Origin of the sequence: Salinibacter sp. 10B, from assembly GCF_002954405.1 — a bacterium.
In the GTDB taxonomy this organism is placed as follows: domain Bacteria; phylum Bacteroidota; class Rhodothermia; order Rhodothermales; family Salinibacteraceae; genus Salinibacter.
On sequence record NZ_MQWC01000004.1, the window covers coordinates 2,911,773 to 3,027,115 of the forward strand.

The following is a 115,343-nucleotide window of genomic DNA, read 5'->3' on the forward strand; positions in this document are numbered from 1 at the left end:
ATGAGGAGACTCGGCAGACGCTCCGCCGGGGGCGTCGCCTCCGCGAGGTGTTAAAGCAGGACCAGTACGCGCCGATGCCGGTTGCGGAGCAGCTGGCCGTGCTGCTGGCCGCCACGGAGGGCGTCTTTGACGAGGTTGAACCCGATCGGATGGCCGAGGCCGAGGAGGCGATACGGACGGCCGTACAGGAATCCCTTTCGTCTGTGGCCGAGGCCCTTCGAGAGGGACAGGAGCTTACCGACGAGGCGAAGCGGGAACTGCTGAACACCGCTCACACTGCCGTTGCTCCGTTTACTGGATCGGACGAACAGTAGCATACGATCGGAGTCCCCAATTTTGCCCATATCCCCACCCCTCATACGCTCTGAGCACAAACGACAGAAGCCAAGTCCCCACCGCTTAGACACGAAGCCAAACGTACGATTCCGTCATGGATGACCTCGAATCCCTCCGCCGACAGATCCAAAGCACCGAGACGTTGCACTCGGTCGTGCGCACGATGAAGATCCTCTCGATGACGAGCATTCACCAGTGCGAGGCCGCCGTGGCGTCGCTGGAGGACTACGACCGGACGGTCCGGCTCGGATTGCAGGTGGCCATGCGGCATCGTCCGCAGGACCTCCCGATCGCAGCGGGAGGGGGGAGGCGGATCGGCGCCGTCGTTTTTGGCTCGGCCTGGGGAATGTGCGGTCGATTCAACGAGCAAATCGCACGCTACACGCAGGAGATGCTTGCGGACGAGGATCCCGATAGTATTCAGCTGCTGGCCCTTGGCGACCTGGTAGGGGGGCGGCTCGAAGACGTAGGGTCCCCGCCCGGTGGATCGCTCGATGCGCCCGACGCCGTGGAGCAGATCACGCCTCGCGTGCAGGACTTGCTGGTAGAGGTCGAGCGGTGGCGTAGGGAAGAGCAGATCCAAGAGGTGCTACTCTTCTACAATGAAACGACCTCAGGAACTGGCTTTGCTCCGACTATGCAGCAGCTCCTGCCCCTCGACCAACGGTGGTTGGCACGGCTGGAGTCGACGTCCTGGCCGACGCAGATGATCCCGATCTTCCGGATGGACTGGGAGCCGCTGTTCGCAGCACTCATCCGGCAATACCTGTTTGTTTCCCTCTATCGTGCCTTTGCTGAGTCGCTGGCCAGCGAACACAGCAGTCGTCTCGCTGCCATGCAGGTGGCCCAGGACAACGCCGAGGAGCGCCTGGATGACCTGCAGCGGCGCTTTCACCGGCGGCGGCAGAGCGCCATCACGGAAGAGCTGCTCGACATTACGGCCGGATCCGAGGCACTTTCCACACCCGTGCCTGCTTGAATACGATTTGACGCACCTGAACCCATGAAGTGGGCACGCCTCAAGACCCTCGACGCGACCCTGATCGGTCTGTTTGATCGGTACGGCCACCGGGTGCATCGCATCTCGCTGGGGATTCTCTTTCTCTGGTTTGGGTTGTTGAAGCCCCTGGGCCACGAGACGACCACCTCCATTCTCGCGCACACAATCTATTGGGGCGATCCCGACGTCATGGTTCTGGTGCTGGGCTGGTGGGAGGTGGTCATCGGCGTGTGCCTGCTCGTCCATCCCCTCCTCCGGGCGGCGATTCTGCTCCTCGCGCTCCGACTGCCGGGCATTTTGCTGGCGTTCGTACTAGAGCCGGACATTTGCTTTGTCTCGTTTCCCTTCACCCCTACTCCCGAAGGGCAGTACCTCATCAAAGATCTGACTCTGTTTTTTGCCGCCCTGGCGCTTTCGGGCTTTCTCGCCGACGAACGTTCAGAAGACCGCTTTCATTGATAGTCGCGTTCGTTCTGTGAGAAGGGCCAGGGACACACCGATTGCAGGGAGCGCAGGGGAAGCACGCTTACGATCCCGCCGGAAAGGTGCGCCCCGTCAACACAGGCCCACGGGCCTGGGCGACGACCTCCTCAGCCACACTTCCGAGCATGGCCCGGCGCAGTCCCGACCGGCCGTGCGTTGCCATTACAATCAGGTCGTCAACAGACGAAGCCGCGTTCAAGATGAGGGAGGCAGGATCTCCGCGCTGGACGATGTACGAGGTCGGTCCGTGACGTCCCGGCAGTTCGTCGGCCCATTCTGCAAGGGCGCGTTCGGTTTGGGCTTCAACCTTCCGCTCGGAGATCTTGGGGGATTCGATTCCATACACCGAGGGAAGTTTCGGCGATTCGACCACGTGCACCAGCTTGATTGGGGTCTCATAAATCGACGCCATCTGCCCGGCGTACCGAAGGGCCTCTCGGGAAGGATCCGAAAAGTCGATGGGGACGACGATCCGATTGACTGAGGACTCCTCTGCCGTTGCCGCGTCCTCCAAAACCCGAGTCGTAAATACGGGACACGGCGCCGTGCGCAGCACCTCCCGGGCCACGCTTCCAACAAACGCCTCCTGGAGGCCGCGCTGGCCCTGCGTGCCCATGACGACAAGGTCAATGTCTTCTTGCTTGGCGTAGCGCACGAGGGCGGGGGCTACTGCCCCGCTCCGTTCCGCGTGGTAGTGGAGCCGATCTTCATCGCCCGACGGGAGGTGGGCTTCCAAGAGGTCCTGGCAGCGGTCTTTGAGCTGGTTCCGGAGGGTTTTCCGGAGCTCATTCTCACCGGCAATAGGGGAGGGCTCGCCCTTCACCAGCGGACCGAGGGGGACTTCTTTGACGTACATGAGGTGAAGGGTGGCCCCAGTCCGGCGGGCCAGGTCAGCGGCGTACGGCAAGGCCCGCTTCGAAGAGGGCGAAAAGTCGTGGGCGAACAGAATGTCCTGAATCATCGACGAGGGGAATCGTTGGGAGTAGAGGACGGTCGGCGTGGTCCTGGTCGAGGAGCATCGCGCCTCCCCGATGCTTCCCGTGGATTTCTTCGATGGCGGGATTCGGGCCACTACTCCGTCGACCACGACGAACACGCATGGAACGTACAACGAAACTGCCGGCACGTTCGACAAAGAAGGTGCTGAGCGACTGGCTCGACCGGTTGGGCCTGTACGCGGCCGACCCGTTCGGGCGTCTCTGCTTCAGTCACGATGTTTACGCGATCGAGTGACTTCTCTTCTCCTCCTAAATACGTTACTGGTCGGGGTCGTCGTGGTGTGCGCCATCGCGCTGCGGTACGGGGCCGAGCAGATGCGGGTGAGTCCGATCGTGGGGTATTTTGCACTCGGCCTCCTCCTGCGCGCGGCCTCTTCGTTTGACGTCATCCCGCTCCTCACCGAGCAGCAGGTCTTTCCCTTTCTCGCAGACCTGGGCGTGATTGCGTTGCTCTTCCGGGTGGGCCTGGAGAGCGATCTGGACCGTCTGCTCGACCAGCTGCCCGATGCGCTTTGGATTAGCGCCGGCGACGTGTTGATCAGCGCAGGCACTGCCTTTGCGATTGCCTACGGCCTCATCGGATGGGAGTTGATTCCGAGTCTGTTTGTGGGCGCGGCCTTCTCGGCCACCAGCGTCGGGGTCACGGTGGCAGTGTGGGACGATGCGGGCCGATTGGACAGCAAAGAAGGCAATATCCTGGTCGACGTGGCCGAAGTGGACGACCTTACTGGCATCCTCCTGATGGCGTTGCTGTTTGCGGCGGTTCCCGTTCTCCGGGAGCCTGGAGCGGCCTCCCTGCTACCGGTAATCGGTTCGACGCTGGCCAAGACGCTCGCAACGTTCGGAGGGTTCGGAGTGGTCTGTTTCCTTTTTGCGAAATACGTGGAGCGGCCGATGACACAGCTCTTTGACCGCCTCCACGCGGGGGAGGGCACCATGCTGGTGATGCTCGGCGTGGGCATTATTGTGGCCGCCGCGGCCGGACTGGGGGGGCTGTCGACCGCCGTCGGGGCCTTCTTTGCCGGTCTCATCTTTCATCGCGACCCCCACACCACCCAGTACATGGACGCATTTCGTCCCTTACACGACCTGCTGGCCCCCTTCTTTTTCGTCGGCATCGGCCTGCACCTCGCCCCCGACGCGCTGACCGCCGTGGGCCCCGGCGTCCTCCTGCTCCTGATCGCGGCCGTCATCGGAAAGGTCGGCGGCGCCTATCTGCCCGCTCGCCCGCTTCTCGGGTCGAGCAGCGCCCTCGTGCTCGGCCTCAGCCTCGTGCCCCGCGCCGAGATTGCCCTCGTCGTCATGCAGCGGGGCCTGGAGCTCGGGAACTGGGCCGTTCCCCCATCGCTCTTTGCTCAGGTGGTGATGATCTCAGCAATCACGGTGGTTGCCATTCCCCTCGTGCTCCGTCCCCTGCTCACGGACGCGTCGCCCCTCTCCTCGTAACCCTCTTTCTCTCTCATCTTCTCGACTGCCATGTCCTCAATCGCCACGCTCACCCTCAACCCGGCCATCGACAAAAATACGCGCGTCGAGCGCGTGGTGGCCGAGGAGAAACTCCGGTGTGATACTCCTACACGCGAACCCGGCGGCGGGGGCATCAACGTCTCGCGCGCCATTCACCGCCTCGGCGGCTCCGCCCACACCCTCTACACCGCAGGCGGCTTCACCGGCAACCTCTTGAACGACCTGTTGGACGCAGAAGATCTCGATCACACGCCGATTTCGACCGCGGCCATGACGCGAGAGAACATGATTGTGTACGAGACCTCGACCGACCGCCAGTTTCGGTTCGGGATGCCGGGGCCGGAGTTGACGACGGCCGAGTGGGACGAGTGCCTGAATGCGCTCCGTGCCCTTGACCCGTCGCCCGACTACCTCGTGGCCAGCGGGAGCTTGCCGCCGGGCCTGTCGGACGATGCCTACGCCGCGGTCGCCGACGTGGCTCATTCTCTCGGGGCGCGCCCGATCCTCGACACGTCCGGCTCTGCGCTTTACCAGGCCCGAACGGCGGGCTGGTACCTCTTGAAGCCCAATCTGCGCGAGCTGGAGCAGTTGACCGGCCACTCGCTCGTGAGCGATTCCCAACGGATCGAGGCGGCGCGCGAGATGATCGACGACGGATACTGCGAAATTGTTGTTCTGTCGATGGGGGCGTCCGGGGCACTTCTGATTACGGCCGACCGGGCCGAGCACGTTCGCTCGCCCACCGTTCCCATCAAAAGCCGGGTGGGCGCGGGCGACAGCATGGTGGGTGGGCTCACGCTGGCCCTCGCTCGCGAAGCGCCCCTGCCCCGCGCTGTCCGCTACGGCGTCGCCGCCGGGGCCGCCGCCGTTATGACGCCCGGCACCGAGCTCTGCCGTCAGGCAGACGTCGAGACGCTCTTCGACCAGATGACCTCTGAACACAACGCCTGAGCCCAAACGACACAAATTCAGTTCCCTGACCCCACAAAAGTCAGAGGGGACGTTTCCCTACACTCAGATTCTCCAACCCTGGTAGAATCGCAATAGAATGACTTCCTTTCTTGATCTCCAGTCCTCTCTCCCTGGAATTCTGGTCTCGTCCCCTCCTGTCTATGAGTCCCCACAACTCGCAGGACGATAACCCCACCGGCCGACGCCTCCTCGTCCTGGGACTCGCGACGATTGGGATTGTGTATGGCGACATCGGGACCAGTCCCATCTACGCCATCCGCGAGTCCTTTCACGCCTCCTACGGCCTCGACGCCACCGCCGCCAACGTGCTGGGGGTTCTTTCGCTTATCTTCTGGTCGCTCATTCTCGTCATTTCGATCAAGTACCTGGCACTGGTCCTCCGGGCCGACAACCGGGGGGAAGGGGGAATTATCGCCCTCACGGCCCTCGTGAGTCCGCAAAATGAAAAGGCGGCCGGACGCCGCTGGGTGCTCGTCCTGCTGGGGTTGTTCGGGGCGGCTCTGCTTTACGGCGACAGCATGATTACGCCCGCTATCTCCGTGCTGAGTGCGATTGAAGGGCTCCAGGTGGCCACGCCCGTGTTCGAGCCGTACGTCATCCCCATTACGATCGCCATTCTGGCCGGCCTCTTTGCCGTTCAGTCCCACGGGACGGCGGGCGTAGGCGCCATCTTCGGCCCCATCACGCTCGTCTGGTTCCTGACGCTGGCGGGGCTGGGCCTCGTGCAAATTGTGCAGCATCCCGACATTCTGGCCGCGGTGAATCTCACGTACGGGGCTTCCTTTTTCCTCCGAAACGGCTGGACGGGCTTCCTGGTGCTGGGCTCGGTCTTTCTGGTGGTGACGGGGGGCGAGGCCCTCTATGCCGACATCGGCCACTTCGGCGTGCGGCCCATCCGCCTCACGTGGTTTGGAGTGGTTCTGCCCTCGCTTCTCCTCAACTACTTCGGGCAGGGCGCCCTCATTATCAGTCACCCCGAGACGATCGAGCACCCGTTCTACAACATGGTGCCAAGATGGGGACTCTATCCGCTGGTGGTGCTTGCCACCGTAGCCACGATCATCGCCTCGCAGGCCGTTATTTCCGGGGCGTTCTCTCTCACGCGTCAGGCCGTTCAACTCGGCTACTTCCCCCGTCTGACCGTCGAGCAAACCTCCGAGACGAAGTTCGGCCAGATCTACATGCCGGCGATCAACTGGATGCTGATGATTGCCTGCATTGGCCTCGTGCTCGGCTTCCAGTCGTCGAGCAGCCTGGCCTCGGCCTACGGTGTGGCAGTCACGACGGACATGGTGTTTACGACCCTCTTGTTTGCCGTCGTGGTAACCGCCCGATGGAAGTGGAATAAGTGGGCAGTGGCCGGGATGCTCGTAGTGCTTCTCACGATCGACCTCTCGTTCTGGGGCGCCAATCTCCCCAAAATTCCAACCGGAGGCTGGTTCCCACTCGTCGTTGCCGGCCTCATGTTCGTCGTCATGACGACGTGGAAACGCGGCCGCCAGATTCTGGGCGAGCGCCTGAGCGAGAAGATTATTTCGCACGACGCGTTTCTCGAACGGGTCGAGGAAATGTCGCCTCAGCGCGTGCCCGGTACGGCGGTCTTCATGGATTCAAACCCGGAGGGCACGCCGCAGGCGCTCCTTCACAACCTGAAGCACAACAAGACGCTCCACGAACGGGTGATCATTCTCACGATCCTGACCCGCGACATTCCGTACGTGGAGGAAGATCGGGAAGAGATCACGGAATTGGGGAAGAACGTCTACCGCGTCACGATCGACGTCGGCTTTGCAGAGGATCCGAACGTCCCTGTCTTCCTGCGCCAGTGCGAGATCGACGGCGAAGGCTTTGACTTGTCGACGACGACCTTCTTCCTGGGCCGCGAGACGATGCTCGCCACTAAGAAGCCCGGCATGGCTCTCTGGCGGGAGCGGCTGTTTGCGGGAATGTCCCGAAATGCCAAGCGGGCCGCGGCCTATTTCCACATCCCGTCGGACCGCGTCGTCGAAATTGGCACGCAGATCGAACTCTGACCTCAGACCGACATGTCCTCCCTCGACGACTACCTGGCCACGCGTGACCTCTGCCGCACGCCGGAGCCGTCCGGCAATTCGGGCGACGCCTCTGAAGAGCCGCTTTTCGTGATTCAAAAGCACGACGCGAGCTCGCTTCATTACGACGTTCGTCTGGAGGTGGACGGCGTCCTGATGTCCTGGGCTGTGCCCAAGGGACCGTCGACCGATCCTGGAGACAAGCGACTCGCCCAGCCGACCGAGGCCCATCCGCTCGACTATGCGACCTTCGAAGGCGTGATTCCGGACGGCAACTACGGGGCGGGCACCGTGCTCGTGTGGGACCTGGGGCCATACCGCAACCTGCGCGCCGACGAGGAGCCGCCCGTCTCGATGGCGGAGGCCCTCGATGAGGGCAAAGTGGAGGTGTGGCTAGAGGGGCAGAAGATTCGAGGCGGATACGCGCTGATTCGCATGGACGATGCCGACGACCGGTGGCTGCTCATCAAAATGGACGACGAAGCCGACGCCCGCCGCAACCCGACCCGCACGCAGCCCGCGTCGGTGCTGAGCGACCGCACCCTCGACGACATTGCCGAACAAGAGTCGGAGACGCCATGATGGCTGCCCTGGAGTCCCTTCCCGATTCGGCGCAGGAGCAACTGCGCACGGCGGATCCGCCGACGTGGACGGAGCCGATGCTGGCGACGCTCACGGACCGGCGGTTCTCGGGCGACGGGTGGCTTTTCGAGCGAAAGCTGGACGGGGAGCGCTGCCTGGCGTTCAGAAACGGGACGGACGGGCATTTGCGGTCGCGCAACCGGAAGTCGCTGAATGCCCCGTATCCAGAGTTGGTAGAGGCCATCGAGGGTCAGTCTCCCACTCCATTTGTTCTGGATGGGGAGGTGGTCGCGTTTTCGAAGGGGATCTCCAGCTTTTCGCGGCTCCAGCAGCGCATGCAGATCGACGATCCGGAAGAGGCCCGCGAGAGCAGAGTTGCGGTGTACTACTACGTATTCGACTTGCTCCATTTGGACGGATACGACCTTACAAACCTCGCCCTGCGCAACCGGAAGTCGGTGCTCAAGAAAGCCTTCTCGTACGACGACCCGCTCCGCTTTACTCCACATCGCAATACGGAGGGGGAGGCCTTCTTCGAAGAGGCCTGCGAGAAGGGCTGGGAGGGAATCATCGCCAAGCCCCTAAGTCCACGCCCGCTCGACGCACTGGCTGAAGTTCAAGTGCGTACGGCAGCAGGAGTTCGTGATCGGGGGCTTCACCGATCCGCACGGCGAGCGCGTTGGCTTCGGTGCACTGCTGCTGGGGGTCTACGACCACAGCGACCTGGTGTACGTGGGAAAGGTGGGCACCGGCTTCGACGACGAGACACTCCGCACACTGCATGATCGTTTATCGGCGCTGGAACGGAAGACATCGCCCTACGACCAGGGCAATCCTCCCACGACGGAGGTGCACTGGGTGACGCCTGCGCTGGTGGCCCAGATTGGGTTCGAGGAGTGGACCCACGACGATCGCCTCCGGCAGCCTCGCTTCCAGGGACTCCGTCGCGACAAAAACCCCACAAACGTAACCAGGGAGGAACCGACCTCATGAGTACAGCAACCATCGAGATCGACGACCACACGGTAGAGATCGGGAATGCCGACAAGGTGCTGTTTCCGGACGCGGGCTTCACGAAGGCCGACCTGGCCGACTACTATGCCCGAATTGCGGACGACATGCTTCCGCACCTCGAAGGCCGCCCCGTGACGATGCAGCGGTTTCCGGACGGCATTGCGGAAACGGGCTTCTATGAGAAGAAGGCCCCCGAGCACTTTCCCGACTGGATTCGACGGGTGTCGGTCGAGGTGGAGGGCACGGGCGAGACCCAGCCCCAGGTGGTGTGCGACAATGCCGCCACGCTCGTGTACCTGGCCGATCAGGCCTGCATCACGCCGCACGTGTGGCTGAGCCGCGCCGACGCGCTTCGTCACCCCGACCGCATGATCTTTGACCTCGATCCTCCGAGCGATGAGTTCGGTCCGGTTCGATTTGCAGCTCGTGCGCTTCGGGACGTACTGGAGACGGTTGGACTCTTTCCGTTTGTTATGACCACCGGATCGCAGGGCGCGCACGTCGTGGTGCCCTTCGACGGTTCGGCGTCTTTCGACGTCGTTCGGGCCGTTGCCCGGGACCTGGCAACCATTCTGGCTGAACGCCATCCCGATCGGTTGACAACCGCCGTCCGCAAAAAGAAGCGGGAGGGGCGGATCTTTCTGGACTACCTTCGCAACTCCTACGGGCAGAACAGCGTGGCGCCCTACGCGGTGCGGGCCCTGCCCGGGGCCCCCGTTGCAACGCCGCTGGACTGGAACGAACTCGGCGGCGCCCTGCACGCCCAGACGTACACCGTCGACAATCTTTTTCGGCGGATGGGACAAAAGGCCGATCCCTGGGCAGACCTCCAAAACAAGGCCCGCCCCCTTGAGGACGCCCGCAAGTGCCTGGATGAATTCGAAACAGAACCGTGAGTGGAGCTCCTTTCAATTGTACGCTGCCTTGACGGTCTCCACTTCCGCCTTCGGGGTAGTCGGGACCGTACTCCCCTTGAAGGTCCCTGCCCCTGGAACCGGTTCCAATTTTTGCAGATTCTGCGGTCCGGCTCTTGACTCTGTCGGCCCCACTGCCAATTATCGATACTCCCGCCAACCTTCTTTCTAGTTCCACGGCACTATGGCAGATCGTGAACGACTCGGCATCGGGTTCATTGGCAGCGGCTTCATCGCGCAGTTTCACATCGACTCGTGGCAGGCGGTGCGCGACGCCGACGTGCGGGGCGTGTGGAGCCCGAACCGCGATCACGCAGAAGAGGCCGCGACTCTTGCTCGGGAGAAGCGCGTAGGCGACGCACAGGCCTACGACTCCATCGGCGAAATGGTAGAAGCGCCGGAGATCGACGCCATCTGGATTGCGGGGCCCAACCACGCCCGCATCGAGAACATGGAGGAGATCGTCGAGGCGATCGACGCCGGCGCCGACCTCGTGGGCATCGCCTGCGAGAAGCCGCTGGCCCGCACGGTGCCGGAGGCCAAGCGCATGGTGGAGTTGGTGGAAGAAGCCGGTGTGCTGCACGGCTACCTCGAAGACCAGCTCTTTTCCCCCGGCATTCAGAAAGGCCGCGAGATCATTTGGAAACGCGGGGCCGCGCTCACGGGGCGGCCCTACCTGGCGCGAGCGGCCGAAGAGCACAGCGGCCCCCACGCGCCCTGGTTCTGGAAGGGCGATCAGCAGGGCGGCGGCGTTCTCAACGACATGATGTGCCACAGCGTGGAGGTGGCGCGCTACCTGCTCACCGAGCCGGGCGCCCCCCGCGACAGCATCCGTCCCACGAAGGTGTCTGCCCAGATCGCGAGCCTCAAGTGGACGCGCGACAAGTACGCGGATCTGCTCCAGGAGCGGTACGGGAGCGACGTCGACTACCGAAAGCGACCGTCGGAGGACTTCGCCCGGGCGACGATTGAGTACGAGGATCAAGAGGGCAACACCCTCATCAGCGAAACCACTACGTCCTGGGCGTTCGTCGGTGCCGGGCTGCGGCTCCGGTCGGAGCTCCTCGGCCCCGAGTACGCGATGGAAAACAACTCCCTGCAGTCCGAAACGGAGGTCTTCTTCAGTCGCGAAGTGGAAGGCGAGGCCGGGGAGGACCTCGTCGAGAAGCAGAATGCCGAGCAGGGCCTCATGCCGGTTGTGGGCAACGAGGCCGACGCCTACGGGTATGAGGGCGAGAACCGTCACTTCGTGCGCCACTTCCTCGACGGCACACAGCCGCAGCTCGACTTCCACAGCGGGCTGGAGGTCGTGGAGCTTCTCATGACCGCCTACATGAGCGCCGAAAAGGAGCGCACCCTGGAGTGGAAGCCGGACGATCTCGACGACTTTGTGCCCGCCGTGCAGCAGGGGACGTGGACCCCGTAGTAGATTCCCTTTTTCCAAAAGAAAACGGGCGGATGCACCGAATCGTGCATCCGCCCGTTTTTTGTTGGTGTAGTTGCGATTGCAGGCAATTACGACTCCACAGGCTCCAGTCGGTACAGCCCCCCGTTCGGCATGTCGGTGAGGACGTAGAGGTAGCCGTCCGGTCCCATGGCCACGTCGCGAATGCGGCCGATCTCGTTGCGGAGGAGTTCTTCCTCGTGGACGACCTCATTGTTGTCGTTGAGCTCGACGCGCAGGATCTTCTGGTGGGCTAGGGCGCCCATGAAGAGGTGGTTCTTCCAGTTCGGGAATTTGTCGCCCGTGTAGAACTCCATCCCCGAGAAGGCGGGGGAGGGATCCCAGTACTTCACCGGCTGCGTGAAGCCGGGTCCTTCGGTGCCCCCAATGGGCGATTGGTCCGAGTACTCGTCGCCGTAGGTCACGTCCGGCCATCCAAAGTTTCGACCCGCCTTGATGAGGTTGAGCTCGTCGCCCCCGTGCGGGCCGTGCTCGTGCTGCCAGACATCGCCGGTTTCTGGGTGAATCGCCATGCCCTGCTGGTTTCGGTGGCCGTAGGTATAGACCGCGTCAGGGATGTCGTCCCGGCCTACGAAGGGATTGTCCTCGGGCACCGAGCCGTCCATGTTGAGGCGGATCGTGGTGCCGATCGTATTCGTCGAATCCTGTGCGCCCGGGCCGTTGGCCTGTCGTTGGCCGCGCTCGCCCATCGTGACGTACATCGTGCCGTCCTGGTGGAAGGAGATGCGAGAGCCGAAGTGAAGCCCCGACTCCACGGCGGGCGACTGCCGATACAGCTCCTCAACGCTCGTGAGGGCCGTGCCGTCGAGCTTCGCGCGCGCCACTGCCGTTGCGCCCCGATCCCCATCATCCGAAATCGAGTACGACATATAGATCCAGCCATTCTCCTCGTAGTTCGGGTGGACGCGCACGTCGAGCAGGCCGCCCTGTCCGTTCGCCCACACGTCCGGCACGTTCGAGAGCGCAGTGCGTTCGTCGCCGTCGACCAGGTAGAGGGTGCCCTCTCGTTCAGTGATGAGCGTGCGCCCGTCCGGCAGCCAGTCAACTCCCCACGGATGCGCGAGGCTGTCCACCATCTTGACCACGCGGAAGGTCGCCTCCTCGGACTCAACCTTCTCCAACACCACCTCCCTATCCGGAGGGGAGACCGTCGTTTGGGCCGACTCGGCATCGCCTCCGGTATTACAGGCACAAAGAACAAACGTCAAGGCAAGTGCAAGAGGACGTAACGCAGGAATAGAGGTCATATTGGATCACAGTTGGGTGGGATTCCGGTACAGACATTCCTTCTTCACGCTTTGTGCACGGCTCCGTTCCAATGCTCGTCACCGGCTACATGATAGTTACGTGCATGTCACGAGCCTCTTTAGGGGCGGGGATCGGCGAACGGGGACGGACAGAACCTCTACAAACGAGCGCCGTCGAGCGATGTATTCCCGGCAATAATGGTCTTGATAAAGCGTCGGTTCAGTCTCATTTTGTCCGCGCGCTTCTTTCGTCCTCGTTCCTCCTCGTCTCTTTGCAATGCATCTGGCCACCCGTGATCTCGCGAAGCGCTACGACAATTTTGAGCTCTCAATTCCGGACCTCGCCGTCGAGTCGGGCACGGCCGTCGGCCTCGTCGGCAACAACGGCGCCGGCAAGACCACCTTCCTCCGACTCGTCCTCGACCTCATCCGGGCCGACGCGGGCACTGTGCAGCTCGACGGCGAAGTCGTGGCCGACACGTTCGACTGGAAACCGCGCACCGGCTCCTACCTCGGCCCCTCGTTTCTGATCGACTTCCTGACGCCGGACGAGTACTGGCACTTCGTGGGCCAGACCTACGACCTCGACGAGGCCACCGTCAACGACCGACTCCAAGCGTTCACCGACTTCTACGTCGACGAGCCGATCGGGGACACCACGAAGTACATCCGCGACCTGTCGACCGGCAACAAGAACAAGGCGGGCCTCATCGCGGCCCTTCTGCCCGAACCGGATCTGCTGATCTTCGACGAGCCGTTTGCGAGCCTCGACCCGCGCTCACAGATCCAGCTCAAGGAGCTGCTGCAGGACCGGCGCGGCGAGGCCACGATGCTCATCTCCAGCCACGACCTCGGCCACGTGACGGACGTGAGCGACCGGATTGCCATTCTGGAGGATGGCGAAATTGTGCGCGACGAGCCGACCGACCCGGATACGCTGGAGGACCTGACCACCTACTTTGCCGAAACCATTCGGCCGAAGGAGGAAGCGGTGGCGTAGCGGCCGTGGGCCGTTGGCCGCTGCGAGGCTTTCGTCGAAAATCGACTGCCCTCAGTCTCCAGAACGCCATGTCCGTTCTTGACGCCCTTCAGCATCAGTGGAAACGGCACTGGCGCTCGGCGACCCGGGTCCGGAGCGTCCTGTCGACTCTGCTCCTGGTACTGGGCGCGGTGTATTTCGGTCTGCTCTTCGTCGGCGGAGGCCTGATATACCCGCAGATCATGGCGGAGGTGGCTCCGAAGCAGGATCCGCTCCGCCTACTCAACGCCGGACTTCTGTACGGCGCGATCGGGCTTCTCGTCGCCCGGTTTTTCCTCCAGCGGTCGGCGGGCAGTGCCGTACAGCCGTATCTGGCGCTGCCGCTCCGACGGGGACAGCTCGTCCGCACTCTGCAGGTCACCTCGGCCCTGAGCCTCTTCAACGTGCTGCCCCTCGTCCTGCTGGCGGCGTTGTGGACCAGTACAGTGTGGCCGAAGGCCTCGCCCCTTGGCGCTGCGTGCTGGGGCATTGGGGTGCTGCTCCTCGTGATTCTTACGCAGAGCGCCAACAGCCTTCTGCGGGCCGCCTGGGACCGGAGCGCAGCCCGTGTAGTTGGGGCAAGTGCCGTCCTCGCAGCTGCCGCCGCGGGGGGAGAATTCTTCGGCTTCTGGAGCCTCACCGCAGCCTCGGAGCAGCTCTTCGGAGGGCTGAGTGCTGGACGTCTGCTTCTACTCGCAGGGCTCGGCTGCGCAATCGGAGCGACGATCCTCGCGGCCCACTGGGCATTGCGAACACGGCTCTACGCTCTGTGGACGAACACGCACGAAGAGGCTGCAGGGACTCTCTCATTCCCAGAGCTGGAGGGGGTCGAAATCCAGGGACGAACAGCCTCCCACGCACTGCTGGGCGCGAAGCTGATTCTCCGCAACAAGCGCCCCCGACAGATGCTTGGGGTTGCCATTCCACTCAACCTCGGATTTCTCGCCTTTCTTGCAGGCCAAGGAACGGTAGATCCCTACTTCGAGATTCTCTTCAGCTTCGTGCTGAGCGGATTTCTTGCCTTTCCGTACTTTCAGTTCGGGTACGCCTGGCATGGACGACACTTCGACGCGCTCCTGATTCAAACGGAGTCGTCGCACACGCTCGTTCAGGCCCACTTCGCTCTGTTCGCGGGCCTCTGCCTGTGCTCGATCTTGGCGATCCTTCCCGTGGTGGTCTGGCTGGCCCCCGGCATTCTGGACGCATTGGCCGCCCTGTTCCTCTACAACCTCGGCGTCTGCGGTCCCTTTTTCCTTCTGCTGGGCACGTGGAATCGGACAGCACTCGCCCTCAATCAGACGACCTTCTTCAACTACCAGGGCAGTTCCTCCCTGCAAACCATCTCGATCGCGGTGCTGATGGGCCTCCCGCTTGGACTCTTTTTCGCCATGGGCCCCCAGTCCACGCTGTGGGCATTGGCGGGGCTCGGGGCGCTCGGCCTGTGCACTGCGCCGCTCTGGATGCGCGGCCTGGCGCACCTGCTCCGACGGCACCGGCATGCGATGGCGGCGGGCTTCCGGGCAACCGATCCGTAGAGCGACGCTTGTCGGTTAGGCAACGACCGCCTCTCGATCCTCAGACGTATGCTCACCGGCCGCCCCCTCGTCACAGTGAGCGATTACCAGTTCGCAAAGCAGCTTCTGCCGCTCCAGCTTCAGCCCTCGAAGGCTCCGGGAGATCGTCGTGATCTTTTGCTTTGCCACTTCGGCCGACTGTCCAGCCTCGATTCGCTTCCGATCATTGTAGCTCGAATGCAGGGCTGGATCATGTGCCCACAGTTCAGACTCGTTGTCAAACCGAGACCAGAGCTCCTTGTACATCGGCTTTTGTCGACTCTTGCGAACGCAAAAGATAAAAAACTACGTCTACGGTTCGACCTTTGAGACGGGGTCTGCGTGACATCAGATGCATGCCGTAGAACGAAGTGCAGATATGCCAGCTTTCAGGTTTCCGGTCGGTCAGTCTCGCCGTCGGGCCGGCCCTGATCGCACTTCCGGTACTCGCGTGGACCGATCCATTCCTCTTGGTACCGATCGCAGCATTTGCACTCTACAATGCCGGAATCACCGCGCCGGTGATAACGTGGACGAGCATGTACTGGAACCGGAGGTGGGTCAACCCGGAGCAGCGCCGGATTTCCATGATCGGTGGTGGGGGACCGGTGCGAACCCTGGTGTTCTCTCCGCTTCTCTGGGCGCTCCCACTCGCAACATTGTATTGGGGGAATCTACCAGCGGTCCTTGGAAGCGTAGCTCTCCTGGGCCTCGCGAGCCTAGCGACATTCCGCTTTTGGCGTCCCCGGCTGGAGGCGACGTTTCGGCAGCGGCGTCACGCCCTGCTGCGAGGCTTCCGGGGCGAGTGGATTTCCCCCCGTGAATGGTACTGGTAGAAGTGGACGCTCCGAGCACAGGAAGAGTCGGGTTCCCCTCAAGCATCCGGTGGCCCCCACTTCGCCCTCGCGCCCCTTTGCCCTCTCGCTCGGGCAAATTCGGAAGATACGAACCAAAGAGCCGCCGTTCCTCCGTTCTGTGCTTCAACGTCCGATTGCCGTGCCGTCGCATTTCTCCGACCCGATGGTTAGGTTTGGCGATCGGCACCTGCTTTTGTCTCACCCGCTTTCCCTTTATGCCGTCAATTTGCGTCTACTGCTCCTCCAGCAATGCCATTTCCGAGGTCTATCCGCCCGTGGCGGAAGCGCTCGGTCGGGAAATTGCCCATCGCGGGCACACGCTCGTGTACGGGGGCGGAGCAGTCGGACTGATGGGCGTGATGGCGCGAGCGGCCCACGAGGCGGGGGGGAACGTGACTGGCGTTATTCCTTCGAAGCTGCAGGACCGCGAGGGCATTGCCTACGAAGCCGACGAGCTCCTCGTGACCGAGACGATGCGGGAGCGAAAGAAGCTCATGTACGAGCGGGCCGACGCATTTGTGGTGCTGCCGGGCGGATACGGGACGCTGGAGGAGTTCATGGAGGTGCTCACCCTCAAGCAGTTGGGCTATCACGATCGGCCCATCGCCATTCTCAACGTCGACGGCTTCTACGACACGCTGCTGGACTTCTTCGAGGAGCTTCGAGAAGGGTACTTTGCACGAGAAGCCATCACGGACCTTGCCCACGTGGTAACGACCCCCGAGGCCGCGCTAAATCGGCTGGACGTTGTGCCTGCAGAAGACGGCCTTCCGTCCTAATCGTTTGCGGCCTGTCCTCTGCGGCGCGAGCCCGTTTGGCAGCACCTCCTACACTGCTTCTGTTGCGGTCTCCTCCACCCGGTCGGCCCCTTCCAGCTTGTATCCGATGCCGTAGACGCTCTGGATGGCCCATTCGTCTTCACTGTTTCCGTCCATCACATCACGGAGGGCGTTCACGTGACGGTCGATCGTTCGGGTTTCGACGGCCGACGGGAGATCCCACACGTCGCGGAGAATCTGCTCCCGGGTGGCCGTACGACCCCGTCGCCGGAGCAGGTAGGCAAGCAGTTTGTACTCCAAGTCCGTGAGCTGTACGGGATCCCCATTGCGCACCACTTCCTCGTTGTCGAGGTCGACCTGGAGCCCGCCCACATTGAATACGCCGCCTTCCTCTTCCACCTGTGCCTCGCGGCGGAGCAGGGCGTCGATCCGGGCGAGGAGCTCTTCCGTTTCAAACGGCTTGGTCAGATAGTCGTCGGTGCCGACCTGGAAACCACGCATCTTGTGCTCGTGGTCACCGAGGCCGGTGAGCATGAGCACCGGCGTCCGCACGCCGTCCTCGCGCGCTTGGCGCAGGACCTCGAAGCCGTTCTGGTCGGGCAGTTTGGCATCGAGAATAATGAGGTCATACCCCGGTAGACGGGTGGCCTCCTCCTCCGCGTCGGTTCCATTCTCGGCTAGCGTGACCTCGTAGCCTTCCGATTCGAGGTAGAGGACGAGGCTCGTACTGAGTTCACTGTCGTCTTCGACGAGGAGAAGATGAGGACCCTGCTCGGTGCCGGACATAGAGTAAGTGGCGTAGTTGACGGGGAATATTGGGCTCGTACCCAGCACTGATCCGAAACGCAGGATGCAAGAGGATGTGTCTGGTCCACCTCACTGGTGCTGTAAAGGTCCTGAAACATTCCGTCCCGGCAAGTGCCGGTGGAGTGGAAGGGAGACCCCAAGATATGAGGGAGGGCCACCGGAAGAGGGGGAGAATCGCCTTCTGTTGAGGGGGAGTGTTGGAGAAGGTGAGCTTTGCTCTGGCTTCCGTCTACCCGTGCACCACGGCGAGCGGCTTCAGCCGGGCCACCTTGCTGGCAAGCCGTGCACCCGCGACCGTTTCCACGACCGCGTCGATGTTCTCCTTGAGCTTTACGCCGCCGGCAGACGGAGATCCTTCTCCGCGGACGGGCACCCCCTGGCCTTCCAACTCTTCGTCAATTGCCACCGGCTCGGCGTGGTGGTTGGCTTCGTGGCGGCTCATCGTCCGTCCGGCACCGTGGCACGCGGAGCCGAAGCTCTTCTGCATGCTCTCGCGCGTGGCGAGCATGACCCATGAGTTTTCTCCCATGCTTCCGGGCACGAGCACCGGCTGGCCGAGGGCACGGTAGGGGAGCGAGATTCCCGGCGTTCCCGGGCCGAAGGCGCGAGCCGCGCCTTTCCGGTGCACGTAGCAGCGCATGTGCTTGCCCTCAACCTGATGCATTTCCACCTGGCCGAGGTTGTGGGCGACGTCGTAGACCGTCTTGAGGCGCTGCCCGGCCCCGTCGAGCACATCGTCGAACACTTCCCGGACGCGGTGGGCTAGCACCTGGCGGTTGGCGTAGGCGTAGTTGGCCGCGGCCTTCATGGCCCCCATGTAGTCCTTCGACTCGCGGGAGTCGAGGGGAACGCAGGCGAGATTCGGGTTCGGCGGTGTGATGTCGTAGGAGGGAGCGGCCTCCTGAAATCGCTCGATATAGTCCGCGCAGACCTGCCGGCCGTAGCCGCGCGACCCGCAGTGAATTTGGGCGACGAGAGTATCCTCCTTGAGTCCCATCGTCACGGCGGCGGCGCGATCGAAGACCTCCTCGACGCTGTGAATCTCGATGAAGTGCTCGCCTCCGCCGAGGGTGCCGAGCTGTTGGGCCCCAAGCGAGCGGGCAACCTCGCTAACCTTGCCAGGATCGGCGTCGTTCAGGCGCCCCCCTTCTTCGGCCCGGACGAGATCATCCTGCTGGGCCATGTCCTTCCGCAGCGCCCACTGTGCTCCCGACTGCGCCACGTGGTCGACCTCGCTTTTGTTCATTTGGATGGACCCCTCCGCGTCCGATCCACTCGGGATGTGCGCTTTGAGGGCATCGGCAAGGGCGTCGAAATTGCCCTTGGCCTCCTCAAGATCGATGTCCGATCCCAGCAGCCGCACACCGGTGTTGATGTCGTGACCAATAGCGCCTGGGGCAATGGTGCCCACCGGCCACTTCGACACGGCCACAATGCCCACCGGGGCGCCCTGGCCGCTATAGACATCGGGCATTACAACAAGATGGCCAACCAGTCCGGGCATCATCGCCGTCTGGATGGCCTGTTCTATTGCTTCCCCCCGAATAATATCCCCGATCAGCTCCTCATTGGCAATAATGCGTACCGGAACGCGCATCGCCTCTCGGAACGACTCCGGAATTTCCCACGTGAAGTCGTCGATCCGCGTTAAATCTGTACGTTCCATATGTTCGGTTCAACGTGCGCAAACGGACCATTTCGACAGTCCTTGGCGCTACGTCTCGGTTGATTCTGAGGAGCAGCATTCTGGGTGTTTGAACCAGATGGGGAAATTCAGTGTTCCCCCCACAGTCCCAAGAGGGGCCGTCACCACAGTCTGTACTCCCCGAGTGAGTGGGGGGCGTCGCTCCTTCACACGGAAGAAATACGGTCGATTCCGGGGCCAGGAATTGTCTATGCCGGAATCTCTTCGGTCTTCTCGGCAGCCTCCGATTCGGTAGTGCCGACCTCATGGATCCAGCCGCCGCCCAACACGTCGTCGTCTTCGTAGAGCACGAGGCTTTGTCCGGGCGTAATGGCCCGTTTGGGCTCTGCAAAAGCGACCTTTAGCGTGTCCTCGTCCGGCTGCCAGGCCAGGCATCCCGCGCCGTCGTCGTTATATCGAATCGTGCCCCACGCCGGACGCTCCTCTTCAATTTTAGGGTATTTGACGAGATTGATCTCGTGGGCCGTGAGCGTTTGCTCCATGAGCTCTTCTTTCGGCCCCACCGTGATCGTGTTCGTCTCCGGATCAATGTCGGTTACGTACACCCGCTCGCCCAGGGCCAGGTCCAGCCCGCGCCGTTGGCCGATGGTATAAAAGGGATAGCCGTCGTGCTCTCCTACGACGGTTCCGTCACTCAAGACGAATTTGCCGCCGCTCACCTCTTCTTCAAGCCCATCAACGCGATCCTTTAGGAAGCGGGGATAGTCGTTGTCTGGGATGAAGCAGATCTCGTAGGAGTCGGGCTTGTCGGCCACGTTGTCGAGACCGAAGTCGGCGGCCATTTCTCGGATCTCGGACTTCTCGTATGCCCCAAGGGGAAAGATGGACCGGGCGAGGTGTCCCTGCGGCAATCCCCAGAGGGCGTAGCTTTGGTCTTTATTGCGGTCTTTCCCCCGGCTCAGCACGTAGCGTTCTATCTCCTCGTCGTAGCGAACGTTGGCGTAGTGGCCCGTGGCGATGTACTCGCAGTCCAGGTCGTCCGCCCGCTGCAGAAGGGCGTCCCACTTGATGTGGGTGTTGCAGAGGACGCAGGGATTGGGGGTGCGGCCCGAGAGGTATTCGTTGGTAAACCGCTCAATCACCCAGTCGCCAAACTCTTCCCGAAGGTCAACGACGAAGTGGGGGAAGCCGTGTTTGGTGGCCACCACCCGGGCGTCGTTCATCGATTCGATGGAGCAGCACCCAACCTCTTTGTCGCTACGGCCGCCGCTGGTGGAGTAGTCCCACGTTTTCATGGTGAGGCCGACCACGTCGTAGCCGCGCTCCTTGAGCAGGACGGCGGTGACGGAGGAGTCGACGCCGCCGCTCATTGCGACGAGGACACGTCCCTTAGTACTCATGGCTGTTGAGGAATTGGGAAGAAAGAATGGGGGCTTCGGTCTCGGGCGTCGAGACAAGGGCGATTGGGTCGACGGCACCGCCACTGGACGGTGCATCCACGACTACTTGATTTTATGTCAAACTGTCTTCCTGAAACCCGCGTTCCGTCAAGCAGCCGGAATGTAGGCCTGAGTTCGTCTGGAATTGACGGCGGGCTGGAGCGCGCGCCTTCAGACGATATTCGCGTGTATTCAGACAATATTTGCTTGTACCACGAGGCGGGGACGGGGATCTTGCACGTTGTCGTATCCTCCCGTGAGCCTTCGACTTCGGATATGTCTACTTCCACCTCCACGTCCCGTAGCACCGTAAAGACTCCCCTTGCCCCGGCTGCCATCGGACCGTATAGCCAGGGCATTCTCGTTGGCGACCAACTCTACGTTTCCGGGCAGATTGCCATCGATCCGGAAACGGGCAGCATGGTCGATGGGACGATCGAGGAAGAAACGGAGCGCGTGCTCGACAATATCGGCGCCATCCTGAAGGCGGCAAGCATGAGCTTCGAGAATGTCGTGCGCTGCGAGGTCGTGATGACCGACGTCAACGATTACGCCCAGATCAACGAGGTGTACGCGCGCTACTTCAACGAGCAGCCGCCCGCCCGTCAGGCCGTACAGGTGGAAGGGCTGCCCCGTAATGCCCGCGTCGAGATTTCATGCATTGCCGTTCGGTGACGATCCCCCGCCGGCCGCGCGCTTAGGGGCGGGGCTCTGAGCGCTGAAAGAGACCACAGGCAGCGGGCCGCGACGTTTCCGTTACGACGATACCTCGATCGAGTACGACACCTTGATTTCGATTTCGTCGAAGGGCTCTCCCACGTTATCGGGATCGTTGAGGCGAAGCTGCAGAAGGGCGAGCGTGTCCCCGTTCTTGAGTACACTCGCCACGTCGGATGCCCCGGCCCCCAGCGTCATGGTAACATCTCTATTGTTTTCCGGAACCGGGACGGGCTCCGCCGTCGCAATCAAAGGCCCTGACTCTCCCCCGAGATAGACTTCTGCACGGGAAAGGTAGGGGAATACCTTTGCCGACACCTCTAAGGGGCTGTCCCCGAACGCTGTGCGTTTTCCAGTAATGCGTCGGAACGTAACATTGGTGACCTTGGCCGAAACGATGTCTGATCGTGAGGCCGCGGCTGCCTGTTCCAACAGCGCGTCCAGACTGTTCTCGGAAGAGGCTGACACTGAGATGACCCCCTCTTGAACGTCCTCCTGGCTGTACTGATGCTTGTAGACGATTGGCTCAAGCCCGGTGTTGTTGTTCAGGGTGATCGTCTCTTCCCCCTCTCCGAGAGAGTCGCACCCAGCGAGCAACAGACTGCCGGTGACGATGACGGCCAATACGTAGAAACGGTGGAGGGTTGAGTACTTCATAGGGAACAGGAAAAGACTAGGATAAATGGACGCCCGTCACTGGCTAACGTCAGTCGCGTGCGGGGAGGAGCGTCTACTCGCCTCGGTAAATCCCCTTCTCGTACACTTTCTTGTAGTTGCGTACAGCCCGGAAGAGGCCGCTCGCAAGGAGGGTTTGCCCCCGATCACTCCTCAAAAAGCGTGCCTCCTGCGGATTGGTCAAAAATCCGAGCTCCACGAGCACCGAGGGCATCGAGGCACTCCAGAGCACATAGAAGCCCGCCTGGTGCACCCCACGGTTGTCGCGCTGGACCCGGTTTTCGAACTGACCCTGAACGAGGGATGCCAGCTTCTCGCTCTGCCGCATGTACGCGCTCTGGGTGAGGGTTTGACGCACGAGGGCCTGCTCGTCGTAATCCTCATACTTTTCGGTGTTTTCCTCGTACTTGATCACGCTGTTTTCGCGCTCCATGACTTTTTCGGCGGCCTCCGTTTTGGACGGGCCGAGGAAATAGGTTTCTGTCCCGTGGGCCGCATGGGCACGGGCGGCGTTGACGTGCAGGGAAATGAAGAGCTTTGCGCCAGCCTTGTTGGCCATGTGTCCCCGCTCCTCCAGCGGGATGAATCGGTCGTCTGTTCGCGTGTACACCACGTTGATGCCGAGTCGGTTCTCGATGTAGTCCCCGAGCTTGTGAGCCACGTCGAGCACGATGGTCTTCTCGTACAATCCATTCGCAGTGGCGCCAGGATCCTTGCCGCCGTGTCCGGGGTCGAGGACAATGGTGTCGAGCTTCCAGCGCTCTCGGGCGTCCTTCGAGGCCCCATCGGATCCCTGCTGGGAGCCGGTGGAGACTTGTTGGATCACATCGGAGGAGGACGAGGAGCCTCCGCTTGCATCGGCTACGGTTCGTTGTCCCGCTTCCGTGTACGACAGGTTGAGCAGCAGGTCGTTGGAGGCGCCGTCCCGGTACGCCTCCGCCGTTACGGGCCGCTCCGGGTCCAGTTGAAAGCGGAGAATGAGGTGCCCATTCTGCGTCGTCGCGGTATACGTCTGCACCGGCCCTTGCGGGGCGGTTTTCTGATAGCGATCATGGAGCGTCGTATTGTAGAGGACCCATTCGATTTGATGTGTGCCTGCCGAGCGCGGCATGCCGTACGCCCGAATGGTGTCCGGCGTGCGCACCCGTACCACGTACCCCTGCCCGTCCGATCGGGCCGTAAACATCACATCCTCCACGACGGCGGTGGCCTGTGCCGTATTCAGGCCCAGACCCAGGAAGAGCGCTATGATCACAAGCCCGATCCGCATCCGGGTTCTCGATCTCTGGTGGGGTGGGTCAGGGAAAGGAGGGGACATAGAACTGTAGAGAACTCCGCGCGGAACTGTGAAGCAGATGCCCGGCTCCGTTAGCAACTGCAATTCTGGTGCCAGTATGGCGGAGCCGGCCCCTTCGCCGAAATTATGGCTCTTATATAATGAAAGCTATCGCACCTAAAGTAAAACTCGAAGTGTTAATGTGTTGGCAAGGCGGAGGGGGATGGAATGCCTCGTACCAGTGATCCAGGACGGTGTGCACCGAATTGTCCGGTTCAAAAGAAAACCGTCGTTGCGAGGTGTATCTGTTTGTACTGGGGATGCCCAATGCGTGTGTGGAGCCGTACGTGTGGGCTGCCGAGAGAGACGCTGACAGTGCGACACGCTACGGTTCTAGACCAAGCAATGGGGCGGCCCGAGGGGGGCGCAACTGATCTCAACATCCCTACTGCTTCGGGGGGGGGCCAAGGAGTTGCTGGAGGCGGTGCTCAATCATCTGGTCGCGCATCTGGCGGCGCTTTTGAAGACTGCGCTGGACCTTCTGGATTTCCCGTTGGAGGCGTTCAATTTCCCGGCGTCGATTTTCTTGTTTGATCTCAAAGATTTCATTCAGTAGGGTGCGAAGCGTATCGATCCGAGCCCGGCGCTCGCCGCTATCCTCCGGCAGCACGCGAATGGCGTGGGCAAGATTTTGGGCCTGCTGCTCCATCGTGCGCTCGCGGACGAGGCGCTCGTACAGTTCACGATTGGCCTTCTGGACCTCATTCAGGTATTGTCGCTGGGGGTCTTGCGTGTCCACCGACGCTCGCCCCTGTGCCGTGGAGGAGCGCGCAGAAATTTCCTGTAGGATGACGGACGATTCCTGGGCGTTGACCTCGTCTTCGGACACCGGGCGCAGTCCATCGTTGATGGCGAAGAGACGTCCGTTCAGTTCAATGACGGGTCGTTGAATGCCCATAAACTGGTACTGAGCCGTCATCCCGTCCAGGTTTAGATCCGATGGCAGCTGACTGTCGGTGAGCTGTTGCCCGTCGACGAAGATGGTGCCATCGCGGATCGTAAGCGTGCGCGTCTGCTGCGCCGTTGTAATTGGAGCAGCGGCGCCCCACAGCAGCGTGCCGAGGAGAAGGCTACAGACGAGGGAGAAGAAGCGAGTCATCGGACGTACGGGAATTCATTCAACAACGAGCGGACCGCAGGCAGAGAGACAGGTCAGGGGGTTGTCTGGTCGACGGTTTGAAGCCCGCTGCCCCAAGCGTCCGCGCCGCTTCGAGAACGCAGTTGCTCGATGCGTTGATGCAGGCGTACCATCTCGTCGCGGTCGTCCCACTCAGGTATGGAGCGCGCCTCGGGATCCTGTTCCGTTCCGGTCGCAGCGGACGCGGATTGTTGCTTCGTGGAAGGGGGCGTCGTGCTTGCGGTCGACGACGCCGGGGAATAGGAGCGGAGCTGCCACCAGCCAAGTCCCACAACCAGCAGCACGGCCAGGGCCGCACTGGCACCCTGAAGCCGCTGCGTCCAGGATCGGTCCGGAGCCTGAGCCGGGCGATTGGCGGCCCGGTCCGAGGGGGAGGAGGCAGACCCATTCTCGGCAGCGTCGGCGGCCTGCTCTACGATGTCGTCGATCACCGTGGGGGCAGGCGATGGCGAGGAGCGACGGTCCAGTGCGTCCTTCGTCTCTTGAAGCTGTTCGTACTCTTCCCGAAGCGCGTCGTCTTCAGTCAGGCGATGGTCGAACGCGGGGTCGTCCACGTCCTCGCCGTACAGATGCTGAATGAGGCGTAGCGAGTCGTCCATAGATGCAGTGGTCGTCTGAATGCGACGAATCAGGGGGCCTCTCATGAGTTGTTCGTGCCCGCAAGGGAAGCCTTGTCGGAGTCTTCCATCATTTTGCGAAGGTTTTTGAGCGCATAGCGCATGCGACCCAAGGCCGTATTGATGGACACGTCTTGCAGTTCGGCAATTTCACGGAAGGTGAGGTCCGTTTCCTGCCGAAGAAGTAACACCTCGCGCTGCTCAGGGGCCAACTGCTCGATGTGCTCGTCAAGCCATTCCCGCTGCTCGGCCCGGTGTAATTCTTCGTCGGCGTAGGGCGAATCATCTTCGAGCGTTTCCCAAAATGAACGTCCGTCGTCCGGGTCGTGGGGCATATCCGCCCACTTCTTCTGCTTCCGCATGTGGTCGATGGCCGCGTTCCGGGCGATACTCATGACCCAGCTTAGCCACTTCCCCTCGTGGGAGTACGCCCCGTCGGGGTCCTGCATGGCATTGATGACGCGGACGAAGGTGTCCTGAAAGATGTCGTTGGCCGTTGCTCGGTCCTTCACCATGCCCATCAGGTAGCCGAAGATACGGTCCTGGTGTCGTTCCACGAGCTGGCGGAAGGCAGTCTCGTCGCCGTCCTCCAGGTAAGCGGTCACCAGTGCCTCGTCGGATGGTTGCATGCGCGGTCCCACTCAGTGAGCACGTTTGAACGCGTGAGGGGGCATGTCGGACAAAATAACGGGCCGTCGGGGCCGATTATTATGTCGGAGCGAGATGCCCCCGAAGTAGAACATTGGACCGACGTCTAACGCCGAGTCCGGCGAGGGGATTCGGCCTCTGTTGGAAAGAGGTGCCCTCGCCTGTGTCGAAAGGAGATCGAAGGGGGCGGTGCGATTGTCGGGAGCGTCTCCCAGTTGCTACAGGTCTTGAAGGGCTGTACGCATCCGGCTGCGGGTGTCGCTGTCCGGGAGGCGGCCGTACCCAGCCCGCACGTTGTCCTGTAAGTGGTCAGGATCAGACGTGCCGGGAATGACGCACGTCACTGCTTCGTGTCCCAGAATATACTTGAGAAAAAACTGCGCCCAGCTCTCACAGTCGAACGACGAGGTCCAGTCTGGGAGCGGGATCCCCTCCACTCGGCCGAACAGCGATCCGCCCTCGAACGGTCCGTTCACGATCACACCGACCTCATTTTCAGCAGCGAGGGGCAGGAGGCGCTCTTCGGCTCGCCTCGTCTGGATGGAATACGGCAGCTGGACGAAGTCGATGTTGCGGCTCTGTATGATGTGAGCGAGGTCGTCGAAGGCCCCAAGAGTGTAGTGCGTAACGCCGACGTATCGGACCTTGCCCTGTGCTTTCCAGTCCTGCAGCGTGTCGAGGTGCGTCTCCCAATCGACGAGATTGTGCACCTGCATCAGATCCATCGGCCGCTGGTTCATGCGGGTCATCGAGCGCTCCATCTGCTCCATGCCCTTCTCTCGACCGCGTGTCCAGACCTTCGTTGCCCCGAAAATCTCGTCGGTAAGCCCCAACTCGGCACTGAGTGCGCCGACCACGCGCTCGGCCCGCCCGTACATTGGGGAGGAGTCGATGACGGAGCCGCCCAGCGCCACCAGCTGGCGCAGTACCTCCTTGAGGGGCTCTCGTGCCTCTGAACTCGTCCCCACGTCGAACTGTCGCCACGTGCCCAGGCCCACACAGGGAAGCGGCTCGCCCGTAGAGGGAATGGGCCGTGTGTGCACCTCAGCAGAGGGGCTACCAGTGGGGGCGAGAGGGGCGAACGCCAGGGCTGCCCCGGCACCGAGGGTGCGCTTGAGCATTGTGCGACGGGAGAGAGGGGTCCGCATCGGAGCAGGCGATTGTTTGGAAGAGAGGACTGAAAAACGCTGGGGTCACGTTGGCGTCGACTGCGGAAGGCCATCAGCGTGCGGACGTAAGAGGCTTCGTCCTCACGACTCCGTTCAATAGACGTTCAGCAGAGAACTGTGGCGCCATGAGAGTCCAAGGGCGGCTTCGGCGTGCAACGGTGCCCTTAGACGTATGGCCTTGACCGTACAGCCCAGCCACAGAACAAGACTGAAAAAGGGACGGCCCTCGCGGGTCCGTCCCTCATTCGTCTCAGCAAAATGGCAGTCGTCCGTCCAAGACTGGACGACCCGGTTCGGGATTAGCGCCGCTTCCGGTTGTCGCCGCGCTTGCGCTCGCGGTGGCGGCGGCGACGCGCCTTCTTCTTCTTGAGCCGTTTCTCCTCCGACGGCTTCATGTACGCCATGTTCTGCCGATACTCCTGCAGAATGCGGCTCCGGTTTACCTGGCGCCGGAAGCGTTTGAGTGCGCGATCAATGTCTTCGTTGTTTCGAACCTTAACACCAACAGCCAACGTGGATCCCTCCTTGAGGAGTCTGGTTATGTAGGTTGTGTATGGACGCTATCTATTCAGCGCGCCCGCTTCAACGGAAGGGAGGAAGGGCGTGTTTCTTTGAGGGCGGGGGGGTGCTCGTTTGTGTGCTCTTTTCGTACCAATCCGCTCGGTCTTCATGGCCTCCTCGTATCGTCTCGTTCTGGGCACCGGCAATCCCGGCAAAGTGGACGAGCTCCAGGCATTGCTCGCCGATCTCCCGATTGATCTCATTCCGGCCTCGTCCCTTGAGGTGCCGCCGGAGGTGGTGGAGGATGCCGACACGCTGGAAGGAAATGCCCAGAAGAAGGCCGAGACGTTCCACCGGCACAGCGGCCTGCCCGCCCTTGCCGACGACACCGGACTGGAGGTGGCGGCGCTCGACGGTCGCCCCGGCGTCCACACGGCTCGCTTCGCCGGTCCCGACGCCACTCCCGACGACAACAAAAGAAAGCTTCTGGAGGTGCTGGATGGTGTGGAGGATCGACGTGCCCGCTTCCGCACCGTGGTGGCACTCGTGGATGAGGACGCGGTACACACCTTCGAGGGCGTTTGCGAGGGCACCATCACCACCGCTCCCCGCGGCGACGGCGGCTTCGGATACGATCCGCTCTTCCAGCCGGACGGCTTCAAGCAGACGTTCGCGGAGATGCCGCCGGACGCCAAAAACGAGATCAGCCACCGCCGCAAGGCCCTGGATGCTTTACGCTCTTTCCTGGCAGATACAGATTGATTCCCCGTACAGGCGTCTCGCCGAGACGCTTCTTCTTATCTCTGCGCCCCGCATCATCGGCACGACCTTCGGCCCCCGGGACGCCTCTTTTTTCATTCCCCCTTCCCTGATATGGTTTCCCTTGTCCAACGCGTTTCCGAAGCTGCCGTCGAGATCGACGGCGAAACCGTCGGCGCGATCGACGATGGGCTGCTCATCCTGCTCGGCATCCACGAGGACGACACAGAGACCGAGAGCGACTGGTGTGCCTCGAAGTGCGCCCACCTGCGCGTCTTTCCCGATGCTGACGGCAAGATGGACGAGTCGCTGCTTGACACCGGCGGCGAGGCCCTCGTCGTGCCGCAGTTCACGCTGTACGGGGACGTGCATCGCGGCAATCGCCCGTCGTTTGATGAAGCCGCGCCCCCGGACCACGCCGAGCGCCTCTACGAACACTTCGTGGACGCGCTGGAAACCGAATTGGGCCGCTCGGTGCCGACGGGCGAATTCGGGGCCATGATGGACGTGCGCCTCACGAACGACGGCCCCGTGACGCTGTGGGTCGAGCAGCGCGCCGATGCGTGACAGCGGCTTCGACGTCGCGCTTGCGTACGTGACCCTGTCGACTTTCACTCTGCGGCTGCAGCGAATGGCCCTTTCTACCGAAGGGGGCGATGAGTGCCCAACGGGAGCATAAATCCAGCCACGTGCACCCATTGGCTCGGATGTCGCAGAGAGGATTGGCAGGGAGGACTCTCATTCAGGGGCCTACAGAAGGATGGGCCGAAGGTCAAGGGTACGGGCGGCGGGACAGTCGATCTTAGAAGATGCGAGAAACCCTCGCCAGGGCCTCGACCACCGGGAAGGCCCCCGTCCACTGTCCCGTTCCCCTGCCGCCTGTTCCCATGACTGCTCCAGCTGTGTCTCGTCCCGTCCGGTTGTTGGTTTCCCTCCATCTCGGCCTGTTGCTGTTCGCCCAGCCGACGCTGGGGCAGGACGAGGCGTATGGGGAAATCGATTTCCCCATTTCCTGCGCACCGGAGGCCCAAGTGTCCTTCGACACGGGGCTTGCCCTGCTCCACCACATGATGTACGAGCAGGCAGCCGGTCATTTTGAGACGGCGGCCGAGGCGGACGCGTCCTGCGCAATGGCGCACTGGGGCGTGGCGATGACGCAGTTGCGCCCGCTCTGGGCTCCCCCAACGGAAGCGGAGTTTACGAGAGGCCGGACTGCCATCGAGAAGGCCCAGGCACTGGAGGCGGACTCCGAGAGGGAGCGGGCCTACATTGACGCCCTGGCATCTTACTATACGGCGGCCGAGACCGGAACGCACCGCGACGGGGTACGGGCCTGGGAAACGGCTCAGCGTAACCTTCACGAGGCTAATGCGGACGACGTGGACGCCGCGGCGTTCTGGGCCCTGGCGCACCTCGCGACGGCCCCACCGGATGACAGCACCTACGCCCATCAGAAACGGGCCGGCACCGTGCTGGAGACGCGTCTGGACGCGGCGCCCCGCCATCCTGGGCTGTTCCATTACCTGATTCACGCTTACGATAATCCGGTTCTGGCGGAAAAGGCTGTCGACGTGGCCCGGGCGTACGACAAGTTGGCGCCCGACGTCCCGCACGCCCTGCACATGCCGAGCCACATCTTCGTGCGACTCGGCGTCTGGCCGGACGTGATTGAGTGGAATCGACGCTCGGCCGACGCGGCATTGCAGCAGTCGCCGGACGCCTACACGTCGCTTCACCACGCCCACGCGCTGGACTACATGATATACGCCCATCTGCAGCGGGGTGAAGATCAGAAGGCACGGGCAGCGCTGGACAAACTGATGGGGGTCGAAACCTATCAGCCGCACCCCGCGGCAGCATACGCCATCGCCGCGGCCCCGGCCCGGTACGCCCTGGAGCGACGGCAGTGGGACGAGGCGGCGGCCCTGCCCTTGCGCGTCCACGACACGTTTCCGTGGAACGACTTTCCGGAGCATGAAGCTATCACGTACTGGGCGCGCGGATTGGGCGCCGCCCGGAACGGCGATCTGTCGGCCGCCCGGGCAGTGGTGGACACGCTTGAGTCCATCCATGAGCGGACGCTGGAGAAGGGAGAAGACTACTGGGCCCTTCACGTGGATGCCCGACGAACGACGGTGCAAGCCTGGATTGCTTACGCCGAGGGCGACACGACCCGTGCACTGATGCTCATGCGGACGGCGGCCGACCGGGAAGACTCGGTCGACAAGCATCCGATTACCCCAAGCGCCGTGCTGCCCGCTCGCGAGTTGTTGGGAGACCTGCTGATGGCGACGGATCAGCCCGCTGAGGCGCTTGATGCTTATCGGGCGGCGCTGGTCATTTCGCCTAAGCGGTTCCACAGCCTGTACGGCGCCGGACGGGCGGCAGAGGCCGCCGGGCAGCCCACCGTGGCGACCTCCTTCTACGCAACGCTGGTTGAGAGTGCTGAACCGGCGGTGGAAACCCGGAGTGGACTCACGCACGCTCGGGCCTTTTTGAGTGAGCGGTGACGGGGAGGGCGCGCCCCCATCCCTCACACCTGTCTGCGTCATCGGGCCACGGCACACTGCACCAAATCGCCACGGAGGAGCGCTCACGCGTGCAGTACTTGAGGGGAGCACGCGTTTTTGCCCCAAATGAGGATCACAGCCATGCCCACCGATCCCGCACTGCCTCGTCGTGCAGGGGAGCCGACGATTCCGCGTCACGGGTTGCTCCCCGCTCCGTCCATTCAGACTGTCTCGCCGGATGCGTCCGACGAGCTGCCGGAGCCGCCCGGTACTTCCTTCGGCGGTCTGCACCAGGCCGATGTTCAACGATCACTCGGCGCCGTCGGCCTCGTCTGCCGTTCCGTGCTTGCCTGTCTCATTGTGATTGTCAGTTTCGCAGGCGTCCTGATCGTGCTTCTGTGGCTGTAGGGGAGGACCTACGGACGAACGTACTCCGCCGACGTCATCTGAGTTGAGGTCCATGACGGCAAGTGTCTTCAGGGCGAGACGAGCGTCTCGTCCCACGGCTTTCGCTTCAGGGGCTGTTACCGAGACTGTGTTCACTCCTCCTGTTGATTCTGCCCGACGGTGGGAGCAGGGAATGTCATGGACGCCTTTTCAGGCGTCCCGAGTCGAAGACGTACTGATGAGTTGCGACGGTTTCCGGATGAGGAAGAGCACAGGCCTCAAGCTGCTCGACGTAGACCGTGCCGCCCTCAATCCGATCGATCGACGGGCAGTACTCGGGTTCAAAGCCGCCGACGACCTGCATTCCGTCGTCCGTATTCAGGTAGATGGCGACCTGCTTGTAGAGCACGGCCGTCCCGCCGCCCCCAATCCCGAATTCGACGAGCACGTCGGGGGCTCCATCCCCAGTGAGGTCGCCCTGTACCGGACGCTTGTACAGGATCGGGCCTTCTTCTTCCTCAATCGTCGGGGCATAGTCTTCGAATAATGCAAGGGCCTCTTCCTTCGGTTCCGAATTCTGAGCAACTCCCATCTGAGGGACACATACGATGAGGAGAAGGCACAGGAGAACGCAGTGACGCAGCATCGGACGCAAGAAGTGCTGTACTGAAAAAATCTGGCGGCCCGAAGATGAGAAGGAAACCGCTGGACAAACGGAAATGAAATGATCATCTCCCAAATGAGACGCTCTCTTCGTCAGAAAGATGGGATCAGGAATGTCGGTGGCGACCTCCAGGCTTCAGCCGCCAAAATGATACTGGAACGAGTGATACCTGGATGCAGGATTCAAGAGAGTAAAACTAAGAGATAAAATCAATTAGCTCATTTTTAAGTATAAAAACGGTTATTGTAGCGCCGTTGGAGTCCAACGGCGCTACAATGGTTCTTGCCCGTCCCGAAAAAATGATGAGTTGGTATGAGTGCGGTTGTCGAAATGGGGCACAACCTGGAGCGAAAGGAAGCTACCGAAAGGGAATCGGCGGGTTCTGCGTCTGCAGGCTGGCCGGGAGCTTCGATGTGCCCATGAGGTAGCGGTCGATCTGGCGAGCGGCGTCGCGGCCCTCACCGATGGCCCACACCACGAGCGAGGCGCCCATCCGCGCATCCCCCGCGGCAAAGACGCCGTCCACGTCCGTCATGAGGTTGTCGTCCGTCGCGAACGTGCCGTGATCGTTCAGCTGCACGCCGAGCGAGGAGAAGGGATTGCTCTCGGGGCCGGTAAAGCCGATGGCTACGAGCACGAGGTCGGCCGCCACACGGAAGTCGGGATCGATCACGGTCTTGTCGACGCGTGATCCGTTCTCGTACGTCCACTCCACGCGCTCGGCCCGCAATTCGTTGACGTGTCCGTCGCCGTCCGTGTCGGCCAGCTCGGTGGTGTTGACGGCAAACTCCTGCGTCCCGCCTTCCTCCTGCGCGTACGTCTTCTTGAAGACCTGCGCCGTTTCGGGCCAGGGGTTGTCCGCCGGGCGCTCGGACGGCGGCTTCTGGTTGATGCCGATCTGCACGACCTGCTTCGCGCCCTGCCGGTGCGCGGTCGCCACACAGTCGGCGCCGGTGTCGCCTCCGCCCAGCACGACGACGTTCTTGCCCTCGGCCGTCACGCCGTTCGGGACGGACGTGCCGTGCTGGCGCCGGTTCTCCTGCGGCAGAAAGTCCATTGCCGGCATCACGCCGGCCAGGTCGGTGCCGGGCACCGGAAGCTCACGGTGCTTCTGCGCGCCGATCGCGAGGCAGGTGGCATCGTACTCGTCATGGAGTCGGTCCGCGGCGAGGTCGGGGCCGATGGCCGTGCCCGTCACGAATTCGATCCCCTCCTGCTGGAGCTGATCGACGCGTTGGTCGACCCGTTTCTTAGCGAATTTAAAGTCGGGGATGCCGTACGTCATGAGTCCGCCGGGGGCGTCGTCGCGCTCGTAGACGGTGACGTGGTGTCCCGCCCGGTTCAGCTGCTGCGCGGCAGCGAGCCCCGCCGGTCCACTTCCGATAATGGCAACTCGATGATCGGTGCGGCTCGTGGGCGGCTCCGGTTGAATCCAGCCCTCCTTCCACCCCTTGTCCACGATGGCCCGCTCGATGCTCTTAATCGTCACCGGGTCGTCGTTGTAGGACAGCACACAGGCGTCCTCGCACGGCGCCGGGCACGTGTAGCCGGTAAACTCGGGGAAGTTGTTTGTGGCGTGCAGCTGTTCGAGGGCTTCTTTCCAATCTTCCTTGTGCACGAGGTCATTCCACTCCGGAATGCGGTTGCCGATGGGACAGCCGCTCATGCAGGTCGGCACGCCGCAGTCCACGCAGCGCTCGCCCTGATCTTTCAGGTGCTCCGGGTCCCAGTCGGGCGCCCAGATTTCGGCATAGTCGCCCGCACGCTCCTTCGGATCGCGCTTGCCGATGGAGCGGCGCTTGTGCTTGAGGTACCCGTCGGGGTGGTGTTCGCGGGGCATAGAAGCTACAACTTATGAGGGGAGGTCCAATCGGATGAAGACGGACAGACGACGCGTTCTGCCCGGGGGATTGCGTATTTCGTATTGCGTATCTGTGTGAATGCTGATCCTACGCAATACGCACGCCTGCACTCGGTAGGCAGTCCAGGATGGGATTCTCGATAAGCGCAACTATGCCGCAACAGGCGTATGCTCCGAGGGGGCCGGCGGGACGGGCGGACGGATGTCTTTACCCTTCTTCAGATGCTCTTCCACTTGCTTCGCAAAGGCGTTGGGCATCACCTTGCGGAACTGGTCGACGGCGGTGTCCCAGTTGTCGAGCACGCGCTGCGCCTTTTCGCTGTCGGTGTGGTGGAGGTGCGTCTCCACGAGGCGACGGACGAGTTGCTGATCCCGCTCCTCGGTCAGGCGCTCGACGTGGACCATGCCGGGGTTCACCTTGCTCTCGAAGTTTCCGCTTTCATCGAGCACGTAGGCCTCGCCGCCGCTCATCCCGGCGCCGAAATTGCGTCCCGTGTCGCCGAGAATCACGACCACGCCGCCGGTCATGTACTCGCAGCCATGATCGCCCACGCCCTCCACGACCGCCTGCACGCCGGAGTTGCGGACGGCAAAGCGCTCGCCGCCCTGGCCGTTGAAGTAGGCTTCGCCCCGCGTCGCGCCGTAGAGCGCCACGTTGCCGAGAATGATGTTTTCGTCGGCCACCCACCCGGCGTCGTCGGGCGTGCGGATGATGATGCGCCCACCCGAGAGGCCCTTGCCCACGTAGTCGTTGGCCTCGCCGTCGAGGTCCAGCGTAATGCCGTTTGCGAGGAACGCCCCGAAGCTCTGGCCCGCCACGCCATCGAAGTCGATCCGGATGGTGTCGTCGGGGAGGCCGTCCGGACCGTATCGGCCCGTCACCTCTCCACTGAGCGTGGCGCCCACGGTGCGGTCGCGGTTGTGGATCTCGTGTTCGAGGTGGACCGGCGTTTCGTCCTCCAGCGCCGGTTGTGCCTCTTCGATGAGCGTGTGATCGATCTTCTCGTCGATCCCGTGGTCTTGCTCTTGCGTCTTGTGGAGGTCGTCGTCGCTCTCGGGGGTGCGGAGGAGCGGACTCAAGTCCAGCCGCCGCGCCTTTCGGTGGTCGGTCTCGCGCTGGCGGAGCTTGTCGGTCCGCCCCACCATCTCGTCGACGGTGCGGAAGCCGAGCGTCGCCATGATCTCGCGCAGCTCCTCGGCCACGAAGCGCATGTAGTTGATGACGTGCTCCGGCTCCCCGACAAACTTCTTCCGGAGTTCCGGATCCTGCGTGGCAATGCCCACCGAACAGGTGTTGCAGTGGCACTTGCGAAGCATGATGCATCCGAGCGTGACCAGCGCCCCGGTGCCGAAGCCGTATTCCTCGGCGCCCATGAGCGCCGCCATCGCGATGTCGCGGCCCGTCTTGAGGCCGCCGTCCACGCGCATCCGGATGCGAGAGCGGAGCTCGTTCTCCAGCAGAATCTGCTGCGCCTCGGTTACCCCCAACTCCCACGGCAGGCCCGCCGACTTGATGGAGGTCTTCGGCGAGGCGCCTGTGCCACCGGACTCGCCGCTAATGAGCACCGCGTCGGCTTTGGCCTTGGCCACACCAGCCGCAATGACGCCAATTCCGGCTGCCGATACGAGCTTCACGTGCACGTCGGCGTCCGGGTTGGCGCTCTTCAGGTCATGGATGAGCTGCGCCAGGTCCTCGATCGAGTAAATGTCGTGGTGCGGCGGCGGGGAGATGAGCGACACGCCCGGCGTGGTGTACCGCGTCTTGGCGATGATGTCGTTCACCTTTTGGCCCGGCAGGTGCCCGCCCTCGCCCGGCTTTGAGCCCTGCGCCATTTTGATCTCGATGTGGTCGGCATTCTTGAGGTAGGTGCTCGTCACGCCGAACCGGCCGCTGGCGACCTGCTTGATTGAGCACTCCCGCTCGGTGCCGAAACGGTCCACCTGCTCGCCCCCCTCGCCGGTGCTGGCCATGCCGCCGAGGCGGTTCATGGCGATCGCCAGCGTCTCGTGCGCCTCCGGGCTGAGGGAGCCGAACGACATTGACGACGTGAAGAAGCGCTGGACGATGTTCTCCACCGGCTCCACCTCGTCGAGCGGAATCGCGTCGTCGGTATCGGCATCAAAGTCCAGCAGCCCGCGAAGCGTCTGGTGCTGGCGCGACTGATCGTTGATGTGCTGCGCAAAGTCGTCGTAGACGGCGCGGTCGTTCGCCCGTACGGCGTGCTGCAGCTTGCCGATCGTCTGCGGGTTCCACTGGTGGTGCTCGCCGTCGCGCCGCCAGTAGAGCTCGCCGCCGGTTTCGAGATCGGTGCTTCCCGGAATGTGGACGTTGAAAGCGTTTTCGTGACGCTCGCGCACGTCCTCTTCCAGCTCCGCAATGCCGACGCCCTCAATGCGCGACGTGGTGCCCGAGAAGTAGTTTTCGACGAAGTCGGACGTGAGGCCCACCGCCTCGAAGACCTGCGCGCCCTTGTAGCTTTCGAGTGTGGAGATGCCCATCTTGGCCATCACCTTCAGTAGCCCCTTCTCGATGGAGTCGGTGTACCGCTCAAGGGCGGTTTCAGCGTCGGCTACGCCGTCGGCCCGGTCCACGAGGTCGCGCACCGTCGTGTAGGCGAGGTACGGATGTATGGCGTCGGCGCCATAGCCGATGAGCGTGCAAAAGTGGTGCACGGCGCAGGGCTGCCCGCTGTCCAACACGAGTCCGGCCTTCGTGCGACGGCCCGTCCGGATCAGGTTGTGGTGCACCGCCCCCACGATGAGGAGGCTTGGGATGGGGAGGCGGTCCGCCCCCGCCGCCCGGTCGGACAGAATGAGAACCTCGTAGCCATTATCGATGGCCTGGCGGGCGTCGCGGCGAACCCGTTCGACGGCCTCCTCAAGACTCGTCTCCGGATCGAAGGTCGTGTCGACCGTCGTGGAACGGATGCCGTTGGCGTCGATGTTTTGGATCGCCCGAAACTCGGCGTTCCCGAGAATGGGCGACTCCAGATGCAGCTGGCGGCAGTCTTCCGGCTCCTCGTTGAGAAGATTGCCTTTGCTGCCGATGTGGCTTTCGAGCGAGGTGACCAGCTCTTCCCGGATGTAGTCGAGCGGCGGGTTCGAGACCTGTGCAAACAGCTGCTTGAAGTAGGTGAAGAGTGCCTTGTTGTGATCCGACAGCACGGCGGGCGGCGTGTCGTTGCCCATCGCGCCCACTGGGTCTTTGCCATCCTCCACCATCGGTTGCATGAGGCGCCGCACGTGCTCCCGGGAGTAACTGAAGGCCTTCTGGAGGCGTGGCAGGGCGTGGGGGTCGCCATTGAGGTGGAGATCCGCCTCCGGCACCGTCTCGTCCGGCGACGGATCGGCGGACACGAGTGTGCGGAGCCGGACGCGCTGCTCGTCGAGCCACTGGGCGTATTTCTCGTCGGTGAGGCGGTCGAACACCTCGTCTTCCGGTACGATGCGGCCTTCCTCAGCGTCAGCAAGAAAGAGCTGTCCGGGTTGAAGGCGGTTCTTGTGCGACACCTTTCCGGGAGGGAGGTCCACTACGCCGGCCTCGCTGGCCATCACGAGGCGGTTGTCGTGGGTCACCCAGTAGCGGCAGGGACGCAGGCCGTTGCGGTCGAGCGCCGCGCCCACGCTGTCGCCATCGGTGAAGGCCACCAGGAGTGGGCCGTCCCACGGCTCGATGAGGGTGGAGTGGTAGTCGTACCAGGCCCGCCGGTCCGGGTCCAAGCGTTCGTTCTTATTCCAGGCCTCCGGAATGAGCATCCGGAGGGCATGGGGCAGCGAGCGGCCCGTTTCGGCCAGCAGCTCCAGTACGTTGTCGAGCACCGCAGTATCGCTTTGTGCCTCGGTGGTTACCGGCCGGATGCGGTCAAACTCGTCGCCAAGGAGCTCGCTCGCCAGATCGCTTTCGCGTGCCTGCATCCAGTTAAAGTTGCCGCGGAGGGTATTCACCTCTCCGTTATGCACAATGGTGCGGTACGGGTGTGCGAGGCGCCACGCCCCCAGTGTGTTGGTTGAGAAGCGGGAGTGGACGAGGGCAATGGTCGACTCAACCCGCTCGGCGGACAGGTCGGGGTAGTAGCTGCGGACCTGCGCGTTCGTAAGCAGGCCCTTGTAGACAATCTTCCGGCGGTCCAGCGAGCAGACGTAGAAAATCTCGCTGTTTTCCAGATCGCACGCCGCTACGCTGTTTTCGATGAGGCGGCGAAGGATGTAGAGGTTGGCGTCCAGGGTCTCCGGCGTCATCGGCTCTTCGGGCTGCACGAAGAGCTGCCACACGTCCGGCTCGGTGGCCTGCGCCGTGGGCCCGAGGTCCGAGGCGTCGGTCGGCACGTCGCGCCAGGCGATCACCTCGAAGCCTTCTGCTCGCACCTGCTCCTCGATGAAGGACCGGAGCGCCTTCTGCGTGTGCTCGTCGGGCGGCAGGAAGAGCTGACCCACGCCGTAGGTGTCGGCGTCTCCGAGGCCCGACACCACGTCCGTAAAGAAGGCGTGCGGCTTCTGAATCAGGATGCCGGCGCCGTCGCCCGTGTTCTCTTCGGCTCCTCGAGCCCCTCGATGGTCGAGATTATCGAGGACGCCGAGGGCCTCCTCGATCATAGCGTGACTCTTCGTGCCGTCGAGGTCCATGAGGACGCCGACGCCACAGTTGGATCGGTCGCGCCGCGGACCGAGCGTTGCGGTGGAGCGACGGTTCACGAGGGATGGGGATGGTGGGTGTTGGCCCATAGTCGTGTAGTGCGCCTCGCCAAAAAGTCGTAATGCGTGCCGAGCAGCGAGTCCGGTTGTTGATCGCGACTCCGCTTTTCACTGCAGGGATTCCACTATTTCAATGAAGGATCTGTTACTATCAAATCAGCATTCGGTGCAAAGCGCTTTCACTCACCACTTCTTCACGAAAAAGCGCTTCGCAAAATAGGTACGATCCTGACCTACTGTTCTTTCGTGAGACTAATGCGATACCACGGCGTCCCGGCCCAATGAGCACCTCCACTGACCGAATCCTTCACAATGCTCGCATCTACACGGTTGACGACCGGCACCCCACGGCCTCGGCGGTGCGTATCCGAAACGGACGCATTCTAAGGGTGGGGGGCGACGCCGCGGCGGTGTCGGAAGGGACGAATGCACGTCGTATCGATGCCGGCGGATGCACCATCGTGCCGGGGCTTATCGATGCTCATGCCCACCTCCACGAGCTCGGGCAGACGCTGTGCCGGGCGGATCTGACCGGTGCAGACTCCCTTCAGGCAGTGGTGGAGACGCTCCGGCGCTTTGTGGAAGAGCGCGATCTTTCGCCGGACGGCTGGCTCCGTGGCCACGGTTGGGACGAGACCGACTGGCCCTCCTCCGAACGGCCCTCACGCGACCGATTGGACGCCGCGTTCCCGGACCGGCCGGTCTGGCTCGTGCGGACGGACGTACACGCGGGATGGGCCAATACGGCTGCGCTGGAGGCCACGGTGGGGCTCGACCGTCTCCGCCGCATGAACGATCCCGACGGCGGCCGCATCCAGCGCACGACCGACGGTCGTCCCACGGGCATTCTGATCGACGAGGCAATGACGCTGGTGACCGATGCGATTCCGCCGCCGAGTGACGAGCGGCAGGCTCGTCATCTTCGCATGGCCCTCCGACATGCGGCTCGCCACGGTCTCACTGGTCTGCACGACGCCGGCGTAACCCTCGACAAGCTCCGGCGATTCCGGCAATTCATCGACGACGGGACTTTCCCTCTGCGCGTCTACGCGATGGTGGAGGGGCAGAGCGATGCCTTTGATCACTTCTGTGAACACGGCCCGTACCACGACCCGTCGGGCCGACTGCTGGTCGAGTCGGCCAAGTTCTTCGCGGACGGTGCTCTCGGCAGCCGGGGCGCGGCGCTGCTGGACGACTATGCGGATGAGGCGGGGAATCGGGGCCTTCTGCTCCACGATCCAGCGGAGTTTCGGGCGCGGGTGCGGACTGCGGCAGAAGCGGGCCTCCAGGTAAATACGCATGCCATCGGCGATCGGGCCAACCGGTTCGTGCTGGATGCGTACGAAACGGTGATGAGCGCCCCCGGCATGGAGCTCCGCCGCCCCCGCATCGAGCACGCACAGGTGCTGGCGTCGCGCGACGTACAGCGATTTGGCGAACAGGACGTGATTGCGTCCGTCCAGCCCCTTCACGCGACGAGCGACATGGGGTGGGTGGAGTCGCGGCTCGGTCCCGATCGGCTTGCCGGAGCCTACGCCTGGAAACGTCTTCAGAAGGCTGGGGCGCCCCTTGCTTTCGGGTCCGATGCGCCCGTTGAGTCAGTCGATCCCCTCCAGGGATTTCATGCGGCGGTGAGCCGTCAGGATGCCGACGGGAGACCGGCGGGGGGATGGCACCCGTCCGAACGGCTCTCCCGGGCCGAGGCGCTGTACGGCTACACGCGGGGGGCGGCCTACGCTGCGTTCATGGAGGACGAGGTGGGCTCGATTACGCCCGGGAAGCGGGCGGACCTCACGGTGCTTTCTCAGGATATCATGCAGGTCCCGGTCGAGGACCTTCTCGATATCAAAGTGGTGGCCACGTACCTCGATGGTACGATCATGCACGCCTCCCCAGATTGGCCCGATCCTTGATGAAAAGAGTAGTGCGCCGACGGTGCAGGGACGTGTGGGGGAAACGATGGCGTGATTGTCGCCTCCGGTAGATGCTCCGTCGAAACCAATACCACCCCTCGGGATTGGAAGGGGCGGTGTGGCGGCCGTTCTTGAAGGAGAATACTGAACGTCCGGTCGTCTCCAGATGCTCCTGTTTCCACCGATTCGCTTTTCAAGTCATGCCTGATCCTTCTACCCTTACCCCTGTTGATCGCAGTGGCGGTGTTCGGATGGCCGACGTGTCCCAGAAGTCGGATTCCGCCCGTACCGCCGTAGCGTTCGGGCGCATTCATCTGGGCGAAGAGGCCTTCCAGCGCGTCCGCGACCACGACATCAACAAGGGCGATGTCCTGACGACGGCTCAGATTGCTGGCATCATGGGGGCCAAGGAAACGAGCAAGCTCATTCCCCTCTGCCACGACGTAATGATCAACGGCGTCGAGGTCGACTTTACATTCAATGAGGAGAAGGAAGCCATCGACATTCGGGCCTTTACGAAGTCCTTCGGCGTGACGGGCGTGGAAATGGAGGCCCTGACGGCCGTATCGGTGGCCGCCCTCACGATCTACGACATGTGCAAGTCGGTGACGAAGGACATTCGGATCGGCGACGTGCACCTGCGGGCAAAGACGGGAGGGCAGAGCGGCAACTGGAAGAGTGAGGTGTCCGCGGAAGAGCCTGCTCAAAACTGACCTTGGGGGGCAATTCGTTTCCGTCTCTCCTCTCTTGAGCGTGATGCATGAAGTGTGAGGCGTGTGGCTGCACGCTCCCTTGTCACACATCATGCTTCACGCATCACGAGCGCAGCCCACACCCTCGGTTTCTTTTCTTCTCGTTGGCTACCTCTCTATGAGTCTGCCGGACACAGTCACGGAATCGCTCGACCGCGTCGCTGGCTTCACGGCCTTTGCTACGGTCGGCGCGCTGGGCCTCACGCAGGACCTGACGCACGCGGTGCTGGAGAGCATCGGCGACATGGAGGGGGCCGATCCGGAGGTCGTGGCCGAAGAGACGCTCTGTCTTGTGGCCACGGCCACCGCACGAGCGGCGGAGGTAGGGCTGGAAGAGGAGGCGGACCACCGTCCCTCCATCGTACAGACGCTGCTCGACCTGCCGTTCACGTATCGCGACTACCTGATCGGCAAGGCCATGGTGGCGGATCAGAATCCGGAATTGTCGGAGGTAGGCGAGCAGGTGCGCGAGCGGCTGCAGGGCAAACGGGAGTTTTACACCACCCACCTCCCCGAGGGGCAGTTTCCGGGGCCGCACGCCCTTAGTGACAAGATGGAGTTATGGATGGGCCGCGTGAGCCCGCCGAAGCTGCCGGAGACGCCGCAGGAACGCCTGGAGTCGCTCGGCCTCGTGGAGCCGACCGTGGCGCACCTCAAGCTCGTGCTGGCGTACGGACGGCGGGGGGCACCGCCGACGGGAGACAGCCCTGCTGAGAGACAAAAAGCATAGGGCTGAAACGGGGCAACGATACACGTTCAAACGATCGACCGCAGACGGCGGTCAGAAAGGCCCTACTCGCGTACCCGCGACTGTTGCGAGCCCGTAGAGGCTTCTTCGCCAGGCGCGTCCATTTCCGGGAGGTCCAGCGGCTCGTTCGTTGCCGCATCCAGTTCCTTGTCCAGTGCCTCCAGGTCGTCGTCGAAGCCGTCGGCCGTGGAGAACACGTCCTCGATCTCGTGAATGGACTGCTGCGTCTCCTCCACCTCTTCGACCAGCGCGTCGAGCTGCATCGTGACCTCGTCTGGATTCTGCAGGGTCCAGGACTGCTCGTGGATGTATTTTACCACGTCCTCGATGGTGCCCAGCTGCGCCCCGATGATCTCCAGGTTTTCGTGCGCCTTGCGGAATCGCGCCAGTCGCTTTTTCAGGATGTTAAGCCGGCGCTCCTTCACCGAGCGCACACGGTCGGAGTCGTCGGCCATGTCTGCTTTGAGGGCCCGGATGGACTCCCGGATGCTGGACTCGGTGGAGTTTTCCGCGAGGTCGCGGTACCGCTCGCGCTGGTGTAGGAGTTCGAGGTAGGAGCGCAGGAGCCCGTCGATCTTCTTGACGTGATTGTCCAGGAGGCCCTGCGAGGCGTAGCTGAGCTGCTGATAGTTGGCGCGAATCTCGTCCTTGAGCTCACGAAGCTTGTAGTACCGGCGCTGGCTGCGCCGGTGAAGCTGCCGGTAAAGCTCTCCCTGTGCGAGGGGCTTGTGGCGTTCGGCCCGCTTTTGGGAGCGCACGTGCCGCTGGAAGCGCGGGTGGCGGGGCATGACGCCCAGGTACACCAGCTCCGTTCCCGCGCCGAGCACGAGGAGGAGCTCGAAAAGCCAGGATGGGGCTAGTCCCGTAAGGCCCGTCCCGACTGCGACCGCGGCCACGACCATGAGAAACACCAGATTCCAGGTGTTTAAGAAGGCCTCTTTCGTGTAGTTGATGTCGTTATCCATGTATCACGTGCGCAACCGGCAAAAAAATTGGTCCGTTTCCTCCGTCTTGTTCAATCCTCATCCGTGCCCGATGGGGGCGTCCGCATCCGGCCGATTGTCTTCTCGGGTCCGTCCGGAGACGCATCGGCGTTCGTGCCTACATCCTCCGTCTCGTCGGGAGACGGAGACCGTGGGGAGGAGGACTGCGATGCTTTGTATTGCTGGAGAAGCGCCTCGGCCCGCTTTTCCCGACGATGTTCCTCGTATTTGCGGAGCTCCTCGTCTGTCTCTTGACGCTCGTCTTTGGCGTTGAGTGCCACTTCCAGCCGCGCGTCCTGCTTCGCAAATTGCCCACGCAGTGCATCGACGAGCGACTCGGTTTCCGATAGCAGCCGCTCCGCCCCATGCTTCATCTTCTCCACCACACTCTGCACTCGCTGTTGCTTCTTCAACGCCTTGAGCTGCGACTGTAGCCGCTTCTTCTCGCGGAGGTGCTCCTTCTCCGCTGCCTTGAGCCGCTCAAACTCCTCGTCTGTCATACCGATCTGTGGATTGGAATGTTAGGATTTCAGCGTGAGAGGAAGACCGTGCCTCCATCCGAGCAAAACGGACGTTCCGGGCCTCTTCCCAGATCGGTTGCAATGTGGAATTGGGAATTCGGAATGAGTACTTGGTCCTCCGAATTCCACATTCCAAAATCCACACTCCTCACTCGGATTTGGTACGCTGCTTGCCGATCGTCTTCGACGGCTCCTCCAGCTCCTCCTCGTCCGGAATCTCAATCTCTCCTTCGTCGTCTGGGCTCGTTGCCTCCGCATCACTGCTCATGCCCATCTCGGTCTTGAACTGGTTCACGACCTCCTCGGCCCGGAGCTCTTCGGCGTCCTCCTCAATCTGGAGGGCCTCACTGTCCACTGAGTCGAGGGCCAGCTCCAGCCGCGCCTCGTTCTTGGCCGTCTCTTCGTTGAGGCGGCTCACCATCTCGTCGTGCGTTTGGTCGAGGCCCGACACCTCAAACTGCTCCATCGTGTCGGCAATCTCGGCCTGCCACTGCGCGCGCTCGTGCTGTCGCAGTGCATCTTTCGCCTCCTGAATCTTCTGCTCCTTCTCGCGCATGAAGGCTTTCTTTACCTTTAGGGCCTTCTCGTACGCCCGCTCGGCGTGTTGCAGTTGCTCCTGGGTTCGCTCAAGGTTCTCCTTTGCGTCCTCGAGCCGCATCGCATACTTCTTGGCAATGTCGTCGCGGTCGGACTTGATGGCGGTCCGGATGCGGTTGGAGAGCTGCTCCACTCGGTTCTTCGATTTGTCGACTTCCTTCTGGAGCATGATCATGTTCGCCTTCACCGTGGCGATGTTTTCATTCATCTCCGGGACTTGGTCGTTGAGCTCCCGAATGTTCTGCTCCAGAATCATGCGGGGATCCTCCATCGCCGAGACGGCCCCGCCGAAGAGAGACGTGACAAAACGCTTGAATCGTGACCAGACAGACATGGACAGCTGCTCGTTGGCGGAGAAGATCGTGTTGTTATCGTTTTCATATACCTCTGAGCGCGCCGAATTGTTACAGCCTCTCCCTCCAAATCTTCATCTTCATTCCGGCGTAGACCAGTGAGACCCGGATTGACGCCGTCTACGTTCTATTTTCCCTCATGTCTTCGACTCAATCACGCGGGTGCTTCGACTCCGCTCGATGGAGCCGCTCCCCACTAACCCTTTTCCGATGAGCCACGTGACGCCCCTTCCTGAAGACCACCACGCCGCCGTCTTTTCTCTCGACAGCGGCCGCCGGTTGCGCGATCCGATCTGTGAGCATCTCGGCATTTCCCCCGGCAAGCATGAAGAACGCACCTTCGACGACGGCGAGCACAAAATTCGTCCGTTGCAGAGCGTACGGGACCAGGACGTTTATCTCGTCGAATCGCTGTACAGCAACAATGCCCTCTCGGTCAACGACAAACTGGTGCGGACGCTCTTCTTTCTCGCGGCGATGCGGGATGCGGGGGCCGAGCGCGTCACGCTGATTGCGCCATACCTCTGCTATGCCCGCAAGGACCGGCGCACGAAGCCGCGCGATTCGGTCTCCATTCGGTACCTTGCCACCGTTCTGGAGTCGATGGGCCTCGACCGCGTCGCGACGATGGACGTGCACAACCCAGCGGCCTACGAAAACGCCTTCCGCATTCCGGCGGAGCACCTGACGGCAGCCCCGCTGTTCGTCGATTCGGTCGTCCCACTCATCGGCGACCGGGAGGTTGTGGTTGTGTCGCCCGACGCCGGCGGGGCAAAGCGAGCCGAGGGCTTTCGGCAACGGCTCGACGAGCGGCTCGGACGATCCGTTCCCCTCGTGTTCATCGAGAAATTTCGGAGCGAGGACGCCGTGTGGGGCGGTACCGTAGTAGGTGACGTCAAGAACCGAGTGGCGATCCTTCTCGACGACCTCATCAGCAGCGGCACGACGCTCGCCGAGGCTGCCACCGCGTGCCGTGAGCACGGGGCAACTGCCGTGTACGCGGCCGTCACACACGGCGTGTTCTCGTCCGGCGCGAACCAGACTCTCGACGATCCCGCCCTGGAGCGTCTCGTCTTTCTCGACACCCTCCCCCCAGCCCGCCTCGCCCCGAACGTGCGCGAGCGCCGGGCGGAGGTGCTGTCATGCGCCCCTCTGCTGGCCGGGGCCATTCAGCGATTGCATACCGGCGGCTCCCTCGTGGAACTGAGCGGTCTGTAGCAGGTCGTCCCCGCTCCCGAGTCCCCGCGGACGTTCCAGCGAGGCACTACCTCAAAATCGGTACAGACAACTGGGGCGATCTTATTCTTCTCCCTTCCCGGTGTGGTCATTTCCGACGAACAGGAAGTAGAGCGCAATCATGAGAAGGGTGAACTGAAACTCCATTCCTCTCCCCATATTGCCCGAGCCCATGTTTACCGAGTTCCAGCCGTGCTGGAGATGAACCATAAAAATTGCTCCGAGCATGACGGGGGCAATGAAGAGGCCCGCTAATCGGGTCATCCAGTCCCACCCAAATCCGCCGAGCAGAACGAAGAGTCCCCCGAGGGTTTCGACAATTGCCAGCAGACCAACGACGAATACGGGCATGTCCATCATCTCTGCCATGCCGCCGAGTACCGGGAATTTGGTGAGTCCGTGGTACAAAAAGACGCTTCCAAGAGCGACGCGAAGAAACCAGTGCGAGTAGGGTGCAAATGCGCGAAGTTGATTCATGATCGTAAATGGGATCTGTGCAAAATATGGGCTCGCCCTCCCATTAAAGAAGAAGGCAATCTTCACGGGATACGTGCTACATGCTATCTGCACGTTACAATCGCTTCCTTACATCGACCCCGGCAGCCGGAGTGATCAACCCGGGACGCCTGCTTCCCTTTTCCCACATCGGTCGATGTGTGAAGAAACGTGACGACGGGACGTGAAAGTACACTCCAGTCCTCAGAAGTCGCTTCTCCTCAGCGCTATTTCGCCCCTTCCGGCGTCCCTTTGCCTCCCTCTTCCGACATCTGCCCTTGTTTATGATTCGTTCCCGCTCCCTTATCCCCTTCACGCTCGCCTGCGCCCTGCTGTTGGTCGTCGGATGCTCGTCGAGTCGCCTGCCGACGCTCACGTCGGACGATCCCTCTGCGGTTATTGGCACCTATCAGATCCGACAATTCGAGTTTGAACCGGACGCCTCGGTCCTTGAGGAAATCGACGTGCTGGAGTACGTAAACCCAGACGCGTCCAGTTTAGAGCTCACAAGCAGTCGGGACTTTGTACTGACGTACCGCCCCCGCAACGGGGAGCCGGTCACCCTCACGGGGACATTCTCCCTGGATTCGAACAAAGTCGAACTCGCCGGTCAGCGGGAAGATGTCGGGCAGTACCAGGACATCCTCCTTGATCGCACGTTTTATCTGCACCACCAGAAACCGGATGTGCTTTGGGTACACACGAAGAAGCAGGTTGCGATTGAGGAATTGTCTGCCTCGTACGACGGTCTGACAGGGGTGGAAGGGACGCTGCGTCTCGAACTCGTGCAGACGTCTTCCACCGCCGGCGGCCGATGATCTTCCGGGAATCAGCTTGCCGGGCCCGCTTCCAAAGGAGGAGGGGGCCGGGCGGCGGTCCCCAGGGAGACGTCGACGCTTCGCGCCATGACGAGAGGCCACACCCCGATAAGGGTGCTCAGGTGACTGCGGAGGCCTGCCAGGTTGGCGCGCGCGACGTTTGCGATGGGCGGTTCGGTGAGGGCTGTTGCGAGGGAATAGACCGATGCGTACCGTGTGCTCAACTCCTCAAGGGCTTGGTAGCCCTGCGAGAGAACCTCGGCGAGGTTTGGAACGGAAGGCTCGATCCCACCCTCCACAGTAAAGAATGGGTCGGCCTCATTCGTCGTCCCGTTTCTTTTCGCGCCGGATCCCGAAACGGTTCTCTTCGGAGCGGCTGCCGACGAATAGGACTGCACGAGCACGTACATCCGGTCCAGGTCGCGCTGAAGATGTCGCAGCACGGAGCCAATCACCGGCCGCACCGATTCGTGCGACTGGACGTTCTCGTTCGCAGTCCAGTCCCGAAAGGCCTCGGTTACGCGCTTTTGATTCTGATATAGCAGGCGGACACTCGACTGAAGGAGCTCTGAGCGGGACGTCATAAGAAGAGGAATCTGGGGATTGTCCAGTGAGCGTGCGGGGCGTTGGGAAGCCAGCGCGGGGAGGGACCGCCGTCAGGCGTATTCCACACAGGCGAACTCATATCCTTTTCCGTACACCGTTTGGAGATAGGCCGGCCGTTCCGGGTCGTACTCCAGTTTCTCGCGGATCTTGGCGACGTGCCGGTCGATGGTGCGAAGGCAGATGCCGTTCCGGCTGCCCCACACCGCGTCGCGCAGCTCGTCGCGGGGCACCACGTCTCCCCGGTGTTCGACGAGGTAGCTCAGGATTTCGAACTCGAGCGAGGTAAGGGAAATGCGTCGTCCTCCCCGCACGCAGGTATGCGCCGCCACGTTGATCGTCAGGTCATCGAAGTCGTACACCTGCGGGCCGTTGGGCGTCGAGGACGACGGAGAGCGTCGATTCCGAACGGCGTAGATGCGGGCCTCAAGCTCCTCCAGGGCACATGGCGTGACGATGTAATCGTCCGCCCCCAGGTCGAAGCCATGCAGCTTGTCGGCCAGGCAGTCCTGATCGGAGAGCAGGAGGAACGAGGCCTCAATGGACTGTTGTTCTGCCGCGTCCAGCAGGTCGAACCCACTTTTGCCGGGAAGGGTCACGCTGAGTAGCACGACGTCGTATCCCGGCGGCTGGAGCAGGTAACGGAGCGCCGCGTCGACGTCGCTTACAGTCGTGGTCACGTATTTGGGAGAGCTGAAGTAGTCCAGCAATCTCGTACTGGTGGCCTCGTCGTCTTCTACAATGAGTAGACGGGTAGGGGACTGCGACCTTGTGTCCATGACATCAGTTCAGTTGTGGAAAGAACGCGTACCGGTCGTACTCGCTTGCGAGCCAATCCTCTGCTCCGAAGTGGAGGAGCGAACCAGGGCAGAGTCTTTGTCCCGTCTGCTCTCTCCGGTACGACGAGGGCCCCAACGGTTTCTTTGGGAGCGCTGTGATTTTGGTGATGATCGAACGAGAGGCCTCAAAACCGGCCCCTCCGTTGGAGGAACCGGTGATCTCTTCCTATGAAGGGGGCTTCAGCAGTCTACAATTCCAGGCCCGCCCCCTCGTGCTCTTGTCATTAATTTGTCCTGTCATCCGAGGGCTAAATCGGGACACGCCACTGGCAGACGCTGCGAGACGGTCGGGCAGGCGGTAGGGGGGCATGAGATCGTTACGTTCGTGTGCGCTGCCTTCGCACCTGTAATCGATCGGACAGAAGGCCGAGGTCGACGAAGAACGACGGGGCATGGGGCGTTTATCGGGCTGGAGCATTGTCTCCGAGTTCGTACCTCTACTCTAACCCACACCCAAGACCATGAGCAGCCCGACCAAGCAGCAAGCGAAAGGGGCCTGGAAACAGTTCAAGGGACGCCTGCAAGAAGCGTGGGGCGTCCTTACGGACGATGACCTTGACCGCTACGAAGGCAAGCGCGAGCGCCTCGAAGGGTACATTCAGGAGAAGACTGGAGAGCAGCGCCAGGCCATTCGAGACAAGATCGACGAGATCTCTCGAAAGGTGAAGTACAACTTCTAGCGGGGCAGGTGTCCTCTCTCTCCGGTGCCCAGGGAGGCGTCCTGGGGCCGGGCAGGGGATGATTTAAATCGCCCGTCCTCCACACACGGAGGCGCACATTTCCTCTATTTCTTCCGTTACAGTTTCCAGCCATGCTCCGACTTGCTGTCGTATTTCTCCTCATCGCTATCGTCGCCGCCGTTTTTGGATTCGGCGGCATCGCAGGGACGTCGGCCTGGATCGCGAAGATTCTCTTTGTCGTCTTCCTTATTCTCTTCGCCCTCTCCTTCTTGTTTGGCCGCCGATCCCTCGTGTAGTCCATTTGCGGTCGTAAACCGCAGTCCTCACGGTTTCCTCAGGCAATCATCACCCCGTCCGCAGCCCACGGTAAGAAATATTATCGTCGGCGGAGGTAGAGGGAAACGAGTGTCAGTCCACGCCGATCGCCTCCGGCTGAGACTCTCCATCGTGCCAATTTCCTCTACAGACCTTCCGTTGCCATGCCAATGATTCTTCGCGCTCTTGCCCCGATTCTCCCTCTCGTGGCGATTCTCGCACTGGACCTCACCATTGTGATGCCGGTGTCCCGTGCCCAGTCGTTCCCTTCGACGAGCGAGCCGTCTGGAGAACGGCCGCCGGAGGTGATGGACGTGCTGCGAGAGCGGGAGCGGTATTCGGTGCTGGTTGCTGCGCTTGAGCGTACGGGCATCGATCAGGGCCTCGCCATGAGCCCGTCGTTCACGCTCCTTGCGCCCACCGATTCCGCGTTTAGGGCGCTCGACGTCCGGCTTGCGGACCTAGAGAGCCACGAGGTCGCGGAGATTCTCCGGAATCACGTGATCCAGAAGGCGCTCACCACGCGCCAGTTGCAGGGCTATTCCAAGATCCAGAACACCCGGGGACTCTCGCTCCAAGTGAGCGCGGATGCCCGCACAATCGGTGCGGCAACACTCGTAGCCCCCGACGTGCGGATTGAAAACGGCATTGTGCACGGCATCGACACCGTGATTACTATGAAGACGGCAGTGGAGGGAGTGCCGTCCCCATCGGAATGAGCGGGTCCTACCGCTCGGAAAGCTCAATGAACATCACGTCGCTCTCTCGACGTTCGGCGTGGGTGTACGCAAACGTGTCTCCGTCTGGCCCAACGGTGAGATGATGGTCGGGATGCCAGTTGGAAAAGGTATAGAGCGGGACCGATTGCCCCGACTCCAGGTCGTGGTAGGTAAGAACCGCGGTGCGAAATCGGCGATGACGCAGGAAGTACACTCCCTCGGGGCCGATGCGCCAGCTCGTGTAGTCACGAGGCTCAACGGCGGCCACGACCCGACGGACGTTCGATTCGTTTTTCCGTTCGGCGACGAGGGATGGGGACGGCGTGCCCTCTGCACTACTGTCTTGAGCGACGAGGCTATCTGCGGGCCGGGTGCGCAGGGGAAACTGGGTCGTATCCAGGGGGGCGGCCCAGATGCCCGTCGTGTCGGGACGAACGAGGTAGAGCGTTTCCCCGGTGGGCGATTCCTGCGCGGCGAGAGCGCCGCCGGCGGTGACCTGCTGCACCCGCGCCGTATCTGGGGACGTTCGCCAGACATCCCAGGTGCCGGTCTGGTTGGAAGCGTAGTAGAGCCAGCGATCGTCGTGCCCCCACTGCGGTGCCAGCACCTCCGACGCGGTGTTGGTGATCTGCGTGAGGGGGCCGCCGGACGCCGGCACGACGAAGAGGTTGGCATTCCCGTTCCGCCGGGCCACGAAGCTGAGCCGGGTGCCGTCCGACGACCACGTGACGGACCGGATGGACGGTCCGTTCAGCGATGTGATCTGCGTTGGGGTGGCGCCGTCGATCCCGGCGGTCCAGACCTCCGGATGCCCCGAGCGCTCCGAAACAAAGGCCAGCCGGGTGCCGTCCGGCGACACGCTCGGATCGGTGTCTTCCTGGGTGGAGGAGATCGACGGTGCGGCCTGGAAAGCGTCGTAGTGGCTAGAGCGCCGAAGCGTCCACACGTCCAGTTGGGCCGACTGCTGGGTGTAGGCCAGTCGCCGCCCCGACACGGAGGGATGCCGGAAAAAGGTGCCTTCGCTGGCCGCCCGCACGAGGGAGGGCGTTCCCCCGTCCACGTCCACTCGCCAGAGTCCGTTGATTCCGCCCCGGCGCGCCGAGTACAACAGTTCGTCGCCGTCCGCCGACCACGCCAGGCCGTGAATCGAGGTGCTGTCGGTGGTTACCTGGGTCGGCTCGCCGCCCGCCGTGGGGACCACGAAGACATTTTCGACGCCTTCGACGAGGCCCCGGACGAATGCAATCCGGCTGCCGTCCGGCGAGAAGACGGGCGACGTGTCCCCGATGGACCAAAGCGGGGGCGCGGTGACCGATCGCACCGAGTCGGCGTCGGGCAGGTGCACGGAAAGGGCAAACGCCCGGTGCGGATACTGCTGCGCCGAAACGGCGAGCGTGGTCTGTGCGGTGTCGGGCGACCAGGCGACGCTGTGAATGCGACGGCGGGGCATCCGGACCACGAGTCGGGGGTGCCCCCCAATCGACGGCACGATGGCCACCTGATGCTCGTCGCCCGCCTCACGGGCATAGGCCACGAACCGCCCCTGAGGCGACCAGGCGGGGCTCCAGTCCACCGTTGTGTCGGCCGAGAGCCGCAGCGGCCGGTCCGCGCCGCGCTGCATGAGGTAGATGTTCTGATAGAGGCTGTCGGCGTTTCGCCAGGCAAAGACCACCTGCTGACCGCTAGACGAGAGCATCGGGTCAAACTCCTCGCCGGGAAACGTGGTGAGGGGCGTGGCGGGCGGCGGCGCCTTGGACGTCGTGCCAGTCTCCACTTCCGACCACGACACGACACTCACCAGCAAAATCACCGCGAGAACCGCACCGATCGCAAGGATCCACTTTCGCTCCACGATACTCTCGGCCACAACCACCCAGAAATCGCGCGCCCCCGTCAACGACATCCGCAGCGGACTCGAGACGCGATCGATGAGGCGGCGAAATGGCGACGTCGCTTCGGATGCCGTCTGTACCTCGATCGACTGCGCGTCGTCCGTCGAAGTTTCCGGGAGTTCCACCGGAGCGATGAGTCGATACCCGGTCTTGCGTATGGTTTCGATGTACGACGGATCGCGCGAGTCGTCGTTGAACACCTTGCGCAGTTGCGAGATGCACCGGGATAATACATCGTCCGTCACCACGGTGTCGGTCCAGACCACGTCTTTGAACTGCGATTTGGTGACGGTTTTCCCCGACCGCTCGGCAAGGCAGAGCAAGACCTCCATCACCTTGGGTTCGAGCTGGACCTCCTCATCCTCGTCTTCGTGGCGGACACGGTTCAGCATGGGCTCCACGAACCAGTCTCCAACCCAGAATCCGTCGGCAAACGGGGACGTCGATCGTAGATCGTCAGACATGAACGGCGTGTGGCGTGGGGAAGCGAGGACCCGCAGGTCCGAAATGAAACGTCATGACAAGTTCCTTTCACTTGTCCCTGCGATTCCCAGTTCCTCACTGGTCCGAGAAGCGTTTCTCGCACACCTCGACTGGACACAAGAGGGGAAACCCACCGCCAGAGCTGAGTTGGGACGTCCCCTGAGGGAAAATCGATTACGACTTCTTTCGTCCCACGTAGACGAGGCCCGCTCCGATCACGAGTGCAATGCCAGAGGCAACCGGTCGAATAGGGATTGTGGTTTGCTCCTCGCTTTCCACCTCGACCGGACCGACGTCGGCCACAGTCTCGTCGGTCGTGAAGGAGATGCTACCAACGGCAAACCCCAAAAGCCCCAGGCAGATGAGAATGATGCCAAGGATACGGGTCATGGACAAAACAGTCGTTGAGAGAAATGTACGTCAATGAGGCAGCAGACGGCTGCCGACCATCTTTAACTCAGATGAGACGCTCCGTTCCCCTGCGCGCGTCCCGTTTCACCAATTGTCACGGCTGAGAAGAAATGTGAATGGACGCCTCGCCCGGGGTACTGCAGCACGTCACAACCTCCTTACGACTGCGCACGAATGAGAAGAACCTGAAACCCAGCGCCAGGGTTAGACCGGTTGACGCATTGGATTACCCGAACAGAAGACCCAAACGATGAATACACACCGAATCCTCTCTTCTCAAGGGCGTCTTGTCCTCATTCTTTCCCTGCTGTTGCTGACGATGGGAGCCTGCACAGACCAGCAGCAAGCTAAACAGACGGAAGCCGAGATTCAGAACGAGCTGTCGGAAATGAAACAGGACGTTCGCTCGTCGCTCCGTGAGGCCGATCAGGAGTTCAACCAGATCGCGCAGCGGATCGAGGCGTCGGGGGAAAACGCACAATCGGAAGTGGCACAAGAGCTCCAGAATCTTCGTCACCAGCGTGAGGCCCTGGAACGAAAGGCCGACAAACTGGAGGCGAGTGGGTCCGAGGAGGTGCAGGACGCCCGAACGGCTCTTCGCTCTCAGATGCGGGAGCTCAAGCAAAATCTGGAGGCGGTCCGGCTCAAGACCCTCGACACAAAAGAGGAATTCGTGCAGGAGGTGCAGGCCGACGTGGACGAGATTAACCAGCGGCTGGATCGGCTCGAGAAGGACATGCGCACGGCCAGTGATTCGCTCCGATCGGAGTACGCAGATCGAATGGAGACCCTTCAGGCCGAGCGAAAAGACCTCAAGCAGCGACTGGAGACGCTCCGGCAGGCCGGCAGCGAAGAGTTTGCAGAGATGCGTGTGGCAATGGCCGAGGACGTGGCCGCGCTCGGGGCCAACCTCGAACAGCTGTCCGACGAGGTGCAAAAGTCCCTTCGCCCGGAAACCGCACGTGCGGATTCGGGAACCGACACGCGCTAGCCAGTTGGGCGTTCGGGTGCAATCCACGAACGTCCTTCGGGGATCTCGTCGCTCGCTGCTGCTTCTGGGAAATGTCTCCTTCGCCACGGGGTACGGGGCTGCTCTCTTCCTCTGGTCCCTGAACTCGTTTCGGTCAGTCAGGTTTAAGCTGCACCGCTCAGTCGAGGGCATCGCCACTGCGTTCTCCACGTCCCCGACCCGAATGGGCGACTCCACTCCCAATCATCGAACCTCGCGCAAGCGACTCCTGCGCACGGTTGGACGCTGGGCCGCGCTCCTCGTTCTCCTGCTCGGCGTCGGACTCCTAACGGCTCAGGTTCTTCTGGAGACAGTGGTGGACGCCGGCACCGTAGAAACGATCATCAACGACGAGTTGTCTCGCTCGACGAACGGGCGATACCATGCGACGGTCGAAGCGGTGGACTGGAGCCTCTGGAATCGGTCGGCCCAGATTCGAGGGGCAGTGTTGAAACCCGACTCTGCAGCCTCCCGTGCCCAGAACGGATCCAGAGAACAGCCTCTCGCTGCCGAGTACGCCGCCCGCATCGACACGCTGCAGCTGACGGGACTGCACCTCTGGCCTCTTCTCTGGCAACGCATGGTGTCGGTCGAAACGGTCAGCGTCCGGCGCCCGACTCTGCGGATCACCCGCCATGAGCACACGCGCTCCGACCAGGACACGACGATGCCCCCGCCGCTTCAGCAGCGGCTTCCGGCGATGGCCATTCAACATCTAGAGGTTCGGCGGGGCACCCTCGTCACTCGGGGAGCGGCGTCCACGCCCGCACCGCCCATGCCGGTCGATTCCCTCTGGGGGGGTTCGCTTTCCGCCACGGGGGTACGCACCGACCCAGGAGCCCTTCGCGACACGAGCCGTCTCGTCGTCAGTGATTGCCTTCGCATCTCGGTCGAGGGATACCGGCGCCTGTCCGCAGATCGACTCTTTGCGGTTCGAATGGGCCCGGTTCGGGGATCGGGCGCCGATTCTTCTTTGGCGGTCGAAAACGTTCAGGCTCATCCCACTGTGCCGGACGCCGAGTTTATGCGGCGGCACGGCCACCGGACGAACCGACTCGACGCCTCGATTCGCCGGGTGGCACTCCAGGGCATCGATCTTCAGCGGGCGCTCGTGGGAGACGCACTGCTACTCCGCACGGCCGTGCTCGACTCGCTACGGGTGGACGTGTATCGGGACAACCGTCTGCCGCCGCCTCGTTCGGATCCGCCGCCCAACATGCCGCACGAGCGTGCCCAGCTTCAGCGTCGACCCTTTCAAATCGACTCCATTCGCGTGACGAACGGAGCGGTGCGGTACGCGAAGTGGGATTCTGCCTCGGCGGCCCCCGGCCACATTACCTTCGGGTCCATCAAGGCCACAATCCGGAACGTGACGAATCGTCCCAGGGACACAGTCCCGGCGTCTCCCGCCATCATCGACGCCACGACTCGGGTGGCCGGGACCGGTCGACTGGCGACCACCATTCGCTTGCCGCTCCGATCCCCTACCCTCTCCTTCTCCTACGAGGGCCGGCTGGGCCCGATGGATCCCCGGGCGTTCAACGACGCGCTCGTTCCGTTGTCGGGCGTTCGGATCGAGGATGGGCACCTCGATAGTCTCCGGTTTTCCGCACAAGTTGAGGACGGGGAGGCTCGGGGGACCCTGCACGGCACCTATCGATCCCTCGACGTGGAAGTGGTGGACGAGGACAAAGGACGCAGCCTCGGCACCCGACTGCGCTCGTTCGTCCTGGACAAGCTGATGGTCAAGTCGAGCAACACGCCCGATGATCCTCCGCTTCGCACCGGCACTATCGAGCACGAATACGAGGAGGGAGATACCTTCTTCAAGTTCTTGTGGCACTCTCTCCGGAGCGGCCTCTACTCGCTGGTCGGACTCTGATCCACTGTGAATCGACTGTTCTTCCACAACGCGCAGCGAAGGGGAGCGGCGTTATACCCGTTCCCGGGCGAGTTGGAGGTATCGTCGGGCCATTCGGCGCCAGCGGGAGGCTTGGCGCCGCCGTTCGTCGTCCAGGTGCCAGATGGCAATGGCGGCACGGATGAGTGCATGATAGGCTTCGTAGAAGGAAAGGAGTGGGGCCGAGACATCGTCTTCCGTCCGGGTCCGATAGTGCGCAATCAGCTGCTCCCCAATCCAGGACGCCCCGAGCCGGTTGCATTCGAGGGATAAAAACGCCAGGTCCGAGGCCGGGTCATGCAGCCGCAGCGTTCGATTGAATTCGAGGCAATCGATCACCATCGGCGGATCGGTGAGGCACACGTGCTCCGGCCGCAGGTCGCCGTGCGCATCCACGACCCGAGCACCTCGCGCGCCCAGCCGGTGTGGATGCGCAGTCACCCACTGCAGCAGTCCCGCCACAACCGCCCGCACGAGCGAGCGATTGAGTCCGTAATGCGGCCGTTCCAGGGAGGCCCCTTTCGCCCGCACGTTCGCCGCGACGCGCCCCCGATATGTGCCCGGACTCCAGTCCAGCGGCTCGGCCCGCTCGTAGAAGGCTGTGAGTTTGGCGCCCAGGTGCCGCACGTCATTCAGTGAGACCGTTCCCCGCTGGATGCAGGCATCCAGCATGCGCTCCCGCGGCAGGCGCCGCATCTTCACCAGCCAGTCGACCGGTGGTCCATCACCTCCAACCCTCCGGCCGGTCTCCATTTCTGTTACGGGCACGACAGCCTGATACACGGGCGCCGCAAGCCGTCGATTGAGCACCACCTCGGTCTCGCAGGCCCGTTGCCGTGCCTCACGCGTTCGATAATCGATGAGGCGTGTACGGATCGGCTTCTTCAATTTGTAGGCATGTGCCTCCGTGAGAAACACCCAGGCCATGTGCGTCTCAATGGTCTCCACTGGCCCCTCGCCCTCAGGATAGCTCGATGCCCGGCGCAGCGCTGCCACCGTCGTTTCGAATTGGGCTCGGACCTCTTCGGAAATGCTCGTGAGACCGTGCATTGGAGATGGAGGGTTGAACAGGAGGCCGGGGGGAGGGGCCGATCAATTCTAGTGAACCTCTCCGGCGCGGGCGTGCTCCGTAATGTGCGATTGGCGTGAGGGGAAGCGGTTCCACTTGTCACTGCCCGATGCCATCCCGATGTTGTGCTCTGGTACAATCATGTTTCTGGTCGGAGCAATACAGGATTATGTCGGAGTCTACTCCCTGGGTCGTATGCAAGTTTGGGGGCACGAGCGTGTCGAGCCGGGCCCGCTGGGACACCATCGCTGAGGTGGTGCGCACACATCGAAACGAGGGGCGTCACCCGTTTCTCGTCTGCTCGGCCCTGCAGGGCATCTCGGATCAGCTGGAGGTGCTGGTGCGCGAGGCGACGGACGGGGACCCGCGGCCCACGCTCAACACCATCCGTGATCGGCATCGGGCGCTAGCTGCGGATCTGGAAGTGGACGCGGAAACGACATTGAACGAGGGCTTTGAGCGACTGGAGTCGCTCACCGAAGAGATCATGCAGGAGGATTCGCCCTCGCCCCGACAGCGGGCTGCCGTCATGGCTTCGGGCGAACTGTTGTCCACCCGCCTCGGCGTGGCCTATTTGTCCGCGCAGGGCGTTCCGGTGGAGTGGCTGGACGCACGCGAGTTTCTGCGAGCGAAGGACGACGCCAACGTGCCGCCCCGCCGCCAGTACCTCGCGGCCACCTGCGCCTCCCACTCCGATCCGGTGCTGCAGTCGCACCTTAATGACAATCCCGACACGCTCTATCTCACGCAGGGCTTCATTGCGAGTAATGCCCTCGGCGAGACCGTCCTCCTCGGGCGGGGCGGCTCGGACACCTCCGCGGCTCACTTTGCGGCGAAGCTCCAGGCCGAGCGGCTCGAAATCTGGACGGACGTCCCCGGCATGTTTACGGCCAACCCGAGTGAGGTGCCGTCGGCCCGCCTGCTGCGCCGACTTGGCTACGACGAAGCGCAGGAACTGGCCACGATGGGCGCGCGGGTACTGCATCCCCGCTGTCTCGGCCCCGTGAAGCGGCACCGCATTCCTCTCCACATCCGAAGTACGGAGGATCCTAAGGTCGACGGGACAATCGTAGCCGGCGACGGCCCCGATGTCGGGCCGCACGTGAAGGCCATCTCGGCCAAAGATGAGGTGACGGCCGTGAGCATGGACACGCTCGGCATGTGGCAGGAGGTTGGCTTCCTGGCCGACGTCTTCCAGATCTTCAAGCACCACGGCCTCTCGGTGGACCTCGTGGCGACCTCTGAGGCCAACGTCACGGTCACGCTTGACCCACAGGCCAACGCGCTGGACGCCGATGTTTTGGATCGTTTGCTGCACGACCTCAACCAGTACTGCGACGCGGAGCTGATCCGATCGTGCGCGGTCGTAAGCCTTGTGGGACGTCACATTCGCTCCCTTCTCAGTGACCTCGGGCCGGCGTTCGAGGTGTTCGACGAGAAGAAAGTACACCTCGTCACACAGGCCGCGAGCGACCTCAATATGAGCTTCGTGGTGGATGAGGAGCAGGCTCCTCGTCTCGTGCGCGAGTTGCACGCCCAGTTCTTTGGGGCCAAGGCGCCGGACGCCATTTTTGGTCCGCGATGGCAGGAGCTGGTGGACAGTGTGGACGCGGACGGTCGCCAGCCCGACGCGTGGTGGCGCGATCGCCGCGAGGATCTCTTGACGCTGGCCGACGAGCAGTCGCCACGCTACGTTTACAGCGAAGCCACCATCCGGGAAAAGTCAGACGACGTGCATGCGCTGGAGGCAATTGAGCAGCCCTTCTACGCCATCAAGGCAAACCCGCATCCCGATGTGCTTCGGCTGCTGGAGGAAGAGGGCGTGGGCTTCGAGTGCGTTTCGCCGGGCGAGCTGGACCGCGTCTTCGAGGCCGTGCCCGATATCGATCCGGAGCGGGTCCTTTTCCAACCCAACTTTGCGGCCCCGGAGGAGTACGCCGAGGCCTTTGAGCGCGGTGTGCACGTGACACTCGACAACGTGCAGCCCCTCGTCGAGCGACTGGCCATCTTCGCCAACGAGGAGATCTTTGTGCGTGTGGATCCGGGTGAGGGCCACGGCCATCACCGCCACGTCCGCACTGCGGGTGCACAGTCGAAGTTCGGCGTGGTGCCCGCCGAGCTGGAGCGCCTTCGGGCGGCGGCCGACCGGGCCGGCACCTCCGTCGTGGGCCTCCACGTGCACGTGGGCAGTGGCATTACGGACGAAGACACGTGGGCCGACCTCGTGGACTTTCTGGCGTCGCTTGCCACCGACTTTCCGGACGTGCGCACACTCAACGTGGGCGGCGGGCTCGGCGTGCCGGACCGCCCCGGCGCCGCTCCGGTCGATCTCGATTCGCTCAACGACGTGCTCAACGAGGCCGCCGCGCGACATCCGCAGTATACCCTCTGGATGGAGCCGGGCCGTTACCTTGTGGCGGAGGCGGGCGTACTCCTCGCACAGGTTACACAGACCAAAGCGAAAGGACCGGTGCACTACATTGGGCTCGACACCGGCATGAACAGCCTCATCCGGCCGGCCCTCTACGGCGCGTACCACGAAATTGCCAATCTCTCGCGCCTCGGCGACGCACTGTCTGTCACTGCCGACGTGGTGGGGCCGATCTGCGAAACCGGGGACGTGCTGGGGCACAACCGTCAGCTTCCAGATACGGACCCGGGCGACGTTCTCCTCGTGGCCACGACGGGGGCCTACGGGGCGAGCATGGCCAACCACTACAATCTGCGCCCGCCCGCCGAGGAGGTGCTGCTTTCAGACGACTGACGGCGGACCGCCGTCCCTTGCTTCGGGAACGGCGTCCGCCTACGTGCGCAGCCGTCGCAGCGGGGCCGCGATTTCAATGCGGACGGAGGGGGTTAGTCGTCGTCCCCATCGTCGTCATCGTCTCCGTCGTCGTCATCGTCGTCCTCGTCATCATCGACCTCAATTTCGGTTACGCCGTCCTCAAACTCTGCCTCGAACTCCACGAGTTCGTCGGTCGACGCGTAGTCGAATTGCGAAAGGTCGCGAACGGTCCCGTCTGAGTTGCGGAGCCAGCGGGTCGGGTCCAGGCGAACGGTGAGGCTGCGGGAGAGGCCGTCGCCCGTCACCTCAAGCGGCGGACTCAGCTCGCGCTCAATCTCGATCTCCGCCTCAAAGTAGGTCGTGAAGTCGGTGGACGTGCCGTCATTTTGTGTGAACGTGCCCACGACGACCATGCTCGCGTCGTCCGGCCAGTTGGGGAAATCCTCAACGATCGATTCGCGAAGGGCCTGGAGCGACTGCTCGTCATCGTCGTCTTCGTCTGCGTCGACGTCTTCGACTTCAAACTCGAACTCGTCGTAGCGGCCCGGCGGGATCTGATTGTCAGCCAAGGGAGCTACCTCATTCGTGTCGAGGGGCAGATCCAGGAATGAGGGCCCCGCCTCAAAATCTGCGCTGTCGTCGCCGTCGAGCTCGACCTCGGAGACGATGAGACGAAGGTCTGTGATCGAAAGAGTCCCATTCGATCCGTCAATGTCCAAGCCATCGTGGTTCGACTTGAGGGTAGCCGCAGTCGTTCCGGAGGTCGAGTAGCTCGTTGCAAACCCGACCTTTACGGTGCTTCCCTCCATTGTAGGCCCGGTCGAGTCGCAGGCCCCCAGCAGAAGGACCGACGCGACGAGGACAGCAGTACTGGACAAGACGCGACTCAGCAGTGACGTATTTCGATTGTGGTCCATGGAGAGGCGGTAGGTCTCGTTCGTGGATATTCTGTTTCTCTAGAGTGGACGATCCGAAACTGCCGACGTTACATCCGCTCTCCTTCTCGGTGCGTGTCGGCGGAATGAAAATTCCCATCTGAGGACTTCAATACGGGCCAGTGCCCCATTTTCGGCCACACGTCTCGTGTAGATGTTGTTACGAATGCCCTTCCTTCAAAAACCAATGCCCTCAGAACTTTTCTTGCCTCCCCTTCATGCGTGGCCAAATACTATGGCACGTGGACGGCTCGTCCCCGACTCGTGCCCACCCTAAGGGACAGGCACGAGACGGGAAACGAACCCATCACGGGACTGACACACTCGGTGCACGTGTCAGCCACGTGCCAACGTGATGCAGAGCCTCAGTCAATGTTCGGGTTCGTGTGGTGAAAAACCCCGGCCGGGTTGCCCCGATGGATCCAGGCGTGAAGCCCCGTGAAGTCCTCGGCACTCTCGTAGTGCCAGCCGTGTGCCTCCGACACCTTTAACGTGCGTGGGGACTGCTCGTCGTTGAAGAGGTTGGGCGGGGCGCAGGTCTGATCGCCGGGAACAATGTACTCAACGGCCCCGAGAATGAGGTCGTCATCGTGCATTGCGTCGTGTGGGTCTCCGGGCGCGGGGGTGTAGGATTCATTCGGAAAATAGACGAGCACCGGCGGGTCGTCTCGGTCCGTCCCGAAGGGCGGAACCCGGTCCGCAAAGTGAAAGCCCATTCCGGGGACGTACGGTGAAACGGGCACATAACCGTCCGCCCGGGCCGCCTCAATGTCTCGATATTTCTTGGTATTCTGTCGGACGGCATTCAACTGCTGGGCGAGAGACGCCTCAATTGCCGTCCCTTGCTTTTGTATCACTGATGATTCCTGGTCCAGGGGCTCTATCGTCTCCGAACGGGGGGCAACCCCATCGCACCCGATCGAGAATAATCCAATGACAAGTGTAATGACAAGTGCTCCTGGGAATCGTCTCATAGCATCCTCCTTACGTTTTTATAGAGACGCGGATCGTAAAACTAGAGAGACATGTCCATCCGCACCATAGAGGAGGGGGCAACCACCTGTGGGCTTATGGCGTACCCAATCGTACGCGACATCCACAGGACCCGGATTTGCCCGAGTCGAGAGACCATGCTATGAGGAAAACGAGCCTCTGCCGTACAGTCACCAAATGCTAAAGAGCATTCCGGCTACGAGGAGCCCAACGAGGGTCTGAAGCGAAATCTCAATCGGCATCATGGTCTCTTATTCTACTGACTCCATACGCGGGGAGCGATCCTTTATTTTGTTCCCGCATGCTTCACAGATTAAGACGGCGGTGGCATCGTCCGCATCTTCCAAACCTGCTCCGTGCCGCCGATGGATCGTGAGACGATTCTGACACGCACAGTAGCGATAGCGATCTTCTTTTCCTTTCATTTGTGAGGCTGGAGACGGTCGGAGGGTGGGCGAAAACCGTATTGGAGAACCTTCTCTCAAGGGGACGACCGAAAAACCAATACGTTACAAGAGCGTGAGCGAGAGCCCAAGACGAATGCCATCGCCTTCGCTTTTCCGGACTTGATCGGATCAGAGAGCGATTTGTGTTCGTCCGAGCGTATCCGTCGCGTTGAATCGCCTCACCTTCCTCCCGTGGTACAACACATCCGTCCCCTCCTCGAATCGATCGATGGGGAGTGTGCTGTGGCCGTCCGCTCCCTGGAGGCGTCGAGCGAAGAAGTGCTACTCGATGCCAACGTGGAATTCCATGCCGCCAGCACGATGAAGGTGCCGGTGATGGTGGAGCTGTATCGCCAGGCCGCGAACGGTCAGTTTTCTCTCGACGATTCGATTCGGGTCGAGAACGAATTTCGGAGCATCGTCGACGAAAGCCCCTACGCCCTAGATCCTGCGGACGATAGCCACGACGCGCTGTACGAACACCTCGGGGACCGGCGGTCGATTCGCACGTTGATGCGCGTCATGATTACGGCCAGCAGCAATCTTGCGACGAACCTTCTCCTTGAGGTGGTGGGGCCGGAGAAGGTAACTCGCACAATGCACCGATTGGGGGCCGAGGGCCTTCAGGTGCGGCGCGGCGTGGAGGATTCGAAGGCGTTCCGGAGGAACCGCAACAATACGACGACGGCGCACGGCCTCCTCGTGTTGTTTGAGCACATCGCCCGCGGCACGGCCGTCAGTGAAGAGGCCTCGGCCGAGATGATCAATATTCTGAAGGCACAAGAACACACGGAGATGATTCCCGCTCGTCTGCCCGATACGGTAGAGGTGGCGCACAAGACAGGATGGATCACGGGCGTCCGCCACGATGCCGGGATCGTGTTTGTCCCCGAGGGACCGACGTACGTACTCGTGCTCCTCTCGCGCAACCTGTCGGACGTGCCCGCTGGGGTTGAGACACTCTCGCGGATCTCACGTGTCGTGTACGATGCCCAGAGGGGGTCCTGAGAGGGAGTTCATGCCTTTGCCTTTCGGCCCGTACGCGTCGAGAGGCCAAAGGGCAGGTACAGCGGGCACGTGCCCACCGCACTGGTGAGCAAGAAAATCACAGACACCGTGCCCAGGATCCAGGCCGTGAGGCCGGAGATCTGGCCGGTAATGAAGAGAATCCCGACGAAGAGGGCGGCCAGCACGCGAATGACTCGGTCGAAAAAGCCCATATTTTTGGTCATAACATACCTCGGATTAAGCGAAAAAGAAGGAGGAAAAGGTATCATCCAGTATCGGAAGCGTCGGGCAGTGCGTCTGTAGGGGATTTCTCTATGAGAGGTCACAGAAAAGGAGCGTTCCCCTGTACGTCGTTCGTCCACCGTGTTGTCAGACAGAATCGTCCCGGATGCCGGAGTCTGTTTCCAGTTCGTCAAAACTTCCTCCGATACCTCGTTGACATTAACCGAGGTGGCGCGTATTGTTAGAGACCGAAGACAAAATATTATCAGCACTACATTCATCCAGAAGGGTGGAGGGAGCAGGCCCTGTGAAGCCCTGGCAACCGTCTCGGTTCACCAACGACATTGGTGGGTCGAGAAAATGGTGCCCCGTCCTGCCCCGATGCATCGGTTTTCGATTGCTCGTTCCTCGCGAACGAGGTCGTCGTCGATGCCGCGTCGGGGGAAGATGAGTGGGATCTTCGACCCTATGGTTGTGGTTCCCCCATCCGCTTCCCCTCGCGGTTGGGGTTTTTTTATTCCCCGCCGCGATTGGTGCGTTCGCTCTTCTGGATGGTTTCTCCCTTCATTACCATCCCGAGCGTGCCATGAGCAGCGAAAACGGACAACCGGACGATCAACAGTCGCCCCGCTACGAGACCCTTCAGCTCCATGCGGGCCAGGAGCCGGACCCGGCGACGAATTCCCGGGCCGTGCCCATTTACGCCACCACCTCCTACACCTTCGACGATGCGGACCACGGGGCCGATCTCTTTGCCCTGAAGGAGTTCGGCAACATCTACACCCGCATCATGAATCCGACGAACGACGTCTTCGAGAAGCGGGTGGCAGCGCTCGAAGGCGGCGTGGCGGCCGTCTCAACGGCCAGTGGGCAGTCGGCCCAGTTCCTTGCCCTCAACACGCTCTGTGAGCACGGCGACAACATCGTCTCCACGAGCTATCTCTACGGCGGCACCTACAACCAGTTTAAGAACTCCTTCCCCCGCCGGGGGCTCGACGTTCACATTGCCGACGGGGATGATCCGAACTCGATCGAGAGTCTAATCGACGAAAATACGAAGGCGGTCTACCTGGAAACGATCGGCAATCCGCGCTTCAATATTCCCGACTTCGAGCGGATCGCCGACATCGCGCACGACCACGGGGTGCCCCTCGTGGTGGACAACACGTTCGGGGCCGCGGGCTTCCTGTGCAAGCCCATCGAGCACGGCGCCGACATCGTGACGGCCAGCGCGACGAAGTGGATCGGTGGCCACGGCACCACCATCGGCGGCGTCATCGTGGATGCCGGCACCTTTCCGTGGGACAACGGTCGCTTCCCGGAGTTTACGGAGCCGAATCCGAACTACCACGGCCTCAAGTTCTGGGAGACGTTTGGCCCGGACGGTGTGCTCGACACGAACGTGGCCTTTGCCATGCGCGCCCGTGTAGAGGGCCTGCGCGACTTTGGCCCGTCTCAGAATCCATTTGGCTCGTTCCTGCTGCTGCAGGGACTGGAGACGCTCTCCTTGCGCGTGCAGCGGAGCTGCGACAATGCGCTCGAGCTGGCGAAGTGGCTTCAGAAGCGAGACGAGGTGTCGTGGGTGAGCTATCCCGGACTCGAAGACCATCCGTACCACGAGCGTGCCAACGAATACCTGGAGAACGGCTACGGGGCAGTGCTGGCCTTCGGCGTCGAGGGCGGTACGGAGGGCGGACAGGCCTTCGTCGAGAACGTGGAGCTGGCCAGTCATCTCGCCAACGTGGGGGACGCGAAGACCCTCGTCATTCATCCGGCTTCCACGACTCATCAGCAACTGACGGAGGAGGAGCAGAAGGCCTCTGGCGTTGAGCCGGACATGGTGCGCGTCTCGGTGGGCATTGAGCACATCGATGACATCAAGGCCGACTTCGATCAGGCATTTGCGTCGCTTCCGTCGACTGCTGCCGCGTAGCGAGTATTCCGTATTGCGTATTTTATCTGGCTTGGAGCTCTAGATACGCAATACGGGATACGCAATACGTGGGCCTGTTTCTGATCATCGACTATTTCTACTCCTTCCGAACTCGCCTCTCCTGCTCCAATGCCTCAAACCCTCACCCTCCCCCAGTTTACGTTTGAGGACGGGACGACGCTGCGGGACGTACCGGTGGCCTACCAGACCTGGGGCACCCTCAACGCGGCGGGCGACAATGCCGTGCTGGTGTGTCATGCCCTCACCGGGGATCCGGACGTGTCCGACTGGTGGGGGGCGCTTCTTGGACGGGATCGGGCCCTCGATCCCACAGAGGATTTCGTCGTGTGTCTGAACGTGCCGGGGTCTCCCTATGGCACGGTCTCGCCCCTTACGGTAAATCCGAAGACGGGAGCCCGCTACCGCACGGACTTTCCGATCGTTACCACCCGTGATACCGTGCAGCTCCACCGCCGCGCCCTGGAGCAGTTGGGCGTGCGGCGGGTGGCCTGTGCCGTCGGCGGCTCGATGGGGGGGATGCACGTGCTGGAGTGGGCGTTCGAGACGACCGACGACGGGGCGCCGTTCGTGCAGTCGATCGTGCCCATTGCTGTCGGGGGGCGCCACAGCGCCTGGCAAATTGGGTGGAGCGAGGCGCAGCGGCAGGCCATCTATTCCGACCCCAAGTGGCAGGACGGCGAGTATCCGCTCGACGATCCCCCCACGAGCGGGCTCTCCACGGCCCGCATGATGGCGATGGTGTCCTATCGCTCCCGCGACTCGCTCGACGGACGGTTTGGACGCGAGCGAATGGAGGAGCAATCCGAGAAGCCCTACGCGGTAGAGAGCTATCTGCGCCATCAGGGCAAAAAACTGGTAGATCGCTTCGACCCGCAGTGCTACGTGACGCTTACGAAGCAGATGGACACGCACGACGTGTCTCGCGATCGAGGAGAGTATGAGGCGGTGCTGGCGTCTATCGAACAGCCGGCCCTCGTAGTAGGCATCGATTCCGATGTGCTCTATCCCCTCTCTGAACAACAGGAGTTGGTGCAGCATCTGCCGCAGGCGACCCTCGAGATTCTGTCCTCCCCACACGGGCACGATTCGTTCCTCATTGAGCTCGAGGAGCTGAGCGAGATGGTGGCCGGTTGGCGCGCGAACGCGAATGTGCCGTCGTCGGTCGCGGCATGATCATCCCGCGAAGGGAGGGCACGATGCCGGAGGCATTCGCATATATGGGGCAGTGCCGTGCAATGCGGGACAGGGTGTGAATCCCTCCGCAGAATTGCCTTCGTTCATCCGGTGGGGCCGATCAGTGAGTACAACACACTTGCGTATCGCCATAGAAAACCTGAAAATGACCTCGACACGAAATACGGAAAACGAAACCTCGTTCCATGCCTGAGCGCTCCTCCTCGTGTACGTCTCAACGCGCGCGACCGGTTCGCGTGCTGAAGTTTGGTGGAACCTCCGTGGGGGCTGCGGACGGGCTCCGCAACGTCTGTCGGATCATTCGAGACGCCGTCGGCACGTGCCATCCCGTTGTCGTTGTCTCGGCTGCGTCGGGGGTTACGGACGACCTCGTGCGGGCCGCCGACGAAACGCGCGGAGATCGGGCTACGGCCGAGGCGTGGGTCCGCCACGTGGGGCGACGCTACCGTACACTCGCAAAAGAAGTGGTTGGAGATGGTCCGGCGTGCAGCCAGTACGAGCCTGTTTTGCAGGCCGAGCTGTCGGAGCTTCGCCGCGCCCTGCAAGGGGGGGCAGGCACTGATGCATCTGCGGCCCGGGATGCCGTCATGGCAACGGGAGAACGCCTAATGGCACCGCTGCTCGCGGCGCTCCTTGCGGCGGACGGATGCCCGGCCCGGCCGGTTGATGCGACTGCTCTCATCCGCACCGACGATGCGCACGGCGACGCCACGGTGCAGTGGGAGCCGACCCGTCAGCAGACACGGGCCTGGTTTCGGGAGTGGACGGAAGCGACGGAGATCGTTGTGCCCGTCGTTACTGGCTTTATCGGAGCAACGGCCGAGGGCACAACCACCACGATTGGGCGAGGCGGGAGTGATCTCTCGGCGGCGACCCTCGCTCGGGCCCTGGAGGCCGAACGGCTGGAGCGCTGGACCAATGTGGACGGCCTCTATACCCGCGATCCAGCCACCCATGACGACGCCCGTCGCCTCCACCAGCTCGATTTTGAACAGGCGCGCACCTGGACGAAAGCCGGGCGGTTGGGGATGCATCCGTGCACGCTCGACCCGCTGGCCGCCGCTGATATCCCCGTACACGTCCGCTGCACGCACCGCCCGGATGCTGAGGGGACCCGCATCGTGCCCGCTGCGTCGACGGTGCATTCCTAACGGGGACTCGTTTCCCACTCCCCTCCGGCATGGGCTCGATCCATCGTACGTGACCGTCGGGTTGGAAATCCCCAACATCGTGTCGAGATCGCAACACCCCGCGCATGGGAGAAACGATGGGGAAAGACCGGACGTTGCGATGGACCGGTTTTGCTCTATTCATCAATGGGTGCTCGCATGTCTGAGCTTGCCAACCTCCGACGAGAGTATGCGCAAGAGGAACTGTCGCGCGATCACGTGGCCGACGATCCCATCGAACAGTTTCGCGACTGGTTCGACGAAGCCCTCAAGGCCGAGGTGCACGAGCCGAACGCCATGACGCTGGCCACCGCCGCCCCGGATGCTGCTCCGTCCGCCCGCATTGTGTTGCTAAAGGGGGTGGACGAGCGAGGCTTTCGATTCTACACCAACTACGAGAGTCGGAAGGGCACCGAGCTGTCGCAGAATCCGCACGTGGCCCTCGTGTTTTGGTGGGCGCCCCTAGAGCGACAGGTGCGGATTGAGGGCGAGGCGATCCGGCTTCCCGAAGAGGAATCGACCGAGTACTTTCACAGCCGTCCCCGAGGGAGCCAGCTTGGGGCCTGGGCGTCACCGCAAAGTCGGGTTGTGGAGAGTCGCAAGGCCCTGAAGGAGAACCTTGAGGCCGTCACGGCGAAGTATGGAGACGACGAGACGATTCCTCGCCCCAATCATTGGGGAGGCTTTGTCGTTCGTCCCACCGAAATTGAGTTTTGGCAGGGCCGTCCCAATCGCCTCCACGATCGGCTCCGCTATCGCCGTCCGGCGCTCGATGCGGAGTGGACGCTCGAACGCCTTGCGCCCTGACGAGACGTTTGGTTGTTGAGGAGGAAGTAGTTTCAGACTGCGCCCTGACGAGACGTTTGGTTGTTGAGGAGGAAGTAGTTTCAGACTGCGCCCTGACGAGACGTCTGGTTTTCGAGGAGGAGGCGCGACGGGGGAGCGTGGGGAACTGCTACGCCACCGGCACCTCAATGAGGCTCATGCCGTTGCCGATTGCCGCGTCGAACGCGTCTTTCAACTCCTCCGGTGTCGTGGGGCGGTAGCCGTCGATGCCGAAGCTCTCAGCAAAGGTCGGGAGATCGGGGTTCGTGAGTCCCGTGCCGAAATGCTCGCCCGTGTGGTTCATCTGCTTCTCCGAGATGAGCCCGTAATCGTCGTCGTTGAAGACGATGATCGTGTATTCGGCTCCCAGACGTGTCGCGGTCTCGATCTCTGCGGCGTTCATGAGGAAGCCGCCGTCGCCCGTGGCGGCCACGACGTTCGCGTCCACCGCGAGGTCGGCGGCGAGGCCGCCCGGTACGGCAATGCCCATCGAGGCGAGGCCGTTGGAGATGATGCACGTGTTGGGTTTGTAGGTGGGGAAGTTCTGCGCGATGGCCATTTTGTGGCTTCCCACGTCCGAGATGAGCACGTCCTCGGGCGCCATGGCCTCTCGGAGCAGCGGCAGCGTGTCCCGAAGAGTGAACGGGGCCTCTCCAGAGGGCTCGCGCTGGACATCCGTCACGATGCTCGCACGAAGATCGGCGTACCAGTCCGGGTCGAATCCGAGCTTGGCGGCGCTGCACCAGTCGGCAAGCACCTCCAGCGTTCGCCCGATGTCGGCGACGAGTTCCACCTCGGGCGTATACGCCTCGTAGACTTCGGCGGGCTCACTGTCGATGTGGATCAGTGGGGCGTCCCCCTGGCCCCAGTCCGCCGGGTCGTGCTCGGCGATGTCGTAGCCGACGGTAATCACGAGATCAGCTTCGGCAATGGCACTGGCCGCCTCGCCCTCGGCCCCGGAGTCGAGCGTCATTAGCGAGTGCGGGTCGTCGTCCGGCACGGCGCCCTTGCCCATGTAGGTCGACACGACAGGCAGGTCCGTCACGTCCACGAGTGCTTGCAGCGGCCCGGCCGCTCGCGTCCGGACGGCCCCGTTGCCGGCAATGATGAGCGGGCGCTCCGCATCCGACAGGAGGGCCTCCACACGGTTGAGCGCCTCCGCGTTGGGGGCGGCAAACCGAGTGTCGCTTCGGGCCGGAAGGGGCTGCATGCTCGTTTCTTCTGCCGCCACGTCCTCCGGCAATTCCAAGTGCGTGGCGCCCGGCTTCTCATACTCGGCCACCTTGAAGGCCTTGCGCACGGACTCATGGATGATGTCCGGGCTGTCGAGCTGCGTATTCCACTTCGTGACGGGCCGAAACATGTTCAGCACGTCGATGGCCTGGTGGCTTTCCTGGTGAAGCCGTTCCAGGCTGCCCTGGGCGGTGATGGCGACGAGCGGGCTCTTGTCGAGGTGGGCATCGGCGACGCCGGTGAGCAGGTTGGTGGCGCCGGGGCCGAGCGTGGCGAGACAGACGCCCGCCTCGCCCGTCAGGCGCCCGTGCACGTCCGCCATGAAGGCGGCGCCCTGCTCATGGCGGGTGGGCACGAAGGTAACGTCGGAGTCGCGAAGGGAGAAGAGAAGATCTTCCATTTCCTCGCCGGGCAGGCCGAAGACGTGCTCTACGCCTTCTCGTTCGAGGCAGGCAACGAGGAGATCGGAGGCTTTCATGAGTCGAGGGGGGAGAACGAGAGGGAGTCGAGGAATGGTATGCCCGTGGTGCCCCATGCGCTCTCTGTCAAGATCTGGGGGGGGCGTGTGGGCGTCTGGCGCTCCGTTCCGAAGGGGGCGTTTCCGAAGGAGGATCGAAGCCAGACCAATCCGGAAGGAGGGCGCCGCGATAGTCACACCGCCAAGGAGGGGCCAAGGTTCAGGGACACCTGAAGGAACGGGATCTTGGGGACGCCCGTCCTTCTTCTTATATTAACGAGCCTCGACCCCCTGAGGACGTTCCGATTTGTTTCTCGCAGATGCGCCCGATCATTATGCTTCGACAGGGACTGGTGCTGCTCCTTACGTTGGCTCTTGCCCCTACAGCCTCGGCCCAGGACCGTCCGCGTTCGGAACGGGATGTGGACGCACTCTCGACGCGTCGGCCCGTGGCCACCTACTCGATCGTCGCCCGCGACTCGACGACCGGGCAAATGGGCGTGGCTGTGCAGTCCCACTGGTTCAGTGTGGGGGCGGTGGTGCCGTTTGCCGAACCCGGCGTGGGAGCGGTTGCTACTCAGTCGTTCGTCGATCCGCGCTATGGGCCGCTCGGGCTGGAGCTCATGCGCTACGGCCGCACGGCCGAGGAAGCCTTGCAGGCGCTCGTAACGACTGACGACGGCCGGGCCGTCCGACAGGTGGCGATGGTCGACGCCGAGGGCAACGTGGCGGCCCACACCGGAGCGGACGCCGTGCAGGAAGCGGGCCATCGCACGGGGGCGCAGTACTCGACCCAGGCCAACATGATGCGGGACTCGACCGTCTGGGACGCGATGGCCGACGCCTACGAGTCGGCCGACGGTGATCTCGCCTCGCGACTGGTGGCGGCACTCGAAGCAGCCCAGGCCGAAGGGGGCGATATTCGAGGCCGACAGTCCGCTGCGCTCATCGTCGTTCGGGCAGAGCCCACGGGACGCCGCTGGGACGATCGGCTCTTCGACCTCCGCATCGAGGACCACGAGACGCCGGTGAAGGAGCTGAAGCGACTCGTGCGCATGCAGCGGGCCTACCGGAAGCTGAACGAGGGCGACGGGCACGTAACGCAGGGAGACATTCAGGCCGCCATGGAAAAATACCGTGCGGCGATGGATCTTGTCTCCGACGAGGCGACGGAGGGGGAGGCTCCGTTTTGGGTCGGGATCACGCTGGCGAGTGAGGGCCGCGTCGACGACGCCATCCCGTATTTGCGAAGAGCCTACGCCCAGAATGAACAGTGGGCGACGCTCGTCGAGCGCCTGCCGGAGGCCGGATTGTTGCCGAGCATGGACCTTGCTACCCGGCTCGTCGAGGCGATGACGACGGAGGCAGAGAACTGATCTCGGGTACCCGTGCATCATTCCAGGGGGAAACGGCCCAAAGATATGCTTCCGACGCCACAGCCCACCACCATCGACGGTGTCGTTCAGGTGCTGGACGAAATTATTGACGACTGCCTGTTGAAGCGGAGCCGGCTCGGCTACTTTGCGGCTTTGTACCGCCGGGTGACGGTGGGCGTACGCCGTCGGGTGGAGAACGGGACGTACGTGAACGGGCCGCGGATGGAGCGACTGGATGTGCGCTTTGCTCAGCGGTACATCGATGCCTACTTTCAGCAGCGACGCGGCCAGCGCCCCACCGAGGCGTGGGCCTACACGTTTGCGGCGGGACGCGACGACCGGCCCATCGTGCTTCAGCACCTCCTCCTGGGCATGAACGCCCACATCAACCTGGATCTCCCCATAGCCTCCGCCCGGATCCTCGACCATCACAACCTGGCCGGCTTCGAGGCTGACTTCCACGCCGTCAACGACCTGCTGGGAGCACTCATTGACGAGATTCAGGACGAGATTGCTACGGCGGGGCTGTGGATGAAGGTCGTCGACGTGCTGGGCGGCCCCGTCGACGAGGCGCTGTGCTCGCTTTTTCTCACGCGGGCCCGATCGTCGGCGTGGCAGCGGGCCGTTACGCTTCACGATCTTCCTCCTGGAGAACGCCCCGACGTCATCCAGCAATACGATCAGAACACCCAAAAAATCGCCCGACACATCTACGCGCCCAACTCTGCGATCAGTGGCCTCCGATCGCAACTGCGGCACGCCGAGTCTGACGACGTGTGTGCCGTCATCGACGCCATGCGGTAATGTCGGATTCTTCCACGACTCGCTTCTTCGGAATAGGGGTTGCTCCCCAAATCGGTACGAATGATTGACTGCTAAGATATAGAAATACTTCCCCTACACAGGGGGCTCTCTCACGTCCAGCGGACGATCTCGTAATTCTGCATTCCAGCAACGCTTCTGGGAGTTTCTCAACCTATAGCTGAAACGAGAACTGCGCGGTGTGGATGTAGTTGCTGAGTTGGCCTGGCACGCGCCCTTCCTCGAATGCGTGGAGGGCGTAATCCAGGCGGAAGAGGCCCAGGTTCAGCCCGGCGCCGAGAGAGGGATACCCCTGGCTGAGACCGGTCCGGAATGCGAGGAATCGAGTGATGTTCGCGCGCGCTCCCACGTGCACGCCAGCCAGCATGGTCTGATCAACCTGCGGGCTGCCGTACCCGACGTAATCGGCTGCCACCGTGAGATCCGAGAGCGGTCCAAATCGGCCCAACGTATACGCCGCCCCAAATCGATACGACGGCTCCAGGTTGTACCGACGCTTTGCCAGGCTTACCTCGGCTTTGACGCGCGAGGCATCGAGCGGCTCCGACGTTCCAATAAATGCTCCCACGAGGGGCACGTCGGCTGCGGTCCCGTACACCTCATAGTTGTAGCCTGAGTGCAGCAGGTCGTACACGGCAAACCCCACGGTCACGTCTCCCGGCACTGGAAGGAAAGGGACGTTGTACAGCGCGCCCACGTCCACTCCCAGATTCGATCCTTCCAGCAGCACCACCTGCTCGTCGGAAGAGAACGTGTCCAGCGGCTTGTCTTTGTACGAGAGGTATCGCTTCGTGTATTTCACGGTCGTTCCCAGTGAGAGTCCTGTGACTGGCACGTCGACCCCCGCCGAGGCGACCCCGATAAAGTCAGATCGGCTCATGAGCGTCACCTGCGGAATGCCCAACCCGGCATTGGAGAAGCGAAAACTCCCGTCGGTCTTCATGAAAAAGCCTCCTCCAACACCAACTCGGTCGCTCACTTGTCGCGTGAGGGCCGGCAATCGCACGCTCGCGTGTCCCTGCGACGGCGTGGCGGTTACAGCTAGCGCATCAGTGTACAGCGATTCGAGCTCGTCGGCAGGAATGTTGTCCAGCCCCCGATCAATCGCAGGAGACAATCGGTCGTTGTAGAACTGAATTTGTTCCCGCACTTGATCGCTAAAGGCGCCCTGCATTCCGAAGGCTCGTGTGGCGGATCCGGTCTTCGAGACGTGCGCCGGATTGTAGAAGAACGACGACATGCCGAATGGCCGTGCGGCGCCCACGTCTCCCATGCCGAGCGCAGCCGGCGAGGCCACGAAGGCCCGTTCTGTACGCCGAGGGTTTTGCGCCTGGGCGTCAAAGACGAACGAAGCGACGAAGAGCGTCGCAAGAACAGCACAGAGGCGAGACATAAAAGACTGGGGAGAAGCAGTGTGGAAACGACGAGAACGAGAGTGGGCACCCGCGTGGAAGAACAAGAGATGCTTCCCACGGGCGCTCCGTCTCAGAAACGTCTCAGTGAACAGTATTGGACGCTCAGCTTGTCCCGACGCACGCTTGCCGATCTTGGGCGTCAATATTTTCCTGCACGGCCCCCATCAGTTCATTCAGCGCATCGGGGAGGAGCCCGTCCTCGCCGGACGTCCCAAACTGCTCGTTCTTCAATATCAGAAATCTCAGTGCAGTCGCCAGAAGGCTTTCCTGTCCAATCAGGTCCTCCTGCTCGGCCACGCGATACGCCGCACACTCCAGGGCCTCCAAGTCTGCCTGCTCCGGGGCACAAAAGACGACATCGTCGTTAGGGTCGCGGAAGAGATGGCCGCCGCGCTCCATTGCCTCGTCGTGCACGACGAGAATTGCCCGGGCAATCTCCGTGAACGAGGCGTTAGTGAACCAACTCGCCCTCAGATCGGCCGGAAGAGTTTCAAACTTCTGAGTCTGACTGAACTCCTGATCGAGGATGTCCGTCGCCACACGGTTCACCAGCGACTCGTTGTTGAAGAAGACGGAGAAGACCTCGTGTGCTCTCAGGTCGATTTCCTCATACCCCTGTGCACGCGGGTCCGGCTCCGCCGCTTCCACGCTGCATTGAAGTCCATTTTTAGCAGAAGAATGCCGACTCGCGCCCGCCCGATCATCTTCGAGGCCCGACACGTAGTCAACTATCTCTTTCAGATCGACGACGGTGAGGTCGGCCTGCCCATACAGCGCTGTGGTCAGCTTAATTCGTACCTCGGGGTTCTCCGGGGCCCGGTCGTAGGCCGTTTCCAGCGAGGTAACGGCCGAATCGTAGTTCCCTTTGCTGATGGCCACATCCGCGTCGGCCACTAACTCGTCAACGGTATCGCCGTTGGTTGTACTCCCGGCCCCAAACAGATTGCAGCCTCCGAGTAGGCCAATGACGGCAAGGAAAAGGAGCCAAAAGGACGTGTATTGAACAAGGGGGCGAAATCGGTGAAAAGCAGACATCTCAGGGAGTGTGACTAGTTGAAATGCTTTTGGAGAGTCCGACGCACGACAGTATAAAGTGCCGCAAATTTTATTCCGTTTGAGGGAAGAGGAAAGAAGGAATTCCATCCTCTAAATAATACTAAATCCTTCCGCATTGTTGTGTGTGAGGACCCAATCCGCAGCGCCGACACACCGTGGCACTGGGTTTTCGTTTCCTGAAAGGTCAATATCCTCTGTGTAGCGTCGTTGGACTCCAACGACGCTACACAGGTGGCCTCTCCCTCGTCCGGCGGACAATCTCACAATCCTACAATCCAACGGCGCCACTGGGGCCCTCTCTTGAAGAAAGGAGCAGCATTCGACTTCCGAACGCTCGTGCTGACGTTCCTCCCAGTAGCTGAAGTCGATATCCGGACCCGGTATAAGAGGAGGGTTTCCACAGGGGTTTTTCATTGCTCATATCACAAGGCGCGAAGAGGGCTGTGCACTGGTCGCGACCGTGGTAAGAGCTGATTTCCTCACCATGCAACATAGGAGAGAGGGGCCCCAATCGCTTGCTCTCACGTTGCAATCTGTGTAGATGACGTTGCAGTGAGCACGTCAGGAGGGGGGTGCGATGGTTGAGGCGTATCGCCATCCCCTGCCCATTCGTTCAAGGGAAATGCAGATAATGCGCGCTGGAATCTCCATACCGCACGCATCCGGAATTCAGGTCTCGTCTGTCGAAGCCGGCCCCCTCCCCAGTTGCGTCATCAAGCTCGCATTGTCCACGATCCCGTGCTCCTTCTGTACGATTCCGTCCTCGGTTCGGTACCGCGTCATGCCCGTCACCTCCACGGATTGGCCCGATGCTACCACACCGAACATCTCTCCGTTCTGGAAGGTGTCGCGGCGCCAGTGGACGACGGCCTGAGGAGCGTCCGTCACAACCGCGTCAATGTCGATGGTGAGATCTGGAAAGAAGCGGTGGGTTTGGGCTAGCATCTCCTTAAACGCCTCCGGCCTGTGCAGCGGTTCGGGAAAGTGCGTATACGACACTGTGAGATCCGGGGCCGCCCACTCGTCCACGATCTGTCGTGAATGAAGTGCTGGGCAACGTGCTCTACAGAAGGAGTAGACATAAACAAGAACAGTCGTTTTTCGGAATACTGAGACCCAGGGCGCATACGAGGGGATGGCGCTACTCAGTCTGTTCGAGTAACGCTATAGACCCATGTTTTGCGCTTCTTCGGGGTGCCCAATGCATTTCGGTCCTAAATGGATGCACCGATTCGGATTCCGTCTCTGTTTTCTCGCGTCCATTGGGCCGATACGATTCCGAACGAGCACCGTGATCGACGCCTTCTTTTTCTAATCCTCCATGACCGTAATGAGTACTCAACGAACCGCCCTCGTCACTGGCGGCAACCGTGGCATCGGACTGGCCATCTGCAAAGACCTCGCCGAGCGGGGACTACACGTGGTCCTGGGCTCTCGCGACGAGGCAAACGGCGAGGCCGCGGCGCGTCCCATTCGGGCACAGGGCGGCACGGTGCGCGTCGAGCAAATCGACGTGGCCGAGCCCGGCTCCATCACCAACTGCTACGAGCGCCTGGCTGCGGATGACGTGGCGGTGGACGTGCTCGTGAACAACGCCGGGATCTATCCGGAGAACGATGCTCTGGACGCCACGATCGACCAACTCGACCGCGCCTGGACCGTCAACACTCGCGGCCCGTGGCTGTTGGTGAAGGCCTTCGTTCCGGACATGATTGAGCGGGGCTACGGCCGCGTCGTCAACATGTCGTCGGGGTCCGGCTCGTTTGGGGAGGGACTGGATCCCGAACATGCCGCCTACGCCGCGTCAAAGAGCGCACTCAACGTTCTCACCATGACGCTCGACGACGCCCTGCCCGACGAGTCCGACGTGAAGGTCAATTCGATGTGCCCGGGTTGGGTGCACACGCGCATGGGCGGCGAGGCTGCGCCCCGAACGCCGGAGGAGGGGGCGGACACCGCGCTCTGGCTGGCAACCCTTCCCTCCGACGGTCCGAGTGGCGGCTTCTTCCGGGATCGGGAGCGCATTCCGTGGTAGCACCCGTACGGCGACGTTCTGAGCCGAATGAAGGAGGCTCGGCGCCGACATTCTTACGGTACGGTAGGGCGTGTCGGCGTCCCCAGTTTGCACTGAGCGAGCCCAGGTATTGCCCTCACGCCCATACGCACGTACAAGATGCGCGCCCCCCAACGCTTCTTCTTCCCCTGAAAGCAGATTGCCCTACTCAGACCGCGTGGCCACGATCATCCAGTAGAGGCCCCAGTTCGTCTCCATCAGGGGATTTTCTTCTCGCTGGATGGCAAAGCCTGCTGCCCTCAATTCTTCGCGGACGTACTCGATCCCGAGGTCGTGGCTCTCCACCTGCGCCTCGCGCGATTCCCCAATCATGTTCTCGTCGATCGACTCCTCAATCACGAGCCGTCCGTCTGCTTTGAGCGCCGCCTTGATGTGCCGGAGCATGCTCTCGTGGGCGGTGAAGTGGTGGTATGCGTTGCGCACGAGCACTGCGTCGAACGAGTTGACCGGTAGCATCGGGTTGTCCTCGATGCTGTAGACGGAGGTAACGTGCTCGATCTCGTTGTTCTGCAGCCGCTCGTTCAACTCGTCGAGCTTGTCGGGGGCGACGTCGACAGCGAACACGCGCCCGGACGAGCCCACGCGCTCCGCCATCGGGAGGGTGTAGTCGCCGTCGCCGCTGCCCACGTCGGCGGCCCAGTCCCCCGCCTCGATTGCCATCGCGTCGAGGAGGGCTTCGGTGTCGTCGGGACTCTGGGCGCACGAGACGGAGCTTCCGAACAGGAGAAGCGACAGCAGCAGGAGGGAGAGAGTGTGCAGGACCGGGGCGAGGCGTGTCGAAGTCATGGCTCGGGGACGTGATTGCGTGCGAAGTGGGCGCGAGTGGGATCGGTAGACCGAAAGGGGGGCGGAGGCAGCCTGAGGGAGAGCGTACCTATAACCAGGCGCGGCGGCGGGCGCTGCAGGCCGTTAAGTACATCGATCGTATTCCTTCGAATCCGTACCGGCAGGTGCTCTGCGACTTCGCCTACCACACCATTGATCGAGGATTTTTGTCATAAGAGGACACGAAAGACAGGAAACGAGAAGAGGGCGGTCAGTCTGGACAGAATACAGGCCGGGGCGTCATCGGAGTGCGGGAGGACGCCATTTGCAAAGAAGGTAAGTTCGGTTCGGAACGGGGCGTGGAAGGTACACATCCGTCGGAATGCGGTAATTACTCTCCCGACAGGAAGAGGCTCAAGATGTACCAAAACATCAGGGCGACCGAGGCGAAGAGCTCAAGGGCGGCGGCCACGTAACGGTCTTCCGGGTAATGGTGGATGATGTTGGAGGTGTCGTAGAGGATGGCAGCTCCGGCAAACGCGACCATCGCCACGCTAAAGAAGGTGCCGAGCTGGAAGCCGAAGAGGGTGCCGGCCGCGATGAGCACGAGTGCCACCACGCCGCCCCACATCAGAAAGGGCTGCAGAAAGCTGAAGTCTTTGCGTGTGTAAAACGCGATGGCAGTGAGGCCGGCAAAGCCCATCAGCGTGACGTACGCTGCGCTCTCAATGACTCCGCCGCCTGCCTGGGCCTGTGCGACGTAGAGGAGTGGGACGAAGATAAGCGCCTGCGCCACGACGAACCCGGCGAGGGCCAGGTATTGGAGCGCCGTGGACTCGGCCCGGTGGGCGGCCCCGCGTGCCATCCAGCCGACGAGGATGAAGCCGCCGAGGACGAGCAGCCAGCTCGTGCCCAGCATCGACTCGGCAATCGGGGCGGCGAGGCCTGTGGAAAACAGCGCGACTTCGAGTGCGGCGAAGCCGAGGATGGCAGCCACGACGTGCAGGTACGTGCGCCAGATGAAGGTGGCCCGCGCCGATACATCGAGTTCAATCACGGGCGTGTGATCGAGCGCGGCGGCGTTCGAGGAGGTCGGCATGTGGAAAAAGCAGCTATTGGGGACGAGAATGGGACATCGATTGTGTGCGCCAACGATGGGAATGAAGGGGACGTTTCTCCGAGCGGAGAAGAACACGCTCGGTGTTGAAGGTCAGCCAAGAGCCGAATAATACCATCTCCGAAGGATCGATAGGCATCTGACTCCCCCCAGTCGAAACGGGCGTCCGTCCCGAGGCGGGCCTCGTGCCCCTTTCATTCCGAAACGCGTCCAGCAACGCGCATAACGATTCTCGGCATCTGGTATAGTACTAAATCCTTCCGCATTGTTGTGTATGAGAACCCAATCCGTAGCGCCGTTGGACTGTAGGATTGCAAAATTATCCGCCGGATGAGGGAGATGTCCCCATTGTAGCGCGTTGGAGTCCAACGACGCTACACAGAGAATATTGACCTTTGCAGAAGACGGTAAATCCAGTGCCGGGGTGTGTCGCTCCTGCGGTTAATCTCGCAAAGGCACAATCCAACGACGCCACGGATGCCCTCTCTTGAAGGAAGGAACAGCATTCGACTGCTGAACGCTCGTGCTGACGCTCCTCTCAATGGCTGACGGTTACATCCGGACCCGGTATAACATCGAACTTTACGTGACGGCAACGATGCCCTGCGCCCCGCGAGAGAAACGGGAGAGGATCCCTGGAACGTGCTGCCGGTAGGTAACGACGCGCTTCTCTCGACAGTCTCCGTGATTGGACTGCCTCAGAACTCGTGCCGGAAACGATTCTTCTCGACATCACCGTCGTCGTTCTTCTCGGCATTGGGGCGCAGTGGATGGCCTGGCGGTTCCAGCTGCCGTCCATCCTGCTGTTGTTGGTGGTTGGGTTCCTCGCAGGGCCGGTGCTGGGGGTGTTGGATCCTCAGTCCCTGCAGGGGGACTGGCTGTTTGCCTTCGTGTCCCTTTCTATCGGTATCATCCTATTCGAGGGCGGGTTGAGCCTGCGCCTGTCCGAGTTGCGGGCGGTGGGCAGTGCCGTCTTTAACCTCATTACCGTCGGGGTCCTCATTACATGGGGCATGGGAGCAGCGACGGCGCACTACATCCTCGGCTTCAATGTAAGCCTCGCTGTGCTCATCGGAGCCATCCTCACCGTGACGGGCCCCACCGTCGTCGTGCCGCTGCTTCGACACGTGCGACCCAAGGGACGGGTGAGCACCATTGCAAAGTGGGAGGGGATTACAATCGATCCAGTGGGGGCCATTCTGGCCGTCCTTGTGCTGGAGACGCTGCTTCTGCTAAATGATCCGCAGGGGACGGGGGCCAGTGCATCGGCTGCGGTGGAGCACGTGATCGTGGGATTGGGGCTTGAGATTTTTGTGTCGCTGGGGGTGAGTGTCGCCGCCACGATGCTGCTCGTCTTCATTCTGCGCCGCCGTATGGTGCCAGACTTTCTCCGCAACCCGGTCACGCTGATGGTGGTGGTTGTGGCCTTCGTGGTCGCCAATGTGTTGCAGCACGAGGCCGGTCTGCTCACCACCACGCTCATGGGCATTGCCCTGGCCAACCAGCCGTACGTGTCGGTACAGCGAATCGTCGAGTTTAAGGAGAACCTCCAGGTGTTGCTCATCGGGTCCCTCTTTGTGCTCCTGAGCGCTCGGCTGGAGCTCACGGCGCTCAACTACATCGACCTGAACGTCCTCGTCTTCCTCGGCATTCTGGTGATTCTGGTGCGGCCCCTGGCCGTTCTCCTCTCCACGATTGGCACGAAGCTGGAGTGGGAAGAGAAGGTCTTTCTTTCGTGGATGGCCCCACGCGGCATCGTGGCGGCCGCCGTGGCGTCGCTTTTCGCCTACCAACTGCGTCCGGTCTATCCCGATGCGATCGACGGCATGGTGCCCGTTGTTTTTGCCATTATCGTGGGGACAGTCGCCATCTACGGCCTTACGGCCGCACCCCTGGCGCAGTGGCTCGATTTGGCCGATCCCGATCCGGAGGGGCTGCTCTTTGTGGGGGCCGATGACTGGGTGCGCAGGGTTGCGCGGCACGTGCAAGAGTTGGGGTTCACGGTGGCCCTCATCGACAACAACCCTGAGCACGTGCAGAAGGCCCGCGACGAGGGACTCATGGCCCGGCAGGCCAACGCCCTTTCGGAATCGGTGCTTGACGAGGTTGACCTCAGTGGCATTGGGCGCCTGCTCATCACCATCCCCAACGATGAGGTGGCGAGCCTGACGGCTCTTCACTTTTCCGATGTCTTCGACACGACCGACATCTACCAGCTGGCGGCTCAGCCCGACAGCCGGCACGGCAGGGAGGGCGTGATGCCGAAGCACCTGCGGGGGCGTCCCTTATTTGGAGAGGGCACTAGTTACCAGTCGCTCAGCGCCCACGTGGAACGGGGGGATGCGGTGAAGGTGCTCAAGCTGGCCGATGACTTCTCCGGAGAGGAGCCGAAGGAGTACTACACGTACGACGACCTGTCGACGCAATACGATGACTATACCGTCGTGCCGCTCTTTATCTTGCGAAACGGAGGGAACGAGCTCGTCATCGTGTCGGAGATGAGCCAGTTCAGCCTCCGGCCAAGCGAGCGTCTCGTGGCGCTGGTGGGGCCTGCGGCGGAGCCGAACGAATCGAATTCGCGACGAGAGTCGATGGCGGACCGGACGCCGGGCGATGTGGTGTTTGAGGTGGAAGATGCTCTGACGGGAGATGGAGACGGCATGCGCTCGTCGTGACGGGCCCCGACGAAGAGGGTGGGGGGCTATACCCAGCGCCTGCAGAAGTGGACCAATGGGCGCCGTTTCTCGTGTTCGTGCTGACGACCGTAGACAATTCCTTCCGCGGAGTACGGGTATAGTCTGTTCTTCGGGCTTGGGCCTTGCGCGTCTCCCTCTTGTTTCTTGTTAGACTTCCGTGTCCGAACAATCGGGCTTCAAGCGAAATGTCGGCCTCTTCATGGCCGTGATGATTGGCATCGGGGCCATGATGGGACCGGGCGTGTTTGCGCTGCCCAGCGAGGTAGCCGCGTCGATCGGACCCCTCGGCATCGTGGCGTACCTGGTGATGGGGGGACTTACGCTGTTTACGGCCCTCACCTACAGCGAGCTCGGGGCCGCGATGCCCATCGCCGGCGGAGGCTATTCCTTTGCCAATCGGATGCTGCCGTCGCCCGTGGCCTTCCTCACGGGATGGTTTTTTTGGATCGGCAACACGCTAGCCTGCGCGCTCTACGCGGTCATCTTTGCACTTACCATTCAGGCGTACTTCTGGCCGGGGGCGAGCGTCTTCCTGATTGTTCTGGCCACGACGGGCGTCTTTACTGTCACCAACGTGCGGGGGCAAGCCGAGGCCCTGAAGGTCATCACGGTGATGAACATCGTCGAGCTCCTCGTTTTGATCGGGGTGGGCGTGCTCGGGGCCTTCCAGGTCGAGCCCGCCAACCTGGACCCGCTGGCGCCGATGGGACTGGGGCCGCTCATGCCTACGATGGGGCTGATCTACATCTCATACGTGGGGTTCGATCTCATTACGGTGGCGGCGGAGGAGATCATTGAACCGGCAAAGACGATCCCCCGGGCCATCCTCATTACCCTCGGGGTGGGCATCGCCATCTACGTGCTGGTGCTCTGGGTGATGATGGGCGTCGTTCCCTACGACGAACTGGCCCAGACCAGCACGCCGTTCATCTACGTCGCCGATTATCTGTTCGGGGGCTGGGGGCGCTGGGCGGGCATCCTCGCCACGATCATGGCCAGTCTGTCGGCCTTCAGCGTGACGCTGGGAGCCAGCTCGCGCGTGCTCTTTGCGCTGGGCCGGGACGGACACTTTCCGGAGATCTTCTCGCGGCTGCACTCGACCTACCAGACCCCCCACATCTCGCTTTTCATCTGTGCGGGGCTGGTCGTTCTCCTGAGCGGGCTGGGCGTCGTTCGATTTCTCGCCTCGGTCAGCAGCTTCGGCTACCTCGTCGCCATCGGCATCGTGAACGTCACGGCCATCGGACTGCGCCGTCGAATGCCCAATTTGCGGCGCCCGTTCAAGGTGGCGCTGTACCCCCTGGCCCCGATCCTCGGGGCGATCTCCTGCTGGGTCTTTGTGCCCACCCTGGAACCCCGAAGTCTGATGCTGGGGGGCGGGCTGACGCTGATCGGCTGCGTGCTGTATCTATTGCAGCCGGACAACCGCACGGAGGTTCTCCGGATTCCGGCACTCCTCCACTCCATCAAACTTCGAATTCAAGCCTACTGGAGGCCGCACATGAACGTACTCATCGTTGGGGGCGGGAATCAGGGCGCAAACATCGCCGACCGTCTCCTCAAACAGGACGAATTTCGCATGGTCTTCCGCTCCTCGGAATACCAGATTACCTTCATCGAGGAGGATGAGGATCGCTGCGAGGAGCTGGGAAAACGCTACAATGTGCCCGTCTTCCACGGCGACGGCACCAAGCAGGAGCTGTTGGAGCAGGTGGAGCCCCACAAGATGGACGTGGCCATCGCTGCCACGAGCAGCGATGAACGAAATGCCATCATGGCCCTTCAGGCCAAGCGGCTGGGGATCGAGCGCGTGATCGCTATTGCACGGGACCCGGACTACGTCTCGCTCCTGGAAGACAACGGGATCGTTTGCATTAGTGCGCCTTACGCCACGGCGGCGATGGTGGAAAACCATCTTGATCGCCCGCAGGTAGCGGACCTCTTCGAGATTGAGAGTGGGGTTGCGAGCCTCATCGACATGGTCGTTCCCGAAGAAAGCCCGGTCGTTGGGCGTCATATTCGGGACATTGACATTCCTGAGCAGTGTGTTGTGGCGGCCGTTCTGCGGGAGGGGCAGTTCGTCGTGCCGCGTGGCGAAACTGAAATCCGCGTCGGGGACGAGATCGTCTTCGTCGGGCCACAGGACGATATTCAAACGGCCCACCATCTCTTCAAAGGGAAAGAGAATGGGTGAGCGGTTCCTGTCGAGAGAGAAACTGGGCGTGTTTGCGAGGGCGAGAGATGGCCTTCAATCCGTTGGGAGAGGACCACAGTCGGACGAAGGTGTGAACACGCCGAACCAGCACTGAAGGCACAAGTAACAGGACGCTCTACCCGAGATCGCACGGCGTCACTTCGAATCCGAATCCATTCTTGCACATGGCTCAAGATGACCTCCGCCGGGAACTCGGCTTCTGGGACGCGCTCACCATTGGGGCCGGCACCATGATCGGGGCCGGCATCTTTCTGTTGGCGGGCGTGGCGCTGGAGTTGACGGGGCCCGCGGCCATCTTCTCGTATCTCGCAGCGGGCATTGTCTGCATGATTACCGCCGCGAGTGCCGCGGAGCTGGCAACGGGCATGCCAACCTCCGGGGGCGACTACTACTTCGTGTCACGCTCCCTCGGGCCGGCCCTCGGGGCCATCTCGGGGGTGGGCATCTGGCTGAGCCTCACCTTTGCTATTTCATTTTACCTCTTCGGGCTCGGGGAATACCTGTCGCAGTTTTTACCCCTCACGCCGTTCTGGGGCGCATTTGGGGGCGGACTGCTCCTGACGGCCATCAACGTGTACGGCGCGAAAGAATCGGGGCAAATGCAGGTGATTGTGGTTCTCACGCTCATGGGCATTCTGGGGGCGTTTTGCGGGATTGGGGCATTTTACATTGAGTGGGAAAACTTCACCCCGTTCTTCCCCTTCGGTGGGGCTCCGGTGGCCTCCACGACTGCCCTCGTATTCGTCTCCTTCCTCGGCTTCGTGAAGATTGCGGCGGTGGCGGAAGAGATTAAGAACCCGGCCAAGAACCTGCCGCGCACGCTCATCGGGTCGGTGGCCCTCGTCACGCTGCTGTACGTGATCATTTTGCTCGTCATCGGCGGCATCTTTCCGCAGGAGACGATCGGCGAGGTGCGCGATCCGCTTACGCAGGCGGCACGCACGCTGGCCGGGCCCATCGGGGCCGGGGCCATTATCTTCGCTGGCCTACTGGCCACGGTCTCCTCGGCCAATGCGAGCATCATGGCGTCCTCGCGCATTAATTTGGCGATGGCGCGGGACCGCATGGTGCCCAACTGGCTGAGTGCCATTCACGAGACGCTCCTCACCCCCCACCGCGCCATTTTGCTCACGGGCGTGCTGGCCCTCAGCTTTCTCCTCATCGAAAGCCTGGAGCAGCTCGCTAAGATCGCCAGCGTGCTTCAGCTCTACAGCTACGCGGCCCTGAATGTGGGCTGTGTGGCTCTCCGCGTTGCTCAGCCCGACTGGTACGAGCCCTCGTACCGTACGCCCGGCTTCCCGTTTGCGCAGGGTCTGGCCGCCCTCGCGTGTCTGGGCATCATTCTGTACTCGGGCATCTTCGCGCAGATTGCTATTGTCGTGCTCATTGTGGCGAGCCTGGCCTGGTACGCCGCGTGGGGCCGTAGCCGGGTCGAGATTGAGCACGCCGTGCCGGAATTCCGTGCGCAGTGGGCCGAGCAGGGCTGGGGCGCGCTTACGGCCCCGGCCACCGAGTTTGCGGTGGAGGTGCCGGAAGTGCTTACGCCCGGGGAGCGGGCCATCAACGCCGGCACGCCCCGGCGCGTGGCGGTGGCCCTTGCCAATCCCGCGCACGAGCACGACCTCTTGCAACTGGGGCGATACATCGCTACGGGCCGGAGCGAAGGCGGTCGGGTGGCGGGCATCCACCTCGTAGACGTGCCGTTGCAGACCCCCCTCCGATCGGCCCGGGCGCAGTTTACCGAACGTCCGTCCCTGAAGCAGGCCATCGCCGAACTGGCCGAGGAAGCGGAGGCGCGATCGTCGAGCAACGGAACGGAGACCGTCTCGCTCAACGACACCGAGATCGACTCGGTCATCGACGTGGCCCACGACGTGTTCGGCGGTCTCATCGACGAGACGCAGGCGCAGGAGTCCGACATGTTGCTCATGGGATGGCAGGGCGGCTTCAACGTGGGCCGCATCTACAACAGTCCCATCCAACGCATCGTGCGGGACCTCCCGGCCGACCTCGGGATTCTGAAGAACCGGGGCTTTGCCTCCGTCGACAATATTCTGCTGCCGTGGGGCGGGGGGCTGCACGCCCAGCTCGGCCTCGAAATCGCGCTCCGCGTGGCCCGCATCACCGGAGCGACGGTCAACCTGCTGCGCGTGGTGCGGGAGGACGTGGATGCCGAACAGGAGAAGGCTGCCCTCGCCGAGACGGTGACGGACATCGTCGGCGACGACAACAATGTGCGATACCTCGTCCAGCAGGCCGACAGTGTGACCGGCGGCATCGATGCTGCCCTGGATGAACGGGACTACGACTTCGTGATTATCGGTGCCTCCCGCGAGTGGAGCTTGCGCCAGGTGCTCTTCGGCTCGATTCCCGACGTGGTGGCCGACCGGGCCGACTGCTCGGTGCTCATGGTGCGTCGCTACGTGCCCGACACCCTTTCGGTGCGCGCGGTAGAGGGGGTTAAGCGGCTGAAAGAGCGCATCGGCTTTACGACGTCGCCGGAGGAATAGAGCGCACGAGGTGCATTGAGGGAAACTTTTCGATCTCGATTTGTTGTACTCATTGTCCATGATGGGAACGGCAGTGAGTGCCATGTGTCATTCGCGCTCCATTTCGGCGTGTACCGCGGTCCTTTCCCTCTGGGTCGTCGTTCTGATGGGGGGGATGACCGCGCAGGATCTCGCGGTTTCGTCGGCCGCCCCGTCCGTTTCGGTCGGCCAGGCGAATGCCACCGTTCACGCCTCGACCTCTTTGTCGTCTGCACTGTTGCCGAAGGCGGAGCATCTGCCTGTCGTCGGAGATCTCCGACTCTTGGGGGATTCGGACGGAGAGGAGCCCTCCGGGCGCACGTTCGTCTCGGCTCCCTCTGTCGCGCGTTCTGTTCCCCCGCTCGATCCCATCTCTCGTCCCGGACGAACGCCGCTTGCTGAGCGGTCCTGTTCGGTCCTGTGTGTCTTTCTGTGCTGATCCTCGCACGGGTGCATGGCGGCACGTGTCTGTTGTCGTCCGCTCTTGAGAGGCTCTTCCGTCGCCTGTTTCCAGGAGGTTGTGGGAAGAGTGCACCCGAACCGTCGATCTCCGTCGCCCGTCCGGCGACGGAATCCCTGCTTGACTTCAGGCACGGCATTCTCGTGCCCATTCTGTATTTTGACAGCACAACTGCGAGGTTCTCACAATGGCTGATTCTCCGAACTCTACGACTGACGACCGGACGACTCAATGGGCGTTTAACTTCTTCATGGGCACTCTGGGCTTTGCCCTGCTTGCAGGCCTGTGGATGCTGGTCCAGATGGCGTTTTAGCAGTCCACCCGACGCTCACCGGCGTCGTCCAGTTTGAGGGACGTGTCGACGAACGTGCCCCCGGTATTGTCTTCCTGTTCATCTCTTTCCGTTTCAATGACGAGACGACAAAAGACGAAAACGCTCGCGGCTCTCGGGGTTGTAGACCTCATCTGCTTTGCTCTCGGCAGTTTTCACTACGGAGAAATCTGGAGTGGGCTGGGGGTGTTTGGCCTGCTTCTCTTGCTCGCTCTGTTCGAGTTCTTGTAGCGCAAGGACGTTAAGGGGCAGAGGAGGGCGGCGGGGTGCTGTCCGGCAGAAGGAGCAGCAGAAGCGGCACGCCCACCATGGTCGTTACCACCACGAGGACCACAGAGGTAAAGGCGTCTCGTGAAACGGCCCCGAGGTCGAGTCCGCGCTGCATGATGACGAGCGTGATTTCCGAGCGCGGGAGCAGGCTCACGGCCAGCAGGCCTGCGCTCTGGGGAGGCATGGTGAGCTGAGCGGGAACGAAACTGCCGATGCCTTTGCCGATCACCGCCGCAACTAGTAGCACAAGGGCCGGCCCAAGGGTGGGGCCGAGCCGCCATAGGTCGAGGGCAAAGCCGACGCCGACGAAGAAGAAGGGGACGAAGAGGTGGTACAACGAGTCGAAGGCATCCCCGATGGCGACCGAATGCCTGTCGCGGCTGAAGAGGAGGCCAGCAAAAAAGCCACCAATGGCGACGGGAAAGCCCAGAACTCCCGTGAGGCCCGCCACGAGCAGAGCAATGCCGAGGACGAGGAGCATGGTGTTGGAGCGGAGCTGGACCGCCCGGAGGAGGCGCATCATGGGTCGTTCCAGGTAGCGGGCAAAGAGCAGACCTGCCAGCATGAGACCAGCCATTTTGAGAAGCAGGAGACCAAACGTCCAGAGGGTGGGCCAGACGAGAGCAGGACCGATGCCCTTTTGGAGGTAGGGCAACAGGGCTGTGAGGAGGGCGAGGAGAATGACACCGGTTAGGTCGTCGATCTCGGCCACGTCGATCATCATCTCGCCTTCCCGGCAGTGAAGGGAGCGATATCGATTCCAGACGTTCGTCGAGACGCCGATGCTCGTCGTCGTGAGGGCCACCGCGATAAACAGGCTTGGGATGAGGGACTGGCCCAGCAGGTGATGGGCGGCCACGAACCCAAGTCCGCCGCTCACGGCAATGTTGACGGCGGCAATTAGGGTGGCACCGGGTAGGCGGCTGAAGAGGTTCTGGGGGTTGCACTGCAGCCCGACCTGGAAGAGTAGGACAATGATGCCGAACTCCGACAGAAACGTGAGGACGTGGGTGCTCGACGGGGGGACGACGTTCCAGAAATGATCGAGCTCCCGCAGGAGAACGCCGAGCGCGAGGTAGCCCAGAAGGTCGGGAAAGCCAAGTCGTTCGAGTCCGGCCTCCGACAGAATGGCCAAGACGAGTACCGACCCGACCAGCAGCGCATACAGAGCCGATGTTTCCATCGTGGAGTGCCATCAGCTGCAATACACTCATTAATGGTATCCCAGGGACGAACCGATGATTCTCTCTTCGACAACCTTCACGTCAGCAGATGTAGAGGGAGGATCGAAATTGTAGACGACCTCACTCAACGGTCCACAGACCCATGAAACCATCCGTAGAGGGATCAACGAAAGAGCAGTATCGGACGCTCGTCAACGAGGCCTACCGACTGGAGGACGAAGGGCACCTGGAGGAAGCGCTCGACCGGATGCGGGAGGCCCTTCAGGTTGCGGACGATTCGAGCGTGGTGACGACGCTGGATGAACATCTTCACTTGTCCCATCTCCTCCAGCGCACGGGGCGTCTCGATGAGGCACGACGGGCCTTCACTGTGCTGCTGGAGGAAGGGTACGCCGATCAACTCGACACGCCGAGCGTGCAGTGGATTGAGCGAGGGCTCATCTACAACGCCATGCGACGGGCGTTCGTGCGAGAGGATTTGGTGGCCGAAGCGGCGTGCTACGAAGGCCTGTCGTACCTGGCCGATGCGTACGGGGGCTTTCTCGATTCGGATCGAGACGATCACGCCGCCCATCAGCTCAGTCGAGCGACGGCGGAGGTCATTGCAGGGGACATGACGAAGTCGGTACCCAACAGTCCCTCGGCGGAAGAGGTGACAGCGATCCTGTATGGGGCCATCGAGCGGTTTGGAGTGGAGGACGAGGACCGGCTCTTTCAAGACGTGGAGCAGAAGCTCCGTACGGCATTCGAGGCCGGGAGCTGAGCGGATGGGGACGGCGTGATGCGACGTTCATTTCGGGCCTTGAGGCCTTTGCGGTCATGCGAGACCGAAGCGAGTAGAATCAATTCCAGAACAATCTCTCTTTTCGGGTTGGGTAGGGGAAGTCCTTTGGGGGGAACGGGTGATTCTTGAGGGAGACAGGAAGGCTCTGTTTCTAGAAACGCACGGACATTCTGTTACTCACAGTGCTCGTGCCAGCCGCCGAGACCATTTTCGTCCGCGAAGGTCCGCCATGAAGGAAGAATGGGAGCGCCGCAGAACAGACTTCCCGTAAAACGGACGAAACTGCCCCGGGGATGAGTCGGTCTTCGTCTCCCCGGTTTGTCCCGGACTGCGTAGTCGATATACGCTCATCGGAGCTGTTGTCCCTGTGACGTTTCTGTTTGGTGTGGCGCTCATCCTCATCCTTGGGGTAGGTGCACAGTGGCTTGCGTGGCAAACGCGTTTGCCCTCCATTCTGCTGTTGTTGCTTGCTGGCTTTTTGGCCGGTCCCGTGTTCGGGATCATCGACCCAACAGTGCTGCAGGGCAAGTGGGTGTATCCCTTCGTCTCGATCTCGATTGGGATCATTCTCTTTGAGGGCGGACTCAACCTGCGCCTCTCGGAGCTTCGGGCGGAGGGGGGGCCCATCCTTAACCTCATCACGATCGGCGTGCTCATCACGTGGCTGCTGGGCTCCGGAGCCGTCTACCTGCTTGAGGGCTTTGGGGTCAAACTGTCGGTGCTTACGGGCGCCATCCTGGTGGTGACGGGGCCGACCGTCGTTATGCCTCTGCTTCGTGAGATTCGACCCAAGGGACGGGTGGGGGCCGTGGCCAAGTGGGAGGGCATCACCATCGATCCGGTGGGCGCCATGTTGTCGGTACTCGTGCTGGAGGTCATCCTGCTGTTGAATGATCCTGAAGGCCTTCGGGGCACGGCGAGTGCCCTGGACGCCACGCTGCACGTGGCCGAGGGCATCGGACTTGCGCTGGCCGCGAGCGTCGTAATCGGGGGAGCAGCCGCCTCAATTATCGTGTATACGATGTACCGACGGCTCGTGCCCGGCTACCTCCACAATCCACTCACGCTCACGCTGGTGGTGGTGGCGTTCGTGGGGGCCGAGGCCGTTCAGCATGAGGCCGGTCTCCTGACAACCACTCTGATGGGAGTGGCCCTCGCCAACCAGTCGTACGTTCCAGTGAACCGCATCACTGAGTTCAAAGAGAACCTGCAGGTGCTCTTGCTCGGGGTGCTCTTTATCGTGCTAAGTGCGCGCCTCGACCTTGCGGCCTTCGAGTACGTGGGGACGCGCACGCTCCTCCTCATTGGAGCCCTCATCCTGGTGGTGCGCCCGCTGGCCGTGTTTCTCTCCTGCGTGGGGACGACGCTGTCCTGGCGCGAGCAGGCCTTCCTGGCGTGGCTAGCCCCGCGCGGCATCGTGGCGGCGGCGGTGGCCTCGCTCTTTGCGTTTGATCTGCAGGGCATCCTTCCGCGGGCCGCCGATGCGCTGGTGCCGGTCGTTTTCCTGGTGATCGTGGGAACGGTCGCGGTGTACGGGCTCACCATTCCCTACGTGGCTTCCTGGCTGGACTTGGCGGATCCCAATCCGGAGGGCGTCCTCTTTGTGGGGGCCGACACCTGGGTGCAGCGCATCGCAGAGACGCTGCAGAACCTGGGCATCACCGTACAGCTGATCGACTCGAACCCCAACCACGTCAAGAACGCACAGGAGCGAGGCCTGGATGCCGAGCGCGCCGACGTGTTGTCGGAGTCGGTCCTGGAAGAGCTGGATCTGAGCGGCATTGGACGCCTCCTCATCACTATCCCGAACGACGAGATTGCGTCGCTGGCGGCGCTGCACCTGTCCGAGATCTTTGAGGTGAACGACATTTTCCAGTTGCCGGCGCGCTCGGCGCAGGAATACACCGACGGATCGGTGCCGAAGCACTTGCGGGGCCACCTGCTGTTCGGCGGCACGACGAGCTGCGAGCAGATTCGCGACTGCTTTGATCACGAGCATAGCGTGTTCGTCGTGTCGGTCGACGCCCCCATGGAACGGGAGGAGATGAGCGAGCGCTACGGGCCGGAGGCCTTTCCATTGTTCATCATTCGAGGGGACCAGCTCATTGTGCTCTCTGAAGAGGAAACCAAGAAGCCGACGGCGGGGGATCAGATTGTGCTTCTGGCTCATCGCTCGCGTATGGAGGACGTAGAAGAGGACGCCGTCCTGGCGGCGGCTGACCCCTTCTCCGAGGTGGAACTCGATTAGTCCCTCGGCCTGTTTTCTGGGCGGGTGTCGTGCTCGCTCAAGCGTGTCGTGACCGACGCGTCCCTTTCGTGTCACCTCTCGTTTCTCTCCCCAGCTCCCTCTATGAACGAACTTGCAAAAGATCTCGGTCTCCTCGAAGCCCTGACCATTGGGGTGGGCACGATGATCGGGGCCGGCATTTTTGTGCTGCCCGGCCCGGCCACCGCCGTTGCGGGGCCTGCCGTGGCCGTCTCGTTCGTGATCGGCGGGGTCATTTCAATTTTTACGGCCATGTCCGCCAGCGAATTGGGCACGGCCATGCCGAAAGCAGGAGGCAGCTATTACTACGTGAATCACGCGCTTGGCCCCATCTTCGGCAGCATCGCGGGGCTGGGCAACTGGATGGGACTCGCGTTCGCTTCGGCCTTCTATGCGATTGGCTTTGGGAGCTACGTCGCTGGATTCCTTCCGGATGTGTCCGTCGAGGTAGCGGGCATCGTGTTTTCACAGAGCCAGCTCTACGCCCTGGGGGCCGGCACGCTCTTCATCGCCGTCAACTACATCGGCGCCAAGGAAACCGGGCGCCTGCAGAACATCATCGTCATTACGCTCGTCGGCATCCTGGCGGTCTTCATCGTGGCCTGCATCGGGAACGCCGACCCCGCTACGCTCACGCCCCTTGCCCCGAAGGGATGGGGGGCGGTGCTGCCCGCGACGGCGCTCGTCTTCGTATCGTTCCTCGGCTTCGCGAAAATCACGACGGTCGCGGAGGAGATAAAGAATCCGGGTCGCAACCTGCCGCTTGCGATTATTGGGAGTGTGATTATCGTGACCGTCATCTACGCGGTCATTATGCTGCTCATCAACGCCGTGCTCCCGTGGCAGGAGATTAGCGGAAACGGGGACATTGCGGTGGTGAGCGTAGGGCGGGTTGTGCTGGGGGGCGTGGGCGTCGTAGCCCTTACCGTTGGCGGATTGTTGGCCACCGCCTCCAGCGCCAACGCGTCGATTCTCGCCTCCTCTCGCATCAACTTTGCGATGGGGCGCGATCGGCTGGTGTCCGACTGGCTGAACGCCATCCACGAAAAGTACGCCACCCCGCACCGCTCGATTGCCCTCACCGGCGGGCTCATCCTCCTCTTCATCATGATTGGGGACGTAAAGACCCTGGCAAAGGCGGGGAGTGTGCTCCATCTCATCGTCTATGGCCTCCTCAACCTTGCCCTCATCGTGATGCGCGAGGCCGACGTGCCGGAATACCAGCCGGACTACACCGTTCCCTTCTATCCTGTCGTTCCCATCGTTGGGGCCATTGCCTCCTTCGGGCTGATTGCGTTCATGGATATGCTTGAGATTGCGCTGAGCCTTGTGTTCGTCGTGGTGGCCGTGCTCTGGTTCTACGCCTATGCCCGCCGCAACACCCCCAAGCAGGGCGTCTTCAGCCGCCACATCCTGGATCGGGCCGAGGAGATGCCAGACTCGGCGGTGGCCGCTGCGGAGGCGGTGCAACCCGACGCGTCGCGCTACCGCGTGATGGTGCCCCTCTCGAATCCGGAGCACGAGTCGAATCTGATTACGCTGGCGAGTACGATGGCCCGGCAGCACGACAACGGCACGGTGGTGGCTGTTCACATCGTAGACGTGCCGGATCAGACGCCGCTCGCCGTGGCGGCCGAACACCTTGATGAGTTGGACGCCGAGTCGAACGACCTGCTGGCGGCGGCCCGTGCGGACGCTGAAACCTATGGAGTGGACGTAGAGACGCACACCATCTTTTCCCACCGCGTCTTTGAGGAGATCTTCGACGCCGCGAAGAATCAGCGGGCCGACGTGGTAGTCTTGGGATGGGGGCCCGACTCCCACGGATCGCCGGGGCGCGTCGAAAGCTTCTCGGCGGACCTGCTCGGGGATCTCTCTTGCGACTTCGTCGTCTTCCGGGATCGGGGCTTTGATCCCTCCCGCGTTCTCGTACCCACCCGGGGCGGGCCGGGCTCGGAGGTGAGTGCCGACGTGGCGCGGACGCTCCGGGATGAGTATGGATCGGAGGTCATGCTGATGAATGTGACGGACGATCCGAAGGAACGGGCCGATCACGAACTGGGGCTCGAACACTGGGCAGAGACGCACGGGCTGTCGGAGGTGCGTCGCGTCGTCGACGTGTCTAGCAGCGTCGACGAGGCGATTGCGGCTCGGGCCCAGGAGCACAGCCTTCTCATCCTTGGCGCAACGGAGCAGGGACTTTTGTCTCGACTCACGGGCGACCTCGGGGCGCTGAAGGTGGTCGAAAAGGTGGACTGCTCTGTTATCCTTGCCGAAACGGCCTACAAACGGTCGCTCGCGCAGCGACTCTTCGGCAATGGACGCAAAGGCTTCTCGATTCCCGAGTCGAGCGAAACGTCCTGACGTGTAACGCCTTTGTGTCCATCATCAAGTTTTGGCGTGCAGAGGAACCTAGGAAGCAAACTGGGCTAGAGGTACGTCCCTCTTCTGCTTCCACAGCTTACGAGTCCTATGGCCTCGGACTCCTCCCTCAAGAAAACTCTCACCCTCTACGACGTCTACGCGATCAGCACGGGGGCGATGTTCAGCTCCGGGTTCTTTCTGCTTCCGGGCATCGCGGCGGCCGAGACCGGGCCCTCCGTCATTCTCGCGTATCTCGTCGCAGGGCTTCTCATTTTGCCGTCGATGTACAGCATGGCGGAGCTCTCCACGGCCATGCCCAAGGCAGGCGGCACCTACTACTTCCTCGACCGCGCCCTTGGCCCGCTGGCCGGGACGGTGGGCGGGCTGGGCACCTGGCTGGCCCTCGTCTTCAAGAGCGCGTTTGCCCTCATCGGAATGGGGGCCTACCTGGCCATCTACGCCAACGTCCCCATCAAGCCACTGGCCGCCGCACTCGCGGTTGCCTTTGGGGTGCTCAACATCGTTGGGGCCAAGGAAAGCAGTTGGCTGCAGCGCGTGCTGGTGACAGTGCTGGTGGCGGTCCTCGCCTTCTACGCCGCGCAGGGAGTGGTCTCCATCTGGGGGGGGCAGTCGGCCGGGAGCGGGGCGGCCGGGGAGTTTGCGCCCTTCTTTACGGAGGGTGCCCGTGGCTTCCTCGCCACCATCGGCATCGTGTTCGTGTCGTACGCCGGGCTCACGAAAGTTGCGAGCGTGGCGGAGGAGGTGCAGAATCCGGACCGCAACATTCCGCTGGGCATGGGGCTCTCACTGCTCACCGCTACGACACTATACGTGGTGGGAGTCGCCATCATGGTGGCCGTGTTGCCGGCCGCCGATCTCCACGCCGATCTGACCCCGGTCTACACCTCCGGCGAGGTCTTCTTTAACTGGCTGCCGTACGCGATCGGGCCGATCCTCATCGTCGTGGCGGCCATCGCCGCGTTTGCGTCTACCGGCAATGCCGGTATCCTTTCGGCCTCTCGCTATCCGATGGCGATGGCGCGGGACAAGCTATTGCCTGACGGGTTTGCAAAGATTGGTCGCTTCAACACCCCAACGCGCTCGGTGATCGTCACCACAGCGCTGATGCTCGTCGTCATCTTTGCGCTTAGTGAAGAAGGGGTGGCCAAGCTGGCGAGTGCCTTTCAGCTGTTGATCTTTGCGCTCCTCAACTTTGCGGTCATTGTCATGCGGGAGAGCCAGATTCCCTCGTACGCCCCGGGCTACCGGTCGCCGCTCTATCCGTGGATGCAGACGGCCGGTATTGCCATTCCGCTGTTCCTGATTGCGGAAATGGGCACGCTGGCCATTACACTGACCGGGGTGGTGATCCTCTTTGGCATCGGATGGTACTTCTACTACGCCCGTACCGTCCCCCGCGAAGGCGCTATTTTCCACCTCTTCGCCCGGATGGGCAAGCAGCGCTACGAAGGCCTCGACCACGAGCTCCACACCATTCTGGAGGAGAAGGGCGTGGGGCACGATACGGCATTCGACCGGCTCGTGGCGCGCTCGGATGTGATGCATCTCGACGAGCCGGTGTCGTACGAAACGGTGGTCGAAGAGGTCTCTGCACGGCTTGCGGACGAGTTTGGCATTTCGACGGAGACGCTCACGCATGGCTTTCTGGAAGGAGCGCCCTACAGCGCGGTGTCGGTATCCCATGGGGCGGCGCTGCCGTACTGCCGCCTCGACGGGATTGAGGAACCGAAAATGGTGATGGTCCACTGTCGGTCCGGCATTTGTGTGAACGTGCAGGACGACATCGAGGAGGTCGACCTCTCGGAGCCCGTCTATGCGTTCTTCTTTCTCGTAAGCCCGAAGGATGATCAGGGCGAGCACCTGCGCACATTGGCGACCCTTGCCAATCGGGTAGACGAAGAGCAATTCCTCGTGGAGTGGCGGGCGGCCGGCAATGAGCAGGAAGTAAAGGAAAGCCTTCTTCACCACGAACGCTACGTTACCCTCCATCTCCTGTCTGGTACCAACACCGAGGAGTTGATCGGTCGTCGGGTTCGGGACCTGAATCTTCCGGCCGGAGTCCTCGTGGCTCTCGTGCGGCGGGAAGAACAAATCATCGTTCCCTCGGGCCCCACAACACTTCATGAGGGGGACCGGCTTACGGTCATTGGCAGCCCGGCGGGCATTGATCGCATCTACGAGCTCTATCGGAAAGGAGAGCAGGAGGGGGTCGTACGATAGGCCCATTCAGTTATCCCATTTTTACGATTCGGAAGAATCGTTTGGGAGAGAAGGAATTACCTTGACCCCTCCATATCGTTTTCTTGCATGAACGGCACGTTTAATCGATGACACGTTCCGATTCCATTCGGTCTCTCGTTGCAATCGCGGTCCTCGCGGCTTTAGGGCTTGGGCTCGCCGTCCCGGCGCACGCGCAGATTTCTGCGGATCGTCCCGGGTTCGGAGATGGCGCCACCACTGTGGCCCCGGGGACGTTTCAGGCTGGACTTGGGTATGCCTTCAACGGAAACGGCATCAACAGCCACGAGCTGGGGCAGTTGCTCCTGCGGTACGGCGCAACATCCGGCCTTGAGCTGCGCGGCGGCATCGGTTCGTACGTCGTCAACGAATCGCCCTTCGACAACGGATACGCCGGTACGGCTGTCGGGGCAAAGGTGCGTCTCTTTCAGAACGAGACCTCTACTCTCAGCGGTGTGGCGACACTCGGGCTGCCGACCGGAACGGGTGCCTACGACAGCCGCGACGACCGGGCGCGTCAGGAGCTCAAGCTGGCGTTCGATGGAGCCCTCGGCGAAGACATCACGCTCAGCATAAACGGAGGAACGAGCTTCTACTACGCGTCCGGCGTGCAGGACGATCGGGAGGTTGAGGTCTTGTTCATCCCAACCCTTTCCTTCGCCATCACGGAAACGACTGGTGGGTACGTGGGATATGCCGGCTTCTACGACGACGGGCCCAACACAAACTGGGTAGAGGGGGGAATCACCTTTCTCGCCGACCCCAACACGCAGCTTGATGTGAACACGGGTCTTCAGATCGACGACAACGGCGATCGATTCTTCCTTGGGGTCGGCGTGGCGCGTCGGTTCTAGAAAATGATACGAGGATGGGCACACAGCGGCGGATTCGGGCTTCGCCCCGGTCCGTCGTTTTGTATTTTGCGCACCTGGCGTACCGAACGGTCCCCCCATCCCGGGCGTAGATGGTCTCGGCCTGCAACGCGGACACTTCTTTCTCCAAGGTGAGCATTCGAATCGTGCAGATTGACGCAGAAACACAGGTGGTGACCCTTCTTGGTCACCCGGTGGAGCACTCCCGCTCGCCAACGATCCATAACACCGCCTTCCAAGCCCAAGGGAGAAATGCGGTATACGTCGCCACACCCGTGCGTCCGGAGATGCTCCGGAGCGCTGTTGAGGGCCTGCGAGCATTGCAGTTTCTCGGCGCCAACGTTACGGTGCCGCACAAGGAGGCGGTGCGTCCCCTCCTCGATGAGGTCTCGGAGCGGGCTGCGGCCGTGGGGGCGGTGAACACGATCGTGCGTGAAGGGGACGCGCTTCGTGGGGACAACACAGATGTAGAGGGATTTCTGACGCCTCTCGTGAAGACGGAAGGGGAGGCGCTCTTGGGGAAACCGATGGTGATCTTTGGCGCAGGGGGCGCCGCGCGGGCGGTCGCATACGGTCTCCTCGATCACTATGCCCCGGAGAAACTTACGTTGGTCGCTCGACGGCCGGAGCAGGCAGAAGCACTGGCCGCAGACCTGGACGGCTACGATCCGCAAGACGCTCTCCGCGTGTCCTCGTTCGACGATGCAGCGACCGTCGTCCGAACGAGCCGCCTTCTCGTCAACGCCACCCCGCTGGGCATGGCGCCGGAGGCGGACGGCACGCCCTGGCCGGAGACAGATGATTTTGGACGTGCCCAGGTGGCGTACGACCTTGTGTACAATCCGGAGGAAACGCGCTTCTTACAGGACGCGGCGGGCCAAGGAGCAACAACCATTGGGGGACTCGACATGCTGGTGGAGCAGGCGGCGGCGTCCTACCGGCAATGGACGGACCAGGAAATGCCGATCGATGCCGTGTACGAAGCGTTGCGACAGGAGGCGTAGTGCGTAGGCCGTATCGCTTCGGGGGCTGACATCCAAAATACGCAATACGAACCTCGTTGGGGAGAAGCAGGGACTCGGGGACCAGTGGCCTCCTCTCCCTCAACTCGCCTAGGGGGGAACTAGAACACGTATCGCTCGATGAGGCGGCGGACGGGTTTGTTCTGCCGGGGGCGCTGCGGACGTACGAGCAAGACGTCGCAGGGCAGGGCGTTCAGTAGAACCGACGTGCGACTTGAAAAGAGCAAACTCCGGACGCGGGAACGGGCCATTTTGCCCACGATGGCGAGATCGGCGTCCCCGGTGGCCTCCACCAATCCGTTCGTAATGTCAGGAGTACGGATGATCTGATGATCGGTGGGACTGTCGCAATGGTTGGCCAGCCGGTGGTGGAAGGCCTGGACCGTGTCGATTTCGGCGTCGGAAGCCTCCGGGCTCATGGCCGTGAGGAAGCGGATGGACGCCCCGTTCGTTCGGGCCAGGGCGTCAGCCACGAAGGCTTTGAGGGGGCCGTATGGGGCACGGGGGAGCAGGATCACAATCTCATCCATCGGTTTGACGGGACGGTCGTACGGGGCCGCCGGGGCGTAGAACGCGACCTCGCATTCACACCGGCGTACAAACCAGTCTACGCTTGTGTCGAGCATTTGCTGACGCCAACGTCCCTTTGAGGTGAGTCCCAACAGAAGGCGCACGTCGTGGGTCTGGGAAAAATGGAGGGCCGCTCGGCTGGCATCATGGCAAACGATTTCGTGCACGTCTACCGACACATCGTTCAGGGCTTCAACGTCCTGCACGCGCGTCTCAAACGTGCCGTTCGTATCCGCCGTCTTGTATTCCGTCGCGTCCTGAAGCCCAATTTGCTCGGGCACGACCTCGAACTGGGTCGCGATCAGGCGTCCTTCCCAGCGTCGGGCCAGGTCCGCACCCATCGCCAGCAGGGCACGTTCTTCCGTCTCTGACGCCGATTCCGGAAGTGCTACCATTACGTCGCCGGTTGCCATCGAGAATGTATTTCGCATGCGGACGAAGAGGGGCGCGCGCATGTTGCGCCGGATGGCGTCAATCGCCACGCCTTCCCGATCCGTTCGCGCACGTCCGTAGAGCCGGTACCAGAGTATACCACCCGTGATGATGCCGGCGGCCCCGAGGATGGGGACCCAGCCCATTTGCGTGAGTAGCACTCCGCCTCCGAGAATGCCGAGTATCTGGACCCACGGATAGCCCGGGCTCTCAAACGCGGGGTCATACCCCTCGACTTCGCCCTCCCGAAATGCGATCAGCGCGACGTTGGTCAGGGCAAAGATGAGAATCTTGAACGCGCTGGCGAGCTTGGCCAGCTCGATGACCGGCACAAACGCGATCAGTACCAGGAGGAGGCCGCCCGTGATGAGGATGGAGCGTCCGGGGGTCTGAAAGCGGTCGCTGATGGTCCCGAGACTGTTGGGGGCAAGCTGGTCCCGACTCATGGCTAGAGGAAAGCGGGAGGACGATAGAATTCCCGCGTTGGCCATGCTCGTGAGGGCCAGTACCGCTACGATCGAGATGCCGATCTTTGCCGGCGTGCCCAGAAGCTGGCCGGTGGCGTCGGCCATCGGGGTTAAGCTGGAGTGCAGGAGGTCGGGAGGGGTGACGCCGACAATCACGAACACGACAATCACGTACAGCGGGATCATCACCCCAACGGAGATTAGGATGCCGAGCGGCAGATTGCGATCCGGCTGCTCCACCTCCTCGGCAATGCTCGCGATTTTTGTGACCCCGGCGTAGGACACGAATACGAACCCGGCGGCCGCGAGCAGTCCGCTCGTGCCTTTCTCAAAGAAGGGATGGTATTGCTCGGGCTGGACGAAGATCACTCCTTCGGCCCCGAATGTGAACAAGACTAGGAGGACGAATGAAACGAGGAAGGCCTGTAACCGGCCCGACTGCTTCACGCCTACGATATTGACGCCAATGAGGAGCACCCCAAGTCCTAAGCTTACCAACTTGAGCTCAGCGGCTGGGAGGGGGAGCACGACCACGAGGTATGCTCCCAGCCCTACCAACGCAAACGCACTCTTGAACACAAGGGAAAACCAGGCTCCCAGTCCGGAAATGGTTCCCATGAGAGGACCCATCGCGCGGTCGATATAGAGGTAGGTTCCTCCCGACTCCGGCATGGCCGTGGCCATCTCAGCCTTCGAAAGGGCGGCAGGCAGGACGAGGAGACCCGCAATGACGTACGCGAGGATGACCGATGGACCGGCCTTCGAGGCGGCGAGGCCCGGCAGCACAAAGAGCCCGCTGCCGATCATGGCACCGATGCTCACGGTGATTGTCGTGTAGAGCCCGAGGTCGCGTTCCAGGTGTTTGGCCACAGAAACGACAGGAGTGATTCGAAAAACGGGGCGAGGACCGCGGTGCCTGGAGAGCGGCCGTCGCACGGGACGAGAGCAGGACGTCTCCCTGGGAGGCAACAGGGGTACATTCTTCGGTCAACGTGGAGGACGCGTTCGACAATAGAGCAGGACTGAGATTTCGTTTCATTGAATCCTGTCCGTTCTGATCTCGATACCCTACAGCCGGGCACGGTCTGTACCTTCCGTTGTGTTACGAGTACACGCGTATGACAGTGCTTTTCCTTGTTTTCGGGTGTGCTTTTCTGCCCGGCTTCGTCGCGTGGATCAATTGGCGCGGACCCCGAGCAGACATCGATCTGTCCTCCGGTGTGCCAATCCGTTCATCTGAAAAAGGGAGAATGACCACTCGGGCGCGACGAACTGAGACGGCCCGCTTCTTTGAGGAGGTTCCTCTTCCTGCGGCAGCGGTACTACGCGACGGGGCCGTAGGGGCCACCCGATGGGTGTTTGCCGCTCTGGTCGTCAAGCTGGCGCAGGAGGGACACTGCACTCTCGTCCGTACGCGGAAGCGACGATGGATCGGAACCGGCCCAGTCGTGACGGTGGATCTGCACGCGGATCCGACGGTGCTCACTCCGTTTGAGATGACGATACTGCGCCAGTTGGGGCGTCACGACACGCTTGACGGGTTCGGCTTTGCGGGGTCCACCTTCCGGCGCCGCACACTTCGCGACGTGCGTGACGATCTCATCGAACGGGGCTGGCTAGTCGATCGACACCGGCGATCGAACATGTGCCTCGTACTCGCCCTCACGCTGCTGGGCATTGGGCTCGTCGCGAGTCTGGGCCCGCTTTTGAGCGCAATGGCCACAGGACTTGGAACCGGCAGTCTACTCGCCGCCACCGCCCGCTTTCCTGTTACCGAAACGGGCGTCCATCATCGGGCTACTCACCGGGCGTACGCTCAGTCCCAGTACGATCGGCTCAGGGCACATGGGTGCGACGTGCCCGAGCGGGCCGATAGGCTTCTCAGCGAGGCCCTTCCCCACTTTATCCTCGAACGGATGGTTACGCCTCGACGGCTTCGGGCGATCGCCGCGCAGCTGGAGGCCGCCGAGATCTCCGAATTCCGGCTCGACTGGGTGAAGGATGAGGAAGGGACGGATGCCTCTTTGGACGACGACTGTCGGACGCTGGGCCATGTGCTCACTTCGCTCGGGTGTCAGCCCATCAGCGATCGCCTTCGATAGGCCTAGTGGTCAGTCAAACTGAAGCTGTCAGGTTTTGAATTGAACACGCTGTGTTGGATACGTCATTCTGCGGCCTGGATACAGTACTGGCCATCGTTTTCCCCGATATGGAAAACGTGGCGCACCACTAGGAATGATTTCAAAACAATCGGATGATACTGAGCGTCGGTCCGAAATCGCTCGGAAACAGCGATCCCAGCCTGGGAATGCCCTCAGTGCCCGTCTGAATTCATACGTCCCCGCCCTTGGAGGTCATCGCGATTCTGTGTCCAGAAGAGCACGGGCCTCCTCCGCTCGGTCCGGTGGCACCTTTACCTGCACGCCGCTGCGCGACACTTCAAACATCATGGCAAGGCCGGCCTGGTCCTCATTTGCGAGTAGACAGGGAATGCCGGCATCCGCAAGTTGAGTCTTGGCAAGATGGGCGTCGCCTCGGGTGTCGTACCGGGCAACGCGAACAAGGGCATCGTTGGCCATTCGAATGCGCGACGTGTATGGATATGGACGAGGGGTTATAGAAACCGAAGGAGGGGGACCGAGATCCGGAGCCCGTTCCAGACACCGCACTCTGCGCAGCAGAGACGGGACGTTAGAACTCCCTTCTGCGACGTGTCTATCGGACCCACAGCTCTTTCGGTTGAACCGTCTGCTTGATCAATGCCAAGTGTCCTTCGGGTCGTCCTGCTTCTTCTCCTCGGATGCTGTCTTCCGATCGCGGCGTCCACACAGCCCCTCACCGATACCACCATCACGTGGCGCAGCTACAGCCATACCGGCACCGCCGACGTGGGGGTCTATCCGGGCCCGCCGGACGAAGAGGAAACCCACACCATCGTTCTCCGCGAGCTAGCAGAGAATCGGGGGCCTTCAACCGTAGAGGACGTTCAGTACGTGGCCGACCTGGTGGGGCGTCGCTTTGGCATTGACCCGACGACAGCCTACTGGGTCATTCACTGGGGCGGATTCTCGTTCAAGGGCGCGGATCCGGATGCAGAGAAGGCGCTCTTTCTCCGCGCGACCTTCAACCGCACCGAGAGCGGCACCCTGAGCAGTCCCTACTGGAGTGTGATTACCGAAACGGACGTGCGGGAGCTGACGGACCGGCGGTGGGCACAGTAGCCAAAAAAATACCGCCGACCCCAACCGTGTGTTGGGATCGGCGGTACCACCACTCATCGCTACACCGAGGGACGATCCCGGACTGTACAAACGACTCTGCAGCCCGAGATTTCCCTCCCACATCTTGTCCAACGGCGTCCGACCCGGAATTATTATTCCGATGTCGAATCCGGACGTGGCAGGCAGCAGATACAAACAAAAAGGGCGGACCCGCCGGATGGCGGGCCCGCCCAAATCGTCCGTTTCGTCCGAAACGGAAAGCACTATCGCTTAGCTTCAGCTTAGCGCTGCGGGATGGAGTCGGCGCGGCGGTACTCACGCGTGCCACCCTTCTTCGTCGTGACACCGCTCACTTCGCCTTCACCGCTCATGGTGATGCGGCTGCTCTGAACGCCGTTGCCCGAGTAGAAGTCCGCGACTGCCTGCGCCCGATCCTCGGAGAGCGACTGCGCATTGCGCTCGCCCGGGGCGGCAAAGCCTTCAATCCGAACGCTCAGGTTCGGGCACTGCGAGAGGAGGTCCGTGTTTTCCTGGAGGCTCTTGCGGGCCTCGTCGGTCAGCGTACTGGAGTTGCGCCCGAAGAAGGCCGAGTTGAACTCACTGACCGTCGTGCAGATCTCCGGGAGGTCGCGGTTTACGCGCACGGTGACAGAGCGCGAGTCGGAGCCCACGTTGTTGGAGGCTTCAAGCTGAACGGTGTACTGCCCAGCCGACTCGAACGTGTGGGACGGGGAGCTGCCCGAGCCACTGTTGCCGTCGCCGAAGCTCCAGCTGTAATCGATCGGGCTGTCGCCTTGCACGTTGCTGCTGAAGTTCACCTGATTGCCCGCATCGACCGGGTTCGGGTTTGCGTTGATGGACGTGATCTGAGCGGGCTGCGGCGGGCGTACCACCGTGACCATCGCGCGGGAGGAGTCGGCGCCGCCCTCGTTGCTCGCGCTGAAGAGCACCGTGTACTGCCCGGTCGAGTTGTACGCCTTGCTCGTGTTCAGACCGGAGCCCGTGCTGCCGTCGCCATAATCCCAGGTGTAGGTCAGGGGCTCATCGGCGTCCTCTTCGTTCTCGATAGACGCCCGAAAATTGCCCGACTCCCCGGTTTCAAGGGTGTCAGGGGTATTGATGGAGTTGACTACAGGGGCCGTTGCTCCGCATCCTGCGAGAAACAACCCGCCGAATAGAAGGAGGATAGGGAGCCAGAGTGAAGAATATTGTCGTGCGTTCACAGGTGTTGTAGTTGTCATGGTGTGAGGATAGTTGCGCTACGTCAGAGGGAGCGAAGACCGAAAGGGAAAGAAGCACCTCCGGAGGAAAGAGCTTCTTACAAGAAGAAGCCGTGGAGCTCGTCTGTGGGCCGTGATGCAGTGGTCGTGGCGGAAGCAGTCTCCGAAGGACCGTTCACGGCCGATTGGAAATTAGAGAGAGCAGCCGTACCCGTCAACAAGATCACAATCGAGTACAGTGTCGGACGGTAAGAAACGGACCACATTCCGAACACGCAATTTCGTTCAAAAATGCTCCTCTCGCCCGCACAAGAAGGTGGGGGACAAGGCAATGCCCTCTCAAGCCGTGCGCTCCACTTTCCATTACAGGGGGACGATGAAAGAACACGGACACCGAGGAGGAAAAGGGCACTGATCAGGAACAGATCTGTGTCCCCCGGGATGCTGTCTCTAACCGTTTTAGAATAGAGTACAGTAGACATCTATTTCAAACTCGGGGGGAAGTGTAGGAATACAATCAGAAAACCACAACTCGTGTCGTTACGAATTTGCGAAGACGAAAGGGATTCGCGAGGAATTTTCACCCTCTCTACAGGAGAGTAATTCTTCTTTCGCGATCCAGGGGCCGCTCCTGCTTGCTCTCAGCCGAATGCCTTTCCGTTCCCCTAAATGGGTTCTTTTCCGGTCTGCTCCATTGCGGTATTCCCGTAGATTGGCCCATTCCGAGATGTGAAATGTGCCGAACCAGTTGTGTCCTCTCTAAGCGAGTCTTTGTCTTGGGGGAGCCGCCCCAATCGGAAGCAAGTCCGAGAAACGGCACGCCCTTGACGAATTACGCAGCCGCAGGAAGAGGCAAGTGCTCTTCTTCTCTACGTCGACATGCGCTTTCCACTGAAAATGGGAAGGGAGGAGCGCCTTATGCCAGACGCCGAGGATGGTTATGCACTTGCTGGAAGCGGTTCGGAAGAAAAGGGGCACGAGGCGCGCCTCGTGACGGACGTCCGTTTTGGCTGCGGCTTTCAGATGCACATTGATCCTTCGGAGAGGGTATTACGTCGACAAGAGCGTCTCCACTGGCCCGACCCGACGGGCTTTGAAGCCAATCCGATCCGTGTATCCGTGGGTGGACATCAGTACGGGATAGAAGTCATGATCGGCTCTTCGATCGACCCCGTTTTTGGTCGCGAAGACCTCTCCCGCCTCTACCTGCTGAAAGTTCTCGGCGAGAAAGGTGTAGCCGCGCCCCTCAGCCTCTCCGAAGACCTCATACAGGGTGGGGGTAGATCGGGCGTGGTCATGATCGATAATGTCCTCGGCCCCGAGAAAGTGGAGAAGAATGCGATGCGCCATCGTCGCTGCGTCCTCGTCGTCGTAGTAGCCGCACTCCACCGCCACGCCCGTCACGTCCTGCGTAACGCCGCCCCCGTAAAGACTCATGTCCACGACTCGGTCGAGGCCCGTCGAGCGGGCCAGTCGAAGGGAGGCATCGTCCTCGCCGGTCACGATGGCGTAGGGACATCCTCGCGATTCGGTCGAATGAAAGTCGAGCACCGTCGTCCCTCGAAGCTCCCGCTGGAGGCGGGCGGCGAGTCGCTCCTCGTGCTTCTCGCTCGATTCGTCACCGGGCATGACCCGATTGAGGTCGGCGTCGCAGAATCGGAATCCGAGCTTGAAGGCGCGTTCGTTGGCAAGGACAAACTTTACCGGCTCGCGTACCGCAATGCCGCTGGCCTTGAGCCGGTTGAATGCATGCCAGCCACAGGTCTCGTCGCCGTGCACACACGCCACAATGGTGTAGGCCGGCTTGCCGTCGCCAAGCGTTTCAACGTGCATAAGAGGAAGGAAGGGGAAAGCAGAACAATCGGCCGCGGTCCTTTCGGGGGCCGTCTTTCGTAGGGATATGATCTTACTCAAAGCATTGAAGACGGCTTCCCGATGGGAGTGGAGATGTCGTCAATACCCGACAGCGCGCCCTTTTGGTCTGTGTCTCGCCCGTTGAATGCCGGATGTAGGTGGCACGAAAGGATCGTATATTTCGCTTTCCGTCCTCGATGTGGGTGTAACATGGGAAACTGGAGGAATCGTAGGGATGAGCGAACTGCAGATGTGCATCAGTGATCGTCGTCTCTATGCTACATTCCGTGTCGCTTGTCAATCCGTATACGTTCAGCCGCGCGCTCGTTGCGATAATCCTGCTTCTGAGTCTTGGAGCCGTCTCGTCGGCGTACGCCCAGGACGGAGAGACGTCGACGGACGAAACTCTGATTCAGGGCATACAATCGAGCGGGGGCTATGGTGCACCGACCGTGGCCCTGACCTCCGTTCATGGAGAGTGGGCCGTTCTTTCAGGAGGACAGGGCGGGTGGATCCTGAACCGGCAGTTTGTGATTGGGGGCGCGGGCCGCGGATTGGTGACTCGCCCCGGCACGACGGTCAACGGACAGGCCGCCGAGATTCAGATGGGATACGGGGGCCTTCTTCTGGAGTACATCGGGGCGCCATCGGAGCTGGTCCACTACAGCCTCACCACCGTCGTTGGGGGTGGGTCGGTCCAACTGGTCGATGAGGATTACGAGCCTCGTTACGACGCAAGCTTCAACCAGGCGGGCATCTTTGTCACGGAGGCAGGCGGACGCCTTGAACTGAACGTCACCTCCTTCTTCCGAATGGGAGTTGGGGGCGGCTATTTGTTTGTGTCGGGAAGCGATCTGCCGACCGTGTCGGATTCCGACCTTCGAGGGCCGTACGGGGAGCTCTCGCTTCGCTTTGGAAGCTTCTAGCAGGCCTCTGCGCGTCTTTTTTTACAGTACAGTGAAAACGGCGCGGACGACGCCGGGTATAGAACAGTCCAATTTCATGCGATAAGTTTGCGCTCGCTTCCGATCACACACTCTCTCAATACTCCGCTCGACGTCATGAAATCGCTGCTTCGTACTGGATTATTTCTCCTCGTCGCCGGCCTTCTCGCTGGGCCTGCGGTCGCCCAAACCACGGCGGGACCGTCGGCCACCTACGAGGGCGAACTGCCTCCTCTCGTTGACCGGCAGACCTTCTTCGGCGACCCGCAGTACGCCAATGCCCAGCTCTCGCCCGACGGCGAGCACGTGTCGTTTACCAAGCCGTACAAGGGCCGGATGAATGTGTGGGTGAAGGACCGGGGGGCTCCGTTCAGCGCCGCCGAGCCGGTTACTGCCGACACCACCCGCCCGGTCAACAGTTATTTCTGGACGCAGGACAGCGAACGGATTCTGTATGTCCAGGACAAGGGCGGAAACGAGAATTACCACCTCTACGCCGTCGATCCCGATGCGGAGGCGGACACCGACCTAGGAGTTCCGCCGGCCGAGGACCTGACGCCGTACGACGACGTGCGAGCCCAAATCATTGCTGTCCCGGAGGCCACGCCCGGCGAGATTCTCGTGGGCCTCAACGATCGCAATCCGAAGTACCACGACGTCTACCGGCTCGACTTGGCGACGGGGGACCGAACGCTCGTCTACAAGAATGAGAGCCGCATTGCCGGATGGGAAACCGACCTGAAGGGCAATCTCCGTCTCGCGACGCGACAGACCAGCGACGGGGGGACCGAAGTGCTCCGTGTGGAGGAGGACACGCTCGTGTCGGTTTACGAGTGCAGTTTTGAGGAAACGTGCAGTCCGGTGCGGTTCCATAAGGACGGGGATCGCGTGTACATGCAGACCAACAAAGGTGCGAATGTGGACTTGACCCGGCTCGTCCTGTTTAATCCGGAAACGCAGGACATGGAGGTTGTGGCCTCCGATCCGGAGGGTGACGTCGATTTCGGTGGGGCCATCTTCAGCGATGCCACGGATGAACTGCTCGCCACTGTATACGTCGATGAGCGAACGCGCGTATACCCGAAGGATGAAGACTTCAAGGCCGACTACCAGTTCTTGAAGAACGAGCTGGATGGGCAGGTGTCCTTTGGCAGTTCCACGGAGGACGAGCGCTACCGCATCGTTACGGCATCGAGCGACGTGGACCCCGGCTCGGTTTACCTCTTCGACCGCGAAGAGCAGTCGCTGCAGAAGCTGTATGAGTCGCGCCCCGAGATTCCGAGCCAGCACCTGGCCGAGATGCGGGCCATCACGTATGAGGCGCGGGATGGACTCACCATTCCAGCCTACCTTACGCTGCCGAAGGGGGTGAAGCATGAGAATCTGCCTACCGTCATTATGCCGCACGGCGGGCCGTGGGCGCGCGACACCTGGGGCTACAGCGGATACGCTCAGTTTTTCGCCAATCGCGGCTACGCGGTGCTCCAGCCCAACTTCCGCGGGTCCACCGGCTACGGCAAGGAGTTCCTCAACGCCGGAAACAAAGAGTGGGGCACCGGCGCCATGCAGCACGACATCACCGACGGCGTGCGGTATCTCGTGGAGGAGGGCATTACCGACTCGACGCGCGTCGGCATCTTTGGGGGGTCGTACGGCGGATACGCCACGCTCGCAGGCCTCACCTTTACGCCGGAGGTGTACGCCGCCGGCGCTTCGTATGTGGGCCCCTCCAATCTCCTCACGCTCCTGAACTCGATTCCGCCGTACTGGGCGCCGATCAAGAAGATGTTCACCAAGCGTGTAGGAGATCCCGATGATCCGGAGGAAAAAGAGCGGCTCAAGCGGCAGTCGCCCTTCTTCCACGCCGACCAGATCGACGATCCGATGCTCGTAATTCAGGGCGCCAACGATCCGCGCGTGAAGAAGCAGGAGTCCGATCAAATCGTGGTGGCGGCTCGCGAGAATGATGTGCCCACGCAGTACCTCGTGGCGCCGGAGGAGGGCCACGGCTTTCAAAAGGAGACCAACCGCCTCGCCGTAGCGGCGCAACTGGAGCGGTTCTTTGGCCAGCACCTGGGCGGGCGCTACCAAACGGACGTGTCGTCCGCGGTGCAGGCCCGCCTCGACGCGCTGCGGCAAGACGTGAGCCAGGTGACACTGCCGGACACGACACAATCCGCGTCTGCTGAGGCGAAGAATGGCCTGGGTAGGGTGGACGGCACGACGATTCGGCCGGCGTCTCTCAACTACGACGTGACAATGAAGGCGCAGGGCCGGTCCATGGATCTTTCCTCTTCCCGAACCATCGCGACCATGACCCGGAACGGGACGAAGGCCTTCACCGTGACCACGCAGACGACAACGCCCCGCGCTACCGTCACGGACTCGCTCGTGTTGGATGGGGCCACGCTTCGCCCTCATGAACATCACTTGAGCGGTCCGCTCTCGATGTCCGTCACCTATTCCGATACCGCTGCCACTGGAAGCATCAGCATGCGGGGGCAAACCACCGACATCGATCATAGCTTCGAGCAGCCGACGCTTGCGGGCAGTGCAAACGTGCAGATGGCTCTTGCGAGCATGCCGATGGAAATGGGGATGTCCACTTCGCTCTCCGTTTTCAATGCGCAGCGGCAGAGGGTGGAGACCCTCACGTTTGAGGTGACGGGCACGGAGACCGTGGAAACGGCGGCCGGCACCTTCGACACGTACGTCCTAAAGATGACGTCGGCGAGCGGCAATGCGTCCGGCACGATGCACGTCCGACAGACCGCGCCGCACCATCTCGTACAGTCGACGGCCGAGCAGTCCGGGCCGCGTGGTACGCGCACCGTGACGCGCACGCTGACCCAGATGTCGTCGGACACGGCCACGTCCGAAACCGAGTAGGCACACCTGCTGACGGCAGCATTCCAAGCGTCCGGTCTCTCGTGGAGGCCGGGCGCTTTTTTCTCGTTTGAGAGGTTGGGTTGAGGGGAAGGGGGGAGCCGACGGCCGTTCTTCAATCGGCGGCGCGCGACAGTCGTCGCTCTACTCTCCATCTTCCGCACATGCTCGCCGAATCTGTTGTATTTGAGACGGTGTCGCCTGGAGGGGGCGTGATCGGATTCGGGGTGGGGCTCGTCCTCTTCTTTGTGCTTCCGGGACTCGCGTTTCTGATTCCATTTCTGCGAGCTGTTTGTCGCCAAGACCGGGAATCGCTCGTTCAGCACGTCTCAGGACACGCAGTCGCGTTCGCGGTCATGGGACTGTTGTTTGTCGGCATTGGGGGCACCGTGGGGCAGTGGTTCTACCAGGATGCGAATGTGGAGGTCGTCCTTACGGACACGGCCCTGCGGGTGACCGGCGGCTCCTATGACCTTCGCTTCGCGGGGGAGTCAACAGATCGGCTTCCTCGGTCGGCCCTTCGACCCTCGGAGGCACGGGTGCTTTCCCCGATTTCGAGCACTCCGTATGCGACTCAAAAACGAATGGCCGGTGCCAATATCCCCGGGTTGTTTTCGGGCTGGTTCCGCCTCCAGAATGGAAAAGAGGCCTACGTGTACCTCGTCGGGGCATCCGAGACGCTTCTGTTGCCGACCACTGAAGGGTACGTGCTCCTTCTCGACGTACAGCGGCCCCGGGACGTTCTTCGCCGGGTGCGAGGAGAGAACGGCGGATAGAATCTGTACTTTTTCGGTATTGACGGGAATGGGGGAATCCACCCCGTCGGTGTCGTTAACGAATTGTCTCGAGAATACGACGGAGTGCGACGTGAGTTACGAGGCGAAGACTGTGTAGCGGATGTTGTACCTACACGACCTCGTACAGCCAACAGTAAAGCGGTCGGGGGCACATTTTCTTTCGCTATCACACACCGTGCGTTTTCCCGTTACGCTTTAATCCGCATGCGGTCAGTGTCGGTTATGAATGTGTTCAGTGAGACCGCCTCTCGGACGGCAGGAGGGCTGCGCATCGGTTCGGAGGAAACGTCCTGAGGCGGTTTGGTTTTTGTGTGGACGTTTGGAGGATGTCCCAATCCACTATCAAATTGTCCCGAATGAGACTACGTCCTGCGATAGGCCTGTCCTTCCTGTGTGGAATCCTATTCCTCTTTTCGACAGGGGGGGGAGGGTGCTCGAATAGCCAGCACGCCCTTACAGAAGCCCAGATGCGAAAGCTCGATCCGGCCCTGCAGCGGCTCGTTCGGGGAGAATCGAGAGGAATGGACCGGTACAGCACCTCCATGCGGGACGACGGGGTGACCGTCTATAGCGTCATCCTTCGTTCTAACAATCCCGAGGCACTGCGAAAAGCGGATCTCCCCCTTAATAGCGTGCAGGGAGACGTCATCACCGCTCGTTTCTCGATTACACAACTTCGGACTGCGGCTCGTCTAGACGCGGTCCGAAGAATTGAAACCCCCACCGAGACCACACCGAAGTTCTGAGTTGATTCTATGACGTTCGATACGGCTGCTATTTCTGTTTTCACGCGCTCTCTTCTCGTCGGGGTTGTGCTTTTGAGTGTTGTCTCTCCGGGAAGGGCACAGACGCCGCTCTCTCCGTCTGAGCGAGGAAAGCTGGACGGCGAGTTCCAGTTTCTTCTGAATCAGGAAGCGGAGGCCAAAGCCGTAGGACTGGAGGGAGAAAGTGGTCCGCCCTCGCTTTCGAGTGCGACGATCCCCTCCGAGCAAGAAACGCGCTACAGCGCCATCGTTCACACCGACGATCCGGCGGCTCTTCATCGGATTGGAGTCACACCGAATGCCGTCCACGACGGCTTTGCAACGGCGCGGGTAACCCGAGAAGAACTTCGCATTCTCGCCCAGACGGCGGCGGTCTCCCGCGTCGAGGTCAGTACGCAGCTCCAGCCGCACAACGATGAGGCCGCCCGAGAGGTGGGCGCGCGCCCGCTGAGTGCGGGGGCGGTCAATGGTACGAACTACAAGGGGCAGGACGTACTTACCTGCATTATCGACACGGGAATCGACTACGACCACGGCGACTTTTACAGGGAGGACGGCACGACGCGCATTCTCTCAATCTGGGACCAGCCGGATGCGAATGACAGCACGGGGACGGGGCATCCGAGCGGCTTCACGTACGGGGCCGAATATACAGAAGCAGAAATCAATGCAGGGAATGTATCCGAGGAGGATGTTAATGGACACGGGACGCACGTGGCCGGGACAGCCGCGAGCAGTGGGTATGAGCTGGTACTCGATGGCACGCAGTCGATGCAGGAGCACCGAGGAATGGCACCGAAGTCCGATGTCGTCATGGTAAAGACGACCTTCGGCGGGGCAGAGCTCATTGACGCAATGAGTTACTGCGACCAGGTGGGGAGCGACGAGGGAAAGCCGGTCGTCATCAACATGAGTCTGGGCGGACACAGCGCGCCTCACGATGGGACGAGTACGCTCGCGCAGGCGGTCGACAATGTTACTGGGGCAGGCCGAATCGTGGTTGCCTCTGCGGGAAACGAGGGCAATCAGCCGATCCACGTGTCCGGCACGGTAGCAATCGGCAACACGAGTACGGAGCCCTGGACCGTAGGGAAATATACCCCAGATACGGGCACGTCCAACGATTACTTTCTGACGACCTTCTGGATTGACGGGACGAACGACTTGGAGATTGTCGTCACTCCCCCCAGCGGTGCGTACAGCGATACGCTGGTTGCAACGGGGACCGGTACAGTCACCGCGTTTCGCGACTCCACAGAGGGGGCAGTGTACATCGAGAGTGGAATCGGGGACGTCAACGGCGACCGATACTTTGACGTGCAGGTGTATGATGCCACTACCAGCCAGGAACCAGCTGAGGGAACGTGGACGATTTCGATCACCAATGACGGAGGCTCATCTACGACCTACCACGGATGGACTGCTGACTTTGACGACATGCCGGGAGACTTCGACAATGGCAACAGCGCATACAGCGTGGGGTATCCCGGCACCGCCACCAGTGCCATTACCGTGGGGTCGTACGTACACCGGTGGCGCTGGTCGACCCACGATGATTCCTGGCACGCGTATTCTTATAGTTCTGATGGACGGGATGACATCTCTTCTTTCAGCAGCCGCGGCCCGCGCCGCGACGAGGTGCAGAAGCCAGACATTGCTGCGCCGGGACAGGGCATGATTTCGGCATTGTCGATGGATTCGAGTCCACCGTCGGCCTACGTCGTGCAGGGAGGGAAACATCGCCTTCTTCAGGGCACCAGCATGTCGGCCCCAGTGGTTGCCGGCTCCGTCGCCCTCCTGCTTCAGGAAGATGCGACCCTCACCCCGTCGGACGTCAAAACCCTCCTCACGAACAACGCGCGGGAGGACAGTTACGTCACGACGTACGGCGCCACCCCGAACACCACGTTCGGCGCGGGAAAGCTCGACGTGCTTGGAGCCATGACCGACTTGCTGAATGGGAGCTCACAGCGAGAAATTTTGTCGTACGAAGATCCCTGGACGAACACAGATTCGCACACCGTTGGGGGAAGCGGAGCAAACAAGATTGCCCTCCAATTCACGCCGAATACGGATGGGGTCGTGACGGGTGCGCTCTTCAATCTCGGAGTGGCGCCAGCCTACACCCTCACCGGCCCATTGAACGTCGAAATCTGGTCGGATGACGGGGGCAATCCACATGAAAAGATCGGCAGCACGGTCCAGGTCGACACGAGTCAGCTGAAAGACTTTTCGCCGACGGCGGTCAATCTTGCTCCAGCGTCCGTCGATGTCATGGCCGAAACGGAGTATCACCTGGTGTTGTACCCGAGCAATGCCTCAGAAACGATCAACATCGCGTACGAAACGGCAGGATCGGTCAGCGGGCGGAGCCAAACGTATGATGGCAGTTCGTGGAGCGGGTTGGGTAATGACTTCGTCATCCGTCCCGAGATCTCGCTTGTGGAGGGCACGTCCACCACGCTTCCCGTTGAAATTGCGGCCTTTTCGGGGACTACGAGCGGGTCAAACGTCACCCTCTCGTGGGCCACGGCCAGCGAGACAAACAATTCGGGCTTTCGGCTCCAGCACAAAGCTCCCGGAGCGTCCTCCTTTGTCCGCATCGGCTTTGTGCAGGGACATGGGACGACCGAGAACGCTCAAACGTATCGCTACGAAATGGAGAAGCTGTCTCCTGGCCGCCACACATTTCGGCTCCGACAGGTGGACCTAGACGGGACCGTTCATCCAGGACCGACCACCACCGTTAAGGTCAGCATGGAGACGGTTTACACCGTGTCGCCCGTGAAGCCCAATCCGGTGTCGTCCACAGGCACGATCGACATCGCGCTGCGAGAAAAACAGAACGTTCGGATGAGCCTCTACAACGTGCTCGGTCAGCGCGTGCGCGCTCTCCGCAACGGTCAGTTCGAACCGATGACGCGTCACACGATATCCATCGACGCGACTGAACTGTCAAGTGGCGTATATTTTCTTCGTATAGACGGAGAGCAGTTTCAAACGACTCGTAAAGTCACCGTGACACGGTAGTTTGTACGGATCGTTTTGACTTCGTCCATCCAGATGCTCTCTCCACTCGATCCCTGACCGGAAGCTGAGACCTCGCAGTTGCGGTCTGATTGTCGGGATTCCGTCCAGTCGTCGCGTAGGGAGTCCCAATTTTGGGTTTGAGGAAGCCTTCGTGCAATGGGGCTTCTGACCCGGTCGATGCGGCAGCACACGTCCAGATTCCGCTGCAGCATGAGGGCTACGCCCCCGTTGATTGGACGTGGCACGAACCCCCCACGTCAGCGGCTATACTGTCGCTTCCCTAGTGGTGCGTCACGTTTTCCATGATGGCCAGTACTGTATTCAGGCCGCAGAATGGCGTATTCAACACAGCGTGTTCAATTCGGCCCCTGACAGTCTCAGCTTGACTGACCACTAGTCTGTACCGCTCCGCACATCACTGTCCTGACGGGGGCGACGAAAACGAGAGCTTCTGTGGCTACCTGTGCCCAACGATGTCGACTGGCAACCGCAGCCCCAGGCACAAAGGCAGACCACGGGGCGGACCCCTTGTATCTACCTTATCTTCACGCAAGCCGAGCGTGGACTCCTTGACAGTGCCCCCTGTAGTCGATACTGTACGGATGCGCGGTTATTTAGAACTGGTCTAAATAAGATTTGCCGACCGGAATGAGATTCCATCCTCCTCATCGTCGTCGTGGCGGCTCCTGCGAGCGCTCGGGGATATGCTCTGTTTTCTGCCTCCTTCTCCTCTTTCTTGTGGGAACGCCCTGGGCCGTTGCACAACCCCGTCCATCAGTAGCAGCGTCGGACACCACGGCTCCGCCCGACTCGCTTTGGCAGATGGACCTTGACCCGGTTGTGGTGACCGCCACGCGGGCAGAGCGGGCGGCGAGTGAGGTATCGGTGCCCGTCTCGGTGATCGGGCAGCAGGAGATCGAGGCGCAGGGCGCAGCCCGCATGACGGACCTGCTTGCCAACCAGCCCGGCCTCATGATCAACAACGACCACGGCTCGGGCCTCCAGATCCGCGGGCTCGGCGCGGAGTACACGCTCATTCTGCTGAATGGGGAGCCGATCATCGGGCGGACGGCGGGGACGCTCGACCTCGACCGCCTCACGACCGGCAACATCGAGCGCGTAGAGATTGTGCGCGGTCCCACCTCGTCGCTGTACGGCAGCGATGCCCTGGCGGGGGTCGTCAACCTCATCACCCAGCGGCCGGACGACGGTGTTGGCGGAAACGTGCGCACCCGCTACGGCACGCACGGTACCGTCGATCTCAGTGCCCGGCTCGGCGGCAGAAGTGGGCCGTGGCAGGGATCGGTCTTCGTGAATCGGTACCGGACCGGCGGATACGACCTGGCCCCCGGCACGCTGTCGCCCACCCGGCCCGGCTACGTCGACTACACGGCGCAGGCCCGCGGGCAGTACGATGCGGGCGA

General features: G+C 61.9%; 97 protein-coding genes, 1 pseudogene and 1 riboswitch (2 of these 99 cut by a window edge). Of the genes and pseudogenes, 59 read left to right on the plus strand and 39 right to left on the minus strand.

Annotated elements, in window-relative coordinates:
- From BSZ35_RS11940 to BSZ35_RS11950, 3 genes are all read left to right on the plus strand, one after another.
- Nucleotides 1–314, plus strand: the 3' portion of a protein-coding gene (locus tag BSZ35_RS11940) for an alternate F1F0 ATPase, F1 subunit alpha (protein WP_105012650.1). The gene continues 1,243 nt to the left of window position 1, outside the view; 314 of the gene's 1,557 nt are visible here — the last part of the coding sequence; its start codon lies off the left edge, out of view; its stop codon occupies nucleotides 312–314.
- Nucleotides 315–430: 116 nt separating this feature from the next.
- The gene (locus BSZ35_RS11945; protein ID WP_105012651.1) at nucleotides 431–1,315 is read left to right on the plus strand and encodes a F0F1 ATP synthase subunit gamma; all 885 of its coding nucleotides are present in this window, start codon (nucleotides 431–433) and stop codon (nucleotides 1,313–1,315) included.
- A gap of 24 nt (nucleotides 1,316–1,339) precedes the next feature.
- Nucleotides 1,340–1,795, plus strand: coding sequence for a hypothetical protein (locus BSZ35_RS11950; RefSeq protein WP_105012652.1), 456 nt, complete (start codon nucleotides 1,340–1,342; stop codon nucleotides 1,793–1,795).
- A gap of 67 nt (nucleotides 1,796–1,862) precedes the next feature.
- Here BSZ35_RS11950 and BSZ35_RS11955 read toward each other — a convergent pair whose 3' ends face one another.
- Nucleotides 1,863–2,780, minus strand: coding sequence for a universal stress protein (locus BSZ35_RS11955; RefSeq protein ID WP_105012653.1), 918 nt, complete (start codon nucleotides 2,778–2,780; stop codon nucleotides 1,863–1,865).
- A 137-nt stretch (nucleotides 2,781–2,917) separates the two neighbouring features.
- Between BSZ35_RS11955 and BSZ35_RS19890 the strand changes: the two genes are divergently transcribed.
- The 8 genes and pseudogenes from BSZ35_RS19890 to BSZ35_RS11990 all read left to right on the plus strand — a co-directional run bounded on the left by BSZ35_RS19890 (nucleotide 2,918) and on the right by BSZ35_RS11990 (nucleotide 11,243).
- Nucleotides 2,918–3,052, plus strand: a complete 135-nt coding sequence (locus tag BSZ35_RS19890) for a hypothetical protein (protein ID WP_258096205.1) — start codon at nucleotides 2,918–2,920, stop codon at nucleotides 3,050–3,052.
- On the plus strand, nucleotides 3,049–4,263 hold the full coding sequence (locus tag BSZ35_RS11960; RefSeq protein ID WP_181149320.1) for a cation:proton antiporter: 1,215 nt from the start codon (nucleotides 3,049–3,051) through the stop codon (nucleotides 4,261–4,263). Before BSZ35_RS19890 ends, BSZ35_RS11960 begins: the two co-directional genes overlap by 4 nt.
- A gap of 30 nt (nucleotides 4,264–4,293) precedes the next feature.
- Nucleotides 4,294–5,235 carry a 1-phosphofructokinase family hexose kinase gene (locus BSZ35_RS11965; RefSeq protein ID WP_105012655.1) on the plus strand — a complete coding sequence of 314 codons (942 nt, stop codon included), beginning with the start codon at nucleotides 4,294–4,296 and terminating at the stop codon, nucleotides 5,233–5,235.
- 161 nt (nucleotides 5,236–5,396) lie between these two features.
- The gene (locus BSZ35_RS11970) at nucleotides 5,397–7,289 is read left to right on the plus strand and encodes a potassium transporter Kup (RefSeq protein WP_105012656.1); all 1,893 of its coding nucleotides are present in this window, start codon (nucleotides 5,397–5,399) and stop codon (nucleotides 7,287–7,289) included.
- 12 nt (nucleotides 7,290–7,301) lie between these two features.
- A complete protein-coding gene (locus BSZ35_RS11975; RefSeq protein WP_105012657.1) occupies nucleotides 7,302–7,889 on the plus strand; it encodes a DNA polymerase ligase N-terminal domain-containing protein in 588 nt (195 codons plus the stop codon).
- Nucleotides 7,889–8,882 (plus strand): annotated as a pseudogene (gene ligD, locus BSZ35_RS11980) (non-homologous end-joining DNA ligase). Before BSZ35_RS11975 ends, ligD (BSZ35_RS11980) begins: the two are co-directional and overlap by 1 nt.
- Complete coding sequence (gene ligD, locus BSZ35_RS11985) at nucleotides 8,879–9,799, plus strand: non-homologous end-joining DNA ligase (RefSeq protein WP_105012658.1); 921 nt, start codon at nucleotides 8,879–8,881, stop codon at nucleotides 9,797–9,799. Before ligD (BSZ35_RS11980) ends, ligD (BSZ35_RS11985) begins: the two are co-directional and overlap by 4 nt.
- 202 nt (nucleotides 9,800–10,001) lie before the next feature.
- Nucleotides 10,002–11,243, plus strand: a complete 1,242-nt coding sequence (locus BSZ35_RS11990) for a Gfo/Idh/MocA family oxidoreductase (RefSeq protein ID WP_105012659.1) — start codon at nucleotides 10,002–10,004, stop codon at nucleotides 11,241–11,243.
- A gap of 89 nt (nucleotides 11,244–11,332) precedes the next feature.
- Here the strand turns inward: BSZ35_RS11990 and BSZ35_RS11995 are convergent, their stop codons facing one another.
- On the minus strand, nucleotides 11,333–12,529 hold the full coding sequence (locus tag BSZ35_RS11995; RefSeq protein ID WP_105012660.1) for a PQQ-dependent sugar dehydrogenase: 1,197 nt from the start codon (nucleotides 12,527–12,529) through the stop codon (nucleotides 11,333–11,335).
- Between the two features lie 277 nt (nucleotides 12,530–12,806).
- On the opposite strand from BSZ35_RS11995, the gene BSZ35_RS12000 reads away from it, so the two are divergent.
- Together BSZ35_RS12000 and BSZ35_RS12005 are read left to right on the plus strand one after the other, a co-directional pair.
- Nucleotides 12,807–13,529: an ABC transporter ATP-binding protein gene (locus BSZ35_RS12000; protein WP_105012661.1), complete on the plus strand. Its 723-nt coding sequence runs from the start codon at nucleotides 12,807–12,809 to the stop codon at nucleotides 13,527–13,529.
- A 68-nt stretch (nucleotides 13,530–13,597) separates the two neighbouring features.
- On the plus strand, nucleotides 13,598–15,082 hold the full coding sequence (locus BSZ35_RS12005) for a DUF5687 family protein (RefSeq protein WP_105012662.1): 1,485 nt from the start codon (nucleotides 13,598–13,600) through the stop codon (nucleotides 15,080–15,082).
- A 15-nt stretch (nucleotides 15,083–15,097) separates the two neighbouring features.
- On the opposite strand, the gene BSZ35_RS12010 is transcribed toward BSZ35_RS12005, so the two are convergent.
- Entirely contained in the window at nucleotides 15,098–15,367 is a 270-nt protein-coding gene (locus tag BSZ35_RS12010) for a hypothetical protein (protein WP_105012663.1), read from the minus strand.
- Between the two features lie 104 nt (nucleotides 15,368–15,471).
- Here BSZ35_RS12010 and BSZ35_RS12015 point away from each other — a divergent pair, with 104 nt between their 5' ends.
- Complete coding sequence (locus BSZ35_RS12015) at nucleotides 15,472–15,936, plus strand: hypothetical protein (RefSeq protein ID WP_105012664.1); 465 nt, start codon at nucleotides 15,472–15,474, stop codon at nucleotides 15,934–15,936.
- Nucleotides 15,937–16,172: 236 nt separating this feature from the next.
- Nucleotides 16,173–16,736: a TIGR00730 family Rossman fold protein gene (locus BSZ35_RS12020; RefSeq protein ID WP_105012665.1), complete on the plus strand. Its 564-nt coding sequence runs from the start codon at nucleotides 16,173–16,175 to the stop codon at nucleotides 16,734–16,736.
- 48 nt (nucleotides 16,737–16,784) lie between these two features.
- On the opposite strand, the gene BSZ35_RS12025 is transcribed toward BSZ35_RS12020, so the two are convergent.
- From BSZ35_RS12025 to mnmA, 3 genes are all read right to left on the minus strand, one after another.
- Entirely contained in the window at nucleotides 16,785–17,522 is a 738-nt protein-coding gene (locus BSZ35_RS12025) for a response regulator transcription factor (RefSeq protein WP_105012666.1), read from the minus strand.
- A 250-nt stretch (nucleotides 17,523–17,772) separates the two neighbouring features.
- Nucleotides 17,773–19,209, minus strand: coding sequence for an RtcB family protein (locus tag BSZ35_RS12030; protein ID WP_105012667.1), 1,437 nt, complete (start codon nucleotides 19,207–19,209; stop codon nucleotides 17,773–17,775).
- A gap of 227 nt (nucleotides 19,210–19,436) precedes the next feature.
- On the minus strand, nucleotides 19,437–20,588 hold the full coding sequence (mnmA, locus tag BSZ35_RS12035; protein ID WP_105012668.1) for a tRNA 2-thiouridine(34) synthase MnmA: 1,152 nt from the start codon (nucleotides 20,586–20,588) through the stop codon (nucleotides 19,437–19,439).
- A gap of 315 nt (nucleotides 20,589–20,903) precedes the next feature.
- Between mnmA and BSZ35_RS12040 the strand changes: the two genes are divergently transcribed.
- Nucleotides 20,904–21,302 carry a RidA family protein gene (locus tag BSZ35_RS12040; protein WP_105012669.1) on the plus strand — a complete coding sequence of 133 codons (399 nt, stop codon included), beginning with the start codon at nucleotides 20,904–20,906 and terminating at the stop codon, nucleotides 21,300–21,302.
- Nucleotides 21,303–21,383: 81 nt separating this feature from the next.
- On the opposite strand, the gene BSZ35_RS12045 is transcribed toward BSZ35_RS12040, so the two are convergent.
- The 7 genes from BSZ35_RS12045 to rpsU form a co-directional block, all read right to left on the minus strand.
- On the minus strand, nucleotides 21,384–22,001 hold the full coding sequence (locus BSZ35_RS12045; protein WP_105012670.1) for a hypothetical protein: 618 nt from the start codon (nucleotides 21,999–22,001) through the stop codon (nucleotides 21,384–21,386).
- A gap of 73 nt (nucleotides 22,002–22,074) precedes the next feature.
- Nucleotides 22,075–23,289 (minus strand): N-acetylmuramoyl-L-alanine amidase, encoded by a 1,215-nt coding sequence (locus BSZ35_RS12050; RefSeq protein WP_105012671.1) that lies wholly within the window; start codon nucleotides 23,287–23,289, stop codon nucleotides 22,075–22,077.
- 451 nt (nucleotides 23,290–23,740) lie between these two features.
- Entirely contained in the window at nucleotides 23,741–24,454 is a 714-nt protein-coding gene (locus BSZ35_RS12055; RefSeq protein ID WP_105012672.1) for a hypothetical protein, read from the minus strand.
- Between the two features lie 53 nt (nucleotides 24,455–24,507).
- Nucleotides 24,508–25,092, minus strand: coding sequence for a hypothetical protein (locus BSZ35_RS12060; RefSeq protein ID WP_105012673.1), 585 nt, complete (start codon nucleotides 25,090–25,092; stop codon nucleotides 24,508–24,510).
- A gap of 41 nt (nucleotides 25,093–25,133) precedes the next feature.
- The gene (locus BSZ35_RS12065) at nucleotides 25,134–25,739 is read right to left on the minus strand and encodes a sigma-70 family RNA polymerase sigma factor (RefSeq protein WP_105012674.1); all 606 of its coding nucleotides are present in this window, start codon (nucleotides 25,737–25,739) and stop codon (nucleotides 25,134–25,136) included.
- Nucleotides 25,740–25,976: 237 nt separating this feature from the next.
- Nucleotides 25,977–26,906, minus strand: a complete 930-nt coding sequence (locus BSZ35_RS12070; RefSeq protein WP_105012675.1) for an aldo/keto reductase — start codon at nucleotides 26,904–26,906, stop codon at nucleotides 25,977–25,979.
- A gap of 320 nt (nucleotides 26,907–27,226) precedes the next feature.
- On the minus strand, nucleotides 27,227–27,439 hold the full coding sequence (gene rpsU / locus BSZ35_RS12075; protein WP_105012676.1) for a 30S ribosomal protein S21: 213 nt from the start codon (nucleotides 27,437–27,439) through the stop codon (nucleotides 27,227–27,229).
- A gap of 157 nt (nucleotides 27,440–27,596) precedes the next feature.
- Between rpsU and rdgB the strand changes: the two genes are divergently transcribed.
- From rdgB to BSZ35_RS12095, 4 genes are all read left to right on the plus strand, one after another.
- Complete coding sequence (gene rdgB, locus BSZ35_RS12080) at nucleotides 27,597–28,190, plus strand: RdgB/HAM1 family non-canonical purine NTP pyrophosphatase (RefSeq protein ID WP_105012677.1); 594 nt, start codon at nucleotides 27,597–27,599, stop codon at nucleotides 28,188–28,190.
- A 111-nt stretch (nucleotides 28,191–28,301) separates the two neighbouring features.
- Nucleotides 28,302–28,754 (plus strand): D-aminoacyl-tRNA deacylase, encoded by a 453-nt coding sequence (gene dtd / locus BSZ35_RS12085; protein ID WP_105012678.1) that lies wholly within the window; start codon nucleotides 28,302–28,304, stop codon nucleotides 28,752–28,754.
- A gap of 320 nt (nucleotides 28,755–29,074) precedes the next feature.
- On the plus strand, nucleotides 29,075–30,697 hold the full coding sequence (locus BSZ35_RS12090) for a hypothetical protein (RefSeq protein WP_181149321.1): 1,623 nt from the start codon (nucleotides 29,075–29,077) through the stop codon (nucleotides 30,695–30,697).
- Between the two features lie 141 nt (nucleotides 30,698–30,838).
- Nucleotides 30,839–31,105 carry a hypothetical protein gene (locus BSZ35_RS12095; protein ID WP_105012679.1) on the plus strand — a complete coding sequence of 89 codons (267 nt, stop codon included), beginning with the start codon at nucleotides 30,839–30,841 and terminating at the stop codon, nucleotides 31,103–31,105.
- Between the two features lie 175 nt (nucleotides 31,106–31,280).
- On the opposite strand, the gene BSZ35_RS12100 is transcribed toward BSZ35_RS12095, so the two are convergent.
- The 3 genes from BSZ35_RS12100 to gltB all read right to left on the minus strand — a co-directional run bounded on the left by BSZ35_RS12100 (nucleotide 31,281) and on the right by gltB (nucleotide 38,301).
- On the minus strand, nucleotides 31,281–31,676 hold the full coding sequence (locus tag BSZ35_RS12100) for a hypothetical protein (RefSeq protein WP_105012680.1): 396 nt from the start codon (nucleotides 31,674–31,676) through the stop codon (nucleotides 31,281–31,283).
- Between the two features lie 430 nt (nucleotides 31,677–32,106).
- The gene (locus BSZ35_RS12105) at nucleotides 32,107–33,588 is read right to left on the minus strand and encodes a glutamate synthase subunit beta (RefSeq protein ID WP_105012681.1); all 1,482 of its coding nucleotides are present in this window, start codon (nucleotides 33,586–33,588) and stop codon (nucleotides 32,107–32,109) included.
- Between the two features lie 171 nt (nucleotides 33,589–33,759).
- Nucleotides 33,760–38,301, minus strand: a complete 4,542-nt coding sequence (gene gltB, locus BSZ35_RS12110) for a glutamate synthase large subunit (RefSeq protein ID WP_258096207.1) — start codon at nucleotides 38,299–38,301, stop codon at nucleotides 33,760–33,762.
- 281 nt (nucleotides 38,302–38,582) lie between these two features.
- Between gltB and BSZ35_RS12115 the strand changes: the two genes are divergently transcribed.
- The 3 genes from BSZ35_RS12115 to BSZ35_RS12125 all read left to right on the plus strand — a co-directional run bounded on the left by BSZ35_RS12115 (nucleotide 38,583) and on the right by BSZ35_RS12125 (nucleotide 41,696).
- A complete protein-coding gene (locus tag BSZ35_RS12115; RefSeq protein WP_105012683.1) occupies nucleotides 38,583–40,214 on the plus strand; it encodes an amidohydrolase in 1,632 nt (543 codons plus the stop codon).
- Between the two features lie 200 nt (nucleotides 40,215–40,414).
- Nucleotides 40,415–40,927 (plus strand): cyclic pyranopterin monophosphate synthase MoaC, encoded by a 513-nt coding sequence (gene moaC, locus BSZ35_RS12120; RefSeq protein ID WP_105012684.1) that lies wholly within the window; start codon nucleotides 40,415–40,417, stop codon nucleotides 40,925–40,927.
- Nucleotides 40,928–41,018: 91 nt separating this feature from the next.
- Entirely contained in the window at nucleotides 41,019–41,696 is a 678-nt protein-coding gene (locus tag BSZ35_RS12125) for a hypothetical protein (protein WP_258096209.1), read from the plus strand.
- A gap of 62 nt (nucleotides 41,697–41,758) precedes the next feature.
- On the opposite strand, the gene BSZ35_RS12130 is transcribed toward BSZ35_RS12125, so the two are convergent.
- The 3 genes from BSZ35_RS12130 to BSZ35_RS12140 all read right to left on the minus strand — a co-directional run bounded on the left by BSZ35_RS12130 (nucleotide 41,759) and on the right by BSZ35_RS12140 (nucleotide 44,149).
- The gene (locus BSZ35_RS12130; RefSeq protein WP_105012686.1) at nucleotides 41,759–42,679 is read right to left on the minus strand and encodes a hypothetical protein; all 921 of its coding nucleotides are present in this window, start codon (nucleotides 42,677–42,679) and stop codon (nucleotides 41,759–41,761) included.
- A gap of 50 nt (nucleotides 42,680–42,729) precedes the next feature.
- Complete coding sequence (locus BSZ35_RS12135; RefSeq protein ID WP_105012687.1) at nucleotides 42,730–43,197, minus strand: hypothetical protein; 468 nt, start codon at nucleotides 43,195–43,197, stop codon at nucleotides 42,730–42,732.
- Between the two features lie 169 nt (nucleotides 43,198–43,366).
- Nucleotides 43,367–44,149 (minus strand): PspA/IM30 family protein, encoded by a 783-nt coding sequence (locus BSZ35_RS12140; RefSeq protein WP_105012688.1) that lies wholly within the window; start codon nucleotides 44,147–44,149, stop codon nucleotides 43,367–43,369.
- Nucleotides 44,150–44,330: 181 nt separating this feature from the next.
- On the opposite strand from BSZ35_RS12140, the gene BSZ35_RS12145 reads away from it, so the two are divergent.
- Nucleotides 44,331–45,386 carry a ribose-phosphate pyrophosphokinase gene (locus tag BSZ35_RS12145; protein ID WP_219846640.1) on the plus strand — a complete coding sequence of 352 codons (1,056 nt, stop codon included), beginning with the start codon at nucleotides 44,331–44,333 and terminating at the stop codon, nucleotides 45,384–45,386.
- Nucleotides 45,387–45,467: 81 nt separating this feature from the next.
- Here BSZ35_RS12145 and BSZ35_RS12150 read toward each other — a convergent pair whose 3' ends face one another.
- Complete coding sequence (locus BSZ35_RS12150; protein ID WP_105012690.1) at nucleotides 45,468–45,881, minus strand: DoxX family protein; 414 nt, start codon at nucleotides 45,879–45,881, stop codon at nucleotides 45,468–45,470.
- A gap of 302 nt (nucleotides 45,882–46,183) precedes the next feature.
- On the opposite strand from BSZ35_RS12150, the gene BSZ35_RS12155 reads away from it, so the two are divergent.
- Nucleotides 46,184–46,717: a hypothetical protein gene (locus BSZ35_RS12155; protein WP_105012691.1), complete on the plus strand. Its 534-nt coding sequence runs from the start codon at nucleotides 46,184–46,186 to the stop codon at nucleotides 46,715–46,717.
- 11 nt (nucleotides 46,718–46,728) lie between these two features.
- On the opposite strand, the gene BSZ35_RS12160 is transcribed toward BSZ35_RS12155, so the two are convergent.
- Both BSZ35_RS12160 and BSZ35_RS12165 read right to left on the minus strand, forming a co-directional pair.
- Entirely contained in the window at nucleotides 46,729–47,301 is a 573-nt protein-coding gene (locus BSZ35_RS12160) for a hypothetical protein (protein WP_105012692.1), read from the minus strand.
- A 72-nt stretch (nucleotides 47,302–47,373) separates the two neighbouring features.
- The gene (locus tag BSZ35_RS12165; protein WP_105012693.1) at nucleotides 47,374–48,099 is read right to left on the minus strand and encodes a response regulator transcription factor; all 726 of its coding nucleotides are present in this window, start codon (nucleotides 48,097–48,099) and stop codon (nucleotides 47,374–47,376) included.
- Nucleotides 48,100–48,620: 521 nt separating this feature from the next.
- Between BSZ35_RS12165 and BSZ35_RS12170 the strand changes: the two genes are divergently transcribed.
- From BSZ35_RS12170 to BSZ35_RS12180, 3 genes are all read left to right on the plus strand, one after another.
- Nucleotides 48,621–48,839, plus strand: coding sequence for a CsbD family protein (locus tag BSZ35_RS12170; protein ID WP_105012694.1), 219 nt, complete (start codon nucleotides 48,621–48,623; stop codon nucleotides 48,837–48,839).
- Nucleotides 48,840–48,970: 131 nt separating this feature from the next.
- The gene (locus BSZ35_RS12175) at nucleotides 48,971–49,135 is read left to right on the plus strand and encodes a DUF1328 domain-containing protein (RefSeq protein WP_105012695.1); all 165 of its coding nucleotides are present in this window, start codon (nucleotides 48,971–48,973) and stop codon (nucleotides 49,133–49,135) included.
- A gap of 189 nt (nucleotides 49,136–49,324) precedes the next feature.
- Nucleotides 49,325–49,873 (plus strand): fasciclin domain-containing protein, encoded by a 549-nt coding sequence (locus BSZ35_RS12180; RefSeq protein ID WP_219846641.1) that lies wholly within the window; start codon nucleotides 49,325–49,327, stop codon nucleotides 49,871–49,873.
- Between the two features lie 7 nt (nucleotides 49,874–49,880).
- Here BSZ35_RS12180 and BSZ35_RS12185 read toward each other — a convergent pair whose 3' ends face one another.
- Complete coding sequence (locus BSZ35_RS12185; protein WP_105012697.1) at nucleotides 49,881–52,229, minus strand: winged helix-turn-helix domain-containing protein; 2,349 nt, start codon at nucleotides 52,227–52,229, stop codon at nucleotides 49,881–49,883.
- Nucleotides 52,230–52,422: 193 nt separating this feature from the next.
- On the minus strand, nucleotides 52,423–52,638 hold the full coding sequence (locus tag BSZ35_RS12190; protein ID WP_105012698.1) for a DUF3185 domain-containing protein: 216 nt from the start codon (nucleotides 52,636–52,638) through the stop codon (nucleotides 52,423–52,425).
- Between the two features lie 271 nt (nucleotides 52,639–52,909).
- On the opposite strand from BSZ35_RS12190, the gene BSZ35_RS12195 reads away from it, so the two are divergent.
- A complete protein-coding gene (locus tag BSZ35_RS12195; RefSeq protein WP_105012699.1) occupies nucleotides 52,910–53,650 on the plus strand; it encodes a hypothetical protein in 741 nt (246 codons plus the stop codon).
- 202 nt (nucleotides 53,651–53,852) lie between these two features.
- Nucleotides 53,853–55,550: a DUF748 domain-containing protein gene (locus BSZ35_RS12200; protein ID WP_146110073.1), complete on the plus strand. Its 1,698-nt coding sequence runs from the start codon at nucleotides 53,853–53,855 to the stop codon at nucleotides 55,548–55,550.
- Between the two features lie 51 nt (nucleotides 55,551–55,601).
- Here BSZ35_RS12200 and BSZ35_RS12205 read toward each other — a convergent pair whose 3' ends face one another.
- Complete coding sequence (locus BSZ35_RS12205) at nucleotides 55,602–56,618, minus strand: hypothetical protein (protein WP_105012701.1); 1,017 nt, start codon at nucleotides 56,616–56,618, stop codon at nucleotides 55,602–55,604.
- A gap of 188 nt (nucleotides 56,619–56,806) precedes the next feature.
- Between BSZ35_RS12205 and BSZ35_RS12210 the strand changes: the two genes are divergently transcribed.
- Nucleotides 56,807–59,401 (plus strand): bifunctional aspartate kinase/diaminopimelate decarboxylase, encoded by a 2,595-nt coding sequence (locus tag BSZ35_RS12210; protein WP_105012702.1) that lies wholly within the window; start codon nucleotides 56,807–56,809, stop codon nucleotides 59,399–59,401.
- A 92-nt stretch (nucleotides 59,402–59,493) separates the two neighbouring features.
- Here BSZ35_RS12210 and BSZ35_RS12215 read toward each other — a convergent pair whose 3' ends face one another.
- Both BSZ35_RS12215 and BSZ35_RS12220 read right to left on the minus strand, forming a co-directional pair.
- Complete coding sequence (locus tag BSZ35_RS12215) at nucleotides 59,494–60,339, minus strand: hypothetical protein (RefSeq protein ID WP_105012703.1); 846 nt, start codon at nucleotides 60,337–60,339, stop codon at nucleotides 59,494–59,496.
- A 383-nt stretch (nucleotides 60,340–60,722) separates the two neighbouring features.
- Nucleotides 60,723–61,214 carry a hypothetical protein gene (locus tag BSZ35_RS12220; protein ID WP_105012704.1) on the minus strand — a complete coding sequence of 164 codons (492 nt, stop codon included), beginning with the start codon at nucleotides 61,212–61,214 and terminating at the stop codon, nucleotides 60,723–60,725.
- Nucleotides 61,215–61,988: 774 nt separating this feature from the next.
- Here BSZ35_RS12220 and BSZ35_RS12225 point away from each other — a divergent pair.
- The gene (locus BSZ35_RS12225) at nucleotides 61,989–62,804 is read left to right on the plus strand and encodes a serine hydrolase (protein ID WP_219846642.1); all 816 of its coding nucleotides are present in this window, start codon (nucleotides 61,989–61,991) and stop codon (nucleotides 62,802–62,804) included.
- Nucleotides 62,805–62,812: 8 nt separating this feature from the next.
- On the opposite strand, the gene BSZ35_RS12230 is transcribed toward BSZ35_RS12225, so the two are convergent.
- The gene (locus BSZ35_RS12230; RefSeq protein WP_105012706.1) at nucleotides 62,813–63,028 is read right to left on the minus strand and encodes a DUF2892 domain-containing protein; all 216 of its coding nucleotides are present in this window, start codon (nucleotides 63,026–63,028) and stop codon (nucleotides 62,813–62,815) included.
- A 272-nt stretch (nucleotides 63,029–63,300) separates the two neighbouring features.
- A riboswitch (SAM riboswitch) is annotated at nucleotides 63,301–63,480 on the plus strand.
- 132 nt (nucleotides 63,481–63,612) lie between these two features.
- Here BSZ35_RS12230 and BSZ35_RS12235 point away from each other — a divergent pair.
- From BSZ35_RS12235 to pdxH, 4 genes are all read left to right on the plus strand, one after another.
- The gene (locus BSZ35_RS12235) at nucleotides 63,613–64,959 is read left to right on the plus strand and encodes an O-acetylhomoserine aminocarboxypropyltransferase/cysteine synthase (RefSeq protein WP_105012707.1); all 1,347 of its coding nucleotides are present in this window, start codon (nucleotides 63,613–63,615) and stop codon (nucleotides 64,957–64,959) included.
- A gap of 129 nt (nucleotides 64,960–65,088) precedes the next feature.
- Complete coding sequence (gene metX, locus BSZ35_RS12240) at nucleotides 65,089–66,153, plus strand: homoserine O-acetyltransferase (RefSeq protein WP_105012708.1); 1,065 nt, start codon at nucleotides 65,089–65,091, stop codon at nucleotides 66,151–66,153.
- A 206-nt stretch (nucleotides 66,154–66,359) separates the two neighbouring features.
- Complete coding sequence (locus BSZ35_RS12245) at nucleotides 66,360–67,325, plus strand: aspartate kinase (protein WP_105012709.1); 966 nt, start codon at nucleotides 66,360–66,362, stop codon at nucleotides 67,323–67,325.
- Nucleotides 67,326–67,502: 177 nt separating this feature from the next.
- Complete coding sequence (pdxH, locus tag BSZ35_RS12250; RefSeq protein ID WP_105012710.1) at nucleotides 67,503–68,150, plus strand: pyridoxamine 5'-phosphate oxidase; 648 nt, start codon at nucleotides 67,503–67,505, stop codon at nucleotides 68,148–68,150.
- A 148-nt stretch (nucleotides 68,151–68,298) separates the two neighbouring features.
- Here the strand turns inward: pdxH and BSZ35_RS12255 are convergent, their stop codons facing one another.
- The gene (locus BSZ35_RS12255) at nucleotides 68,299–69,879 is read right to left on the minus strand and encodes an acetolactate synthase large subunit (protein ID WP_105012711.1); all 1,581 of its coding nucleotides are present in this window, start codon (nucleotides 69,877–69,879) and stop codon (nucleotides 68,299–68,301) included.
- 299 nt (nucleotides 69,880–70,178) lie between these two features.
- On the opposite strand from BSZ35_RS12255, the gene BSZ35_RS12260 reads away from it, so the two are divergent.
- Both BSZ35_RS12260 and BSZ35_RS12265 read left to right on the plus strand, forming a co-directional pair.
- On the plus strand, nucleotides 70,179–71,234 hold the full coding sequence (locus BSZ35_RS12260; RefSeq protein ID WP_105012712.1) for a DUF1028 domain-containing protein: 1,056 nt from the start codon (nucleotides 70,179–70,181) through the stop codon (nucleotides 71,232–71,234).
- 45 nt (nucleotides 71,235–71,279) lie between these two features.
- Nucleotides 71,280–72,038: a DUF5995 family protein gene (locus BSZ35_RS12265; RefSeq protein WP_105012713.1), complete on the plus strand. Its 759-nt coding sequence runs from the start codon at nucleotides 71,280–71,282 to the stop codon at nucleotides 72,036–72,038.
- 172 nt (nucleotides 72,039–72,210) lie between these two features.
- On the opposite strand, the gene BSZ35_RS12270 is transcribed toward BSZ35_RS12265, so the two are convergent.
- From BSZ35_RS12270 to BSZ35_RS12280, 3 genes are all read right to left on the minus strand, one after another.
- Complete coding sequence (locus tag BSZ35_RS12270; RefSeq protein ID WP_105012714.1) at nucleotides 72,211–73,449, minus strand: hypothetical protein; 1,239 nt, start codon at nucleotides 73,447–73,449, stop codon at nucleotides 72,211–72,213.
- Nucleotides 73,450–73,573: 124 nt separating this feature from the next.
- Nucleotides 73,574–74,506, minus strand: coding sequence for a hypothetical protein (locus BSZ35_RS12275; RefSeq protein WP_105012715.1), 933 nt, complete (start codon nucleotides 74,504–74,506; stop codon nucleotides 73,574–73,576).
- 690 nt (nucleotides 74,507–75,196) lie between these two features.
- A complete protein-coding gene (locus tag BSZ35_RS12280; RefSeq protein ID WP_181149322.1) occupies nucleotides 75,197–75,556 on the minus strand; it encodes an ester cyclase in 360 nt (119 codons plus the stop codon).
- A gap of 301 nt (nucleotides 75,557–75,857) precedes the next feature.
- On the opposite strand from BSZ35_RS12280, the gene BSZ35_RS12285 reads away from it, so the two are divergent.
- Nucleotides 75,858–76,562, plus strand: a complete 705-nt coding sequence (locus BSZ35_RS12285) for an SDR family NAD(P)-dependent oxidoreductase (protein ID WP_105012717.1) — start codon at nucleotides 75,858–75,860, stop codon at nucleotides 76,560–76,562.
- A 183-nt stretch (nucleotides 76,563–76,745) separates the two neighbouring features.
- Here the strand turns inward: BSZ35_RS12285 and BSZ35_RS12290 are convergent, their stop codons facing one another.
- Nucleotides 76,746–77,387, minus strand: a complete 642-nt coding sequence (locus BSZ35_RS12290) for a class I SAM-dependent methyltransferase (RefSeq protein WP_105012718.1) — start codon at nucleotides 77,385–77,387, stop codon at nucleotides 76,746–76,748.
- On the opposite strand from BSZ35_RS12290, the gene BSZ35_RS19265 reads away from it, so the two are divergent.
- A complete protein-coding gene (locus BSZ35_RS19265; RefSeq protein WP_146110074.1) occupies nucleotides 77,375–77,602 on the plus strand; it encodes a hypothetical protein in 228 nt (75 codons plus the stop codon). The two genes, BSZ35_RS12290 and BSZ35_RS19265, sit on opposite strands and share 13 nt — an antisense overlap.
- Nucleotides 77,603–77,757: 155 nt before the next feature.
- Here BSZ35_RS19265 and BSZ35_RS12295 read toward each other — a convergent pair whose 3' ends face one another.
- Nucleotides 77,758–78,465 carry a Bax inhibitor-1 family protein gene (locus BSZ35_RS12295; protein WP_105012719.1) on the minus strand — a complete coding sequence of 236 codons (708 nt, stop codon included), beginning with the start codon at nucleotides 78,463–78,465 and terminating at the stop codon, nucleotides 77,758–77,760.
- Nucleotides 78,466–79,190: 725 nt separating this feature from the next.
- Here BSZ35_RS12295 and BSZ35_RS12300 point away from each other — a divergent pair.
- The 5 genes from BSZ35_RS12300 (at nucleotide 79,191) to BSZ35_RS19580 (ending at nucleotide 86,944) form a co-directional block, all read left to right on the plus strand.
- Nucleotides 79,191–81,158 (plus strand): sodium:proton antiporter, encoded by a 1,968-nt coding sequence (locus tag BSZ35_RS12300; protein WP_258096211.1) that lies wholly within the window; start codon nucleotides 79,191–79,193, stop codon nucleotides 81,156–81,158.
- 178 nt (nucleotides 81,159–81,336) lie between these two features.
- On the plus strand, nucleotides 81,337–83,373 hold the full coding sequence (locus BSZ35_RS12305; RefSeq protein ID WP_146110075.1) for an amino acid permease: 2,037 nt from the start codon (nucleotides 81,337–81,339) through the stop codon (nucleotides 83,371–83,373).
- Nucleotides 83,374–83,558: 185 nt separating this feature from the next.
- The gene (locus BSZ35_RS12310) at nucleotides 83,559–85,904 is read left to right on the plus strand and encodes an amino acid permease (RefSeq protein ID WP_105012721.1); all 2,346 of its coding nucleotides are present in this window, start codon (nucleotides 83,559–83,561) and stop codon (nucleotides 85,902–85,904) included.
- Between the two features lie 665 nt (nucleotides 85,905–86,569).
- Nucleotides 86,570–86,695 carry a hypothetical protein gene (locus tag BSZ35_RS19895; protein WP_258096212.1) on the plus strand — a complete coding sequence of 42 codons (126 nt, stop codon included), beginning with the start codon at nucleotides 86,570–86,572 and terminating at the stop codon, nucleotides 86,693–86,695.
- A 96-nt stretch (nucleotides 86,696–86,791) separates the two neighbouring features.
- Nucleotides 86,792–86,944: a hypothetical protein gene (locus BSZ35_RS19580; RefSeq protein ID WP_181149323.1), complete on the plus strand. Its 153-nt coding sequence runs from the start codon at nucleotides 86,792–86,794 to the stop codon at nucleotides 86,942–86,944.
- A gap of 10 nt (nucleotides 86,945–86,954) precedes the next feature.
- Here BSZ35_RS19580 and BSZ35_RS12320 read toward each other — a convergent pair whose 3' ends face one another.
- The gene (locus BSZ35_RS12320; RefSeq protein ID WP_105012723.1) at nucleotides 86,955–88,166 is read right to left on the minus strand and encodes a cation:proton antiporter; all 1,212 of its coding nucleotides are present in this window, start codon (nucleotides 88,164–88,166) and stop codon (nucleotides 86,955–86,957) included.
- A gap of 143 nt (nucleotides 88,167–88,309) precedes the next feature.
- Between BSZ35_RS12320 and BSZ35_RS12325 the strand changes: the two genes are divergently transcribed.
- The 6 genes from BSZ35_RS12325 to BSZ35_RS12350 all read left to right on the plus strand — a co-directional run bounded on the left by BSZ35_RS12325 (nucleotide 88,310) and on the right by BSZ35_RS12350 (nucleotide 97,716).
- Nucleotides 88,310–88,930: a hypothetical protein gene (locus BSZ35_RS12325; RefSeq protein ID WP_105012724.1), complete on the plus strand. Its 621-nt coding sequence runs from the start codon at nucleotides 88,310–88,312 to the stop codon at nucleotides 88,928–88,930.
- Nucleotides 88,931–89,318: 388 nt separating this feature from the next.
- Nucleotides 89,319–91,199 carry a sodium:proton antiporter gene (locus BSZ35_RS12330; protein WP_105012725.1) on the plus strand — a complete coding sequence of 627 codons (1,881 nt, stop codon included), beginning with the start codon at nucleotides 89,319–89,321 and terminating at the stop codon, nucleotides 91,197–91,199.
- Between the two features lie 102 nt (nucleotides 91,200–91,301).
- The gene (locus BSZ35_RS12335) at nucleotides 91,302–93,581 is read left to right on the plus strand and encodes an amino acid permease (RefSeq protein ID WP_105012726.1); all 2,280 of its coding nucleotides are present in this window, start codon (nucleotides 91,302–91,304) and stop codon (nucleotides 93,579–93,581) included.
- A 108-nt stretch (nucleotides 93,582–93,689) separates the two neighbouring features.
- Nucleotides 93,690–95,822, plus strand: coding sequence for an amino acid permease (locus tag BSZ35_RS12340; RefSeq protein WP_105012727.1), 2,133 nt, complete (start codon nucleotides 93,690–93,692; stop codon nucleotides 95,820–95,822).
- Nucleotides 95,823–95,929: 107 nt separating this feature from the next.
- Nucleotides 95,930–96,694, plus strand: a complete 765-nt coding sequence (locus tag BSZ35_RS12345) for a transporter (protein ID WP_105012728.1) — start codon at nucleotides 95,930–95,932, stop codon at nucleotides 96,692–96,694.
- A 164-nt stretch (nucleotides 96,695–96,858) separates the two neighbouring features.
- Nucleotides 96,859–97,716 (plus strand): shikimate dehydrogenase, encoded by an 858-nt coding sequence (locus tag BSZ35_RS12350; RefSeq protein ID WP_105013828.1) that lies wholly within the window; start codon nucleotides 96,859–96,861, stop codon nucleotides 97,714–97,716.
- 119 nt (nucleotides 97,717–97,835) lie between these two features.
- Here the strand turns inward: BSZ35_RS12350 and BSZ35_RS12355 are convergent, their stop codons facing one another.
- Complete coding sequence (locus BSZ35_RS12355) at nucleotides 97,836–100,073, minus strand: amino acid permease (protein WP_105012729.1); 2,238 nt, start codon at nucleotides 100,071–100,073, stop codon at nucleotides 97,836–97,838.
- 380 nt (nucleotides 100,074–100,453) lie between these two features.
- On the opposite strand from BSZ35_RS12355, the gene BSZ35_RS12360 reads away from it, so the two are divergent.
- A complete protein-coding gene (locus BSZ35_RS12360) occupies nucleotides 100,454–101,305 on the plus strand; it encodes a hypothetical protein (protein ID WP_105012730.1) in 852 nt (283 codons plus the stop codon).
- 252 nt (nucleotides 101,306–101,557) lie between these two features.
- Here BSZ35_RS12360 and BSZ35_RS12365 read toward each other — a convergent pair whose 3' ends face one another.
- On the minus strand, nucleotides 101,558–101,782 hold the full coding sequence (locus tag BSZ35_RS12365; RefSeq protein ID WP_105012731.1) for a DUF2007 domain-containing protein: 225 nt from the start codon (nucleotides 101,780–101,782) through the stop codon (nucleotides 101,558–101,560).
- A gap of 180 nt (nucleotides 101,783–101,962) precedes the next feature.
- On the opposite strand from BSZ35_RS12365, the gene BSZ35_RS12370 reads away from it, so the two are divergent.
- Nucleotides 101,963–102,424 (plus strand): hypothetical protein, encoded by a 462-nt coding sequence (locus BSZ35_RS12370; protein WP_105012732.1) that lies wholly within the window; start codon nucleotides 101,963–101,965, stop codon nucleotides 102,422–102,424.
- A 281-nt stretch (nucleotides 102,425–102,705) separates the two neighbouring features.
- On the opposite strand, the gene BSZ35_RS12375 is transcribed toward BSZ35_RS12370, so the two are convergent.
- The gene (locus tag BSZ35_RS12375; protein WP_258096213.1) at nucleotides 102,706–103,647 is read right to left on the minus strand and encodes a PKD domain-containing protein; all 942 of its coding nucleotides are present in this window, start codon (nucleotides 103,645–103,647) and stop codon (nucleotides 102,706–102,708) included.
- Nucleotides 103,648–104,694: 1,047 nt separating this feature from the next.
- Complete coding sequence (locus BSZ35_RS12380) at nucleotides 104,695–105,477, minus strand: succinylglutamate desuccinylase/aspartoacylase family protein (RefSeq protein ID WP_105012734.1); 783 nt, start codon at nucleotides 105,475–105,477, stop codon at nucleotides 104,695–104,697.
- A gap of 296 nt (nucleotides 105,478–105,773) precedes the next feature.
- Between BSZ35_RS12380 and BSZ35_RS12385 the strand changes: the two genes are divergently transcribed.
- From BSZ35_RS12385 to BSZ35_RS12410, 6 genes are all read left to right on the plus strand, one after another.
- The gene (locus tag BSZ35_RS12385) at nucleotides 105,774–106,424 is read left to right on the plus strand and encodes a hypothetical protein (protein ID WP_105012735.1); all 651 of its coding nucleotides are present in this window, start codon (nucleotides 105,774–105,776) and stop codon (nucleotides 106,422–106,424) included.
- A 135-nt stretch (nucleotides 106,425–106,559) separates the two neighbouring features.
- Nucleotides 106,560–109,331 (plus strand): S9 family peptidase, encoded by a 2,772-nt coding sequence (locus tag BSZ35_RS12390; RefSeq protein ID WP_105012736.1) that lies wholly within the window; start codon nucleotides 106,560–106,562, stop codon nucleotides 109,329–109,331.
- A gap of 161 nt (nucleotides 109,332–109,492) precedes the next feature.
- Complete coding sequence (locus tag BSZ35_RS12395; protein WP_105012737.1) at nucleotides 109,493–110,104, plus strand: hypothetical protein; 612 nt, start codon at nucleotides 109,493–109,495, stop codon at nucleotides 110,102–110,104.
- Nucleotides 110,105–110,592: 488 nt separating this feature from the next.
- Nucleotides 110,593–110,871 carry a hypothetical protein gene (locus tag BSZ35_RS12400; RefSeq protein ID WP_105012738.1) on the plus strand — a complete coding sequence of 93 codons (279 nt, stop codon included), beginning with the start codon at nucleotides 110,593–110,595 and terminating at the stop codon, nucleotides 110,869–110,871.
- 9 nt (nucleotides 110,872–110,880) lie between these two features.
- A complete protein-coding gene (locus tag BSZ35_RS12405) occupies nucleotides 110,881–113,919 on the plus strand; it encodes a S8/S53 family peptidase (RefSeq protein ID WP_105012739.1) in 3,039 nt (1,012 codons plus the stop codon).
- Between the two features lie 822 nt (nucleotides 113,920–114,741).
- Nucleotides 114,742–115,343: the start of a TonB-dependent receptor gene (locus BSZ35_RS12410; protein WP_258096214.1), read on the plus strand. It continues 1,390 nt past the right edge of the window; only the first 602 of its 1,992 coding nucleotides appear in the window; its start codon is at nucleotides 114,742–114,744; its stop codon lies off the right edge, out of view.

Coding starts and splice junctions, on each gene's coding strand:
- BSZ35_RS12205 (WP_105012701.1), bottom strand. CDS start 56,618: ATGCACGGTCTCACGAGCATTTCCGAAGAGGTCCGAGCCCAATTCGAA.
- BSZ35_RS12100 (WP_105012680.1), bottom strand. CDS start 31,676: ATGGGAGTTGCTCAGAATTCGGAACCGAAGGAAGAGGCCCTTGCATTA.
- BSZ35_RS11990 (WP_105012659.1), top strand. CDS start 10,002: ATGGCAGATCGTGAACGACTCGGCATCGGGTTCATTGGCAGCGGCTTC.
- BSZ35_RS12160 (WP_105012692.1), bottom strand. CDS start 47,301: ATGACGTCCCGCTCAGAGCTCCTTCAGTCGAGTGTCCGCCTGCTATAT.
- BSZ35_RS12030 (WP_105012667.1), bottom strand. CDS start 19,209: ATGGAACGTACAGATTTAACGCGGATCGACGACTTCACGTGGGAAATT.
- BSZ35_RS12335 (WP_105012726.1), top strand. CDS start 91,302: ATGAACGAACTTGCAAAAGATCTCGGTCTCCTCGAAGCCCTGACCATT.
- BSZ35_RS12185 (WP_105012697.1), bottom strand. CDS start 52,229: ATGTCTGACGATCTACGATCGACGTCCCCGTTTGCCGACGGATTCTGG.
- BSZ35_RS19895 (WP_258096212.1), top strand. CDS start 86,570: ATGGCTGATTCTCCGAACTCTACGACTGACGACCGGACGACTCAATGG.
- BSZ35_RS11975 (WP_105012657.1), top strand. CDS start 7,302: ATGTCCTCCCTCGACGACTACCTGGCCACGCGTGACCTCTGCCGCACG.
- metX (WP_105012708.1), top strand. CDS start 65,089: ATGCCTCAAACCCTCACCCTCCCCCAGTTTACGTTTGAGGACGGGACG.
- BSZ35_RS12095 (WP_105012679.1), top strand. CDS start 30,839: ATGCCCACCGATCCCGCACTGCCTCGTCGTGCAGGGGAGCCGACGATT.
- dtd (WP_105012678.1), top strand. CDS start 28,302: ATGGTTTCCCTTGTCCAACGCGTTTCCGAAGCTGCCGTCGAGATCGAC.
- BSZ35_RS11955 (WP_105012653.1), bottom strand. CDS start 2,780: ATGATTCAGGACATTCTGTTCGCCCACGACTTTTCGCCCTCTTCGAAG.
- BSZ35_RS12235 (WP_105012707.1), top strand. CDS start 63,613: ATGAGCAGCGAAAACGGACAACCGGACGATCAACAGTCGCCCCGCTAC.
- ligD (WP_105012658.1), top strand. CDS start 8,879: ATGAGTACAGCAACCATCGAGATCGACGACCACACGGTAGAGATCGGG.
- BSZ35_RS12340 (WP_105012727.1), top strand. CDS start 93,690: ATGGCCTCGGACTCCTCCCTCAAGAAAACTCTCACCCTCTACGACGTC.
- BSZ35_RS12360 (WP_105012730.1), top strand. CDS start 100,454: ATGACCACTCGGGCGCGACGAACTGAGACGGCCCGCTTCTTTGAGGAG.
- BSZ35_RS12275 (WP_105012715.1), bottom strand. CDS start 74,506: ATGTCTGCTTTTCACCGATTTCGCCCCCTTGTTCAATACACGTCCTTT.
- BSZ35_RS19580 (WP_181149323.1), top strand. CDS start 86,792: ATGACGAGACGACAAAAGACGAAAACGCTCGCGGCTCTCGGGGTTGTA.
- BSZ35_RS11950 (WP_105012652.1), top strand. CDS start 1,340: ATGAAGTGGGCACGCCTCAAGACCCTCGACGCGACCCTGATCGGTCTG.
- BSZ35_RS12365 (WP_105012731.1), bottom strand. CDS start 101,782: ATGGCCAACGATGCCCTTGTTCGCGTTGCCCGGTACGACACCCGAGGC.
- BSZ35_RS12130 (WP_105012686.1), bottom strand. CDS start 42,679: ATGGATAACGACATCAACTACACGAAAGAGGCCTTCTTAAACACCTGG.
- BSZ35_RS12000 (WP_105012661.1), top strand. CDS start 12,807: ATGCATCTGGCCACCCGTGATCTCGCGAAGCGCTACGACAATTTTGAG.
- BSZ35_RS12385 (WP_105012735.1), top strand. CDS start 105,774: ATGCTACATTCCGTGTCGCTTGTCAATCCGTATACGTTCAGCCGCGCG.
- BSZ35_RS12390 (WP_105012736.1), top strand. CDS start 106,560: ATGAAATCGCTGCTTCGTACTGGATTATTTCTCCTCGTCGCCGGCCTT.
- BSZ35_RS12105 (WP_105012681.1), bottom strand. CDS start 33,588: ATGCCCCGCGAACACCACCCCGACGGGTACCTCAAGCACAAGCGCCGC.
- BSZ35_RS12370 (WP_105012732.1), top strand. CDS start 101,963: ATGCCAAGTGTCCTTCGGGTCGTCCTGCTTCTTCTCCTCGGATGCTGT.
- BSZ35_RS12270 (WP_105012714.1), bottom strand. CDS start 73,449: ATGTCTCGCCTCTGTGCTGTTCTTGCGACGCTCTTCGTCGCTTCGTTC.
- BSZ35_RS12295 (WP_105012719.1), bottom strand. CDS start 78,465: ATGCCGACCTCCTCGAACGCCGCCGCGCTCGATCACACGCCCGTGATT.
- BSZ35_RS11965 (WP_105012655.1), top strand. CDS start 4,294: ATGTCCTCAATCGCCACGCTCACCCTCAACCCGGCCATCGACAAAAAT.
- BSZ35_RS12125 (WP_258096209.1), top strand. CDS start 41,019: ATGCTTCACGCATCACGAGCGCAGCCCACACCCTCGGTTTCTTTTCTT.
- BSZ35_RS12195 (WP_105012699.1), top strand. CDS start 52,910: ATGAATACACACCGAATCCTCTCTTCTCAAGGGCGTCTTGTCCTCATT.
- BSZ35_RS12180 (WP_219846641.1), top strand. CDS start 49,325: ATGATTCTTCGCGCTCTTGCCCCGATTCTCCCTCTCGTGGCGATTCTC.
- BSZ35_RS12255 (WP_105012711.1), bottom strand. CDS start 69,879: ATGAAAGCCTCCGATCTCCTCGTTGCCTGCCTCGAACGAGAAGGCGTA.
- BSZ35_RS12135 (WP_105012687.1), bottom strand. CDS start 43,197: ATGACAGACGAGGAGTTTGAGCGGCTCAAGGCAGCGGAGAAGGAGCAC.
- BSZ35_RS12325 (WP_105012724.1), top strand. CDS start 88,310: ATGAAACCATCCGTAGAGGGATCAACGAAAGAGCAGTATCGGACGCTC.
- BSZ35_RS12065 (WP_105012674.1), bottom strand. CDS start 25,739: ATGCAACCATCCGACGAGGCACTGGTGACCGCTTACCTGGAGGACGGC.
- BSZ35_RS12320 (WP_105012723.1), bottom strand. CDS start 88,166: ATGGAAACATCGGCTCTGTATGCGCTGCTGGTCGGGTCGGTACTCGTC.
- BSZ35_RS12215 (WP_105012703.1), bottom strand. CDS start 60,339: ATGGACCACAATCGAAATACGTCACTGCTGAGTCGCGTCTTGTCCAGT.
- BSZ35_RS12265 (WP_105012713.1), top strand. CDS start 71,280: ATGCTTCCGACGCCACAGCCCACCACCATCGACGGTGTCGTTCAGGTG.
- BSZ35_RS12040 (WP_105012669.1), top strand. CDS start 20,904: ATGTCTACTTCCACCTCCACGTCCCGTAGCACCGTAAAGACTCCCCTT.
- BSZ35_RS11945 (WP_105012651.1), top strand. CDS start 431: ATGGATGACCTCGAATCCCTCCGCCGACAGATCCAAAGCACCGAGACG.
- BSZ35_RS12400 (WP_105012738.1), top strand. CDS start 110,593: ATGCGAAAGCTCGATCCGGCCCTGCAGCGGCTCGTTCGGGGAGAATCG.
- BSZ35_RS12175 (WP_105012695.1), top strand. CDS start 48,971: ATGCTCCGACTTGCTGTCGTATTTCTCCTCATCGCTATCGTCGCCGCC.
- BSZ35_RS12260 (WP_105012712.1), top strand. CDS start 70,179: ATGCGCCCGATCATTATGCTTCGACAGGGACTGGTGCTGCTCCTTACG.
- BSZ35_RS12170 (WP_105012694.1), top strand. CDS start 48,621: ATGAGCAGCCCGACCAAGCAGCAAGCGAAAGGGGCCTGGAAACAGTTC.
- BSZ35_RS12020 (WP_105012665.1), top strand. CDS start 16,173: ATGCCGTCAATTTGCGTCTACTGCTCCTCCAGCAATGCCATTTCCGAG.
- mnmA (WP_105012668.1), bottom strand. CDS start 20,588: ATGAGTACTAAGGGACGTGTCCTCGTCGCAATGAGCGGCGGCGTCGAC.
- BSZ35_RS12245 (WP_105012709.1), top strand. CDS start 66,360: ATGCCTGAGCGCTCCTCCTCGTGTACGTCTCAACGCGCGCGACCGGTT.
- BSZ35_RS12060 (WP_105012673.1), bottom strand. CDS start 25,092: ATGGACGACTCGCTACGCCTCATTCAGCATCTGTACGGCGAGGACGTG.
- BSZ35_RS12210 (WP_105012702.1), top strand. CDS start 56,807: ATGTCGGAGTCTACTCCCTGGGTCGTATGCAAGTTTGGGGGCACGAGC.
- BSZ35_RS12200 (WP_146110073.1), top strand. CDS start 53,853: ATGGGCGACTCCACTCCCAATCATCGAACCTCGCGCAAGCGACTCCTG.
- BSZ35_RS12165 (WP_105012693.1), bottom strand. CDS start 48,099: ATGGACACAAGGTCGCAGTCCCCTACCCGTCTACTCATTGTAGAAGAC.
- BSZ35_RS12005 (WP_105012662.1), top strand. CDS start 13,598: ATGTCCGTTCTTGACGCCCTTCAGCATCAGTGGAAACGGCACTGGCGC.
- BSZ35_RS12150 (WP_105012690.1), bottom strand. CDS start 45,881: ATGAATCAACTTCGCGCATTTGCACCCTACTCGCACTGGTTTCTTCGC.
- BSZ35_RS12405 (WP_105012739.1), top strand. CDS start 110,881: ATGACGTTCGATACGGCTGCTATTTCTGTTTTCACGCGCTCTCTTCTC.
- BSZ35_RS12310 (WP_105012721.1), top strand. CDS start 83,559: ATGGCTCAAGATGACCTCCGCCGGGAACTCGGCTTCTGGGACGCGCTC.
- BSZ35_RS12380 (WP_105012734.1), bottom strand. CDS start 105,477: ATGCACGTTGAAACGCTTGGCGACGGCAAGCCGGCCTACACCATTGTG.
- BSZ35_RS12010 (WP_105012663.1), bottom strand. CDS start 15,367: ATGTACAAGGAGCTCTGGTCTCGGTTTGACAACGAGTCTGAACTGTGG.
- BSZ35_RS12115 (WP_105012683.1), top strand. CDS start 38,583: ATGAGCACCTCCACTGACCGAATCCTTCACAATGCTCGCATCTACACG.
- BSZ35_RS12090 (WP_181149321.1), top strand. CDS start 29,075: ATGACTGCTCCAGCTGTGTCTCGTCCCGTCCGGTTGTTGGTTTCCCTC.
- BSZ35_RS12290 (WP_105012718.1), bottom strand. CDS start 77,387: ATGACTTCGACACGCCTCGCCCCGGTCCTGCACACTCTCTCCCTCCTG.
- moaC (WP_105012684.1), top strand. CDS start 40,415: ATGCCTGATCCTTCTACCCTTACCCCTGTTGATCGCAGTGGCGGTGTT.
- pdxH (WP_105012710.1), top strand. CDS start 67,503: ATGTCTGAGCTTGCCAACCTCCGACGAGAGTATGCGCAAGAGGAACTG.
- BSZ35_RS12070 (WP_105012675.1), bottom strand. CDS start 26,906: ATGCGGACCCCTCTCTCCCGTCGCACAATGCTCAAGCGCACCCTCGGT.
- BSZ35_RS12140 (WP_105012688.1), bottom strand. CDS start 44,149: ATGTCTGTCTGGTCACGATTCAAGCGTTTTGTCACGTCTCTCTTCGGC.
- BSZ35_RS12285 (WP_105012717.1), top strand. CDS start 75,858: ATGAGTACTCAACGAACCGCCCTCGTCACTGGCGGCAACCGTGGCATC.
- BSZ35_RS12395 (WP_105012737.1), top strand. CDS start 109,493: ATGCTCGCCGAATCTGTTGTATTTGAGACGGTGTCGCCTGGAGGGGGC.
- BSZ35_RS12190 (WP_105012698.1), bottom strand. CDS start 52,638: ATGACCCGTATCCTTGGCATCATTCTCATCTGCCTGGGGCTTTTGGGG.
- BSZ35_RS12155 (WP_105012691.1), top strand. CDS start 46,184: ATGATTCGTTCCCGCTCCCTTATCCCCTTCACGCTCGCCTGCGCCCTG.
- BSZ35_RS19890 (WP_258096205.1), top strand. CDS start 2,918: ATGGAACGTACAACGAAACTGCCGGCACGTTCGACAAAGAAGGTGCTG.
- BSZ35_RS12025 (WP_105012666.1), bottom strand. CDS start 17,522: ATGTCCGGCACCGAGCAGGGTCCTCATCTTCTCCTCGTCGAAGACGAC.
- BSZ35_RS12055 (WP_105012672.1), bottom strand. CDS start 24,454: ATGACTCGCTTCTTCTCCCTCGTCTGTAGCCTTCTCCTCGGCACGCTG.
- BSZ35_RS12050 (WP_105012671.1), bottom strand. CDS start 23,289: ATGCGGATCGGGCTTGTGATCATAGCGCTCTTCCTGGGTCTGGGCCTG.
- BSZ35_RS12230 (WP_105012706.1), bottom strand. CDS start 63,028: ATGACCAAAAATATGGGCTTTTTCGACCGAGTCATTCGCGTGCTGGCC.
- BSZ35_RS12045 (WP_105012670.1), bottom strand. CDS start 22,001: ATGAAGTACTCAACCCTCCACCGTTTCTACGTATTGGCCGTCATCGTC.
- rdgB (WP_105012677.1), top strand. CDS start 27,597: ATGGCCTCCTCGTATCGTCTCGTTCTGGGCACCGGCAATCCCGGCAAA.
- BSZ35_RS11995 (WP_105012660.1), bottom strand. CDS start 12,529: ATGACCTCTATTCCTGCGTTACGTCCTCTTGCACTTGCCTTGACGTTT.
- BSZ35_RS12345 (WP_105012728.1), top strand. CDS start 95,930: ATGACACGTTCCGATTCCATTCGGTCTCTCGTTGCAATCGCGGTCCTC.
- BSZ35_RS11970 (WP_105012656.1), top strand. CDS start 5,397: ATGAGTCCCCACAACTCGCAGGACGATAACCCCACCGGCCGACGCCTC.